Origin of the sequence: Kitasatospora sp. NPDC098663 (assembly GCF_044760075.1) — a bacterium.
Lineage (GTDB): Bacteria > Actinomycetota > Actinomycetes > Streptomycetales > Streptomycetaceae > Kitasatospora.
The window spans coordinates 1-99,997 of sequence record NZ_JBIWAP010000032.1; the positions used below are offsets into that span (position 1 = coordinate 1).

Consider the following 99,997-nt stretch of genomic DNA (forward strand, 5'->3'; position numbering starts at 1 on the left):
CGGCGGAGACCACCACGGTGTGGGACACCCCGGGGGTGTTGTCCACGAAATTGGTGATCAGCCAGTTCAGGTTCTGTGCGGCCTGGCTCATCTGATTCAACTCAACGCTCCTGGTGATCTGCGCCGTTGCCGTCGGTCCGGCCACCGAAACTATCGAATCCGGGCTGCTGGGCACCATGCTGGGAGCCCGGCTGGTTCGCCTGTTCGGCCCCGGCCCGGCGGCCCTGCTGGATGCCGCGGCGCAGGTTGGTCAGCCGGCCGCGGACCTCCTCGGGGGCCCGGGAGACCTGCGGACCGGTCAGCGGCGAGGCCTCGGCGGTGCCGGAGACCAGGTTGGCCTGCGGGGTCCGGCGGGGGAGGCCGGACATCGTGACGCCGCTGGTCGAGGGCTCGCGGACCTGCTCGGCGCGGCGCCAGCGCTCGTCGTTCGCGGACGGGCGCCACGGGGCGTCCCCGGTGCCGGGCTGCGGCTGCTGGCCCTGCGGCTGCTGGCCCTGCTGCGGCTGCTGCTGGCCCTGCTGCGGGGCCTGGGGCTGCGGAGCCTGAGCCTGCGGGGCCTGGGGCTGCGGGGCCTGAGCCTGCGCGGTCTGCTGCGGAGCCTGAGCCTGCGGGGCCTGGGGCTGCGGGGCCTGAGCCTGCGCGGTCTGCTGCGGGGCCTGAGCCTGCGGAGCCTGGGGCTGCGGGGCCTGGGCCGGCCGGCCCTGTCGGCCCTGCGGGTCGGACGGCTGGAACTCCGGCGCCGAGGTGCCGGGGCGGCGCGGCTGGTACGTCCGCGGCCGCGCCTCCTGCCCGCCCTCCTGCGGGTACCACGGCTGCTCGGCCGCACCCCCGGACGGGCCGGTCGGCAGCGCCATCGGCTCCGGCCGGGCCTGCTCCTGGCGCACCGGCTCGGGCCGGGCCTGTTCCTGACGGACCGGCTCCGGACGCGTCGGGTTCGGCACGCTGGGCAGCACCGGCTCCACCAGACCGAGGCCCAGCGGGTCACGCGGGTCGATCTGGCTGGCCTCGAAGCGCGGCCGGGCGAACTGCTGGGTGCTCTCCATCGGCGCCGGCTCGGCCGACGGCAGCGGCTGGGCCTGCTGCTGCGGCGGCAGCTGCGGCTGGCGGTCGCGCTGCGGCGCGTCCGGGCCGGGGCGCTGCGGACGGCGCTGGCCCTGCGGACCGGGCTGGCCCTGCGGGCCGCCCTGACCGGGGCCGCCCTGGCCCTGCGGGGCCGGCCGGCGCTGCGGCAGGCCCTCCTGCGGGCGGTTGCCCGGACGGGCGCCGCCCTGCTGCTGCGGAGCGCCACCCGGCCGGCCCGGCCGACCGTGCTGCGGCTGCTCGCCGGTCCGGGGGCCCGGACCGCCGTCGAACTCGCCACCCGGGCGCGGCCGTTCCTGGCCGGGGCGGCCCTGAGCGGGCTGCTGCTGGCCGGGGCGGCCCTGGTCGGGCTGCTGCTGGCCGCGGCGGGGCAGGCCGCCGAGGCCGCCCTGGGCCGGGCCCGGCCGGTTCGAGCCGCGCTGCGGCAGGCCGCCCTGCGGGGACTGCTGGGGCTGCGGGGACTGCGGGGACTGCGGGGCCGGCTGGGCCGGCTTCTGGCCCTGGGGCTGCGGGGCCTGCCGGCCCGAACCCTGAGGTCCCTGGGGCTGCTGGCCCGGCTGGACGGGGTTCTCGCGCAGCGACTTGCCGACCTGGCGGGTCGGCAGGCCACCGGCCCGGCCGCCGGGCGCGGCAGGCGCACCCGGGCCGGTCGGAGCACCCGGAGCACCCGAAGCACCCGGAGCGTTCGGTCCGGTCGGAGCACCGGGGCCGGTCGGGCCGGTCGGAGCGGTCGGGCCGCCCTGGCCGAGCTGCGGGCGGCCGCCCTGCGGGGCACCGCCGGTCGGGCCCTGGCCGAGCGCGGCCGGGCCCTGGCCGGGCGGCACCTGGCGCTGCTGGCGCGGCGTCGGGGCGACCCCGCGCTGCTGCTTGGCCTGGGCGGGGCCGGGCCGGCCGGCGCCGCGGCGGTCGGCGGAGTTGGTGACGTCCACCGGGAGCATGACCAGCGCGGTGGTGCCGCCGGAGTCGCTGGGGCGCAGCTGGATGCGGATGCCGTGTCGCAGGGACAGGCGGCCGACCACGAAGAGGCCCATGCGGCGGGAGACGGAGACGTCCACCGTCGGCGGGTTGGCGAGGCGCTCGTTGATCTCGGCGAGGTCGTCGGGGCTCAGGCCGATGCCGGTGTCGTGGATCTCGACCAGGACGCGGCCGTCGGGCAGCGCGTGGCCGGTGACCCGGACGCGGGTCTGCGGGCTGGAGAACGAGGTGGCGTTCTCCAGCAGCTCGGCGAGCAGGTGGACGAGGTCGTTGACGACGCGGCCGGCGACCTCGGCCGACGGTACGGCGGCGAGTTCGATGCGCTCGTACTGCTCCACCTCGGAGGCGGCGGCGCGGAGCACGTCGACCAGCGGGACGGGCCTGGTCCAGCGGCGGCCCGGGTCCTCACCGGCGAGGACGAGGAGGTTCTCGCCGTTGCGGCGCATGCGGGTCGCGAGGTGGTCCAGCTTGAAGAGGTTGGCCAGCTGGTCCGGGTCGGCCTCGCGGCTCTCCAGTTCGGAGATGAGCGACAGCTGGCGCTGGATGAGGCCCTGGCTGCGGCGCGAGAGGTTGGTGAACATCGCGTTGATGTTGCCGCGCAGGAGGGCCTGCTCGGCGGCGAGGCGGACGGCCTCGCTGTGCACCATGTCGAAGGCGTGCGCCACGTGGCCGATCTCGTCGGTGGAGTCGACGGCCACCGGTTCGACCGTCGTGTCGACGTCGTGCGGGTCGCTCTCGGAGAGGGTCTTGACCAGCTCGGGCAGGCGGCGCTCGGCGACGTCCTCGGCCGCGGCCTGCAGACGGGTCAGCGAGCGCACCATCGAGCGGGCGATCAGACCGGCGCCACCGAGGGCGACGAGCAGCACCAGGGCGATGGCGGCACCGATGATGATGGCCTCGGTGTCGGCCTGGGACTGGAGGTCCTGGGCCTTGCCGTCGAGGTCCTCGATGAGCTTGGACTCGATCCGGCGCTCGGCGGTGATCTTGGCGCTGGCCTTCTCGTACCAGTCCTTGTAGGTCACCGGGTCGGTCTGGTGGATGCCGCTCGGCTGGAGGATCGAGCGCGCGTACCGGTCGGCGTCGGCGATCACCGAGTTGTAGCTGAGCTGGCCGCGCAGGTTGTCCAGGTCGTGCGCGGTGTAGATGTTGTTGAAGCTGGTGAGCGAGTTGTCGTACGAGGTGCGCAGGCGGATACCGAAGGACTCGTCGCTGGGGCTGAGGTCGGGGCCCTTGGGGTTGGCGAGTGCGGCGCCGATCAGGGCGCGCTGCTGCGAGGTGGCGTTCTTGGCCAGCGAGAACTGCTGCAGCGAGCGGGTCGCGACGAGCAGGTCCTTGTTGTTGGACGCGAGCGCGATGTCCTGGGTGATGGCCAGCAGGTCGCGGATGATCACGTCGTAGGCGGTGATCGTCGACTGGATGTTCTGGTTGTTCTGGTACGGCGTGTTGCGCGCGTCCGAGATCGAGTTCAGGTCCCTGCGGATCTGGAACAGCAGCGCCTTCCCACCCGAGAGTTCGAGGTTCTCGAACTTGTCCGAGGACGCGGTGAAGGTGCGGCTCAGGTCGTCGGTGGCCCGGCGGGCGGTGACGATGTCGTCGTCGAGCGGGTCGTTGGGGCGCGCGGTGATGTAGCCGGCGCTGATGTCGCGCTCGGTCTGCAGGGCGTCCGCGAGGTTGGTCGCCTTCTTGGCCAGGTCGGACAGGTTGGCCATCTGGGAGAGCTGCTGCGAGTTCTGCATCGAGGCCTGGATCCGCAGGCCACCGAGGACCAGGGAGACCAGGACGGGCAGGGCGAGCAGGGCGATCAGTCGGGTCCGGATGCGCCAGTTGCGCATCGCGAGCCGGCTCAGACCGGTGGCCCGCCGCCTGGTCAGGGTGGTCCGGAGCTTGTCCCGGGCGGACTTCCGTTCCTGGCCGTCGTCCTCCGGGTGGCCGGGGGCCTCGGGGAGCACCGGCTCGGGCGGGCCGCCGGGGGCCGCCGCCTGCTGGGGGGCTGCCACGGGCTCGTGCGACTCCGGGTTACCCGCGGCGCCGCTACCCCTTTTGAAACGTCCCTGCACTGGCGTCGCAACCTCTGGACCGGGCGTCCCGCCGCGTCGCCGCGGACCGGACGGTGTCGAGTTTCCTTCCGCTCCCCGGCTGGTCCGGGTGAGCGCGTCGCCGGGGTGGACTTCTCCCTACCCACGGTCCGTGGCATTCCAGCACAGCCGGGGAATCCCAACAAGGGCCGCCAGGACACGCCGCGCGGCGCTACCGAACGCGTGCGTGACTTCACTGACTGTGCCGTAACAGGACCGGAATACCGCATTTTTCGGACACTCGCCGGATACATGCCAACCCGGCCCGAGATCGAGAAGAGTCACAGACCTTCCGGAATGACCGTTATCGGAGATATGCCGGAAAATCCCGTTGCGGCGATATGTCGGATATCTGCAATTCGCTCATGAATTTGTGAGCAAAATCACAGTCTAATGTGTAGCTTTGGTCACGGTCCCTGTGGAATGAGATCTCGTAACCTGGCTGTCTCCGGAGCACGGCCCCGATCAGCCTGCCCAGAACCCCTCCGAATCATTCGGAATCACTCAGGTCGGTGACGATCCGCCGCGATCCGCCCGGCCGCGACCACGAGGTGCTCTCGATGTCCCAGGCGAAGAAGGCCGCCACCAAGTCCACGCTGCCCTGCCGCTCCACGGCGAACCCGCGCCGGACGACGCTGGCCTCGGTCGCGGACTTCAGCGCGATCCCGGGTGCCCGCAAGCCCGAGGACGCCGTCACCTACGGCACCGAACTGCCGGCCAGCACCGCCAACCCGCGCCGCACCCAGCTGATGGTCGCCCCGGCGCCCGTCGTCGTGCAGGACTGACCCGACCCCGCTCCGACAGGGCGTCGCGGCCGTGCCCCCGAGGGCGGCCGCGGCGCCCTGCGGCGTTCCCGGGCGGCTGCGGGGGCTCGCGGCCCAACCGCGCTGAACAGGGGCAAAGCGGTCAGCCGGGGCCCCACGCGATAGCCTGGACGACGATTGACGGGGCCGCGCCCACCGTGGGCGAGGCGCCCACCAGCGCCCGGGCGCGCCCCGGGCGGTCGACGAAGCGAGGGGTATCCCAGCCGTGCGCATTGCCAGGTTTTCCGTCCGGGAAGGGAGCCCTGCCGCCGGCAGCGTCTCCTTCGGCGTGGTGGAGGGCGACCCTTCCCAGCCCGACTCGCTGGTCGTCCACGCGCTGGCCGGCCACCCGTTCGGCCAGCCCCAGCCGACCGGCGAGAGTTACCGCTTCCAGGACGTCCGGCTGCTCAGCCCGATGCTCCCCAACAAGATCGTGGCGGTCGGCCGCAACTTCGCGGCGCACGCCGCCGAACTGGGCAACGACGTCCCGGACGTGCCGCTCACCTTCTTCAAGCCGTCCACCTCGGTGATCGGCCCGACCGAGAACATCGCGTACCCGCCGTTCTCCTCGGACGTCCAGCACGAGGCCGAACTCGCCGTGGTGATCGGCCGGATGTGCCGCGAGGTGCCGCTGGACCGGGTGCCCGAGGTGATCCTCGGCTACACCTGCGCCAACGACGTCACCGCCCGGGACGTGCAGAAGCGCGAGGGCCAGTGGGCCCGGGCCAAGGGCTTCGACACCTCCTGCCCGCTGGGCCCGTGGATCGAGACCGACCTGGACCCGGCCGACCTCGCCGTCACCTGCACGGTCAACGGCGAGCTCCGGCAGGCCGGCCGCACCTCCCAGATGGTCCGCTCGGTCGCCGAGCTGATCGTCCACATCTCCGAGGCCATGACGCTGCTGCCCGGCGACGTCATCCTCACCGGCACGCCCGCAGGGGTGGGCCCGCTCAACGTCGGCGACGAGGTCGCCGTCTCCATCGAAGGCATCGGCACTCTCACCAACAAGGTGATCAAGCGTGGCTAGTGAAAAGCTCAGCGGCTCCGCCGCGGGCAACCCGGCCGTCCGGGTTCGTTTCTGTCCGTCCCCGACCGGGAACCCGCACGTGGGCCTGGTCCGCACGGCCCTCTTCAACTGGGCCTACGCCCGCCACAACGGCGGCACGCTGGTCTTCCGGATCGAGGACACCGACTCGGCCCGCGACTCCGAGGAGTCGTACGACCAGCTGCTCGACGCGATGCGCTGGCTCGGCTTCGACTGGGACGAGGGCCCGGAGGTCGGCGGCCCGCACGAGCCGTACCGCCAGTCCCAGCGGATGGACATCTACGCCGACGTCGCCCGCCGCCTGCACGAGGCCGGCCACGCCTACCACTGCTACTGCAGCACCGAGGAGCTGGACGCCCGTCGCGAGGCCGCCCGCGCGGCCGGCAAGCCCTCCGGCTACGACGGCCACTGCCGCGAGCTGACGGACGAGCAGGTCGCCGTCTACAAGCTGGAGAAGCGCGAGCCGATCCTGCGCTTCCGGATGCCCGACCGCACCCTCAGCTTCGACGACCTGGTGCGCGGCACGCTCACCTTCGAGCCGGAGAACGTGCCGGACTACGGCATCGTCCGGGCCAACGGCGCCCCGCTGTACACCCTGGTCAACCCGGTGGACGACGCCCTGATGGGCATCACCCACGTGCTGCGCGGCGAGGACCTGCTCTCCTCCACCCCGCGGCAGATCGCGCTGTACGCGGCGCTCGCCGAGATCGGCGTCGGCGACGGCACCACCCCGCGCTTCGGCCACCTGCCGTACGTGATGGGCGAGGGCAACAAGAAGCTCTCCAAGCGCGACCCGCAGGCCTCGCTCAACCTGTACCGCGAGCGCGGCTTCATCCCCGAGGGCCTGCTCAACTACCTGTCCCTGCTGGGCTGGTCGCTGGCCGACGACCGCGACCTGTTCGGCATCGACGAGATGGTCGCCGCCTTCGACATCGCCAAGGTGAACGCCAACCCGGCCCGCTTCGACCTGAAGAAGTGCGAGGCGATCAACGCCGAGCACGTCCGCAAGCTGGCCCCGGAGGACTTCGTCCGCCGACTGGTGCCGTACCTCCAGGCCCCCGGGCTGCTGCCGGCCGAGCCGACCGCCGAGCAGCTGGACCTGCTCGCCAGGATCGCGCCGCTCACCCAGGAGCGGATGGTCGTGCTGAGCGAGATCGTCAACATGGCCGGCTTCCTGTTCGTCGACCCGGCCGACTTCGCCGTCGACCCGGACGACGCCGCCAAGGCGCTGACCGCCGACGCCCGCCCGGTGCTGGAGGCCAGCGTCAAGGCGCTGGAGGCGCTCGCGGACTTCAGCCCGGAGCCGATCCAGGCCGCGCTGCGCGAGGCGCTGGTGGACGGGCTGGGCATCAAGCCCAAGTTCGCGTTCACGCCGCTGCGGGTCGCCGTCACCGGCCGCCGGGTCTCGCCGCCGCTGTTCGAGTCGATGGAGCTGCTCGGGCGCCCCGAGACGCTGCGCCGGCTGAACTCCGCCCTGGAGGCCCTGCCGGCCGCCTGAGCGGGCCGCTGAGCAGGCTGCGGGCCCGGCCTCGTGCCGGGCCCGCGGCACACCCGGACGTCACCACCGGGTCGCCCGGCCGCTGCCTGGGGTTATCGATTTTGGAGCCGGGGCCGGCGTCGGGTAATGTTCTTTCTGCGCCGCCCGGGAGGGAACGGACGAGGGAGCGAAACCCTCCGCCCGGCCCCGAACGAGAGGCGCAACGCCTGAGAAGGCCCCGACAGGGGTTCAACTCTGGTGGGGTATGGTGTAATTGGCAGCACGAGTGATTCTGGTTCATTTAGTCTAGGTTCGAGTCCTGGTACCCCAGCGCAGTACGCAAGTCCAGCAGTACAAGTGAAGAACAAGCCCCCGTTGTGTAGCGGCCTAGCACGCTGCCCTCTCACGGCAGTAGCGCCGGTTCGAATCCGGTCGGGGGTACTGATCCCGCAAGGGATCACCTGGAAAGCCCCCGTTGTGTAGCGGCCTAGCACGCTGCCCTCTCACGGCAGTAGCGCCGGTTCGAATCCGGTCGGGGGTACTGATCCCGCAAGGGATCGCCAGGAAGCCCCCGTTGTGTAGCGGCCTAGCACGCTGCCCTCTCACGGCAGTAGCGCCGGTTCGAATCCGGTCGGGGGTACTCCAGAGCATGAAGCCGGTGGGTCACCCCACCGGCGCTTGCTTTGTGTTGGGGTATGGTGTAATTGGCAGCACGAGTGATTCTGGTTCATTTAGTCTAGGTTCGAGTCCTGGTACCCCAGCCAGAAATTCAGGGCCCCGGTTTCCGGGGTCTTTTTTTGCATTTCCCGGAGAATTCCGAAGGGCCCCGCGCGGTGGTGCTGCGCGGGGCCCTTTCCGGATGCGGCGGTTCAGCCGCGGCGGAGGGCCTCGGTGAGCCGGTTCGCGGCCTCGATGATGGCCTGGGCGTGCAGGCGGCCCGGGTGGCGGGTCAGTCGCTCGATCGGGCCGGAGACGGAGACGGAGGCCACCACGCGGTTGGAGGGGCCCCGCACGGGAGCGGAGACGGACGCGACGCCCGGCTCGCGCTCGCCGATCGACTGGGCCCAGCCGCGGCGGCGGACGCCGCTGAGCGCGGTGGCGGTGAAGCGGGCGCCCTGGAGGCCGCGGTGCAGCCGCTCGGGCTCCTCCCAGGCCAGCAGGACCTGGGCGGCCGAGCCGGCCTTCATCGGCAGGGTGCTGCCGACCGGGACGGTGTCCCGCAGACCGGAGAGCCGCTCGGCGGCGGCTACGCAGATCCGCATCTCGCCCTGGCGGCGGTAGAGCTGTGCGCTCTCGCCGGTGACGTCGCGCAGGTGGGTCAGGACCGGGCCCGCGGTGGCGAGCAGCCGGTCCTCGCCCGCCGCGGCGGAGAGTTCGGAGAGGCGGGGGCCGAGGATGAATCGCCCCTGCATGTCCCTGGTGACCAGACGGTGGTGTTCGAGTGCGACGGCGAGCCGGTGGGCCGTGGGGCGCGCCAGACCGGTGGCGGCGACCAGCCCCGCCAACGTGGCGGGGCCCGACTCCAGTGCGCTCAGCACCAGAGCGGCCTTGTCGAGAACGCCGACGCCGCTAGAGTTGTCCATGCGCTAAGACTGCAGTCTCATTCCGCGAGACGCAAGTTCAATCTTCCGGGAAAAGCGCCACCCTGGATGCAGCAGCCCGGGAGACATCCAGGATGCGACCTCACCAGAGTGTCCGCATCGTGGACAGCGATCCGGCGTGCAGGTCGCGCGAACGCGCCCGCCACAGGGCGGCGGGAGCTCCGACCTCGACGACACGAGAAGGCCGGCAACGCGGCCGGCTGGAGGGAATCCGATGGGACGGACACTCGCAGAGAAGGTCTGGGACGACCACGTCGTGCGGCGCGCGGAGGGAGAGCCCGATCTGCTCTTCATCGACCTCCACCTGCTCCACGAGGTGACCAGCCCGCAGGCCTTCGACGGGCTGCGGCTGGCCGGCCGGACGGTCCGCCGCACCGATCTGACGATCGCCACCGAGGACCACAACACCCCCACCGTGGACATCGACAAGCCGATCGCCGACCCGGTGTCCAAGGTGCAGTTGGAGACGCTGCGCCGCAACGCCGCCGAGTTCGGCGTCCGGATCCACTCGCTCGGCGACATCGAGCAGGGCGTCGTGCACGTGGTCGGCCCGCAGCTGGGCCTGACCCAGCCCGGCATGACCGTGGTCTGCGGCGACTCCCACACCTCGACCCACGGCGCCTTCGGCGCACTGGCGTTCGGCATCGGCACCAGCCAGGTCGAGCACGTGCTGGCCACCCAGACGCTGCCGCTGGCGCCGTTCCGGACCATGGCCGTCACGGTCGAGGGCGAGCTGCCCGAGGGCGTCACCGCCAAGGACCTGATCCTGGCCGTGATCACCAAGATCGGTACCGGCGGTGGCCAGGGCTACGTCCTGGAGTACCGCGGTTCGGCGATCCGGGGCCTGTCCATGGAAGCCCGGATGACCATCTGCAACATGTCCATCGAGGCCGGCGCCCGGGCGGGCATGATCGCCCCGGACGAGACCACCTTCGACTACCTCAAGGGCCGTCCGCACGCCCCGCAGGGCGAGGACTGGGACGCCGCCGTCGCCTACTGGTCGACCCTGGGCACCGACGAGGACGCGGTCTTCGACCACGAGATCTTCATCGACGCGGCCGCGCTGACCCCGTTCGTCACCTGGGGCACCAACCCCGGCCAGGGCGCCCCGCTGGGCTCCGACGTGCCGGACCCGGCCTCCTTCGCCGACCCGCAGGAGCGCGCGGCCGCCGAGAACGCCCTCGCCTACATGGGCCTGGAGGCCGGCACCCCGCTGCGCGAGGTCACCGTCGACGCCGTCTTCGTCGGCTCCTGCACCAACGGCCGGATCGAGGACCTGCGCGCCGCCGCCGCCGTCGTGGAGGGCCGCCGGATCGCCGACGGCGTACGGATGCTGGTCGTCCCCGGCTCCGTCCGGGTCGCCCTGCAAGCCGTGGAGGAGGGCCTGGACAAGGTGTTCACCGCGGCCGGCGCCGAGTGGCGCCACGCGGGCTGCTCGATGTGCCTGGGCATGAACCCCGACCAGCTCGCCCCCGGGGAGCGCTGCGCCTCCACCTCGAACCGCAACTTCGAGGGCCGGCAGGGCAAGGGCGGCCGGACCCACCTGGTGTCCCCGCAGGTCGCCGCCGCGACCGCCGTCCTGGGCCGTCTGGCCGCACCGTCCGATCTGCCCTCCGACCTGGCGGACACCAACGTGGCTGTGGAGGCCTGAGAACCATGGAGAAGTTCACCACCCACACCGGCCGGGCCGTTCCGCTGCGGCGCTCGAACGTGGACACCGACCAGATCATCCCGGCCCACTGGCTCAAGAAGGTCACCCGTTCCGGTTTCGAGGGCGGCCTTTTCGAGGCCTGGCGCAAGGACGAGTCGTTCATCCTGAACCAGCCCGAGCGGCGGGGCGCCACGGTCCTGGTGGCCGGCCCGGAGTTCGGCACCGGCTCCTCCCGCGAGCACGCCGTCTGGGCGCTGCAGAACTACGGGTTCCACGCGGTCATCTCGTCGCGCTTCGCGGACATCTTCCGTGGGAATTCCCTGAAGAACGGACTGCTGACGGTCGTCCTGCCGCAAGAGACCGTGGAACAGCTCTGGGCGCTCACCGAGAGTAACCCTTCGGCCGAGATCACCGTTGATCTGGAAGCCCGCGAAGTCCGGGCCGAGGGCGTCACCGCGTCTTTCGAACTGGACGACAACGTCCGGTGGCGGCTGCTCAACGGGCTGGACGACATCAGCATCACCCTGCGGAACGAGGCCGACATCGCGGCCTTCGAAGCGACCCGTCCGACCTTCAAGCCCCGTACTCTGCCGGTTGCCTGAGATCCCCTCAGAACAAGCATTCTGGCGATCCACCGGATGGCCCGCCTCCCCTTCGGGGGGGCGGGCCATCCGCCGTTCCGGAGCACGAGTTAGCGCCGCGGCCCACCCCGGATTGCCCATTTGGCTTTGCCGGAGAGGGCCCCGCGCAAGTACAACTGCGGGTAGATGGCACAATCAGTACATGCACCGGCACCATGAACCTCCGTACGCGGGCGGCGAACCCGCGGCTCCGGAGTCCGTGGGCCGGGGATCCGAACGCCGAATTGACGATCGGCCGGACGTCGCCTCCGCACCAGCTGAGGGGCCGGACGACCAGGAAGTCGCAGCGCTCTACGCGCTTGTGGCCGAGCGGTTGAAGCAAGCTCACGCCCGCGTGCATGCGCTGAACGTGTCTGCCGATGCAAAGACCGCTCTCTCCCGTCAACTCCTCATCGTCACCGAGACCGCCAAGCGCGATCTTCCGGAGGCGGCAAGGCGGTTGAGTCGCTTTGTACATGACCTCGACGAGGGGCGCCCGCCCGTCGCCTGAGGTCGCCGACGCGCAAATCCATTGCGACACTAGGGTGATTCGCGCGTTTGGTAATTGAAAGTCCGCAGATACATACCTAACGTGCGAAAAGAACGGATGGAATCATCCGGCGCCCGTTTCCGAAGGGGAAGACGTGAACAAGGCTCAGCTTGTCGAAGCGGTGGCCGAGCAGCTGGGCGGTCGCAAGGCTGCCGCAGAGGCCGTCGACGCAGTGCTCGACACCATGGTCCGTGCCGTTGTGGCCGGTGACCGGGTTTCGGTCACTGGTTTCGGCACCTTCGAGAAGGTGGAGCGCTCCGCGCGCTTCGCCCGCAACCCGCAGACCGGCGAGAAGGTCAAGGTCAAGAAGACCTCGGTGCCCCGCTTCCGTCCCGGCCAGGGCTTCAAGGACCTGGTCAGCGGCAGCAAGAAGCTGCCGAAGGAAGGCCCCTCGGTGAAGAAGGCCCCCAAGGGCTCCCTCACCCCGGGCAAGAGTGGCGTCGCCGCCACCCCGGCCGCCAAGCGCGCCGCCACCAAGCGTGCCGCCACGGCCGCCGCCGCCGCTCCGGCCAAGAAGGCCGCCGCCAAGAAGACGGCGACCACGGCCGCGGCCAAGAAGGCGACCACCACCGCCGCCGCGAAGAAGGCGACCGCCACCAAGAAGGCGACCACCACCGCCGCCGCGAAGAAGACCACCGCGACCGCGACCAAGAAGACGGCCGCCGCCGCCAAGAAGGCGACCACCACCGCCGCCGCCAAGAAGACCACCGCGACCGCCAAGAAGGCGACCGCGACGGCCAAGAAGACGGCGCCGGCGAAGAAGACCGCCACCCGCAAGACCACCGCGCGCAAGACCTCTGCCAAGTAGTCCCGCGCAGCGGTCCTCGGACGGCCTTCGGCAGAGAGCCGCGGCACCCCCCTCCGTGAATTGCGGAGACCGGGTCGCCGCGGCTCTTTCGATTTCCGGGCGCTTAGTCAGGATTCCGCGACCGACGGTGACCAGGCACGGAACGCGGCGGCGGGCGTGCCGGACGGCGGGGGAGGACCGGCGGGGGCGGTCAGCGCGGGACGGTCAGCCCGCGGCCGGGTCGGGGAAGGTCTGCAGCGTCACGAAGACCACCCGGCGGGCCTCGCCGGCGCCCTCGGTGCGGATCCGCACCCGCTGGCCCGGTCGCAGCAGCCGCAGACCGCCGGCGTCGAAGGCGGCCGCGTCGAACGGCACCGGGGTCCCGTCGTCGAGCAGCACGGAGCCGGCCCGGGTGGCGGGGTCGAAGGTGAACGCGGTGGCCTGCATGGCAGCAGCATAGCGAGCGGCCCCGGCCGGCCGGGCGGCGTCCCGCGGGGCGGCGGTCAGGCCCGCGCCAGCCGGGCGAACAGGGCGCCGGTGTACGGGCCGAGGCCGAGCGCCGCGGCCTCGCCGAGGTCCGCGCCGGTGTCGACGTCCCGGCGCACCGACTCCACGTCCGCCAGGAGGAGTTCGCGTGCCCCGCCGGCCGCGTGCCGGGCCCGCGAGCCGTCCCCGAAGGCGGGCGAGAGCGGGCGGCCGGGGGTGCAGGCGAGCAGCGTGGTGCCGAGGCCGGGGGAGTCCGGCAGGAAGGCCCGGCCGCCCGGTGGCACCGCGCCCAGCACCCGGGCCAGTTCGGCCGGGCGCAGGGCCGGCAGGTCCGCCGAGAGGGCGGCCAGCGGCGAGCGCGGGGCGAGCGCCAGGGCGGCCGCCGCGCCGTGCACCAGCGCCTCGTTGAGGCCCTCGCCGGGTTCGTCGGCGACCACCACCGCGCCCAGTGCCGCCAGCCGGGCGCCGGCCGCCGCGTCCCGGGTGACCACCAGGACCCGGGCGACGCCCGGGGTGGCCAGTGCGGCGGTGGCGGTGTCGAGCGCGAAGGACAGCGCGAGGTCCGCCCGGTGCGGCCCCGCGTACGGGGCCAGTCGGCTCTTCGCGAGGGCGAGCGGCTTGAGCGGCAGCACCAGCGACCAGTCGGTGACGGGTGCGGGGGGCGCGACGGGCCCGTTGGGGCGTACGGTGTCCTGGGTCATCGGCGTCATTGTGACGCCGGTCCCGGAGCCCTCGCCAGGCCGTCCGATCTGTGCGGACGTGCGTTTGATCACGCCTGCCGGGCGGGTTGGCGCGGTCGCTCGACAGCCGGTGAGCAGCCGGGCGAGACTGTTCCGCGCCCGTCACCCGGGCACCGGTCCCGTACCGGTGCGCGGCACCGGGAGGTTATGACCGCGGCACCCCACGTGCCGCTTCGGATGAGGAGGACCTGGGGTGGCCCGCCGCTCGTACGCCAAGTTCGGCAACGCCGACTACGGCATCTGGTACCGCTTCGCGGCCGTGCTGGTGAAGCCGGTGACGACCGCGCTGGTGAAGCCCGACTGGCGGGGCTGGGAGCACCTTCCGAAGGAAGGCGGCTTCATCGCCGCGGTGAACCACAATTCGATCATCGACCCGGTGATCTACGCGCACTGGCAGTACAACAGCGGCCGTCCGCCGCGCATTCTCGGCAAGTCCTCGCTGTTCTCGATTCCCTTCATCGGATTCATGCTGCGCAAGACCGGACAGATTCCGGTGTTCCGCGAGTCCACCGATGCCGCGCAGGCTTTCCGGGCCGCCATCGACGCCGTCAACGGCGGCCAGTGCGTGCAGTTCTACCCGGAGGGCACGCTCACCCGGGACCCGGACCTGTGGCCGATGACCGGCAAGAGCGGCGTCGCCCGGGTCGCGCTGATGACCGGCGCGCCGGTCATCCCGGTCGCGCACTGGGGAGCGCACGAGATCATCCCGCCGTACGGCCGTCCGGGCTTCGGGAAGGGCAAGTTCAACCTCTTCCCGCGCCACCGGGTCACCGTGGCGGCGGGGCCCGCGGTGGACCTGAGCAAGTACCGGGGGCAGGAGCTCACCGCGCAGGTGCTCAACGACGCCACCGAGGACATCATGACGGCGATCACCGCCGTGCTGGCCGACGTCCGCGGCGAGGAGCCGCCGGCCGAGCGCTACGACATGCGCAAGGCCGCCCGGAACCGCGCCGCGGCGGCCGCCGCCGAACGCCGGCGCGCCAAGGGCGGCAACGACGACGAGGAGGGCGGCCGGTGACCCGCTGCGCAGTGATGGGGACGGGCTCCTGGGGCACCGCCTTCGCGATGGTGCTGGCCGACGCGGGCAGTGACGTCGTCCTGTGGGCCCGCCGCCAGGAACTCGTCGACGCCATCAACACCACGCACGAGAACCCGGACTACCTGCCGGGCGTGCCGCTGCCGGGCTCCGTCCGGGCCACCACCGACGCCGCCGAGGCACTGGCCGGCGCCGACTTCGCCGTCCTGGTGGTGCCCTCGCAGACGCTGCGCGACAACCTGGCCGCCTGGACGCCGCTGATCGAGCCGCAGACCGTGCTGGTGAGCCTGATGAAGGGCATCGAACTCGGCACCGCCAAGCGGATGAGCGAGGTGATCGACGAGGTCACCAAGGTCGGCCCGGAGCGCGTCGCGGTGGTCAGCGGGCCCAACCTGGCCCGGGAGATCGCCAACCGGCAGCCCGCCGCCAGCGTCGTCGCCTGCGCGGACGAGGCGGTCGCCAAGCGGCTCCAGGCGGCCTGCCACACGCCGTACTTCCGCCCGTACACCAACACCGACGTGCTGGGCTGCGAGCTCGGCGGCGCGGTCAAGAACGTGATCGGCCTGGCCGTCGGCATGGCGGCCGGCATGGGGCTCGGCGACAACACCAAGGCGACGCTGATCACCCGCGGGCTGGCCGAGACCACCCGGCTCGGCGAGGTGCTCGGCGCCGACCCGCACACCTTCGCCGGGCTCGCCGGGATGGGCGACCTGGTCGCCACCTGCTCCTCGCCGCTGTCGCGCAACAACACCTTCGGCATGAACCTGGGCCGGGGCATGTCGCTCGCGGAGACCATCGCGGCGACCCGGCAGACCGCGGAGGGCGTCAAGTCCTGCGAGTCGGTGCTCGACCTGGCCCGGCGCAACGGCGTCGACATGCCGATCGTCGAGGCGGTGGTGGACGTCGTGCACAACGGGCGGCCCACCCAGGAGGCGCTCCAGGCCCTGATGTCCCGTTCGGCGAAGGCCGAGCGGCGCTGAGCGGCGCCGGCGGCGAGGCGGTGGTCCGGGGGCGGCTGACGCCCCGGAAACCCTTCGCACGGTAGTCTCAAACCCGATATGAGCATCGAACAGTCCTCCCCGAACCCGTCCGCTGCGAAGCCGCGCGTCGCGCTGGTCTTCGGCGGACGCAGCTCCGAGCACGGCGTCTCGGTGGTCACCGCCGGCAGCGTGCTCAAGGCGATCGACCGCGAGAAGTACGAGGTGCTCCCGATCGGGATCACCCCCGAGGGCCGCTGGGCGCTGGTCAGCGACGAGCCCGCCCGGATGGCCATCACCGACGGCCGGATGCCGGACGTCCCGGGCGTCGCCGAGTCCGTGGACGGGCAGGTCGCGCTGCCGATCGCCCCGGGCGACCGCGAGGTCGTCCTGAGCGAGCCGGGAAGCACCCCCAAGGCCCTCGGCGAGGTCGACGTGGTGTTCCCGCTGCTGCACGGCCCCTGGGGCGAGGACGGCACCCTGCAGGGCCTGCTCGAGCTGTCCGGCGTGCCCTACGTCGGCAACGGCGTGCTCTCCAGCGCGGTCGGCATGGACAAGGAGTTCACCAAGCGGATCCTGGCCTCGCACGGCCTTGGCGTCGGCCGGTACACCATCGTGCGGCCGCGCGACTGGGAGAGCGAGGCCGGCCGCGCCGCGGTGCGCGAGCGGGCCGCCGAGCTCGGCCTGCCGCTGTTCGTGAAGCCCTGCCGGGCCGGCTCCAGCATGGGCATCACCAAGGTCAAGGACCTCGCCGACCTCGACGCCGCGATCGAGGAGGCCCGCCGGCACGACCCCAAGCTGATCATCGAGGCCGGCGTGAGCGGCCGCGAGATCGAGTGCGGCGTGCTGGAGACCGAGGACGGCCCGAAGGCCAGCCTCCCGGCCGAGGTGCTGGTCGGCGACGGCTTCGACTTCTACGACTTCGAGGCCAAGTACATCGACTCGTCCGAGGTGCAGATCCCGGCGAAGCTCGACGACGAGCAGACCGCCGAGATCCGCCGCCAGGCGGTGGCCGCGTTCGACGCGCTCGGCTGCGAGGGCCTGGCCCGGGTGGACTTCTTCCTGCTGGAGGACGGCACCTGGATGGTCAACGAGATCAACACCATGCCCGGCTTCACCCCGATCTCGGCCTACCCGAAGATGTGGGAGGCCACCGGGCTGTCCTACCCGGAGCTGATCGACCGGCTGCTCCAGGCGGCGCTGCGACGCTCGACCGGCCTGCGGTAGCCGCACGCGAACGACGGAGGGCGGTCCGGGAAGCTCCCGGCCCGCCCTCCTCGGCGCCCTCGCGGGCTCAGCCCGGGATGGTGGCCTTCACCGCGCCGGTGAGGGCGGCGGCCGGGTCGAAGGGGTTGGCCGCCGCGCCGGCCGGGACGGTCACCTCGACGTAGGCGGCGCGCATGGTCGTCACGAAGCGGTAGCCGCCGTCGGTGAGCTTCTGCGACCACCAGGTGACGTCGTCCACGGTCGGCGACCAGTCCTTGGCGTGCTCGCCGTCCAGTTCCTCCGGACGGTCGATGCCGCAACGCAGCACCGTGCGGGGCGAGCTGGCCCACGCGGCCACGAACGGCGAGGCGGGCGACGGGTCCTTGCGGGCGTGGCCGAGCAGTTCCTGCGGCAGGGCCGCGGCCAGCGCGCGGCAGTACTCGGCCGCCTTGCCACCCGGCTGGGGAGCCGCCACCGACTCGTCGGCGGAGCTCCAACTGCCGAGCAGCACGACGACCGTGCAGGTCAGGGCGAGCGGCAGGGCCAGCCAGCGGACGGGCGCCGGCAGTGCCGTCAGCGCCTGGGGGATTCGGAGTTCTCTGGCCACCCGCCGATGGTAGCCGGGTCTTACAGGTGCACCACCGGACAGGTGAGGGTGCGGGTGATGCCCTCGACCTGCTGGATCTTGGCCACCACCAGGCGGCCCAGGTCGTCCACGGTGGCGGCCTCGGCCCGGACGATGACGTCGTACGGGCCGGTGACGTCCTCGGCCTGGAGGACGCCGGGAATCTCGGAGATCGACTGGGCCACGGCGGTGGCCTTGCCGACCTCGGTCTGGATCAGGATGTATGCCTGTACCACGGGGACCTCCGGCGGCCGGTTACGGGGATCGCCGCCGTGATCGCCCGGACGGTCGTCGGGGTGGGAACGGGCTCACCGGCAGTCTGATCACCACGCTACCGCGCGGTGGGCCGGGGAGGGGAGACCCCGACACCCCGGAAGGGCGTACGCTGCGCGCGGGGGCGCGACGGGGACGAGTTCAGATGGACATGCGAGAGGACGGCAGATGCAGGGGACCGTGGGCGAGCTCGGCGAGTTCGGTCTCATCAGGGAGCTGACCGCCCGGGTGCCGCTCACCGACGCGGTGGACCTCGGCCCCGGTGACGACGCCGCGGTGGTGAAGGCCCCGGACGGCCGAGTGGTGGCCACCACGGACGTCCTGATCGAGAACCGGCACTTCCGCCGGGACTGGTCCACCGCCTACGACGTCGGCCGCAAGGCCGCCGCCCAGAACCTCGCCGACGTGGCCGCCATGGGAGCGGTGCCCACCGCGATACTGCTCGGCCTGGTCGCCCCCGCCGACCTGCCCACCACCTGGGCCACGGAGCTGATGGACGGGCTGCGCGACGAGTGCCAGGTGGCCGGGGCGACGGTGGTCGGCGGCGACGTGGTGCGCGGCGACACCGTCACGCTGGCCATCACGGCGCTCGGGGACCTCCAGGGGCGCGCGGCTGTGACGCGCTCCGGCGCGCAGGTCGGCGACGTGGTCGCGGTGACCGGCTGGCTCGGCTGGTCGGCCGCCGGACTCACCGTGCTGCAACGCGGCTTCCGCTCCCCCCGCGCCTTCGTCGAGGCGCACCGCCGGCCCGAGCCGCCGTACCACGCGGGCCCGGCCGGCGCCGAGTTGGGCGCGACCTCGATGATCGACGTGAGCGACGGACTGGTCGCCGACCTCGGCCACGTGGCCCGGGCCAGCGCGGTGGACATCGACCTGAAGGCCGCCGACTTCGACGTCCCGGCGCAGATGGCCGACATCGGACAGGCGGTCGGGGTGGACCCGTTGGTCTGGGTGCTGTCCGGCGGCGAGGACCACGCGATCGTGGCGACCTTCCCGCGCGGGGTCCAACTCCCGGCCCGCTGGCGGGTGGTGGGCGAGGTGACCGGCCGCCCCCGGGGCAGCCGCAGCGGCCGGGTGACGGTGGACGGCGCGCCCTGGGACCGGGTCGGCGGCTGGGACCACTTCGCCGAGTGACGGGCGGCCGCGCCGATTGTCGTACGGCACACGGCGGATGACCCCCGGACACCGGCGCGCGCCGGACGGCGTGTGACCCCCGGACTCGCGGCGCACGGGCTTCGCGGGTCCGTTTTGCGTAGGCTGGCGACAACCGAGCCCGCCCGCCGTCTGGTGTGGGTGGTCTGAACCACTGCGAGCGGGAGCGCACCCAGTCATGCGTATCGGTGTACTGACCAGCGGCGGCGACTGCCCCGGCCTCAACGCGGTGATCCGCTCCGTCGTGCACCGGGGCACGGACGTGCACGGCGACGAGATCGTCGGCATCCTCGACGGCTTCCTCGGCCTGATCGAGGGCCGTACCCGGCCGGTCTCGCACGACGACGTCACCGGCCTGCTCACCCTCGGTGGCACCGTCCTGGGCTCCGCCCGGGTGCAGCGCGACCGGATCTCCTGGGCGGTGGAGAACGCGAGGACGCTGGCCCGGGACATCGGCATCGACGCGCTCATCGCGATCGGCGGCGAGGGCACACTGACCGCCGCCAGGCTGTTCAGCGACGCCGGACTGCCGGTCGTCGGGGTGCCCAAGACCATCGACAACGACATCAACGCCACCGACGCCACCTTCGGCTTCGACACCGCGGTGCACGTCGCGACGGAGGCGATCGACCGGCTCAAGACCACCGCGGAATCCCACCAGCGCGTCATGGTCGTCGAGTTGATGGGCCGTCACACCGGCTGGATCACCCTCACCGCGGGCATGGCCGGCGGCGCGCACGGCATCCTCATCCCGGAGAAGCCCTTCGACATCGAGGCGGTGGCCCGGATGGTCGACGACCGCTTCGACCGCGGCAAGAAGTTCGCCATCATCGCCGTCGCGGAGGGCGCCGCCCCGCTGCCCGGCACCATGCGCTTCGACCACGGCGAGGTCGACCAGTACGGCCACCGGACCTTCGGCGGGATCGGCAACCGGCTCGCCCACGAACTGGAGAACCTGCTCGGCAAGGAGGCCCGCCCGGTCATCCTCGGGCACACCCAGCGCGGCGGCACCCCGACCGCCCGGGACCGCGTGCTCGCCACCCGCTTCGGCTGGCACGCCGTCGAGGCCGTCCACCAGGGCGCGTTCGGCCACTTCACCGCGCTGCGCCGGACCGGGATCGAGCTGGTGCCGATCGCCGACGCGGTGACCCGGCTGAAGACGGTGCCGGAGGACCGCTGGGCGGAGTCCGAGGCCGTGCTCTGATCGCGCGCGGGTGAGGTGCCGCGCTCTGATCGCGCGCGGGTAGGTTGAGCTCATGGCCCACCCGTCTCCCACCCCCGCCCCTGGCCGGCGCCCTGCGCGCGGCCCCTCCACCGCACCCCCTCGCGTGCTCACCGTCGCAGGATCCGACTCCGGCGGTGGCGCCGGCATCCAGGCCGACCTCAAGGCGATGCTCGCCCTCGGCGTCCACGGCATGAGCGTGATCACCGCCGTCACCGCGCAGAACTCGCTCGGCGTCCAGGGCTACTGGGAGCTGCCCGCCGAGGCCGTCCGGGCGCAGTTCCGCAGCGTGGTCGACGACATCGGGGTGCAGGCCGTGAAGACCGGCATGCTCGCCTCGATCGAACTGGTCGAGACCGTCTCCGAACTGCTGGCCGGGGTGGACGCCCCGGTGGTCGTCGACCCGGTCGGCGTCTCCAAGCACGGGGACGCCCTGCTGGCCGCCGAGGCCGTCGCCACCGTCCGCGAGCGGCTGCTGCCGGTCGCCACCCTGGCCACCCCCAACCTGCACGAAGTGACCCAGCTCACCGGCCGGACGGTCGAGGACGAGGGGCAGATGCTGGACGCCGCCAAGGCGTTGGTCGACCTCGGGCCGCGCTGGGCGCTGGTCAAGGGCGGCCACCTGGAGGGCGAGGCCGCGGACCTGCTCTACGGAGGGGTCGACGAGGTGCACTGGTACCGGGCGCCGCGCTACGACAACCGGCACACCCACGGCACCGGTTGCACCCTGGCCAGCGCGATCGCGGCCGGGCTGGCCAAGGGCGAGTCGCTGCCGGAGGCGGTCGGCTCGGCCAAGGAGTACATCACCGGCGCGATCGCCGGCGGCTTCGCGCTCGGCGCCGGGATCGGCCCGGTCGACCACGCCTGGCGCTGGCGCTGACCCGGCCGGCGGGCGGGCCCCCGGGCCCGCCCACCACCGCGGGTGTGGCGGGGAACACGGGTGCGGCGGGACGGCGGTGGCCGGAAAGCGCGGCGGGAAAACAGTGAAGCCGGTTCATCCGAGGATGAACCGGCTTCACTGGAGGACCGGCATGCCGGTCTGCGCGTCAGCGCGAGACCTTACCGGCCTTGATGCACGAGGTGCAGACGTTGAGCCGCTTCGGCGTCCGCCCAATCACAGCGCGCACCGTCTGAATGTTGGGGTTCCAACGACGGGGGGTACGGCGGTGCGAGTGGGAGATGCTGTTGCCGAAGCCCGGCCCCTTGCCGCAGACGTCGCAGTTGGCAGCCACAGGAGTCACTCCAAGACTTCAGATCATTTACGTTCGACAACCCCGCTGGACCAGCGGAGCACTCGCGTGAACCTGACCGGACCGAGGGGTGAGCCTGGATTGTTCCAGGCAACCGGAAGAGCATACAACGCCTGTTCCGGTTCAACGAAACTACCATGTCCGGCAGGGTGATCGCTCCGGTCGCCGGTCCGGGCGACCCTCCCCGGCCCCCGATAACCTGCCGGTATCACCCCTCGCCGCGGCCCTGGCCGTGCTGCTGCCCCGCAGGCCGTCGCGGCGTCCCACCCGGAGGAGACCTGGTGCTGCACACGCTCGACGCCCCGGCCGTGCGCACCTGGTGCCAGCTCGCCCTGCGTGCGCTCGGCCAGGCCCGCGAGGAGATCGACGCGCTCAACGTCTATCCCGTTCCGGACGGCGACACCGGCACCAACCTCTACCTGACCGTCGAGTCCGCCGCCGCCGAGGTGGAGAGCCGCTTCGCCGACCCCGCCGCCGACCCGGCCCCCGGCCTGGCGGACACCGCACGGGCGATGGCCCGCGGCGCGCTGGTCGGCGCCCGCGGCAACTCCGGGGTGATCCTCGCCCAGTGGCTGCGCGGCACCGCCGAGACGCTCGCCGAGGGCGGCGGCGCCGACCAACTGCGGGCCGCCCTGCAACGGGCCGCCGACTCCGCCTACCAGGCCGTCGCGGAGCCCGTCGAGGGCACCCTGCTGACCGTCGCCCGGGTCGCCGCCCGGGAGGCCGTCCGGGCCGGGGACGGGCTCGCGCAGGTCGCCGACACCGCCTACCGGGCCGCCCGGGACGCGCTGCGGCACACCCCCGAACAGCTCGCCGTGCTGGCCGAGAACGGGGTCGTGGACGCCGGCGGGCGCGGCCTGGTCGCCGTGCTCGGCGCGCTCGCCGACGCCGTCGCCGGGCAGCAGCCGATGGGCCCGGTCGCGCTGCGCGGGGACGTACGGGAGGTCGAGAGCTGCGCGGTGCACCTGAGGCCGCCGGGCCCCGGCCACCCCGCGTTCGAGGTGATCTACCTGCTCGACGCGCCCGACGAGGCCCTGCCCGCGCTGCGCGGGCGGCTCGGCGCGCTCGGCGACTCCCTGGTGGTCGGCGGCGGCGACGGCCTGTGGAACGTGCACGTCCACGTGGACGACGCGGGCGCCGCCGTCGAGGCCGGGGTCGAGGCCGGGCGGCCGCACCAGATCCGGATCACGCACTTCGCCGAGGCCGCCGCCCGGGCCGGCAGCGCCGCCGAGCGCGGCGAACGCCGGGAACGGGCCCGCGCGGTGCTCTGCGTGGTGTCCGGCGGGGGGCTGGCCGAGTTGTGTGAACAGGCCGGCGCCGTCGCCCTGCACGCCGACCCGGACCGCCCGCCGGCCAGTGCCGAACTCGCCGCCGCCGTGCGCCGCTCGGCCGCCCGCGAGGTCGTCCTGCTGCTCAACGACCCCGAACTGCGCGCCGCCGCCGGGGCCGCCGCCGACCAGCTGCGCGAGGAGGGCGTGCGGATCGCCGTGCTGCCGACCCGCTCGCCGGTGCAGGGCCTGGCGGCGCTCGCGGTGCACGAGGGCGGCCGCCGCTTCGACGAGGACGTGGTCGCCATGACCTCCGCGGCCGGCGCCACCCGGTACGCCGAACTCGCCGTGGCCGAGGGGGAGTCCTGGACGATGGCCGGGGTCTGCCAGGCCGGGGACGTGCTCGGCCTGATCGACGGCGACGTCGCGGTGATCGGCACCGGGCTGGCGGAGGTCGGGGCGAGTGTCCTGGACCGGATGCTCGGCGCGGGCGGCGAACTCGTCACCCTGGTCCTCGGCGAGGGCGCCGACGAGGCGCTCGCCGACCGCCTGGTGGCGCACGCCCGGCACCGGCGGCCCGAGGTCGACGCGGTGGTCTTCCACGGCGGCCAGGAGTCCGCGCCGCTGCTCATCGGGGTGGAGTAGGGCACGCCGCAGAGCCCGGAATGTCGGCCCCGTGGTGTAAACAGGGGCCTGATGGGCGCTCTCGATGAACCACTGACCAAACTCGTCGGCGACCGCACCGCGAAGGTGCTCGCCGACAGCCTCAAGCTGCGCACGGTCGGGGACCTGCTGCACCACTATCCGCGCCGCTACGTCGAACGCGGCCAGCTCACCAGCCTGGACGAGCTGGAGATCGACGAGCACGTCACCGTGCTGGCCCGGATCGAGAAGGTCACCCTGATCCCGTTCCGCGGCCGCAAGGGCGACCGGCTGGAGGTCGTCGTCACCGACGGCCGCAGCCGGCTCTCGCTGGTCTTCTTCAACCAGGGCTGGCGGCAGAAGGAGCTCAAGTCCGGCGCCCAGGGCCTGTTCGCGGGCAAGGTCGGCGTCTTCAACCGCAGCCGCCAGCTGGTCTCGCCGGACTACCAGCTGCTCGACGAGGACGCCGGCTCGGACGCCGCCCGGCAGTTCGCCGGCCGGCTGATCCCGGTCTACGGCGCCAGCGCGCAGATGCCCAGCTGGAAGCTGTCGATCTGCATCGAGACGGCCCTCACCAAGCACCTGGCCGACGTCGGCGAGCCACTGCCCGCCGAACTGCGCGAGCGGCACGGGCTGATCCCGCTGCCCGAGGCGCTGGAGCTGATCCACCGCCCGCGCGGCCAGGCCGACCGCGAGCTCGCCCAGAGCCGGCTGCGCTGGGACGAGGCCTTCGTCCTCCAGGTCGCCCTGGCGCAGCGCCGGGCCGCCGAGTCCGCGCTGCCCGCCGTCCCGCGCAGGGCCCGCGCGGGCGGCCTGCTGGACGCCTTCGACGCCCGGCTGCCGTTCACCCTCACCGAGGGCCAGCAGAAGGTGTCCGCCGAGATCGCCGCCGACCTCGCGAGCGAGCACCCGATGCACCGGCTGCTCCAGGGCGAGGTCGGCTCCGGCAAGACCCTGGTCGCGCTGCGCGCCATGCTCGCCGTGGTCGACGCGGGCGGCCAGGCCGTGCTGCTCGCGCCCACCGAGGTGCTGGCCCAGCAGCACCACCGCTCGATCGTCGAGATGATGGGCGACCTGGCGGAGGGCGGCATGCTCGGCGGCTCCGACCTCGGCACCCGGGTGGTGCTGCTGACCGGCTCCATGGGCGTCCCGGCCCGCCGCCAGGCGCTGCTCGACATGGCCTGCGGCGACGCGGGCATCGCCATCGGCACCCACGCGCTGATCGAGGACAAGGTCCAGTTCCAGGACCTCGGCCTGGTCGTGGTCGACGAGCAGCACCGCTTCGGCGTCGAACAGCGGGACGCCCTGCGCGCCAAGGGCGAACAGCCGCCGCACCTGCTGGTGATGACCGCCACCCCGATCCCGCGCACCGTCGCGATGACCGTCTTCGGGGACCTGGAGACGTCCGTCCTCGACCAGCTGCCGGCTGGCCGCTCGCCGATCTCCACCCACGTCGTCCCCGCGCTGGAGAAGCCCAACTTCCTCACCCGGGCCTGGGAGCGCGTGCGCGAGGAGGTCACCAAGGGCCACCAGGCGTACGTGGTCTGCCCCCGGATCGGGGACGAGGAGCCCGCCGCCGAGCCGAAGAAGAAGCGGAAGGCGGCCGAGGAGGACCTGGAGGACGTCGCCGACGCCGGTGCCGGGAGTGACGAACGGCGGCCCCCGCTCTCCGTGGTGGAGACCGCGGGGAAGCTGGTCGGGGGGCCGTTGCAGGGCCTGCGGGTGGAGATCCTGCACGGCCGGCTGGCCCCGGAGGCCAAGGACGAGGTGATGCGCCGGTTCACGGCCGGCGAGGTGGACGTGCTGGTCGCCACCACCGTCATCGAGGTCGGCGTCAACGTCCCCAACTCCACCGCGATGGTCATCATGGACGCCGACCGCTTCGGCGTCTCCCAGCTGCACCAGCTGCGCGGCCGGGTCGGCCGCGGCAGCGCCGCGGGCCTGTGCCTGCTGGTCAGCGACATGCCTGCGGGCAGCGCCGCCCGGGCCCGGCTGGACGCGGTGGCCGGCACCCTGGACGGCTTCGAGCTGTCCCGGATCGACCTCGAACAGCGCCGCGAGGGCGACGTGCTGGGCCAGGCGCAGTCCGGGGTGAAGTCCTCGCTCAAGGTGCTCTCGGTGCTGGAGGACGAGGAGGTCATCCTCACCGCCCGGACGGAGGCCACCCGGCTGGTCGCCGAGGACCGCGAGCTGGCCGCCCACCCGGAGCTGCGCACCGCGCTGGAGAGCCTGCTCGACGAGGACCGCGCGGCCTATATGGAGAAGGGCTGAGCGGCCGCCTCCGGCCCCGGAATTGTCAGACCCCCGCGAGAGAATGAAGGTGTTCAGGGCGCACCCCCAAGGTGCGTACCTGGCACGACATTTGGGGGTCCTGCCATGGCATTCCGTCATCTCAACGAGCTCCCGCTGGGCGACAAGGTCTTCCGGATCGAACTCGCCAGCGACGACGACCGCGAGGTCACCCTCACCCTGACCGGCTGGCGCGAGGGGGCGGCCGCCCAGCCGCTCGCCTCGGGCAAGCTCCGCCTGCCGGTCGAGGACGTCGCCTCGCTGCGGATCGCGCTCAACCGCGCGCTGCGGGCGCTGGCGATCGTCGCCGACGTCTCCGAGCCCATCCCCGACCGCGACGTGCTGCGCGAGCTGTACCCCGGCCACGGCGCCCCCTGGGTCCCGCAGCACGAGGAGGAGCTGGTCCGGCGCTTCCACGACGGCGAGACCGTCGCCCGGATCGCCGCCCGCTTCGGCCGCACCCCCGACTCCGTCCGCACCAAGCTGCGCGAGCTCGGGCACGACCCGCGCCGCCCCGAGTTCTGCCCGCCCGACGGCTGCCTGTCCTGGTCCCGCTACGCCTCGCCGGCGCTGCTCGGCGCGGCCGCCCCGGCCCCGCCGGCGGGCTCCGAGGCGAGCTGAGACGCGCCCTCGGGCCGGCTGAGGCGGGCTCCGGGGCGGGCTGAGCCGTGACCCCGAGGCCCCACCGATCCGCCGGTGGGGCCTCGACCCGTATAGCGTGGTCGGGCAGCGACGAAAGGACCTTCCCCCACCATGACCCGCGTGATCGCCGGGCTGGCCGGCGGCCGCCGGCTGGCCGTACCGCCAGGCCGGGGCACCCGCCCGACCTCCGACAAGGCCCGTGAGGCGATGTTCTCCACCCTGGAGGCGCTGCGCGGCACCCTGCACGGGACCCGGATGCTCGACCTGTTCGGCGGATCGGGCGCGGTCGGCCTGGAGGCGCTGTCGCGCGGCGCCGAGCACGTCCTGCTGGTCGAGGCGGATGGCCAGGCGGCCCGGGTGATCCGGGAGAACGTCCGCACGATCGGCCTGCCGGGCGTGGAGGTGAAGGCCGCCAGGGCCGAGCAGGTGATCGCGGGCCCGTCCCCGCAGACCCCGTACGACCTGGTCTTCCTCGACCCGCCGTACGTCGTGACGGACGACGAACTGCGCGAGATGCTGATCACACTCCTGGCCGGGGGCTGGCTCGCGGAGGACGCACTCGTCACCGTGGAGCGCAGCACCCGTGGCGGCGAGTTCGGCTGGCCCGAGGGCTTCGAGGTGCTGCGCTCGCGCCGCTACGGCGAGGGCACGCTCTGGTACGGTCGCGCCGCCGCCGAGACCAGCCAGCACGAGTAGCGGGCCGAGGCCCGCAGCAGCCGTCACCCCACGAGGGAGCACCCACGCCATGCGCCGCGCCGTCTGTCCCGGTTCGTTCGACCCGATCACCAACGGTCATCTCGACATCATCGGGCGGGCCTCGAAGCTGTACGACGTCGTGCACGTCACGGTCCTGATCAACCGCAACAAGCAGGGCATGTTCAGCGTCGAGGAGCGGATGGACCTGATCGAGGAGGTCACCGCGGACTTCGGCAACGTGGTGGTCGAGTCGTACCACGGCCTGCTGGTGGACTTCTGCCGGGAGCGCGGGATCCCCGCGATCATCAAGGGCCTGCGCGCGGTCAGCGACTTCGACTACGAGCTGCAGATGGCCCAGATGAACCACGGCCTGTCCGGGGTGGAGACGCTGTTCGTGCCGACCTCCCCGACGTACAGCTTCCTCTCCTCGACGCTGGTCAAGGAAGTCGCCTCGTACGGCGGGGACGTCTCCCACCTGCTGCCGGAGACGGTGCACCGGCGGCTGGTCGAGCGGATCGCGGAGCGCAGGGCCCAGCAGTAGGCGGGAGCGTCGGCGCCGCGGGGCGGGCGTCCGTTTCTGCCGGTTCGTCATGACTTGTCCGACGCCCGGTCGACCGGTTCGGCTCGGGCGTTGTGACCTCGCCGCGCGGTGGCCGTACAGTCTGTATTCCTGCCCCTGCGGTGAGGTTCACCGCGTCGGGCCTGCCTCCGCCGGACCGTCGGCGGCACACGGAAAGACGAAGCCCCGTGGACGTGCAGAACAAGGTCGACGAGATCGTCGCGGCGGTCGAGAACGCCCGCTCGATGCCGATGTCGGCCTCCTGCGTGGTGAACCGGGCCGAACTGATCGGCCTGCTCAACGCCCTCAAGGCGGAGCTGCCCGCCGAACTCGCCCAGGCCCAGTCGATGATGGCCGACCACGAGCAGGTGGTGGCCGGGGCCCAGGCCGAGGCCGACCGGATCATCCAGGGTGCGCACGCCGAGCGCGGCTCGCTGATCTCGGACACCGAGGTGGTCCGCCGGGCCCAGGCCGAGGCCGACCGGATCCTCGCCGAGGCCCGTGGCGAGATCGAGGCCAAGCGTGCCGAGGCCGACGACTACGTGGACAGCAAGCTCGCCAACTTCGAGGTCGTGCTGACCAAGACGCTCGGCGCCGTCGGTCGCGGCCGGACCAAGCTGCGCGGTGACTCCAGCGTCTTCGAGACCGAGTTCGACGGCGAGACGGACGGCGAGGAGTTCCAGCCGCAGCGGATCACCCCCAGCCCCGAGGTCGACGAGTACGTCGATGTGAAGCTCGCCACGCTGGAGAACGTCCTCAGCGCCACCCTGGAGGCCGTCGGCAAGGGTCGCGACAAGCTGCTCGGCAAGCGGCCGATCGACGAGCTGGGCGCCTACCTGGCCGCCGCCGACGAGGCGCAGCAGGCCAAGGAGCGGGCCGAGGCGGTGGCCGCCGGCTTCGCCGCGGACGGCGATGCCAACGGCGACGACATCGCCTGGTACCGCGAGGACGTCCCGCAGCAGCAGACCTGGCCGGAGCAGACCCCGGCCGCGGCGGGCTGGCAGGCCCAGGGCGTCGACCAGTACGCGGCCGCCCAGCAGCAGGGCGGGCAGCAGCAGGGGCAGTACGCCGAGGTGTACGCCGGCGGCTACGACCCGGCCGGCCAGGGCGACCCGTACGGTGCCCAGTGGGGGCACCAGCAGCAGGGCGCCGCGGACGGCTACCCGCCGCAGCAGCACCCGGACTACGCGGCCCAGCAGCAGCACGGGGACTACGGCTATCCGCAACAGCAGCAGCCGGGTTACGGCGCGCAGCAGTACGACGCCTACACCTACCCGCAGCAGCCCGCCGCCCCGCCGGTCGTGCCGCAACAACAGCAGCAGCAGCCGGGTCTGGACGAGACCAGCTTCTTCGACACCAGCATGATCGACATGACCCGGCTCCGGGAGCTGGGCGGCCGCTGAGCCGGCCCCGCGCGGGCCCGGCGGAAGCTCCTGACGGGAGCGAAGTTGGGCCTGGCGGGAGACTCCGGTAGGCTGACCACTCCGGCCTTTTCGTGTCGGACTGTCGGCTTGCCCGCGCACCGCTGGTGCGGTGGCACCGCGATCGAAGATTCCCCATGGAAGTCAGGACACCTTGAACCGCCTCGACCACCGCGACCCCCTCGTGTTCGACACGCACGAGCTGGGACGTCGCCCGGGCTCGCTGCGCAAGGTGTCCCGCACCCTGGAGGCCCCCGCGGGCCTGGGGATCATCGACGTGATCGGCGTCCCCGAGAAGAGCGAGCTCCGGCTGGAGCTCCGCCTGGAGTCCGTGGTCGAGGGCGTGCTGGTCACCGGCACCGCCCAGGCCCAGGTCGAGGGCGAGTGCGCCCGGTGCCTGGAGCCCGTCGAGGACGACCTCGACGTCGACTTCCAGGAGCTGTACTACTACCCGGAGTCCGACGAGCGTCACCGCGCCCGGACCGCCGGGGCCGAGGACCTCGACGAGGACTCGGAAGAAGATACTTACCGCCTGGAGGGCGACTTCTTCGACCTCCAGCCGGTGCTGCGTGACGCGGTGGTGCTCGCACTGCCGCTGCAGCCGGTGTGCCAGGAAGACTGCCTGGGTCTGTGCTCCGAGTGCGGAGCGCGCCTGAGCGACGACCCGACGCACCACCACGACGCCGCCGACCCCCGGTGGGCGGCTCTGCAGGGACTCTCCGCCGCCCCCGGCGACGAGGGTGACGGGATCAAGAACAGCGACACCCGTGAGGGTCTCGCCGAGAACCAGGAGAAGTAGCCGTGGCTGTTCCGAAGCGGAAGATGTCGCGCAGCAACACGCGCCACCGTCGGTCCAACTGGAAGGCCGTTGTTCCGGCCCTCGTGGCGTGCGACCGCTGCCACGAGCCGAAGCTGGGTCACATCGCGTGCCCGAGCTGCGGCACGTACAACCGTCGCCAGGTCCTCTCGGTCTGATCGGCGGGGTGCACGGATCGATGTCGGACGGTAACTCCACCCGCAAGGCGTCCTCCGCCCCGAAGGGTTCCTCTTCGGGCGGTGGCAAGGCCGGTGGGCCGGCTTCGACCGAATACGACGTCCTGGAAGGGCGCCTCGGGTACACACTCGAGCGCGCCCTTCTGGTGCGTGCCCTGACCCACCGCTCGTACGCGTACGAGAACGGGGGTCTGCCCACCAACGAGCGCCTGGAGTTCCTCGGCGACTCGGTGCTGGGCCTCGTGGTGACCGACACCCTCTACCGCGTCCACCCGGACGTGCCGGAGGGCACGCTCGCCAAGCTGCGCGCCGCGGTGGTGAACTCCCGCGCGCTCGCGGACGTCGGCCGGGGCCTGGAACTCGGCACGTTCATCCGGCTCGGCAAGGGCGAGGAGGGCACCGGCGGCCGCGACAAGTCGTCGATCCTCGCCGACACGGTCGAGGCCGTGATCGGAGCCGTCTACCTGGACCAGGGTCTGGACGCGGCCACCGAGTTCGTCCACCGGCTGTTCGACCCGCTGATCGAGGAGTCCTCCCAGCTGGGCGCAGGTCTGGACTGGAAGACCAGCCTCCAGGAGCTCACCGCCTCGGTGGGCATCGGGGTGCCCGAGTACGTGGTCATGGAGTCCGGTCCGGACCACGAGAAGACCTTCACCGCGGCGGCCCGGGTGGCCGGCGAGGACTTCGGCAGCGGCGTCGGCCGCTCGAAGAAGGAGGCCGAGCAGAAGGCCGCCGAGAGCGCCTGGCGGGCGATCAAGGAGAAGTACGCCGACCGGCTGCCCGCCGGGGCGTGAGGGAGCAGTAGCCTTCCTCCTGCTGATCCCTTCCGCAGGAGGACTGTTCCCGTGCCCGAACTTCCCGAGGTCGAGGTCGTCCGCCGCGGTCTGGCGAACTGGGTCGCCGGGCGGACCGTTGCCGACGTCCAGGTGCTGCACCCGCGCGCGGTGCGCCGCCAGCCCGCCGGCGCCGCCGACTTCGCCGCCCGGCTGACCGGCACCACCCTGGGCACGGCGCAGCGGCGCGGCAAGTACCTGTGGGTGCCGCTGGCGGGGTCCGGCGCGGGCTTCTCGCTGATCGGCCACCTCGGCATGAGCGGCCAACTCCTCGTCCAGGACCCGTCCGTACCCGACGAGACGCACCTGCGGGTGCGGCTGCGGTTCACCGACGGCGGGCGCGAACTGCGCTTCGTCGACCAGCGGACCTTCGGCGGCCTCGCGGTCGAGGAGGCCGAGGACGGCGACCCGGAGGGCACGCCGCTCTCCATCGCGCACATCGCCCGCGACCCGCTCGACCCGCGCTTCGACGACGCCGCCTTCGCGGCCGCGCTGCGGGCCAAGCGCACCACCGTGAAGCGGGCGCTGCTCGACCAGACGCTGATCAGCGGGGTCGGCAACATCTACGCCGACGAGGCGCTCTGGCGCTCCCGGCTGCACTACGACCGCCCGACCGCGACGCTCACCCGCCCGCAGGCCGCCGAACTGCTGGCGAACGCCCGCGAGGTGATGACGGCGGCACTCGCCGTCGGCGGCACCAGCTTCGACAGCCTGTACGTCAACGTGAACGGCGAGAGCGGCTACTTCTCCCGCGACCTCGACGCGTACGGCCGCGAGCACGAGCCCTGCCGTCGCTGCGGCACCCCGATCCGGCGGGCCGCCTGGATGAACCGCTCCAGCTACTTCTGCCCCCGCTGCCAGCGCGTGCCGCGGGCCCGCAGCGCGGGCTGACAGCAGGGGCCGGAAGCGGGGGCGGGGGAGCTCAGTGCTTGGCGAGTTCCGGCTGGTCGGCCGCCGCCTCGCCCGGGGAGCCGTGGGTGTCCTGGCCGAAGTAGGCGACCCCGACCGCGGACACCACCGCGAGCAGGAAGCCGACCACGCCGAGCCAGCCCAGGCCGGACTTGGAGGAGTCGCCGAGCCAGAGCACGCCGATCGCGCCGGGCAGCACCGTCTCGCCGACCACCAGCGCCGCCGTCGCGCCGTTCACCGAGCCGATCTGCAGCGCCACGGTGTGCACGTACATGCCGCCGAGGCCGCCGACCAGGATCGCGTACAGCGCCGGGTCGGAGAGCAGCTTGGCGACGTCGAACGGGTCGATGCCGTTCAGGATGCGCACGCCGACGCCCAGCGCGCCGAAGCCCAGGCCGGAGAGCAGACCGGCGACGATCGCGCCCTTGGAGCCCATCCGCCGCACCAGCAGGCTGCCGCCGACCAGCAGCACGGTGGTGACCAGCAGCAGGCCCCAGTGGAAGGACATCGACGCGTGATGGCCGCCCTCCGGGCCGGCCGAGACGGCCAGCAGCACCAGCGCCGAGCAGAGCACGCCGATCGAGGCCCACTCCAGCTGCTTGAGCCGGATGCCGAGCAGCTTGATGCTCAGCACCGCGGTGATCACCAGGTTGGCGCTGATGATGGTCTGCGAGAGGAACAGCGGCAGCAGTCGCGCGGCCAGCGCGCCCAGCCCGAAGCCGATCAGGTCGAGCACCGTGCCGACGATGAACTCCCAGGTGACGGCAGCCTTCGCGGTGGAGGACAGGCTCGGCCCGCCGTGCTCGGTGGTGGCGCCGGCGGCGCCCTTGGCGGCCTCCTCGCGCGCGGAACGGCGGGATCCGACGGCCTGCAGGACTGAGCCGGTGCCGTAGCAGGCGGATGCCGCCACGGCGGTGACGAGGCCGATGATCACCGGGTGCTCCGATCGGGAGATGGGTCAAGAACAGGTAATGGGACCAGTGGTCCGGGACCACTATGCCCGTCCGCGCGGTACGGTCGGCACACCGCCCGGAACACCCTGGGCCCGCCGGGACGTACGTCCGGGCGCCGGCCGCGGTTCCCGCGCACCGCCCGCATCAGGGGCGAGTGGGGGAAACATCATCCCCGAGGAGGGGGGCGGCCCCGGCGGTCGGCGGGGAATCCTGTCATTACCAGTATGCGAAGGGTATGCCGTGCCTCGACGCCCGTCGGGGTAGCGTCGAGGGCATGAGAACCCTTGCACGACGTTCCCGGGGCGCCGGGCCGCTTGCCCTGGTGGCGGCGATGCTGGGGCTGCTGCTCCTGCTCGCACCGGCGGCCTCGGCCGCGGGCGGCCTGGACGACGCGGCCTCCACCCTGAAGCAGGGCCGGGTCTACGTCGACCCGGCGATGACCAGCCGATTCAGCCAGAGCCAGGCCGACGCCCTGACCGAGAAGATCAAGAAGGCCGACAAGCCGATCTTCGTCGCGGTCGTCCCGGCCAGCGCCCCCTACGGCGAGCGGACCGTCTTCAACGACCTGCGCACCAAGGTCGGCATCGACGGTGCCTACGCGATCTGGCGCGGTGACCAGTTCGCGGCCAAGGCGGACCTCGGCGCGATGTCGAAGGGCAGTGCCGAGCGGATCGCCGGCGCCGCCTTCCGCTCCCACAACGGCGACATCGACGCCACCCTGAACGAGTTCGTCGACAGCGCCGCCCCGCAGGCCAAGGGCACCGGGGTGAACCACAGCACCTCGATCGCCTGGGTGGTCATCCCGGTCGTGCTGCTCGCGCTGGCCGGCGCCGGCGTCTTCCTCCTCTTCCGCCGCGCCAAGGCGCGCAAGGAGGAGCAGGCCCGGGCCGAGCTGGAGCAGCTGCGCCGGGTGGTCGACGAGGACATCACCGCCTTCGGCGAGGAGCTGGACCGGCTCGACTTCAACCCGGCCGCGACCGGCGCCGACGACACCCAGCGCACCGACTACACCCACGCCCTGGACTCGTACGAGAAGGCCAAGCGGCTGATGGACGAGGCCAAGCGGCCGGACGACGTCAAGCCGGTCACCGAGGCGCTGGAGGACGGCCGGTTCGCGCTGGCCACCCTGGCCGCCCGGCGGGAGAAGCGCCCGGTGCCCGAGCGCCGTCCCCCGTGCTTCTTCGACCCGCGCCACGGCCCGTCGGTCAAGGACGTCGACTGGGCCCCGGCCGACGGCGCCGCCCGCACCGTCCCGGTCTGCCGGTCCGACGCGGACCGGCTGGCCGCCGGCCTCGACCCGGCCATCCGCACCGTCGAGACCGAGCACGGCCCGCAGCCGTACTGGAACGCCGGCCCGGCCTACGCCCCCTGGGCGGGCGGCTACTTCGGCGGCTTCGGCGGCGGCCTGCTGCCGGGCCTGCTGGTCGGCACCATGCTCGGCTCGATGATCAGCAGCCCGGCCTACGCCGCGGCGCCGATGATGGACCAGGGCTACCAGGACCAGCACGAGGGCGGCGACTTCACCGGCGCCGACTTCAACTCCTCCGACTTCAGCGGCGGCTTCGGCGACGGCGGCGGATTCGGTGGCGGGGACTTCGGTGGCGGCGGCGACTTCGGCGGCGGCGACTGGTGACCCGCTGAGCCCCACCGCGACACCCCGCGGCCCCGCCGGACTTCCTCCGGCGGGGCCGCTCCGCGTGGTCGACGGCCCCGTGGAGCTCTGACCGTCCGCCGCGTTCGTTAGGCTCGGGGCATGCACGGTCGCGACGCCCACAGTGAGGAACCGGTCCGGGTGACCGCCTGGGTCCGGGGGAAGGTCCAGCAGGTCGGGTTCCGCTGGTGGACCAGGGCACGGGCGCTGGAGACCGGCCTGACCGGCTACGCGAGCAACCTCGGGGACGGCCGGGTGCAGGTGGTCGCCGAGGGCCTGGCCGCCGACTGCGAACTGCTGCTGGACCTGCTGCGCGGCCCGGACACCCCGGGCGAGGTCAGCGGCGTCACCGAGATCTGGACGGCCGTGGGCCCCGGCTACGAGGGCTTCGAGATCCGCTGAGCCCGGCCACACCCGCGCGGGCCGGAACTGATCCGCAACTGCTGGTGTCATGCGGTTGCCATTCGGGCAGACTCGTGGTTGACTCCGCATCGAACGATGATCCACGAGCAGCTGGTGGACCCGGCCCGAAGCCCCCAGGCGTGACGACACCGCCAGGCAGGTGACAGGGTCGCGGTAGCGTGCGGTGATCGTGTTGACCCTTTCCGTCTTTGGTGAGACGCTGGAAACCCGCGCACACGACCGCGTTTTCCCGGCAGGCGTCTGCCCTCGTGAGCCCAGCTCACGGTGGTTGAGCCGTAAGTGCCCAGCCAGCACTACCGGTGACGCGCCGCGCGTGCGTCCCCCTTCCCCCTAGACCTGTACCGTTCCGGTTCGGTCACTCAGCGTGGAGGACCATTCATCATGGCAAAGGCGCTTCTCGGGTACGTCGGCGGCCCCGACCCGCGAATGCTCTCCGAGATGCGACGGCTTCAGCAGCGCGTCCAGGACCTTGAATCCGAGCTCCTTCGGATGCAGGCCGAGAACGACGCGCTCGCCGCTGTCGCTGACGGGCACTCGCTGCTCAACAGCATCGATCTGGATCAGCGGGAGCCGGCTCTCACCTGAGTCCCGCCCGGTCCTCGCAGATCGACGCCGCTGTGCACTGAGCCGCTCCGAAAGGGACGCAGCTTGCAAGGGACGCCCGGTTGTGGCGTCCCTTCGTCGTGTCCGGGCCCGGGACGCACGGCCCGCCGGGGATACAGTCGCCGTTGACGACAGGCCCCGGGCCCTGGCGAGCGACGAGGAGACCGGCCGCGTGCACCTGAAGAGTCTGACGCTGCGCGGGTTCAAGTCCTTCGCCTCCAGCACCACCCTGCGCTTCGAGCCCGGCATCACCTGCGTGGTCGGCCCGAACGGCTCCGGCAAGTCGAACGTCGTCGACGCACTGTCCTGGGTGATGGGGGAGCAGGGCGCCAAGTCGCTGCGCGGCGGCAAGATGGAGGACGTCATCTTCGCCGGGACCAGCGGGCGCGCCCCGCTCGGCCGGGCCGAGGTCAGCCTCACCATCGACAACGCCGACGGCGCCCTGCCGATCGACTACTCCGAGGTGACCATCACCCGGACCATGTTCCGCAACGGCGGCAGCGAGTACGCGCTCAACGGCGAGACCTGCCGCCTGCTCGACATCCAGGAGCTCCTCTCCGACTCCGGCATCGGCCGCGAGATGCACGTCATCGTCGGCCAGGGCCAGCTGGACTCCGTCCTGCACGCCGACCCGATGGGCCGCCGCGCCTTCATCGAGGAGGCGGCCGGCGTCCTCAAACACCGCAAGCGCAAGGAGAAGGCGCTGCGGAAACTGGACGCGATGCAGGTCAACCTCAACCGCGTCCAGGACCTGGTGGCCGAACTGCGCCGCCAGCTGGGACCGCTCGGCCGGCAGGCCAGGATCGCCCGCCGCGCCGCCGGCATCCAGGCCGACCTGCGCGACGCCCGGCTGCGGCTGCTCGCCGACGACCTGCTGGCCCTCCGGCAGGCCGTCGAGGCCGAGATCGCCGACGAACTGGCACTGCGGCTGCGCCGCACCACCGTCGAGCAGGAGCTGGCCGGTGTCGTCCAGCGCGAGGCCGTGCTGGAGGCGCAGGTCCAGCAGCTCGGCCCGAGCCTGGAGGCCGCCCGGCAGACCTGGTACCGGCTCTCCGCGCTCGCCGAACGCACCCGCGGCACCATCGGGCTGGCCGAGGCGCGCGCCCGGCACGCCGCCGCGGGCGGGCAGGCCGAGGAGCGGCGCGGCCGCGACCCCGAGGAACTGGAGCAGGAGGCCGCGCGGGTCCGCGAGGACGAGGCCGCGCTGGCCGAGGCACTGGAGGAGGCGCAGTACGCGCTGGCCGAGGCGGTCGAACGCAGGAGTGAACTGGAGCGCGGGCTGGCCACCGAGGAGCGTCGGCTGCGGGACGCCGCCCGGGCCGTCGCGGACCGCCGGGAGGGCCTGGCCCGGTTGCAGGGGCGGGCCGCCGCCGCCCGCTCCAAGGCGGCCTCCGCCGAAGCCGAGATCGGCCGGCTGACCGAGGCCGGCGGGGAGGCACTGCTGCGGGCCGAGGCCGCGCAGGCCGAGTACGAGGAGCTCCAGCGGCAGGTCGGCGGCCCCGCCGGGGACGAGGAGCGGGCCGAGGCCGCCCACCAGGAGGCCCGGGAGCGGCTCGCCGCCGTCGAACGCGACCTCGCCGCCGCCCGGGAGACGGCCGGCGCCGCCGAGCGCGAACGCGCCGGGCTCACCGCGCGGCACGAGGCGCTCTCCCTCGGGCTACGCCGCAAGGACGGCACCGGCGCCCTGCTCGACGCGGGGGAGCGGCTGAGCGGACTGCGGGGCCCCGCGGCCGCGTTGCTGCGGATCGCCCCCGGGTACGAGGTGGCGGTGGCGGCGGCGCTCGGGGCGGCCGCCGACGCGGTCGCCGTCGACTCGCCCGGCACCGCCGCCGAGGCGCTGCGGCTGCTGCGCGCCGAGGACGCCGGCCGGGCCGCGCTGCTGATCGAGGACGCCGGCCGGGCCGCGCTGCCGATCGGGGGTTCCGCTGAACCGCTCGCCGGCGTCGGGGAGTTGCCGGACGGAGCCCGCTGGGCCGCCGAACTCGTCGACGGGCCGGCCGGGTTGGTCGGCGCCGCGCGGGGTCTGCTGGCCCGGGTGGCGATCGTCGACACCCTCGACGAGGCGCTGCGGCTGGTCGCCGACCACCCCGGGCTGACCGCCGTCACCGCCGCCGGGGACCGGCTCGGCGCCGACTTCGCGCAGGGCGGCTCCGACGGTGTGCCGAGCCTGCTGGAGACCCGGGCGGCGGTCGAGGAGGCCGCCCGGGCGATCGCCGAACTCGCCGTCCGTTGCGCCGAGTCGGCCGGACGCCTGGCCGAACTCTCCGAGCAGCGACGGGAGTCGGCCGCCGCCGTGGAGCAACTCGCCGAACAGCGGCGGCGGCAGGAGAAGGAGCGTGCCCAGGTGGCGGGTGCACTCGGCCGCCTCGGCGGGCAGGCCAGGGCCGCCGCCGGCGAGGCCGAGCGGCTGTCCGCCGCCGCCGCGCGGGCCGACCTGGGCCTGGCGGAACTCCTCGCCACCGCGGAGGAGTTGGCCGAACGCCTGGCCGCGGCCGAGGACTCGCAGGACGCCGGAGAGGACGAGCCGGACACCGCCGAGCAGCAGCGGCTGGCCGAGGCCGCCACCGGCTCCCGGCAGGCCGAGCTGGAGGCCAGGCTCGCGGTGCGCACCCACGAGGAGCGGGTCCGCGCGCTCGCCGGCCGGGCGGATCAGCTGGACCGGGCCGCCCGCGCCGAGCGCGAGGCGCGTGCCCGGGCCGCCGAGCGCCGCCGACGCGCCGAGCACGAGGCCGGGGTGGCGAACGCCGTCGCGGCGGGCGCCCGACAGCTGCTGGCCTGCCTGGAGGTGTCGCTGTCCCGCGCGGACGCCGGGCGGGCGGCGGTCGAGCAGGCGCGCGCCGAACGCGAGACCGAACTGCGGGCGCACCGCGAGCACGGCCGCGGCCTCAAGGAGGAACTGGACAAACTGGTCGACGCCGGCCACCGGGACGAGGTGCTGCGGGCCGAGAAGCGGCTGCGGATCGAGCAGCTGGAGGCCCGGGCGCTGGAGGAGTTCGGCATCGACGGCGGCGAACTGCTCGCCACCTACGGGCCGGACCAGCCCGTCCCGCCGTCGACCCCGGAAGAAGGACGGGAGCCGGGCGAGCCGCGCCCGTACGACCGGGCCGAGCAGGAGAAGCGGCTGAGGGCGGCCGAGAAGGCGTACCAGCAACTGGGCAAGGTCAACCCGCTGGCGCTGGAGGAGTTCGCGGCACTGGAGGAGCGCCACCAGTTCCTCGGGGAGCAACTGGACGACCTCAAGCGCAGCCGGCGCGACCTGCTGGACATCGTCCGGGAGGTGGACGAGCGGGTCGAGCAGCTGTTCGCCTCGGCGTACCACGACACCGCCGCCCAGTTCGAGGGCGTCTTCGCCCGGCTGTTCCCCGGCGGCGAGGGGCGGCTGGTGCTGACCGACCCCGACCACATGCTCACCACCGGCGTCGAGGTGGAGGCCCGCCCGCCGGGCAAGAAGGTCAAGCGGCTGTCGCTGCTGTCCGGCGGCGAGCGCTCGCTGACCGCGGTGGCACTGCTGGTGGCGATCTTCAAGGCCAGGCCCAGCCCGTTCTACGTGATGGACGAGGTGGAGGCGGCGCTCGACGAGACCAACCTGCGCCGGCTGGTCGGGATCATGGAGGAGCTGCGGGAGAGTTCCCAGCTGATCGTGATCACCCACCAGAAGCTGACCATGGAGTCCGCGGACGCCCTCTACGGCGTGACCATGAAGGGCGACGGCATCTCGCAGGTGATCAGCCAGCGGCTGCGCGAGGGGCACCGGGAGCGAAGGGCGCGCCCGACGCCTCCTCGGCGGCGCGAGGAGGCTGTTGCCTCCGGGCCGACAGGCTGATCCACCGGCCTGGCCCGGGCAGATGCTCCCGGACGCTCCGATCACGGATACTGGAGCGGTTGTGACTCCTCCCCCTCGCTCGCGAGGGGGCTTCTCGTTCAGCCGTTTGACGACCTCATGACGGCCAAGCCCTGACCGGTGCCGCACGGCACAGCGGTCAGCGTAAGGGAGGCGGCGACGCTCCGTGCGTCGGTGACCGAAGGATCACTCTGTCGTGGGATCCCGAGAAGGAGATTTATGTGGAATACGTGATCCTTGCCGTAGTCATCGCCGTGGTCGCCATCGGCGCGATCGCCGGCCTCGTCGTTTCCGGCAGACGACGCCGGCAACTGCCCCCGAAGTCGCAGTCGCCGGTCATCACGGCGCCGCCGACCACCCCGCGGGAGCCCCAGGTCGGCGAGGAGGCCGCGCCGCCGACCGAGGAGCCCCGACGCACCGTCGAGGAGGTGCAGCTCCCCGAGACCGAGGCTCCGACCGAAGCCTCGACCGGAGCCCCGGCCACGGCCCCGACCGAGGTCGAGGTCGAGGCCGCCGAGGCCGAGACGGCACCCGCCGTCGAGGTCCCCGAGCCCACCGCCGGCCGGCTGGTCCGGCTGCGCTCCCGCCTCTCCCGCTCGCAGAACTCGCTCGGCAAGGGACTGCTCTCGCTGCTCTCCCGCGAGCACCTGGACGAGGACACCTGGGAGGAGATCGAGGAGACCCTGCTGACCGCCGACGTCGGCGTGGCCCCCACCCAGGAGCTGGTCGAGCGGCTGCGCACCCGGGTGAAGGTGCTCGGCACCCGGACGCCCGACGAACTGCGCGCGCTGCTGCGCGAGGAACTCGTCGAGCTGATCGGCAAGGACACCGACCGCACCGTCCGCTCCACCAAGCACGCGGAGGGGCCGGCCGTGGTCCTGGTGGTCGGCGTCAACGGCGTCGGCAAGACCACCACCACCGGCAAGCTCGCCCGCGTCCTGGTCGCCGACGGCCGCAAGGTGGTGCTCGGCGCCGCCGACACCTTCCGGGCCGCCGCCGCCGACCAGCTGCAGACCTGGGGCGAGCGGGTCGGCGCGCGCACCGTGCGCGGCCCGGAGGGCGGTGACCCGGCCTCGATCGCGTTCGACGCGGTCAAGGAGGGCATCGCCGAGGGCGCCGACACCGTGCTGGTGGACACCGCCGGCCGGCTGCACACCAAGACCGGCCTGATGGACGAGCTGGGCAAGGTCAAGCGGGTCGTCGAGAAGCACGGCCCGGTGGACGAGGTGCTGCTGGTGCTGGACGCCACCACCGGCCAGAACGGCCTGATCCAGGCCCGGGTGTTCGCCGAGGTGGTCGACATCACCGGCATCGTGCTGACCAAGCTGGACGGCACCGCCAAGGGCGGCATCGTGGTCGCGGTCCAGCGCGACCTGGGTGTGCCGGTCAAGCTGGTCGGCCTGGGCGAGGGTGCGGACGACCTGGCGCCGTTCGAGCCGGGCGCGTTCGTGGACGCGCTGATCGGGGACTGAGGCCCCGTACGCACGAAGGGTCCGCTCCGCGAGGGGCGCGCCCTTTCGCGTTGCCGCCCGGGGGCCGGAGGGGTGCCCGGGACGGAGGGGCGTGCCCAGGCGGAGGGGCGCACGCCGAGGCGTGCGGGGCGCGCTGAGGCCTACGAGGCGAGCCAGGCGGGTTCGGCGGTGCGCTCGCGGCCGCGGTGGCAGGCGTAGGCGAGCGTGCCGAGCAGCAGCCGGGCCTCGGGCGGGCAACCGGCGTTGTCGCGGGTGGGGCGGCGCAGCCAGCGGACCGGGCCGAGCGGGCCGAGCGCGGTGGGCGGGGCGGCGACGTAGCTGCCCTCGCCGTGGCAGGTGAGGTCCAGCGCGGCGTCGTCCCAGCCCATCCGGTAGAGCAGGTCGGGCAGTCGGCGGGCGGCGCCGGCGGCGACCAGGAACTGCAGCCGGCCGGTGGGCGGGGCGAGCACCGGGCCGACCTGGGTGCCCATCCGCTCCAGCCGGACCAGCGCCTGCAGTCCGGCCTGCTCGGGGACGTCCAGGACGTCGAAGGCGCGGCCGGTGGGGAAGAGCACCGAGCCGCCGGAGCCCGCCTCCCGGGACCGGTCCTCGCCGCCCGGTACGGGATGCAGGCCGGGCGCGGCGCAGCGGTCGGAGCCGCAGGGACAGCGGGTCGGGGCGGTGGCGGAGCCGGCCGGGGCGCCGGTGGCGACCGTCCAGCCCCAGCGGCCGGTGTACTCCGCGGCGGCTTGGGACGCGGTGACCTTGGTGCGGCGGCGCGCGCCCAGCGGCGTCAACCGCAGGTGTCCCAGTCGAAGTTCGCCGAACAGGTTGTCCATGCCTCCCCCAACAGGTTCCCGTCGCCGATGGTTACGGGATGGTGACTGTGTGTTGATGGTCCGTTGCGTGGTGCGTTGTGCGGTGGCGGCGTGCAGCGCCCGGTGTGCGCCTGTCGTGGTGGTGCGCCTCGAGCGCCGCCTTGTGGCTGGCGGCACCGATGCCGGATCGTGGGGTGGGCGAGGCGGCCGCCGATCAGGGTGGACGTCGAACTCGCCTGTGACTGCGGTGGGTTGCCGGGGCTGCCGGGTTTCGCCGGAGGCCTTGGCGGCCCGCATGTGCCGGGCCGTCGGACTTCCTAGTGAAGCGCGTGGGCCGTGGCTTCGGTTCACTCGTGGGGGTGGCGAAAGGTGGCGTTTCGCCAGGGCCGCTCCCGTGGGCGCCGCGCGGGGCATTACGTTCAGCACACGGACGTCATCGTGGAATCGACTCCGGTCCGCCGGGGCGCGGGAGTTGGGAATCTGACGGTCCGTCCGTAACGATGGCACACCAGTGCGAGAGCGTGGTACGGCGACACCTCAGGCACGGCACGTCTGGCAAGGGCCCGAAACCGTCGGGCGTCACGATCGGGGCCCCCAGGGGGCCGGGCGGGATGGGGACGTTCCCATGGCAGAGAAGCAACCCAACGAGAAGCTGACCACCTGGTTCGCCCGCAGCGGCTGGTCCAAGGGCGAGCTGGCCCGTCAGGTCAACCGCCGGGCCCGGCAGATCGGTGCCCACCACGTGTCCACCGACACCTCGCGGGTGCGCCGTTGGCTCGACGGCGAACAGCCCCGCGAGCCGATTCCCAAGATCATGTCGGAGCTCTTCTCCGAGCGCTTCGGCTCGGTGGTCTCGATCGAGGACCTCGGCCTGCGCGCCGCGATCCCGGTCTCCACCGTGGGCGGCGGCGTCGACCTGCCGTGGAGCGCGCCGCAGACCGTCCAGCTGATCAGTGACTACTCCCGCAGCGACCTGATGCTCAACCGCCGGGGCTTCCTCGGCACCTCGCTCGCGCTGACCGCCGGCGCCGCGCTGATCGAGCCGATGCAGCGCTGGCTCACCCCCGGCCCGACCGGCGCCCCCACCCCGATCCTCGCCGCGGCCAACGGCGGCGACCCGTTCACCGGCCGGCTGTCCGAGCCCGAGCTCGAACTGCTGGAGCAGACCACGGTCATGTTCCGGCAGTGGGACGCGCAGAACGGCGGCGGGCTGCGCCGCAAGGCCGTCGTCGGCCAGCTCCACGAGGTCACCGACCTGCTCCAGGAGACGTACAACGAGAACACCACCCGGCGGCTGTTCCGGCTCACCGCCGAACTCGCCCACCTGGCCGGGTGGATGTCGTACGACGTCGGGATGCACCCGAGCGCGCAGAAGTACTACGTGCTGGCCCTGCACGCCGCCAAGGAGGCCGGGGACCGCCCGTTCGGCGCACTCATCCTCACCGACATGAGCCGCCAGATGATCCACCTCAATCGGGGCGAGGACGCCCTGGAGCTGATCCACCTGGCGCAGTACGGCAGCCGGGACACCGCCAGCGCGCGCCAGCAGTCCCTGCTGTACGCGATGGAGGCGCGCGCCTACGCCACCATCGGCGAGGTGAACCGCTGCGCCCGGGCCGTCCGGCTGGCCGAGGACACCTTCACCGACATCCGCGAGGGGGAGGAGGAGCCGGACTGGCTGAAGTTCTTCTCGCCGGCCGAGCTGAACGCCGAGAACGCGCACTCCTTCCGCGACCTCGCGTACCACTCCGACAACGCCCAGCTGTACGCCTCGATGTCCGCGCCGGTGATGGAGCGCGCGGTCGACCTGTTCCGCCAGGACGGCGACCACGTGCGCTCGTACGCCTTCAACCTGATCGGCATGGCCAGCGTCCACCTGCTGCAGCGGGAGGCCGAGCAGGCCGCGGTGATGGCCGAGCAGGCGGTGGACATCGCCACCAAGGTGCGCTCGGAGCGGCTGAACTCCCGGGTCCGCAAGACCACCGAGGCCGCGGCCGCCCGGTTCAAGGGCGTGGACGCGGTGAGCCGGCTCAAGGAGCGCGTCGTCCAGGACATCCCCGAGTACGTCTCGGTGGTCTGAGCACCCCGAGCCCGTGGGCCGCGGTTCCGGCCCCGAGGACCCCGCCGACCGTGACGGCCGCCGCCGCCACGGTCGGTGGCCGTCGTGCCACCGGCCGTCCCGTTCGGCGGCACGGTAACCCGTTCGGCCCTGCGGCACGGCCGTCGTTCACGCAGGTGTAACCCGTGCGTCGTACGCGTCACGGCCGCGAAACAACGGGCCCCACCGGCCGAAACCAGCCTTCGGCACTCTCCTCTTCATCGCCGACACCCCGGGTGGCACGGGACGGGTAATCCGGGTTTGGATCGGCTTCACGCAGAGGAGACGCCGATGCCGGACGGCTTCAGCGCGGGCGACACCGCCTTCGTGCTCATCAGTGCGGCCCTGGTCATGGTGATGACCCCGGGCCTGGCCTTCTTCTACGGGGGCATGGTCAGGGCCAAGAGCACCCTGAACATGCTGGCGATGAGCTTCCTCTCGCTCGGCATCGTCAGCGTGCTCTGGGTTCTCTACGGCTACTCGCTCAGCTTCGGACCCGACTCCTTCGCCGGCCTCATCGGCAACCTGGACTTCCTCGGGATGCGCGGCATCGGCCTGAACGACCTCACCGGGACCATCCCGGTCACCGCGTTCGCCACCTTCCAGCTGATGTTCGCGATCATCACCCCGGCGCTGATCAGCGGCGCGATCGCGGACCGGGCCAAGTTCGGCGCCTGGGGCCTGTTCATCGCGCTCTGGGTGACCGTCGTCTACTTCCCGGTCGCGCACTGGGTGTTCTTCTTCGACGGCGGCCACGGCGGCTGGCTGGGCGACCGCAACGGTGTGATCGACTTCGCCGGCGGCACGGCCGTGCACATCAACGCGGGCGTGGCAGGCCTCGCGCTCTGTCTGGTGCTGGGCAAGCGGGTCGGCTTCAGGAAGGACCCGATGCGCCCGCACAGCCTGCCGCTGGTGATGCTCGGCTCCGGGCTGCTGTGGTTCGGCTGGTTCGGTTTCAACGCGGGCTCGGCGCTGGCCGCCAACGGCGTCGCCGCGATGGCGATGGTCAACACCCAGGTCGCCACCGGTGCGGCGCTGGTCGGCTGGCTGGTCTACGAGAAGCTCAGGCACGGCGCGTTCACCACATTGGGCGCCGCCTCCGGAGCGGTGGCCGGTCTGGTCGCGATCACCCCGGCCTGCGGCTCGGTCAGCCCGCTGGGCGCGGTGGCGATCGGCCTGATCGCCGGCGCGGTCTGCGCCGCCGCGGTCAGCCTCAAGTACCGCCTCGGCTTCGACGACTCGCTCGACGTGGTCGGCGTGCACGCGGTGGGCGGCGCGATCGGCTCGCTGCTGATCGGCCTGTTCGCCACCGGCGGGGTCGGCCAGACCGCCAAGGGCCTGTTCTACGGCGGCGGGCCGGCGCAGCTCGGCAAGCAGGCGATGGGCGTGGCCGTGGTCGCGGCGTACTCCTTCGTCCTCTCCTGGCTGCTGGCGAAGGCGATCGACAGGACGGTCGGCTTCCGGGTCGCCGAGGAGGTCGAGGTGGCCGGCATCGACCAGGCCGAACACGCCGAGTCCGCCTACGATTTCAGCGCGGTGGGCGCGGGCCTGGCGCGGGCCCTGCCGGGCCTGGTCGGCGCCGCCGCGGCCGCGAGGGCCGCGGAGAGGCCCGCCGCCGCCGAGCCCGCTGCCGAGCCAGCCGCCAAGGCCGCTGGGAAGGCCGCCGACAGGACCACCGCCGAGCCCGCCGAGAAGACCGAGGTCGACGCCCGATGAAGCTCATCACCGCCGTGATCAAGCCGTACCGCCTGGACGAGGTGAAGGCCGCTCTGCAGGCCTTCGGGGTGCACGGCCTGACCGTCACCGAGGCCAGCGGCTACGGCCGCCAGCGCGGCCACACCGAGGTCTACCGGGGCGCCGAGTACACCGTGGACCTGGTCCCCAAGGTCAGGATCGAGGTGCTGGTCGAGGACGAGGACGCCGACGAGCTGATCGAGGTCCTGGTGAAGGCCGCCCGGACCGGCAAGATCGGCGACGGCAAGGTCTGGAGCGTCCCGGTCGACACCGCCGTCCGGGTCCGCACCGGAGAGCGCGGGCCGGACGCCCTCTGAGGACGCTCCTTTGAGGACCCTGAACCGCAGCCCTGAACCGTAGGACGCGCCGCAGGCGGGCCCGCCGCCCCCGAGGGGTCGCGGGTCCGCCGACGGCGCATCGGCGCCAGGTCGCCCGCAGGCCGTCCGCGGACCTCCCGGCGGCGGCCCGCGGGCCGTCCGGCGCCGCCCGCTCAACCGCACGACGGACGGGAGCACGCCATGACCACCGAGACCAGCCCTCCCGACTACGGCGCCGCCCGGGCCGCGCTGCTCGCCGGCCCCGGCCCGGCCGGGCGGCCCCGCCGGGCGGCTCTCGCCCGCCTCACCGACGACTGGCTGGCCGGTCTGCTCGCGGCCGCCGGCGGCCCGCCCGGCGTCGCGCTGGTCGCGGTCGGCGGCTACGGGCGCGGCGAGCTGTCCCCGCGCAGCGACCTCGACGTCCTGCTGCTGCACGACGGCCGGCTCGACCCCGACCTGCCCGAGCTGATCTGGTACCCGGTCTGGGACGCGGGCGCCGCGCTCGACCACTCGGTGCGCACCGTCGCCGAGGCCCGGTCCGTCGCCGCCGCCGACCTCAAGGCCCAGCTCGGCCTGCTGGACGCCCGCCACCTCGCCGGGGACCAGGCGCTCACCGCCGCCCTGCGCTCCGCCGTGCTCACCGACTGGCGCGCGAGCGCCCCCGCGCGCCTGCCGGAACTGCGCGACCTCGGGCGGGAGCGGGCCGAGCGGCACGGCGAGCTGTCGTTCCTGCTGGAGCCCGACCTCAAGGAGGCCCGCGGCGGCCTGCGCGACGCCGTCGCGCTCGACGCCGTCGCCGCCACCTGGCTCGCCGACGCCCCCCGGGACGGCCTGGACGCCGCCGCGCTGCGGCTCGCCGACGTCCGCGACGCGCTGCACCTGGCCACCGGCCGGGCCACCGACCGGCTCGGCCTCCAGGACCAGGACCAGGTCGCCGAACGGCTCGGCGTGCTGGACGCCGACGTCCTGCTGCGCCAGGTCTACGAGGCCGCCCGCACCGTCGCCTACGCGAGCGACGTCACCTGGCGGGCGGTGGACCGGGTGCTCGCCGCCCGGTCCGGCCGGGGCCGCCGGGCCACCCGGCCGGCCTTCCCGTTCACCGGCGCCGGGCGCGGCGCGGGCGCGGTGGCCCGGGGCACGGTCGCCCGCCGGCCGCTCGCCGAGGGCGTGGTCGAGCAGGACGGCGAGGCGGTGCTCGCCCAGGGCGCCCGCCCGGCCGCCGACCCGGTGCTGCCGCTGCGCGCCGCGGCCGCCGCCGCGCAGAACGGGCTCACCGTCTCGTACGCGACGGTGCGCCGGCTGGCCGCCGAGTGCCGCCCGCTGCCGGTGCCCTGGCCGGACGAGGCGCGCGAGCAACTGGTCACCCTGCTGGGCGCGGGCGAGGCGGCCGTCCCGGTGTGGGAGGCGCTGGAGGCGGAGGGGCTGGTCACCCGGCTGCTGCCGGACTGGGAGCGGGTGCGCTGCCGTCCGCAGCGCAACGCCGTGCACCGCTGGACGGTGGACCGGCACCTGGTGGAGACGGCGGTACGGGCCGCGGCGATGACCCGCCGGGTGGCCCGGCCGGACCTCCTGCTGGTCGCCGCGCTGCTGCACGACATCGGCAAGGGCTGGCCCGGCGACCACAGCGAGGCCGGCGAGGTCATCGTCCGGGACGTCGCCGCCCGGATGGGCTTCGACCCCGAGGACACCGAGACCTTGGCGGTGCTGGTCCGCCACCACCTGACCCTGGTCGACACCGCGACCCGACGGGACCCGGACGACCCGGCCACCGTCGAGGCGATCACCAAGGCGGTCGGCACCACGGAACAGCTGGAACTGCTGCACGCGCTCACCGAGGCGGACGCGCTGGCCACCGGCCCGGCCGCGTGGAGCGGCTGGCGGGCCTCGCTGGTGGACGGCCTGGCGGCCCGGGTCGCCGCCCGGCTGGCCGGCGCCTGGGCCGCGCCCGTGGAGGCCGCGCCGACCGCCGCGCAGGAGCGGCTCGCGGTGGAGGCCGCCCGGACCGGCGAGCCCGCCCTGTCGCTGCTGGCGCAGTCCGAGGGGGCGGAGCCGGGCGCCGGGCCGATGGGCGTCGAGCTGACCCTGGCCGTCCCGGACCGGCCCGGACTGCTCGGCACCGTCGCCGGGGTGCTCGCGCTGCACCGGCTGGCCGTCCGCTCGGCCGGTCTGCGCGAGCTGGACCCGATCGGCGCCGGCCCGGTGCTGCTGCTGTCCTGGCGGGTGGCCGCCGAGTTCGGCGAGCTGCCGGAGGCCGCCCGGCTGCGGGCCGACCTGCGCCGGGCGCTGGACGGCTCGCTGGACGTCGCGCGCCGGCTGGCCGAGCGGGACGCCGCCGCCCCGCGCCGCCGGGGCATCCCCACCCCGCCGCCGGTGGTCGCGGTGGCGCCCGCGGTGGCCTCGGCGACCGCGACCGTCCTGGAGGTCCGCGCGCACGACGCGCCGGGGCTGCTGCACCGGATCGGCCGGGCGCTGGACGGGGCGGGCGTGCGGGTGCGGACGGCGCACGTCTCGACGCTGGGCGCGGAGGCCGTCGACTCCTTCTACCTGACCGACGGGGAGGGGCGGCCGCTCGCCGCCGGGCGGGCGGGGGAGGTGGCGGCCGCGGTCCGGGCGGCGCTGGGCTGAGCCGCGACGGGCCTTCGGGGCTCGCCGGGGCGTGGTCCGCCGGGGCCCGCCGGCGCCTGCCGAGGTCCGTTCCGAGGTCGTGGCAACCCGGGTGGAGACCGTACCCGGGGCGGCCGGATACCCTGGGGGGCGACGACCGTACCGATACCGATGCCGCAGAGGACCCGCGACGACGTGTTCGACACTCTTTCCGATCGCCTCGCAGCGACGTTCAAGAACCTCCGGGGCAAGGGCCGCCTGAGCGAGGCGGACATCGACGCCACCGCCCGCGAGATCCGCATCGCGCTGCTGGAGGCGGACGTCGCGCTGCCGGTCGTGCGGGCCTTCATCAAGCAGGTCAAGGAGCGGGCGGCCGGCGCCGAGGTCTCGGGCGCGCTCAACCCCGCGCAGCAGATCATCAAGATCGTCAACGAGGAGCTCATCGCGATCCTCGGTGGCGAGACCCGCCGGGTCCGGTTCGCCAAGAACGGCCCGACGGTGATCATGCTCGCCGGTCTGCAGGGTGCCGGTAAGACCACCCTCGCGGGCAAGCTCGGCCACTGGCTGAAGAGCCAGAAGCACACCCCGCTGCTGGTCGCCTGCGACCTCCAGCGGCCCAACGCCGTCAACCAGCTCCAGGTGGTCGCCGACCGCGCCGGCGTGGCCTTCTACGGCCCGCAGCCGGGCAACGGCGTCGGCGACCCGGTGCAGGTGGCCAAGGACTCGATCGAGTACGCCAAGCAGAAGCAGTACGACGTCGTCGTCGTCGACACCGCCGGACGCCTGGGCATCGACGCCGAGCTGATGCAGCAGGCCGCGGACATCCGCGCCGCGGTCAACCCGGACGAGGTCCTGTTCGTCGTCGACGCGATGATCGGCCAGGACGCCGTCACCACCGCGCAGGCCTTCCTCGACGGCGTCGACTTCACCGGTGTCGTGCTCTCCAAGCTCGACGGCGACGCCCGCGGCGGTGCCGCCCTGTCGGTCGCGCACGTCACCGGCCGACAGATCATGTTCGCCTCCAACGGCGAGAAGGTCGACGACTTCGACGCCTTCCACCCCGACCGGATGGCCTCGCGCATCCTCGGCATGGGTGACGTCCTCTCGCTGATCGAGAAGGCCGAGCAGACCTTCTCGCAGGAGGAGGCCGAGAAGATCGCCGCCAAGCTGCGCGGCGGTCCGAAGGCGTTCACCCTGGACGACTTCCTGTCGCAGCTGGAGCAGGTCCAGAAGATGGGCTCGATCTCCAAGCTGCTGGGGATGCTGCCCGGGATGGGCCAGATCCGCGACCAGATCAACAACATCGACGACAAGGACGTCAACCGGGTCGGCGCGATCATCAAGTCGATGACCCCGGCCGAGCGCGCCGAGCCGGAGCTGATCAACGGCTCCCGCCGGGCCCGCATCGCCAAGGGCTCGGGTGTCCAGGTCGGCGAGGTGAAGAACCTGGTCGAGCGGTTCTTCGACGCCCGCAAGATGATGTCCGCGATGGCCTCCGGCAAGGGCGTGCCCGGCATGCCGGGGATCCCGGGCATGGGCGGCGGCGCCAAGAAGTCCGGCAAGAAGGCCCCGCAGGCCAAGGGCAAGCGCAAGAGCGGCAACCCGCTCAAGCGGGCGCAGGAGGAGGCCGCGGCCGCCCAGCGCCGCGCGCTCGGCCCGGGCGGCGACCAGGACCCGGCCGGCGGCGGCGCGTTCGGCCTCGGCGCGGGCAAGGGCCCGGCCGACTTCGAGCTGCCCAAGGAGTTCAAGGACCTGCTGTAGAGCGGTCCGTGGTTCGAGCGGCCCGCCGTCCGGGATCTTCCGGGCGGCGGGCCGCTCGCATGCCCGATGATGGTGGTGTGCGAGTGACGATCAGGGCCCCGCGGGCCGAGGACAAGGACGTGTACGCCGAGGCGGTCCGACGGTCCGCCGACCACATCGGGCGGTGGAACCCGGTCGAGCCGGACGGCCTGGCCGAACTGCTGGACCGCCAGGGGCCGGGCCTGCGCACCTTCCTGATCGTCGACCGGGACACCGGCGGGCTGGTCGGCAAGGTGAACGTCGCCAACATCGTGATGGGCCGGTTCTGCAACGGCGCGCTGGGCTACGACGCGTACCTGCCGTTCGCCGGCACCGGGCGGATGACGGAGGGGCTGCGGCTGGTCCTGGACCGCTGCTTCGCCCCGCAGTCGGCCGGCGGGCTGGGCCTGCACCGGCTGGAGATCAACGTGCAGCCGGACAACGAGCGGTCGGTCGCGATGGCCAAGCGGCTGGGCTTCCGGCACGAGGGCTTCACCCCCCGGATGCTGTTCCTCCAGGGCGACTGGCGGGACCACGAGCGGTTCGCGCTGACGGCCGAGGAGTGGCCGGGCGCCGAGGTGTAGCCGCGGGCGGGGCGCCGAGGCCGCTGCGCCACGGGCGGGGCTCCGGGCGGCACGGCCGCTGACGGGGTGACGGGGCTCAGGCAGTGGCGGGGCCCGTCGCGGCTGGTCAGGGGCGTGCTCGGCGCGGCGTTTCGGGTGGCTCGCCCGAGCCCGCGTCCGTATCGTCCGATGGGTGACCGAACCCGTGCCGCCGCGCCAGACCCCCGACCAGCCCTGGCGGTCCGAGGGCGCCCCGCCCCCGCCGCCGCCCCGCCGCCGGATGCCCGGCGGCTGGATGGGCCTCGCCCTCACCGCGCTCGTGGTGTTCCTGATCTCCGACCTGCTGCTGTCCTACTTCGGCAACGCCGGCGCCACCACGATCTCCTACACCGAGTTCAACAACCAGCTGAACAAGGGCAACATCACCAAGATCTACTCCAAGGGCGACGCGATCGAGGGCACCCTCAAGAACGCCCAGCCCAAACCGGACGGCGGCAAGGGCGACTACACCGACTTCGCCACCCAGCGGCCGTCCTTCGCCAACGACAACCTGTGGACCACGCTGCAGCAGCAGGGCGTCGAGGTCACCGCCACCTCCCCGGTGGTCCAGCAGCGCAGCTTCCTCGCCAACCTGCTGATCTCGCTGGCCCCCATGGTGCTGCTGATCCTGATCTGGGTGCTGCTCGCCCGCCGGATGGCCGGCGGGCTGGGCGCCGGCGCGCTCGGTCGCAAGGCCCCGCCCAAGCCGGTCACCGCCGACCAGGGCAAGCGCACCACCTTCGCCGACGTGGCCGGCATCGACGAGGTCGAGGCCGAACTCACCGAGGTGGTCGACTTCCTGAAGAACCCGCAGCAGTACCGCAGGCTCGGCGCCAAGATGCCGCGCGGCGTGCTGCTGAGCGGCCCGCCCGGGACGGGCAAGACCCTGCTCGCCCGGGCCGTCGCCGGCGAGGCGGACGTGCCGTTCTTCTCCGCCTCCGCCTCCGAGTTCATCGAGATGATCGTCGGCGTCGGCGCCAGCCGGGTCCGCGAACTGTTCGCCGAGGCCCGCAAGGTCGCCCCGGCGATCATCTTCATCGACGAGATCGACACCATCGGCCGCCAGCGTGGCGCGGGCGGCGGCATGGGCGGGCACGACGAGCGCGAGCAGACGCTCAACCAGATCCTCACCGAGATGGACGGCTTCACCGGCTCCGAGGGCGTCATCGTGATCGCCGCGACCAACCGCGCGGACGTGCTCGACCCGGCGCTGCTGCGCCCCGGCCGGTTCGACCGGCGGATCACCGTCAGCCCGCCCGACCGGGACGGTCGCGCCGCCATCCTGCGCATCCACACCCGGACCGTCCCGCTGGCCGGCGACGCCGACCTCACCCGGCTGGCCAAGGTCACCCCCGGGATGACCGGCGCCGAACTCGCCAACCTGGTCAACGAGGCCGCCCTGCTCGCCGTCAAGCGCAAGCAGGACGCGGTGAACGAGCGGGACCTCTCGGATGCCCTGGAGAAGGTCCAGCTCGGCGCCGTCCGGCCGCTGGTGATGCCGCAGGAGGAGCGCGAGCGCACGGCCTACCACGAGAGCGGGCACGCGCTGCTGGGCATGCTGCAGCCCGGCGCCGACCCCGTCCGCAAGATCACCATCGTGCCGCGCGGCCGGGCTCTCGGCGTCACCCTGTCCACTCCGGAGAACGACCGCTACTCGTACACCGAGCCCTACCTGCGCGGCCGGATCATCGGCGCGCTCGGCGGGATGGCGGCCGAGCAGGTGGTCTACGGGGTGATCACCACCGGAGCGGAGAGCGACCTGGAGCAGGTCACCAACATCGCCCGCGGGATGGCCGGCCGGTGGGGGATGAGCGAGAGGGTCGGGCGGCTGACCGCGGTGCCCGCCGACCCGCAGGGCGCCTACGGGCTCTCCGCCGCGCCGACCACCCTCGACGCGGTGGACGAGGAGGCCCGGCGGATCGTCGCCGAGTGCTATGAGGACGCGGTGCGGCTGCTGACCGAGCAGCGGGCCCGGCTGGACGCGCTGGCGGCGGCGCTGCTGGAGGCGGAGACGCTGGACGAGGAACAGGCGTACCGGGCGGCCGGGGTGCCGCGGAAGGGCTCCGACTCCGACTCCGACTCCGACTCCGGCTCCGACTCCGACTCCGACGGGAAGTCGCTCGACCAGGCGTGAACCGACGGGCCGGGGGCGCTCGCCGCGCTGGCGGGCGCCCCCGGTTTCGTCGCTGTCGGATCTGTTGCCGCCCGGGGCCGTTCCGGGTGTCGTCGTGGGCCCCGTTCCCGGCGCCAGCGGGGTCGGTCAGCCGCGCCGGCCGCCGGCCGCCAGCCGCTACCGGGGGCGTTCGGCGATCAGGTAGCGGAAGACGTTCTCCATCCGGACCGAGCCGTCCGCGCACAGGTACGGCTGCAGCGCCTCCTCCAGTTCCTTGGCGACCAGCGACGCGCCGGAGAACTCCTCGGCGGCCTCGAACAGACCGGTGGAGAGCAGGCCGCGCACCGCGCTGTCCAGGTCCGCGTAGGCGAACGGGCAGCTCACCCGCCCGCTGCCGGCCGGGCGCAGGCCGGCCGGGGCGAGCAGGTCCTCCAGCGTGCCGGGCGTGCTCAGCTCGAACGGGTCGCGCGCGGTGGTCCGGCCCGCCCGCCGACGCGCCACGTCCAGCACCGGGGCGCTCTGGCAGCGCTCCGGAGGGCCCCAGGCGGCCAGCACCACGTGCCCGCCCGGGAAGGTCAGCCGGGCGGCCTCGACGACCACCGCACCCGGCTCGGCGCAACCGGGCAACTGCTCGAACACCGTCACCAGCGAATGGGCCGAGCGGGGGACGGCGGCGGTCGGCCGGGCCCCCGCGCACACCCGCAGCCGGCGGCCGTGGGCCAGCTCGCGCAGCTCGTCCCGCGGCTCCTGGCCGGTGACCTGGGCACCGCGCCCGGCGGCGAGCAGCAGCGCCAGTCCGGACCGGCAGCCCAGGCCCAGCACGCTGGTCGCCGGGCCGACCTCCAGCCGGTCGTGGACCGCCTCGTAGAGCGGCACGAGCATGCGCTCCTGGATCTCCGCCCAGTCGCGCGCCCGCGCGGGCCGCGCAGCCCCGGGCTGTGGGTGGTGCGGTCGTGCGCCTGTCGGTCGTACGGTCGTGCCGGTCGTCCGAGCTGAAGCCATCGCGGCCTCCCATCCGGTCCTTCGGTGTGCTGCTACGGCTCCCCCAAAGTCCCGCCCCACTCCAGCGAACAGCGGGTCGGGCCCGGCGTCCAGAGGGGTGCAGGGTGGTGCGCGCGTGTCGCGGTCGTGCGCCCCCTGCGGTCGGCGGGGGCCGCCCCCTGCCGCCGGCGGGTGCGCGGTCGTCCGTGCGGCGGGTGCGGCGGTCGTCCGTCCGGCGGCCGCGGGCGTGTTATCGATTCGAAGTCAGGGGGCCGCGCCCCGTACCATTCGGGCCATGGCTAAGGCACCCGTTCTCACCCCTCAGGCGGAAGACTTCCCGCGCTGGTACCAGGACCTCATCAACAAGGCCGAGCTGGCCGACAACGGTCCGGTGCGCGGCACCATGGTCATCCGACCGTACGGCTACGGCCTGTGGGAGCGGATGCAGCAGGAGATGGACGCGCGGATCAAGAAGGCCGGCGCGCAGAACGCCTACTTCCCGATGTTCATCCCGCAGTCCTACCTGACCAGGGAGGCCGAGCACGTCGAGGGCTTCGCCCCCGAGCTCGCGGTGGTCACCCACGGCGGCGGCAAGCAGCTCGACGAGCCGGTCGTCGTCCGGCCCACCTCCGAGACGATCATCAACGAGTACTTCTCGAAGTGGGTGCAGAGCCACCGCGACCTGCCCCTGCTGATCAACCAGTGGGCCAACGTGGTCCGTTGGGAGCTGCGCCCGCGCGTCTTCCTGCGCACCACCGAGTTCCTCTGGCAGGAGGGCCACACCGCCCACGCCACCTACGAGGACGCCCGCGCGTACGCGTCGATGATCCACACCCAGGTCTACGGCGACTTCATGACGAACGTGCTCGGCATCGACGTCGTGCTCGGCCGCAAGACCGCCAAGGAGCGGTTCGCCGGTGCCATCAACACCCTCACCCTCGAGGGCATGATGGGCGACGGCAAGGCGCTGCAGATGGGCACCAGCCACGAGCTGGGCCAGAACTTCGCCAAGGCGTTCAACACGACCTACCAGCTCCAGGGCGCCGAGCGCGAGCACGTCTGGCAGACCTCGTGGGGCGTCTCGACCCGCATGGTCGGCGGCCTGATCATGTCCCACGGCGACGACAACGGCCTGCGGGTGCCCCCGCGTCTGGCCGCCGTCCAGGCCGTCGTGCTCGCCATCAAGGGCGACGACGCGGTCATCGCCAAGGTGCGCGAAATCGGCGCCACGCTGGAGGCCGCCGGTGTCCGGGTGGTCGTCGACGACCGCACCGACACCCCGTTCGGCCGCCGCGCGGTGGACTGGGAGCTCAAGGGCGTGCCGCTGCGCATCGAGGTCGGCCCGCGCGACCTCGAGAACGGCACCGCGATGCTGGCCCGCCGGATCCCCGGCGGCAAGGAGCCCGTCTCCATCGACTCCCTGGCCGCGCTGGTCCCGGGCATCCTGGAGGAGGACCAGGCGCTGCTGCTGCGCCAGTCCCGCGAGCGCCGCGAGGCCCGCACCGTCGACGTCAAGACCATCGAGGAGGCCGCCGAGGCCGCCGCGACCGGCTGGGGCCGGATCTCCTGGGCCGACCTCGGCCCGGAGGGCGAGGCCAAGCTGGCCGAGCAGGGCGTTTCGGTGCGCTGCATTGTCGCGGCCGACGGCTCGGTGCCGCTGGCGGACGACCAGGACGGCAATATCGCGATCGTGGCCCGCGCGTACTGATGCCTGTTACCAGCAGGTAATGACCGTTGTCGGCGACATTTGCCCGGAATGCGGATGAGTAAGAATCCGGTAACCGTCCGTGGGGTGTCCCGACCGCGGACATCCCTACTGGCCGGTCAACTGCCGGTATTAACGCAATAGCGGTACGGTGTACGGCCCGTGGCCCTGTCAACTCGACGGGTCCACGGGCCGTACGTCCAGGGGCGACAGCCCGCCCCCGGACGGAATTCACGAGGCCCGCCGAGCTGCGGCGAGCCGAAACCGGCAGGGGGTTGGTCTTGCGTCAGATCCGGAACGCGCAATTCGCGCGCGACCATGCATTCCTGGGAGTTTCCTGGGAATTCCCGAAGAACGAGAACATGCGGAACATCGGCTCGCACTCCATCGTTGGTCTAGCGTGAGCACGACACAGCCCCTCGTCCTCGCGGCCGAACTGGCCGCCGCCTGGAGTGACATCCAGGCCCACCACCAGGACCTCCCCGACCTGGCCTCGCCCGAGGCCCTGATCGGCGAATCCTCCTCGGCCTGTGGCACCCGGCTCGGTTTCGAGCGGCTCCTCCACGAGGCTGCCCACGGTCTGGCCGCGGCCCGGGACATCCGGGACACCTCGCGAGCCGGCCGCTACCACAACCGGCGCTTCCTGCTGCTCGCCTCCGAGCTCGGCCTGGCGCACCCGGTCGAACCGCACGCGAGCAGCGGCTTCTCCCAGGTGACCATGCTCAAGGAGACCCAGGAGCGCTACGCGGAGACCATCGAGCGACTGGACCGCGCCCTCGGTGCGCACCAGGAGGCGGTGGCCGGCGACGGTACGACGCGGGCCTTCCGCGGCCCGGCTGCCCGGCACGGCTCCTCCGGGGGCGGCGTCCGGGTCAAGGCGGTGTGCGGCTGCGGACGGAACGTCCGGGTCGTGCCGTCGGTGCTCGCCCAGGCGTCCATCGTCTGCGGCGCGTGCCAGCAGCCGTTCAAGATCTCGTGACCGATCGGTCCGCCGGGACACCGGAGGACCGGGAGATCGTCAGACCGGAACACCAGAAGACGGGGAAGGCCGGCGGACGGCTGTGCGGGCAGCGGATCCGGCCGGAGCGAGCGGTACATCGGTGAGTTTGTGGGCGGACCGGGAGCGAGGGCTCCCGGTCGCGCCTTGTGAACGGGCCTGCGGAGGCGGTCGGGGGGCGGCCTCCGGAGGGTCTCGTGCGCGGTCCGCGGACGGTCGGACGTGCGGCCTGGGTGCGGCTGGGTACGGCTGGGTGCGAGGCCGGGGAGCGGCTGGACGCGAGCCCGGGATGCAGCCGGGATGCGGCCGGGATGCCTCCTGCGGATGGCCGAGCGAAGGCGGTTCGCGCCGGTATGGCAGAATGGACAGCTGAGTACTCGGCAGCCGAGCAGGACCCCTCTCTCCTACGGCTGGCGTGTCCCTTGAACGGCCCACGGCGCAACCCCACGCGACGGCGCGGCCGCTCACCCACGTCAACACCAGGAGAATCCACTCCCGTGGCAGTCAAGATCAAGCTCAAGCGTCTCGGCAAGATTCGCTCCCCGCACTACCGCATCGTCGTCGCCGACTCGCGCACCAAGCGTGACGGCCGCGCGATCGAGGAGATCGGCATCTACCAGCCGACCTACAACCCCTCGAAGATCGAGGTCGACACCGACCGCGCCCAGTACTGGCTGTCCGTCGGCGCCCAGCCGACCGAGCCGGTGCTCGCCATCCTCAAGCTGACCGGCGACTGGCAGAAGTTCAAGGGCCTCCCGGCCCCGGCGCCGCTGCTGGTCGCCGAGCCCAAGGTCGAGGACTTCTCGCACCTGTTCGCGAAGGCCGTCGCCGGCTTCGAGGACGCCACCACCGGTGTTGCCATCACCCCGAAGGCCAAGAAGTCGGACAAGGTCGAGGCTGAGGCCGACGCCGCCGCCGAGGCCTGAGCGTGATCGAGGACGCCCTCGACCACTTGGTGAAGGGCATCGTCGAGCACCCCGACGAGGTGCAGGTGCGCTCGCGCAACCTGCGTCGGGGCAACACCATCGAGGTGCGAGTGCACCCCGATGACCTCGGCAAGGTGATCGGCCGGGGTGGCCGCACGGCGCGCGCACTGCGCACCGTGGTCGGCGCCCTCGGCGGTCGCAACGTCCGGGTCGACCTGGTCGACGTGGACAACATTCGCTGACGCAGCTGCTCGTTCAGCCGTCAGGGCTTGTGAGGCCGACCGGGACGCATGTCGTCCCGGTCGGCCTTCTCGCGTTTCTCGCACTTCCCGCATTCCGTCCCGCTTCAGGAACTCCAGGAGAACGATCACCGTGCAGCTCGTCGTCGGCAAGATCGGCCGCGCCCACGGCATCAGGGGGGACGTCAGCGTCGAGGTCCGCACCGACGAGCCGGAGCTCCGGCTCGGCCCCGGTGCCGTCCTGTTCACCGACCCCGCGTCGGCGGGCCCGCTGACCATCGAGTCCGGCAAGGTGCACAGCGGCCGGCTGCTGCTGCGCTTCGTCGGTGTCAAGGACCGCAACGCGGCGGAGGCGCTGCGGGGCACACTGCTCATCTCCGAGGTCGACCCGGAGGAGAGCCCCGAGGACCCGGAGGAGTACTACGACCACCAGCTGATCGGCCTGGACGTGGTGCTGCTCGACGGAACCCTCGTCGGCGAGCTGACCGAGGTCGTCCACCTGCCGTACCAGGACCTGCTCACGGTGGAGAAGGCCGACGGGACGGAGGTGCTGGTGCCCTTCGTCCGCCAGATCGTGCCGACCATCGACCTGGAGAACCAGCGTGCCGTGATCACCCCGCCGGTCGGCCTGATCGAACCCGAGCAGGCCGAGGTCGCCCGTGGCGCTTCCGCCGAGGGCGAGGACGCCGAGGACGCTGAGGGCACCGAAGGTGCTGAGGACTCCGAGGGTGTCGACGGCGCCGAGGGCGCGGCCGGTGCCAAGGGCGCGGAGGGGTCGGAGTGACGGTGGAGGAGGGCGTCGCGCAGGTCCAGGACGGGATGCGGATCGACGTCGTCTCGATCTTCCCCGAGTACCTGGAACCGCTGAACATCTCGCTGGTCGGCAAGGCCCGCTCCCGCGGCCAGCTGGACGTGCACGTCCACGACCTGCGCGAGTGGACCCACGACGTGCACCGCACCGTGGACGACAGCCCGTACGGCGGCGGCCCCGGCATGGTGATGAAGCCCGAGCCGTGGGGCGAGGCGCTGGACGCGGTGGTCGCCGGCGGGCCCGAGGGCCAGCTGCCGACGCTCGTCGTGCCCACCCCCAGTGGGCGGCCGTTCACGCAGGAACTCGCCCAGGAGCTGGCGAGCCGCCCCTGGCTGGCGTTCACCCCCGCCCGGTACGAGGGCATCGACCGGCGGGTCATCGAGGAGGCGGCCACCCGGATGCCGGTGGTCGAGGCCTCGATCGGCGACTACGTGCTGGCCGGCGGCGAGGTCGCCGTGCTGGTGATGGTCGAGGCGATCGCCCGGCTGCTGCCCGGGGTGCTCGGCAACGCCGAGTCCCACCGGGACGACTCCTTCGCGCCCGGTGCGATGGCCGACCTGCTGGAGGGCCCGGTCTACACCAAGCCCGCCGAGTGGCGCGGCCGGACCGTGCCGGACGTGCTGCTCAGCGGAAACCACGGCCGGATCGCCCGCTGGCGGCGGGAACAGGCCTTCGCCCGGACTCTGGCGAACCGCACCGACCTGGTCGAGCGCTGGCGCTACGGCGCCTTCGACAAGAAGGACCGGGAGGCGCTCAGCGTCCTCGGCCTGGCCTGGGACGAGGAGCTCGGCCGATTTCGGTCCGCGGCTGTCGGTGTGGAAGAATAGGCCGCTGCTGTCTGTTGCTGGGCCCCCTTCGTAGGGGCCACGTGGACCGGCGCCCTCGCCACGGGGGGATCGTCGTCAGCCGATGCGGCCCGCAGCAAACCCCATTGTGACGAACTTCCGTGGGCGGCCCGTGGCGCCTGCGATGGAGAGCAACATGAGCAACAAGCTCGCTGCTGTCGACGCGGCTTCGCTGCGTAGCGACATCCCGGCCTTCCGCGCCGGTGACACCCTGAAGGTCCACGTCCGGGTCATCGAGGGCAACCGCTCCCGTGTCCAGGTCTTCCAGGGCGTCGTCATCCGCCGCCACGGCGCAGGCGTCGGTGAGACCTTCACCGTTCGCAAGGTCAGCTTCAACGTCGGCGTGGAGCGCACCTTCCCGGTGCACACCCCGGTCGTCGAGAAGATCGAGGTCGTGACCCGCGGTGCGGTTCGCCGCGCCAAGCTGTACTACCTGCGTGACCTCCGCGGCAAGGCCGCGAAGATCAAGGAGAAGCGCGACCGCTGATCCACCGTCCTCCGGCCTCGCCGGGGGATCGGATCGCTCCGAGGGGCCGGGCCACCGCACGGTAAGCTCACCCCCCGATGAGCACGCACGAACCACCCGCGGACCGCGACGGCAGTCCCGCACCCACCGGTGCGGACTCGCTGTCGCGGTCCGCGGTCGTTTCCGGGGCCGTCCCGGGGGCCGATGGGGAGCGATCCGGCCCCGGTGGGGACCCGCGGGCGGACGCCGGGGGTGCGCTGGAGGGTGAGGACGCACCAGAGGGTGAGAACGCCTCGGAGGGCGAGCGCGCACCGGAAGGTGAGTGCGCATCGGAGGGCGAGTGCGCACCGGAAGGTGAGAGCGCGCCGGGGGACGAGGAGCCGGGCCACTCGCGCTCGCGGGACCTGTTGCTGCTTGTGGGGATCTGCCTGCTGGCCCTGCTGCTGGTGAACGCCTTCGTCGCGCGCCCGTTCTCGGTGCCGTCCGGGTCGATGGAGGAGACCCTGCGTCCGGGCGACCGGCTGATCGCGAACCAGCTCGCCTACGCTTTCGGGGGCCACCCTCAGCGGGGCGACGTCGTGGTCTTCGACGGGACGGGCTCCTTCCTGCCGGGGTCGGGCGGGCCGACGGGCTTCTGGGACGGGCTGAGCTCGCTCGGCCGGGACCTCGGGCTGGCCCCGGCCGGGAACACGGTCTACGTCAAAAGGGTGATCGGCGTCGGCGGGGACCGGGTGACCAGCACCGGCCCGGGCGGGCCGATCACCGTCAACGGGGTGCCGATCGACGAGTCCTCCTACCTGGCCCCGGGGGACCAGCCGTCGAGCGTGGCCTTCGACGTGGTGGTGCCGACCGGCAAGCTCTGGGTGATGGGGGACCACCGCAGCGCCTCCCGTGACTCCCGCGACCACCTCGGCGAGCCCGGCGGCGGCTTCGTGCCCGAGAGCAGGGTGATCGGCCGGGCGGACTGGGTGGTCTACCCGTTCTCGCGCTTGACCGGCCTGGACCGGCCCGCGGCTTTCGCCGCGACTGCGGGGACAGGCGGTCATGGGGAGCAGGGGTAACAGGGGCAGGGGCCGGCTGGTGGACTGCCCGGCTCCGGAACCGGGCACCGGCGGACCGGTCGGCGCCGGATCCGCAGGTGCCGGACCTGCGGATGCCGACTTCGCGAGTGCCGGGTCTGACGATGCCGGACCGGGAGACGCCTCCCCCGGGGGTGCGGGCCCAGCCGTGGTGCTGCCGGTCCGGGGCCGGGCCGATCGCCGCCGCAGCGCCCGACGCGCGGCCCGGCGGCGCAAGCGGTCGCTGCTGCGGGAGTTCCCGCTGATCATCGTGGTGGCGTTGCTGGTCGCGCTGGTGATGAAGACCTTCCTGCTCCAGGTGTTCGTGATCCCCTCCGGCTCGATGGAGCAGACCATCCAGGTGGGGGACCGGGTGCTGGTGGACAAGCTGACCCCCTGGTTCGGCAGCGAGCCGCAGCGCGGCGACGTGGTGGTGTTCAAGGATCCGGGCGGTTGGCTGGAGAGCGACCACAAGCCGTCCGACGACGGTCCGGTGCTGGGGGCGGCCAAGCAGGTCCTCACCTTCGTCGGGCTGCTGCCGTCGGACAGCGAGCAGGACTTGATCAAACGGGTCATCGGCGTCGGCGGGGACACCGTGGAGTGCTGCGACGCGCAGGGGCGGTTGAGCGTCAATGGCACGCCGGTGGACGAGTCGTACCTCGCGCCCGCCAACCCGCCGTCCCGGCAGCCCTTCAAGGTGCGGGTGCCGCAGGGCCGGCTCTGGGTCATGGGCGACCACCGGGACGTGTCCGCCGACTCCCGCTTCCACATGGGAAACCCGGGTCAGGGGACCATCCCGTTGAGCGGTGTGGTCGGCCGGGCCTTCATGAACGCCTGGCCGCTGGACCGCCTCCATCAACTTGACGTGCCGAGTTCACTCTCCTCGTTGGCGCGGGCTCCGCAGGCGCGCGGAACTGCGCCGGAATCCGTGGGCGTTGGGCCGGTTCCGATGGAACCTCCGCTCGTTATGGGTGTGTTGGGCATCCTTCCGGCCGTCGTTCGCCGGCCGGGGCGGCCGCCCGAGTGAGCCGGGCCGGTCGTCTCGCGGCCGGGCCGCGCGCGTGGGACCGCGAGCCGGATGCCTTGGAGTGATAGAGAAGTGCAGGTGCGGCCGGGAGGTCCCGGTTGTGCGTCGAGGCTGTGCTGGTGTCAGGGGAGCCCGTGATGGGCAGTCCCGAAGCGTCCATGGTCGTGGTGAGCGTGGTGCCCGCTGTGCGGCACTGTGAGCGCGGGCGCGCGGGCGTCCGCACAGCAGGGAGGAGACGTTGTGGGGGATGTGGTGATCGGCGCCCGCTCAGGTGCCGGCGAGCCCGAGGGCTCTGGCGGTCGAGCGGCCCGGTCCGCCGAGTCCGGTGCGCCCTCGGCCTCGGTCGAGGACGCGGCGGCCCAGACCGCCGACGAGCATGGCGACGGGACTGAGGGCCCCACCGGGGGTTCCTCGGAGTCCCACCGGCCCGACGCCGAGTCGGCGGACCAGCCGGAGTCGCAGGCCGCCGGCAAGCAGCGCAAGCAGCGCAAGCAGCGTTCCTTCTGGAAGGAACTGCCGATCCTGGTCGGCATCGCGCTGGTCCTGGCTCTGGTGATCAAGACCTTCTTCGTCCAGGCCTTCTCCATTCCGTCGGAGTCGATGCAGAACACGTTGCAGGTCGGTGACCGTGTCCTGGTGGACAAGTTGACCCCCTGGTTCGGAGCGGAGCCCGAGCGCGGTGAGGTCGTGGTGTTCCACGACCCGGGCGGCTGGCTGAACGACGAGCCGACCCCGCAGAGCAGCAACTCCTTCGTCCGGGGCGTCCAGGACGTGCTCAGCTTCGTCGGCCTGATGCCGTCGGCCAACGAGAAGGACCTGATCAAGCGGGTCATCGCGGTCGGCGGGGACACCGTCGAGTGCGAGGGCACCGGGCCGGTGAAGGTCAACGGCGTCGCGCTCAACGAGCCGTACGTCTACCAGGGCAACACCCCCTGCGGTGACCACCCGTTCGACCCGGTGAAGGTGCCCAACGGCCGGATCTGGGTGATGGGCGACCACCGCGCCGACTCGCTGGACTCCCGCTTCCACATGGACCAGCCGGGTGGCGGCACCGTTCCGGTGGGCAACGTGATCGGGCGGGCCTTCGTCGTGGCCTGGCCGGTCGGCCACTGGTCGACGCTCTCGGTGCCGAACACCTTCGACCAGAAGGGTCTGGCGGCGGCCGCGCCGCTGGCGCCTCCCGTGGCCGGCGCGGTGGGCGCGGTCGCGCTGCTTCCGCTGGTGCGTCGGGTGCGGGAGCGGAGGGGCGGCCGGAAGGACTCCTGAGCTCCACCGGGTTCTCCCCAGCCCTTGCGCGGGCCGTGGTACTGACGAGTAATCTGCTCGGACGTGCCACGGCCCGTCGGCTTTTCCGCCGGTGCCCCCGGCGTGCCAGTGGTGTTCTCCGGTCGGCCAGAGGTGGACGGATTCGATGAGCGGTGTCGTTGAGCAGACGGCCGACCACCCGGCGTCGCCCGCCCGTACGGGCCGTCGGCCAGCGGCGGTGCTGCAGGGCGTCGCGATCGCGCTCGGGCTGGTGCTGATGATCGGCGGTTTCGCCTTGATCGCGATCGACTACCGGCCGTACAGCATCCCGACCGCCTCGATGTCCCCCACGCTTCGGATCGGGGACACCGTGCTCGCCCGGAAGATCGGCGGCGGGGCCGTCGGCCGGGGGGACGTGGTGGTCTTCCGGGACCAGGCCTGGGGTGGCGAGCTCATGGTCAAGCGCGTGGTCGCGGTCGGCGGGGACACCGTCGCGGCCACGGGCAACGACCACCGGCTGACGGTCGACGGACAGGCGGTGGAGGAGCCGTACCTCGCGGCGCAGGGCCCGCAGGGCCCCTCGTTCAGCGTCACGGTGCCGCCGGGGCGGCTGTTCCTGCTCGGCGACAACCGGCTGGGCTCGCTCGACTCCCGCACCCACCTGGAGGTCGACGGCGGGACCGTCCCGGCCGGCGCGGTGGAGGCCAGGGTCGAGGCCACCCTGATGCCGTTCGGCCGGATGGGCGACCTCGGTCGGACCGCGGCCTTCGACGGGCTTCCCGGACCGAAGGCCGGTGCGCCCGGGCCGCTGCAACCGGCGGCCTTCGCGACCGTTGCGGGCGCGGCGCTGATCCTCGTGACTTCGGCGGTGGGCGGGGTGGCGGGCCTGACCCGCCGGCTCAGCCGGGGGCGCAGCTCCTGATCGCGGTCGTCGCGGCCCGGGCCGCTCTGCCGAACATCGCCCCGGACAGCGGCGCCGGGTGGCAGGATCGGTAGCGCCACCGACACGAACGGAAGGAGTGTGGAGCGCTGCCATGACGGCACAACGGCGCAGGGCGGCACGGATCCTGCTGCTGGACGGGCAGGACCGCATCCTTCTCTTCCTGGGCTCCGACCCGGCGACGCCGGGGGAGGCGTGGTGGTTCACGCCCGGCGGCGGCTTGGAGCCCGGGGAGGACGTGCGGGAGGCCGCCGCGCGGGAACTCGTGGAGGAGACCGGCCTGCGGGGTGCGGACCTGGGGCCCTTGGTGGCGTACGGCACGGTGTCGTTCTCCTTTCAGGGGCGGCGTTACGAGCAGGATCAGTGGTTCCATCTGGCCCGGACCACGGAGACGGGTCTCGACCACTCGGGGATGGGCGAGGAACACGCCCAACTGCTCGCGGCGCGCTGGTGGACGGTCGAGGAGCTGAGGGGGACCGCCGAGACGGTCTACCCGGTCGGATTGGCGGACTTCCTGGAGCGGCTGCTGGCCGAGGGCCCGCCGGTCGCTCCGGTGCGGCTCTGAGCGTGGGTGCGGTGGTCCACAATGGGTGGACGTGACAAGTTGAGGGGACGCCTGGATGAGTGCCGAAGATCTCGAGAAGTACGAGACCGAGATGGAGCTCAAGCTCTACCGGGAGTACCGGGACGTCGTCGGCCTGTTCAAGTACGTGATCGAGACCGAGCGACGGTTCTACCTCACCAATGACTACGAGTTGCAGGTGCACTCGGTGCAGGGCGAGGTCTTCTTCGAGGTGTCGATGGCGGATGCGTGGGTCTGGGACATGTACCGGCCGGCCCGGTTCGTCCGCAAGGTCCGGGTGCTGACCTTCAAGGACGTGAACATCGAGGAACTCGCGAAGAGCGATCTGGAGCTGCCCTCGGACGAGTCCGGCTTCGGGAACTGACGTTGGACTGCTCGGACCGGCGTTGTCCAGCTGAATTTCGCGCGATCGGGGCGTCTCACCCCTGCGGGTGACAAAAGTTATCCACAGGCCCGAGTTATCCACAGGGAAGCGGAAATTCCCGGCCCCGCCGTGCGCGACGGTGCAACCTCCACGGCGGAGGTGGTCACCGTGCAGAACACGATCACGCAGGACCAGGCCGTACCGGGCGCGGCCGTACTGGAGCAGGCCGGAGAGGCCGCAGCGGCCGCAGCCGTGCGGGAGGGCAAGAGGGACGGCACCGCGCCGGTCCCGAGCCGCAGTGCCGGTGGCCGCAGTACCAACAACGGGCTCGGCCGCTACGGCGAGCGGGTCGCCGCCCGCCGTCTTGCGGAGGCCGGGCTCCGCATCCTGGACCGGAACTGGCGCTGCGTCGAGGGTGAGTTGGACATCGTCGCCCTCGATGGCGACACCGTGGCGGTCTGCGAGGTGAAGACCCGCTCGGAGCGGGGCTTCCAACAACCCAGCGAGGCCATCGGCCAGGCCAAGGCCGCCCGGTTGCAACGCCTGGCGGAGCGCTGGATGGCCGAACGCTGGCCGGGCCACTTCGCACGGCTGGCCGGTCCCGGGTACGACCCCGGGCCCACGGACCCGCACTGGCCACCCGCTCCGCCCGGGGGCGTGCGGATCGACCTGGTGGCCGTGGTCAACCGGGCCCGGGGTGCGGCCCTGGTCGACCACCTGCGGGGGGTGGTCTGAGATGGCCTTCGCCCGTACCTGTTCCGTCGCGCTGGTCGGCGTCGACGGAGTGATCGTCGAGGTCCAGGCCGATCTGGAGCCCGGGGTGGCCGCGTTCACCCTGGTCGGCCTGCCCGACAAGGCGCTGTCCGAGGCCCGCGACCGGGTGCGCGCGGCCGTGGTCAACAGTGGTGAGGCCTGGCCGCAGCGCAAGCTGACCGTCGGGCTCAGTCCGGCCTCGGTGCCCAAGAGCGGCAGTGGCTTCGACCTCGCGGTGGCCTGCGCCGTCCTGGCCGCGGCCGAGCGGCTCGACCCCTCCTCCATCGCCGAGCTGCTGATCATCGGCGAACTCGGGCTGGACGGCCGGGTGCGGCCCGTCCGAGGGGTGCTGCCGTCGGTGCTGGCTGCGGCCGACGCGGGATACCAGCGGGTCGTGGTCGCGGAGCAGACCGCGCCCGAGGCCTCGCTCGTCCCGGGCGTGACCGTGATCGGCGTCCGCAGCCTGCGGCAGCTGATCGCCGTCCTGACCGGCGCGCCCGCGCCGGAGGAGCCGCCCGACCCGATCGGCGGCCGGCCGGATCCGCTGATGGCCGGCCTGATGCTGCCCAGCGCCGGCGTCCGGGGACTGGCCGACGACAAGTCGGCGCGCCTCGACCTGGCCGACGTGGCCGGACAGTACGAGGCCCGGCGCGCCCTGGAGATCGCCGCCGCCGGCGGTCACCACCTGTACCTCAAGGGCCCGCCGGGCGCGGGCAAGACGATGCTGGCGGAGCGGCTGCCCTCGCTGCTCCCGCCACTGACCCAGAAGGAGGCTCTGGAGGTCACCGCCGTGCACTCGGTGGCCGGGCTGCTCCCGGCCGGGCGCCCGCTCATCGGCACTGCGCCGTACTGCGCCCCGCACCACTCCACGACGATGCCGGCGATCGTCGGCGGCGGCAGCGGCCTGCCGAGACCGGGGGCGGTCTCGCTGGCCCACCGTGGCGTGCTGTTCCTGGACGAGGCGCCGGAGTTTCCGGTCCGGGTGCTCGACTCACTGCGCCAGCCGCTGGAGTCGGGCGAGGTGGTGATCGCCCGCTCGGCCGGCTCACTCCGGCTCCCGGCCAGGTTCCTGCTCTGCCTGGCCGCCAACCCCTGCCCGTGCGGCCGGCATTCACGGCGGGGCGAGGGGTGCGAGTGCACTCCTGCGATGGTCAGCCGCTACCAGGGGCGGCTTTCCGGGCCGCTGCTGGACCGGGTCGACCTCCAGGTCCAGGTCGCCCCGGTGACGAGGATCGAACTCATGGAACGGGACGCCACGGCGGAGAACACCGAGACCGTCGCGGCCCGGGTGCTGGCCGCGCGGGAACGGGCGGCGGCCCGGCTGGCGGCCACCCCGTGGCGGACCAACGCGGAAGTCCCGGGCCACGAACTGCGGACCCGCTGGCAGCTTGCCCCCGGAGCACTGAACGATGCCGCCCGCCAGTTGGAGCGAGGGCTGCTGACCGCCCGCGGCCTGGACCGGGTGCTCCGAGTCGCCTGGACGGTCGCCGACCTCGCCGGTCGCGACCGGCCGGACCAGCAGGACGTCCGCACCGCACTGGTCCTGCGCACCGGCGTCGAACAGGGGCTGCCGCTGGCCGCGCGGGTCTACGGCCGACTCGGTGGCATCCCGGCCCAGCGCAGCCGGCCGGTCGACGAACCGCCCGAAGGGCAGAGCTGGTCGGGCCGGTTCGAGAAGCCCGACCGTCCCGACTGCCCCGACCCGGAGAGTCCTGCCCTGGAGAGTCCTGGTCCGGAGAGTCCTCGTCCGGAGAGTCCTGGTCAACCGGACCGCACCGATGCCCCTGGCAGATCCACCCGGTCCGGCTCCGCCAAGCGCCCCGGGAGACACGACCAGCACCTGGCGAACGAGGGCGGTGAGGCATGAAGCCGATGATGACGCAGCTTCAGCCTCCCGGCCGGGCGGAGTCCGGGTCCGGTCCCGATCCGGAGCGCCTCGCCCGCGCCGTGCTCAGCCGACTGAGCGAGCCCGGGGACGCGGTGGTCGGCCGGTGGCTCGGTCAGCTCTCCGCAGCCGACGTCGTCCAGGCGATCCGTGACGGGACGGTGCCCGCGCACCCCGGGCTGGACGGGCCCCGGCTGGCCGGCTACCAGGCGAGACTCCCCGGTCTGGACCCGGCCGAGGACCTGGAACGGGTACGAGCCATCGGTGGACGCTTCATCATTCCGGGGGACACGGAATGGCCCAGCCAACTGGACGATCTGGGTGACGGGCGCCCGATCGGGCTCTGGACGACCGGCACGGGTTCGCTGCGGCTGCTCGCGCTCCGCTCGGTGGCGATGGTCGGTTCCCGGGCCTGCACGGCCTACGGCGCCCACGTCGCGGGGGAGCTGTCGGCCCAACTGGCCGAGCGAGGTTGGGTCGTGGTGTCCGGAGCCGCCTACGGGATCGACGCGGCCGCCCACCGAGGGGCGCTCTCCGTCGGCGGGATGACCATCGCGGTGCTCGCCTGCGGGGTCGACGTGGCCTACCCGAAGGGGAACGCCGAACTGATCCGGCGGATCGGCGCCCAGGGGCTGCTGGTCAGTGAACTCCCGCCCGGGGAGCACCCGAACCGCTTCCGCTTCGTGCTCCGCAACCGGGTCATCGCGGCGCTCACCCGGGGCACGGTGGTGGTCGAGGCGGCGATGCGCAGCGGTGCGCTGAGCACGGCCAGACGGGCGCGGGACCTCAACCGCCACACCATGGGCGTCGCCGGCCCGGTGACCTCGGAACTCTCGGCCGGGGTGCACGCCCTGATCCGCAGCGGCGGCGCCACGCTGGTCACCGACTCCGCCGAGATCGCCGAACTGATCGGAGCGATCGGGGACGACCTGGCGCCGCAGCGGAGCGGACCGGTCCTGCCCAGGGATCTGCTGGAGCCGGCGGTGGCCCGGGTGCTGGAGGCCGTCCCGGCGACGGCGGAGGGTGCGCCGATCGAGCGGTTGGCCCGGCAGTCCGGACTCCCGCCGGACGAAGTGCTGCAGCGGCTCTACGAGTTGGGCTCGCTCGGTTACGTCGAGCGGCACGGCGCGCACTGGCGCCTGGTGCGGAGGAGGTGACGGTCGGAACGAAGCGCACATCCGTGTCGTGGGGATGGAGTGTCGGAATCGCCCGGCTGACCTGCTGATCCGGTTCGTCCGTTCGCGTGCCCGGATCCGGTGGCGCGAACGCCACCGGATCGGGGGACGACCGAGTGGCGGTAGCGCATTGCAGCGAGTCGGTCACGCTACGCTCCACATGCCTTCCCTATCAGCACATGACTCGGCAGAACGGCGCAGACCAACGCATGCCCACACACATTCCCGGACACAGAGTGACCGGTGGCGCCCGGTCCTCGGGAGTGCCGCGGACCGAGCGGCGCCCCGTGACCGAGTTCCCGCCCAAGGCGACGGGGACGATGGGAGGCCTGTCGCGCCAGGGCGGTCGGCCGACGGCGGTGCCGGGCCAGCCCGTCGACGCGGTCGCCGCCGCCACCACCACCGGCGACGGCTCAGCCCGCCCGATCGCTGCCGGCGCCCTGCCACCGGACGGCACTCCTCCGCCAGGCCCGGAGCAGGGGCCGGGCGGTCAGGGCCCCGGAGCCCCGGGGCGCACCGCGCTCGAAGAGCTCTGGCGCTCCTACAAGGAGACCGGCGACCAGCGGCTGCGCGAGCAGCTGATCCTGCACTACTCACCGCTCGTCAAGTACGTGGCGGGCCGGGTCGGGGTCGGCCTGCCCTCCAACGTCGAGCAGGCCGACTTCGTCTCCTCGGGGGTCTTCGGGCTGATCGACGCGATCGAGAAGTTCGACGTCGACCGCGCCATCAAGTTCGAGACCTACGCGATCAGCCGGATCCGCGGCGCGATCATCGACGAACTGCGTGCCCTGGACTGGATCCCGCGTTCGGTGCGGCAGAAGGCGAAGGCCGTCGAGCGGACGTACGCGACGCTGGAGGCCCGGCTGCGCCGTACGCCGCACGAGCCCGAGGTCGCTGCCGAGATGGGCATCGCGATCGAGGATCTGCACGCGATCTTCAGCCAGCTGTCGCTGGCCAACGTGGTGGCCCTGGACGAACTGCTGCACCCGGTGGGGGAGGGCGGCGACCGGCTGAGCCTGATGGACACCCTGGTGGACCACGGCGCCGACAACCCGGTCGAGGTGGCCGAGGACCGCGAGCTGCGCAGGCTGCTGGCCCAGGCGGTCAACACCCTCCCCGAGCGGGAGAAGACCGTGGTGACGCTCTACTACTACGAGGGCCTCACCCTCGCCGAGATCGGCCAGGTGCTGGGGGTGACGGAGAGCCGGGTGAGCCAGATCCACACCAAGTCCGTCCTCCAGCTGCGCGCCAAGCTGTCGGACATCCGGTAGCGAGGGCCGGGGTCGTCCCGGCCCGGCCGACCTCCGGGCCGGACCTCCGGGTTGCGCGCCCACTCGCACGCCTCGCCGCGCGCCCGCGCGCCCTCGCTCCCCGCCCAGATGCGCGGCGCCGTACCGGCCGCAGGTAGGGCTCCGTACAGTGGGAGCGTGCCGAAGATCCGAGCGGCCACGGTGGCCGAGCATCGCCAGCTGCAGCGTGCAGCCCTCCTTGACGCTGCCCGCACCCTGCTCACGGAGGGCGGTATGGAGGCGCTGACCTTCCCCGCGCTCGCTGCGCGCACTTCCCTGGCGCGCTCCTCGGTCTACGAGTACTTCCGCTCCCGGGCCGCCGTGGTCGAGGCGCTCTGCGAGGTGGACTTCCCGCTCTGGGCTGCCGAGATCGAGGCCGGGATGGAGAGCTGCGACAGCGCGGCCGACCGGATCGAGGCCTATGTCCGCGGCCAGCTGGCGTTGGCCGCGGACCCGCGCCACCGGGCGGTGGTGGCGATCTCCGCGCTCGAACTCGACGAGGCCGCGCGCGAGCGCATCCGGGCGGCGCACGGCAAGTTGGTCGGTCTGGTCGTCCGGGCCCTGGAGGATCTCGGTCACGCGCAGCCCCGGCTCGCTGCGGCGCTGCTCCAAGGGGTCGTGGAGGCGGCCGTGCGCCGGGCTGAGCAAGTGGCGGCGGGGGACCGCGCCGGGTGTGCGGCCGAGCGCCCCGAGCTGATCGCGGACGCCGCCGTGGCCATGGCCCTGCACGGCCTCGACCGGGCCTGAGCCGCCATCCGGCCCGGTCCCGTCCGGTCCATCCGGTTCAGCTGATTCGTCAGGTGCGTCCGGCGCCGCCCAGCGGCAGCAGCCGCGCCGCTCCCGCGCCGAACAGGGCCAGCGGGTCGAGGTAGCGTCCGCCGCGCAGCAGCCCCCAGTGCAGGCAGTCCCGCGCTGGACAGTGCCGTCCGTCGGGGACGAGCCGCCCGATCACCTGTCCGGCGGGTACCTCGGTGCCGACCGGGGCGGTGCCGGCGACGGGCAGGTAGGTGGTCCGCAAGGGGGGCGACCCCGAGCCGGGGTGGGTGACGGTCACCACCGGGCGCCCCGCCACCAGCCCGGAGAACGTGACCACCCCGGCGGCAGCCGCCCGTACCTCCGCCCCGGGCGCGGCGGCGAGGTCCACTCCCCGGTGTCCGGCGGCCCATGGCGTGGCCGGTGGTTCGAACCGCCCGAGCACCCCGCCGGGCCCGCCCACCGGCCAGGCCCGCGCACTGCCCGAACCGATCCGGCCGGGCTCGCCGCCTCGGCCAGTACCTCCGGTACCCCCGTCCGGACCTGGGCCGGCACCGCCGCTGAGAGCGGCGCCCCGCGCCGCGCCGCCCGAGACCAACAGCACCAGTGCCGCCAGCACGGCGACGAGCCCCCGCAGCACACCAAACGAGCGCGGCCCCAACCGGTCCGGCCCCAAGCGGTCCGGACCGACGGCGGACGGAATCGGGCACCCAGCATGAGCAGTCATGCCCCGAGGCTTGCTGCGCCGCCGCCCCGGTGCCACCCACTTCCGGACTCCTGTGGACAAACCGCCCTCGTGTCCTGATCCCATCCCTCCAGCGGGTGTACGGATGCCGCCATCCGGTGTACAAGCACCGCGGCAGCAGCGCTCCCGGGGCCCGGCCGGCCCGCTTCCGGTCCTCCTCCGGTCCTCTCCTCCGGTCCGTCTCCGGCCCGTCTCGGCCCAGCTCCCGCCAGCGCGGATCCGCCCGCCCAGGGCCTCCGCCGGTCACGGAGTCGCCCGCCCCGCAGCGCTTCCCGTACACTTCACACGCGACCCGGTCCGCCGGGTCGACTTCGCACGCCCCGCCACCGGTGGACGGACGCGGCCCGGCCGCTGCCCCCGCCAGGTGCGAGTGCCGCTCGGTCCGCCGAGCCCGCCTGGTCCCCGGACCGTGCGGGTTCAAGCGGCTCGGCACGTTCGGGGCGTCAGGCGTGGCTGTCACCTGGCTGCCACGGACAAACCGAGCCTGACCCGGCCGGACGCACCGCGCGAGCGGGGAGCGCCACCGCGCGAACCCGCCGTCCGTTGCGCGACCGCCGGGCCGTAACACCTGAGGAGCACGGCTATGGCCGTCGTCACGATGCGGGAGCTGCTGGAGAGCGGCGTCCACTTCGGTCACCAGACCCGCCGTTGGAACCCGAAGATGAAGCGCTTCATCATCACGGAGCGCAACGGCATCTACATCATCGACCTCCTGCAGTCGCTGAACTACATCGACCGCGCCTTCGAGTTCATCAAGGAGACCGTTGCCCACGGCGGCAGCGTCCTCTTCGTCGGCACGAAGAAGCAGGCCCAGGAGGCCATCGCCGAGCAGGCCACCCGCGTGGGCATGCCCTACGTGAACCAGCGCTGGCTCGGCGGCATGCTGACCAACTTCTCGACCGTCTACAAGCGCCTGCAGCGCCTGAAGGAGCTCGGCGAGCTGGACTTCTCGGACGTGGCCGGTTCCGGCCTCACCAAGAAGGAGCTCCTGGTCCTCCAGCGCGAGCACGACAAGCTGGAGAAGACCCTCGGCGGTATCCGTGACATGCAGCGCGTTCCCAGCGCCGTGTGGATCGTGGACACCAAGAAGGAGCACATCGCGGTCGGCGAGGCCCGGAAGCTCAACATCCCGGTCGTCGCCATCCTCGACACCAACTGTGACCCCGACGAGGTCGACTACAAGATCCCGGGCAACGACGACGCGATCCGCTCCGTCACCCTGCTGACCCGCGTGATCGCCGACGCCGTGGCCGAGGGTCTGAAGGCCCGCGCCGGTGTCGCCAAGGGCGACGTCAAGGCCGAGCCGGGCGCCGACCAGCCGCTGGCCGACTGGGAGAAGGACCTCATCGAGGGCGAGAAGAAGGCCGAGGAGGCCCCCGCCGCCGCCGAGGCTCCGGCCGCTGAGGCCCCCGCCGCCGAGGCTCCGGCCGTCGAGGCCCCCGCCGCCGAGGCGCCGGCCGAGCAGGCCTGACGTACCAAGGGTGAGGGGCACCCGCCGGTACGACACCGGTAGGTGCCCCTCTCTCCCGCGCCGGGACCGAATCATCGGTCCCGGCGTCTCCCCACGCAGACACGCGAGACGCGAGAAGAGATTCACACCATGGCGAACTTCACCGCCGCGGACGTCAAGAAGCTCCGTGAGCTCACCGGCGCCGGCATGATGGACTGCAAGAAGGCTCTGGACGAGGCTGAGGGCAACGTCGAGAAGGCCGTCGAGCTCCTGCGCATCAAGGGCCAGAAGGGCGTTGCCAAGCGCGAGGGCCGTGACGCCTCCAACGGCGCCGTCGCCGCGCTGATCGCCGAGGACAAGAAGTCCGGCGTTCTGGTCGAGCTGAACTGCGAGACCGACTTCGTCGCCAAGGGTGACAACTTCGTCAAGGTCGCCGACGCGATCGCCGCTCACGTGGCCAAGACCGCCCCGGCCGACCTGGACGCCGCCCTGGCGTCCGAGATCGAGGCCGGCAAGACCGTCCAGCAGTTCGTCGACGAGGCCAATGCGACCCTGGGCGAGAAGATCGTCTTCCGTCGCTTCGCCCAGTTCGACGGTGACGGCTTCGTCGCGGTCTACCTGCACAAGACCAGCCCCGACCTGCCGCCGGCCGTCGGCGTCCTGGTCGAGCTGGACAAGGAGAACGCCGAGGTCGCGAAGGACGTCGCGCAGCACATCGCCGCGTTCGCGCCGAAGTTCCTGTCCCGCGAGGAGATCCCGGCCGAGGACCTCGAGAACGAGCGTCGCGTCGCCGAGGCCACCGCGCGCGAGGAGGGCAAGCCCGAGGCCGCCCTGCCGAAGATCGTCGAGGGTCGCGTCACCGGCTTCGTCAAGGAGAACTCCGTCCTGGAGCAGGCCTTCGCGAAGGACAACAAGAAGACCGTCGCCAAGGTCCTCGAGGAGAACGGCGTCGCCCTCAAGCGCTTCGCCCGCTTCCGCGTCGGCGCCTGAGCCACGTTCCACCTGGTTCCCGGCACCCTTACGCTGGGAACCGCCCCCGCCCGTTGACCGGGGCGGGCGGAACGCCGAACGGGCTCACCCAGTGCCAACCGTCCACGGGCGGGCCGCGTCGGCACCATGAACGACGAGGAGGCCATTGCCGTGCAGGACACCGAACCGGTTCCCGCGGCAGTGGCCTCCTCTCGCGTACGCGCAGGCCGGGCATCCGCACACCCGCGCCTGTGAGCCAGTAGGTGCAAAAAGGAGAAGTCCATGCAGGAGACGCAGGAGACCGCGCAGGACCCCAAGGCCGGCTCGCGCCGCCGGGTGCTGCTCAAGCTGTCCGGTGAAGCCTTTGCCGGTGGTGGCGGACTCGGCGTCGACCCGGACGTCGTGCACGCGATCGCCCGGGAGATCGCCACCGTCGTCCGTGCCGGTACCGAGGTCGCGGTGGTCATCGGTGGCGGCAACTTCTTCCGGGGCGCCGAGTTGCAGGTCCGCGGCATGGACCGGGCGCGCTCCGACTACATGGGCATGCTCGGCACCGTGATGAACTGCCTGGCGCTGCAGGACTTCCTGGTCAAGGAAGGCATCGAGACCCGGGTCCAGACCGCGATCACCATGGGCCAGGTCGCCGAGCCGTACCTGCCGCTGCGGGCCGTCCGGCACCTGGAGAAGGGCCGTGTGGTGATCTTCGGCGCCGGTATGGGCATGCCGTACTTCTCGACCGACACCACCGCCGTCCAGCGGGCCCTGGAGATCCACGCCGACGTCCTGCTGATGGGCAAGAACGGCGTGGACGGCGTCTACGACTCGGACCCCCGGACCAACCCGGACGCGGTGAAGTTCGACGCGCTGGAGTACTCCGAGGTCATCGCGCGCGACCTCAAGGTCGCCGACCTCACCGCGATCACGCTGTGCAAGGACAACAACCTCCCGATGCTGGTCTTCGAGCTGCTGGCGGAGGGCAATATCGCGCGCGCGGTGAAGAGTGAGAAGATCGGCACACTCATCAGCCAGGATTCTGTCCGGGCCTGAGCAGCAATCAGCCGTACGGGACGGCGCCGTCGCCGTGACCGGCCTCGACGCCGACACCGGTCGGGACAATCGCAGATGAACCGGACAGGGAGATCACAGTGATCGAAGAGACCCTCCTCGAAGCCGAGGAGAAGATGGAGAAGGCCGTCGCCGTCGCCAAGGACGACTTCGCCGCCATCCGCACCGGCCGTGCCCACCCGGCGATGTTCGCCAAGATCGTCGCCGAGTACTACGGCACCGTGACGCCGATCAACCAGCTGGCCTCGTTCTCGGTGCCGGAGCCCCGGATGGCGGTCGTCTCGCCGTTCGACAAGACCGCGCTGAAGGCGATCGAGCAGGCGATCCGCGACTCCGACCTGGGCGTCAACCCGTCCAACGACGGCTCCCTCATCCGGGTGGTGCTGCCCGAGCTGACCGAGGAGCGCCGCCGGGAGTTCATCAAGGTGGCCCGGGGCAAGGGCGAGGACGCGAAGGTCTCGATCCGCGCGGTGCGCCGCAAGGCCAAGGACGCCATCGACAAGCTGGTCAAGGACGGCGAGGTCGGCGAGGACGACGGCCGCCGCGCCGAGAAGGAGCTCGACGACACCACGGCCAAGTACGTGGCCGCCGTCGACGAGCTGCTGAAGCACAAGGAAGCCGAGCTGCTCGAAGTCTGATGAACGACGCCCCTGACGCCCCTGGCTACTGGGGCCCGTCCGACCAGCAGTTCCAGCCCTACCGCCCGGCGCCGCAGCCCCGGCCGCAGGCTCCTCTGCAGCAGGCGCACCCGGCGCCGGGGTACGGCGAGTACCCGGCGCCGCCGCAGGCCCAGGGCTACCCCGGTCACCCGGGCGGCGGGGCCGCCCACCCGGGTGCGCCGGGCGGCGCGCCGGGTGACCCCGGCCACCGTTCGGATCACTCGCAGCAGCCTCCGGTGTACTGGGGCGGCGACGCGGAGGAGACTCAGGTCATGCCTCCCGTACCGGCGGGCCCCGGCCCGTTCCCCGGCGTGCCGGAGCAGGGCCCGCCGGCGGGCTCCGGCCGGCCGGGTGACCCCGCCGCCGGTCAGTCCCGGGAGGCCGGTCGGCTGAGCGGCCCGCTGTTCCGGGACGACCGGTCCGAGGCGGCGGTGCCGGGTGTGACGGAGACGGTCGTGCTGCGCGCGATAACCGATGACGCCACCCCCGGCCGCGGCGCCCCGCCGCGCCCCGGGGCTCCGGTGCCTCCCGCGCCGCCGCCGAGTCACCCGGCGGCCGGGCAGCCCCACTTCGTGCCGTCGTCCCATCCAGGGCAGGAGACACCCGTGGCCGCCCAGTCCGCCCCGCAGCCGCAGCCGCGCAAGCAGCGCGGTGGCCGTAACCTCCAGGCCGCGATAGGCGTGGGGGTCGGTCTCGGTGCGGTGATCATCGCCTCGCTGTTCGTGGTGAAGGCGCTGTTCCTGTTCGTCGTGATGGCCGCGGTGTCGGTCGGCGTCTGGGAGCTGACCAGTCGGCTCGCTGAGCGCAAGCAGATCAAGGCGCCGCTGGTGCCGCTGGTCGCGGGCGGCATCGCCATGATCGCCACCGGCTACTGGGCCGGGGTGCAGTGGGCCGCGGCCTCGCTCGCGCTGACCGGGCTGGCGGTGATGGTCTGGCGGATGGCCGAGCCGCCGGAGGACTACCTGCGGGACATAACGGCCGGGGTGTTCACCGCCTTCTACGTGCCGTTCCTGGCCACGTTCGTGGCGTTGATGCTGGCGGCCGACGACGGCCCCCAGCGGATCGTGCTGTTCCTGATCGTCACGATCTGCAGCGACACGGGCGCCTACGCCGTGGGCTACAAGTTCGGCAAGACCAAGCTCGCCCCGACGATCAGCCCCGGCAAGACCCGTGAGGGCCTGGCCGGCGGCATCGGCCTGTCGATGCTGGCGGGCGCCGTGCTGATGGAGCTGATCATCGACGGCGGCAGCTGGTGGCAGGGCCTGATCCTGGGCGGTTGCGCGGCGGTCACCGCGACCCTGGGCGACCTGGGCGAGTCGATGATCAAGCGCGACCTCGGCATCAAGGACATGGGCACGCTGCTGCCCGGCCACGGCGGCATCATGGACCGGCTGGACTCGCTCCTGCCGACCGCCCCGGTGGTCTGGCTGCTGCTGGCGGCCTTCGTCGGCAGCTAGGGTCCCGCCCTCGACCCGGCCTCCGGCCGCGAGCGGCGGAAGGGCCCCGGACGCCTGCGCGTCCGGGGCCCTCGCACGTCCCGGCCTGCTCCCGGCGTCTGCGACACTGGATGAACCATGCCTAAGCCCGGAGAACTCACCTTTGTCGCGCCGCGCGGCGCCAAGCCCCCGCGACACCTCGCCGACCTGAGCCCCGCCGAGCGCAAGGAGGCCGTCGCCGAGCTGGGCGAGCAGCCGTTCCGCGCCAAGCAGCTCTCCAACCACTACTTCGGCCGGATGTCGAACGACCCGGAGGGCTGGACGGACATCCCCGCCGCCAGCAGGGAGAAGCTCACCGGGAGCCTGCTGCCGGACCTGATGTCGGTCGTGCGGCACGTGTCCTGCGACGACGACACCACCCGCAAGACGCTCTGGAAGCTCTTCGACGGCACGCTCGTCGAGTCGGTGTTGATGCGCTACCCGGACCGCGTCACCATGTGCATCAGCTCGCAGGCGGGTTGCGGCATGAACTGCCCCTTCTGCGCGACCGGCCAGGCCGGGCTGACCCGCAACCTGTCCACCGCCGAGATCGTCGAGCAGATCGCCGCCGGGATGCGCGCGCTCAAGGCCGGCGAGATCCCCGGCGGCGAGGCGCGGCTGTCGAACGTGGTCTTCATGGGCATGGGCGAGCCGCTGGCCAACTACAACCGGGTGCTGGCTGCGATCCGTCGGCTGACCGACCCGGCGCCGGACGGTTTCGGCCTGTCCCAGCGCGGTGTCACGGTGTCCACCGTCGGCCTGGTCCCGGCGATGAACCGGCTGGCCGACGAGGGCCTCAGCTGCCGCCTGGCGCTGTCGCTGCACGCCCCGGACGACGAGCTGCGCGACGAGCTGGTGCCGGTGAACACCCGCTGGAAGGTCGCCGAGGTGCTGGACGCCGCGTGGAACTACGCGGAGAAGTCGGGCCGGCGGATCTCCATCGAGTACGCGCTGATCAAGGACATCAACGACCAGGCGTGGCGGGCGGACCTGCTTGGCCGGCTGATCAAGAACCACCGGGTGCACGTCAACCTGATCCCGCTGAACCCGACGCCGGGCTCCAAGTGGACCGCCTCCCGGCCCGAGGACGAGCGCGAGTTCGTCCGCCGGCTCCAGTCGCACGGGGTGCCGACGACCGTCCGCGACACCCGTGGTCAGGAGATCGACGGCGCCTGCGGCCAGCTCGCCGCGGCGGGCTGATCCGACGGGTCACCGCAGGCCGGCAGGTCGGCGAAAGCCGGCGGGTCAGCGCCGGCCGAGAGGTCAGCGCAGGCCGGCGGCCGCCAGTGCGGCGGTCGCCCCGCCGGTCACCAGCAGCGTGGTGCCCACCGCCAGGGTGCGCAGCGCGACCGCGCCGAACAGCAGCCGGGGCGAGGTGCCGAGGCGCAGCAGTACGTCGGTGACGTCCCGGCGGTCGGCTCGGACCTCGGCCAGCCGGGCGGCCACGGCGGCGGCCGCGCAGCCGAGCACCAGGCAGGCCTCGACGGCGGGCAGCACGTCCGCGCTGTCGGGCGTGCCGATCCAGTAGCGGATGGTGGTGAGCACCAGCGCGAGGGCGAGGGTGAGCACGGCCAGCGGCGGGCCGAGGCGGCGGGCCTGGGAGGTGAGTCCGCGGCCGGCCAGCAGTCGCAGCGGGGTGGGCCGGCCGAGCGCGAGCAGCCGCCCGGCCCAGGCCAGCAACGGGCCGGTGAGCAGGGCGAGTCCGACCGCGCTGGCGGCCCAGCCGCCGAGTGCGGCGGTGCTGGTGCTGCCGAGCCCGGCGGGCAGGTGGATCGGTCGGCCGTCGGCGGCGGCGCCGGGCCGCAGGGCGATGAGTTCGAGGGCGAGGCCGATCACGGCGAGCCCGATCGGCAGGGCGACCCGCAGCGGGCCGAAGCCGGTGCCGCCGTGGGTGCGGGTGCGGCCGCCGGGCAGGTACTCGGTGGGCGGGACGGCGCAGACGGCGGCGATCCCGGCGGTGAGCGGGACCAGGGCGAGCAGGGCGACCGGCGCGACGGCCGGCAGCGGTACGCCCATGCCGAGGTCGGCGGCGAGCGCGGGCCCGGCGATGTCGTTGCGCAGGACCAGGAAGACCAGCAGGGTGAGCACGCTGCCGAGGGTGCAGGCGAGCACGACCTCACCGGCGATCAGGGTGCGGATCCGGCCGGAGCCGGCTCCGGCAGCGCGCAGGCCGGTGATCCGTTCGGGCCGCTGGGCGGGTACGGCGCGGGCGGAGACGGCCGCGAACCAGGCGACGGCGGCGAGCGGGGGCAGGCACCAGAGCAGTCGCACAAGCGCGTCCTCGCCGCCGAGCGGGTCGCTCATCGCCCGGCCGAGGGAGCGCAGCAGGAAGGCGGAGACCACGGCGGCGGCCAGCACGGTGAGCAGCCAGCGGCCGAGGTCGGGCACCCGGTAGCCCCGGGCCAGACGGAGATAGAACACGTCGACTCTTTCAGCGGCTGGGCGTCGTCAGCGGCGGGTGGCCGAGACGGCGGACGCGCCGGCCGCCCCCGGGACGGCGGGGCCGCGCGGGACGGGGGCGGCGGGGGCGGTGAGCCGTCCGTCGACGAGGGCGACGGCGCGGTCCGCGAACCGGACGAGCTCGGGGTCGTGAGTGGCCAGGACGAGGGTGAGCTGGTGCGACCGGGCCGCGCTGGTCAGTATCCGCAGGACCTGGTCGGAGGTCTCGCGGTGGAGCGGGGCGGTGGGGTCGTCGGCGAAGACGACGGGCGGCAGCGGGGCGAGGGCGCGGGCGACGGCGATCCGCTGGCGCTGGCTCTGGAGCAGCCGGTCGGGGCGCTGCCGGGCGACCTCGCCGACGTCGAGGCGTTCCAGCCATTCGTCGGCGGCGGTGTAGGCGGCCTTGTTGCCGGCGCCGGCGAGCAGCAGCGGCAGGGCGACGTTCTCCCGGGCGGTCAGCTCGGGCACCAGGTGGGGTTCGGAGCCGACGAAGCCGAAGCGGTCGCGGCGCAGCCGTTCGCGTCCGGCCCGGCCGAGGGTGTGGACGGGCGCGCTGTTGAACCAGACCTCGCCCTCGTCGACGGTGAGGAGGGCGGAGAGGCAGCCGAGGAGGGTGCTCTTGCCGGAGCCGCGCGGGCCGGTGACGGCGAGCACTTCGCCCTCGCGGACGCCGATCGAGATGCCCCGTAGGGCGGGGGTGCCGTGATGGGACTTGACGATCCCCCGGGCCCACAGCACGTCGTTGTCAGGCGGTGCCGCTGACATGAGGTTCCATCCTGGGTGGCCGCAGGGATATGACAGTCGTCAGATTAGAACGACTGGGGCCTGGTGCGGTTGCGGCGCTCTGGTCCATCGCGGGCAAATCACCCGCAATCAGGCATGTTTGATCGGCTGTCCGCGCCGGAAAACGCCGAAGGGCGGTCCCGGGGGAGTGGGACCGCCCTTCGGCGGAGGGTGGGGAAGGAGGATCAGGGGGTCAGATCTTCGCCCACGCGTCGGTGAGGCTGGTCCGCAGGATCTGCTCGATCTCGTCGAAGGTCGACTGGTTGGAGATCAGCGGCGGGGCCAGCTGGATGACCGGGTCGCCACGGTCGTCGGCGCGGCAGTACAGGCCGTTGTCGAAGAGGGCCTTCGACAGGAAGCCGTAGAGGACGCGCTCGACCTCGTCGTCGTTGAACGACTCCTTGGTGACCTTGTCCTTCACGAGCTCGATGCCGTAGAAGTACCCGTTGCCGCGGACGTCGCCGACGATCGGCAGGTCGCGCAGCTTGTTCAGGGTGCCCAGGAACGCGGCCTCGTTGTCGAGGACGTTCTGGTTCAGGCCCTCGCGCTCGAAGATGTCGAGGTTGGCCAGCGCCACCGCGGAGGAGACCGGGTGGCCGCCGAAGGTGTAGCCGTGCAGGAAGGTGTTGTCGCCCTTGTAGAACGGCTCGGCGAGGCGGTCCGAGATGATCGTGGCGCCGATCGGGGAGTAGCCCGAGGTCATGCCCTTGGCGCAGGTGATCATGTCGGGCTGGTAGCCGAACTTGTCGGCGCCGAACATGGTGCCCAGGCGGCCGAAGGCGCAGATGACCTCGTCCGAGACCAGCAGCACGTCGTGGCGGTCGCAGATCTCGCGCAGGCGCTGGAAGTACCCGGGCGGCGGCGGGAAGCAGCCACCGGCGTTCTGCACCGGCTCGACGAAGACGGCGGCGACGGTCTCGGCGCCCTCGTTGAGGATGGCCACCTCGATCTCGTCGGCGCACCAGCGGCCGTAGGCCTCGGGGTCGACCGTGCCGTCCGGGCCTTCGAGGAAGGCGGGGGCGCGGTAGATGTTGGTGTTCGGGGCCTTGTGGGTGCCCGGCACCAGCGGCTCGAACGGGGCCTTCAGGCCCGGCAGGCCGGTGATCGACAGGGCGCCCTGCGGGGTGCCGTGGTAGGCGACGGCGCGCGAGATGACCTTGTACTTGGTCGGCTTGCCGGTCAGCTTGAAGTACTGCTTGGCGAGCTTCCAGGCGGTCTCGACGGCCTCGCCGCCACCGGTGGAGAAGAAGACCTTGTTCAGGTCGCCCGGGGCGTAGTTGGCCAGGCGCTCGGCCAGCTCGACGGCCTTCGGGTGGGCGTAGCTCCACACCGGGAAGAAGGCGAGCTCCTTGGCCTGCTTGGCGGCGGCCTCGGCCAGCTCCTCGCGGCCGTGGCCGGCCTGGACGACGAACAGGCCGGCGAGGCCGTCGAGGTACTTGCGTCCCTTGTCGTCCCAGACGTAGGTGCCTTCGCCCTTGACGATCGTCGGCACGGGGGAGTTCTCGTACGACGACATGCGGGTGAAGTGCATCCACAGGTGGTCGTAGGCGGTCTTGGAAAGGTCCTTCTGCGCCGGGTCGGCTGTCATCGGGTGCCCCAGGTGTAGGTCTGTTTCCGGAGCTTCAGGTAGACGAAGCTCTCGGTGCTCCGCACGCCGGGAAGCGCGCGGATGCGCTTGTTGATCAGTTCGAGCAGGTGCTCGTCGTCCTCGCAGACCAGTTCGGCCAGGAGGTCGAACGAGCCTGCGGTGCAGACGACGTAGTCGACCTCGTCGAGGGCGGCCAGCGCGTCGGCGACGGGCTCGATGTCGCCCTCGACCCGGATGCCGACCATCGCCTGGCGGGTGAAGCCGACGGTGAGCGGGTCCGTGACGGCGACGATCTGCATCACGCCCTGGTCGAGCAGCTTCTGGACGCGCTGGCGCACGGCCGCCTCGGACAGGCCGACGGCCTTGCCGATGGCGGCGTACGGCCGGCGTCCGTCCTCCTGGAGCTGCTCGATGATCGCCTTGGAGGCGGCATCGAGGGGAACGCTCGCGTTCCGGTCGCGGTTGGCCACGCCGCCACTGTGCCTGATCGTTCTCCTGTTCGCAAGCGAGGAATCTGCTGATTTCGTCGTGATCTTGGAATCCGCGTACGGATTTCATCGCCTACGCGTACCGCACCTGTCGATACCAGCAGTCATGCGGCTACCCTGGCACGGTACGCGCGCAGCCCCGCAGCGCAGCGCGCGTTCCCCCAAACCAGTGGACCGCGCCGTCCAGGGCCCGGCCACCCGACACCCTTCGCGCGCCGGACCCGCCGACGTACCATGGCGCCGGAATCTGCAACGCCGCAGGCCCAGACCGAGGAGAGACCCCGTGAGCGACCTTCGCACGCTGCGCAACTACATCAACGGTGAGTTCGTCGACGCGGCGGACGGCCGGACGCTCGACATCGTCGACCCCACCACCGGTGAGGTCTACGCGACGTCCCCGCTGTCCGGTGCCTCCGACGTGGACGCCGCCATGGCCTCGGCCGCCGCCGCCTTCCCGGCCTGGCGCGACGCCACCCCGAGCACCCGCCAGAAGCTGCTGCTCAAGATCGCCGACGCGGTCGAGGCCCGGGCCGACGAGCTCGTCGAGGCGGAGGTCCGCAACACGGGCAAGCCGCGCGGGCTGACCCTCTCGGAGGAGATCGGTCCGATGGTGGACCAGATCCGCTTCTTCGCCGGTGCCGCCCGCATGCTGGAGGGCAAGGCCGCCGGGGAGTACATGGACGGGATGACCTCGATCGTCCGCCGCGAGCCGGTCGGCGTCTGTGCCCAGGTCGCGCCGTGGAACTACCCGATGATGATGGCCGTCTGGAAGTTCGCCCCGGCCATCGCCGCGGGCAACACCGTCGTCCTGAAGCCCTCGGACACCACCCCGGCCTCCACCGTCCTGCTCGCCGAGATCATCGGCGGCGTCCTCAAGGACCTGGAGCTGCCGGCCGGCGTCTTCAACGTGATCTGCGGCGACCGCGAGTCCGGCCGGCTGATGGTCGAGCACAAGACCCCGGCGATGGCCTCCATCACCGGTTCGGTCCGGGCCGGCATCCAGGTCGCCGAGTCCGCCTCCAAGGACGTCAAGCGCGTCCACCTGGAGCTGGGCGGCAAGGCCCCGGTCGTGGTCTTCGAGGACGCCGACATCGCCGAGGCCGTCGAGGGCATCTCGGTCGCGGGCTACTTCAACGCCGGCCAGGACTGCACCGCCGCCACCCGCGTGCTGGTGCACGAGTCGATCCACGACGCCTTCGTCGAGGCGCTGGCCAAGGCCGCGGCCGAGACCAAGACCGGCGGCGTGGACGACGAGGACGTGCTGTACGGCCCGCTGAACAACGCCAACCAGCTGAAGCAGGTGGCCGGCTTCATCGAGCGGCTGCCCGCCCACGCCAAGGTCGAGGCCGGTGGCCACCAGGTCGGCGAGAAGGGCTACTTCTACGCCCCGACCGTCGTCTCCGGCCTGCGGCAGGACGACGAGATCATCCAGAACGAGGTCTTCGGCCCGGTCATCACCGTGCAGAAGTTCACCGACGAGGACCAGGCCGTCGACTACGCCAACGGCGTCGACTTCGCGCTGGCCTCCTCGGTGTGGACCAAGGACCACGCCCGCGCCATGCGGATGTCGCGCCGCCTGGACTTCGGCTGCGTCTGGATCAACACCCACATCCCGCTGGTCGCCGAGATGCCGCACGGTGGCTTCAAGAAGTCCGGCTACGGCAAGGACCTCTCCGCGTACGGCTTCGAGGACTACACCCGGGTGAAGCACGTCATGACCGCGATCTAGCGGGTCGTGACGGTCGAGCGCTGTATGACCGCGATCTAGCGGGTCGTGACGGTCGAGCGCTGTATGACTGCGATCTGATCGAAGGTCCATCGTGTGAACTGACAATGGGCCCGGGTCCTTTCGACCCGGGCCCGGTGTCTTTGCATCCTGTCGGCCGTTCGCGTGACCGGCTGACAAGATGAAACTGCACTTCGGGGCCGCGACTCCCTAGCCTTACCGGCATGAGCATCCCCACCGCTGACTCAGCCGCCGGCCAGGCGGTCAAGGCCGCCGACCGCGCGCACGTCTTCCACTCGTGGTCCGCCCAGGCGCTGATCGACCCCCTCGCGGTGGCCGGCGCCGAGGGCTCGTACTTCTGGGACTACGACGGCAACCGCTACCTCGACTTCTCCTCGCAGCTGGTCAACACCAACATCGGTCACCAGCACCCGAAGGTGGTCGCCGCGATCCAGGAGCAGGCGGCGAAGCTCTGCACCATCGCCCCCGGTTTCGCGGTCGAGGCGCGCAGCGAGGCCGCCCGGCTGATCGCCGAGCGCACCCCCGGCGACCTCGACAAGATCTTCTTCACCAACGGCGGCGCCGAGGCGGTCGAGAACGCCGTCCGGCTGGCCCGGCTGCACACCGGCCGGCAGAAGGTCATGTCCGCCTACCGCTCGTACCACGGCGCCACCGCCAACGCGATCGCCCTCACCGGCGATCCGCGCCGCTGGGCCAACGAGACCGGCGTCTCCGGCGTGGTGCACTTCTGGGGCCCGTACGCCTACCGCTCCAACTTCCACGCCGAGAACGAGGCGCAGGAGTGCGAGCGCGCGCTGGAGCACCTGGAGCAGGTGATCGCCTTCGAGGGCCCCGGGACGATCGCCGCGATCATCCTGGAGACCGTGGTCGGCACCGCGGGCATCCTGATCCCGCCGGCGGGCTACCTGGCCGGGGTGCGGGAGATCTGCGACCGCTTCGGCATCGTGTTCATCCTCGACGAGGTGATGGCCGGCTTCGGCCGCACCGGCGAGTGGTTCGCCGCCGACCACTGGGGTGCCACCCCGGACCTGCTGACCTTCGCCAAGGGCGTCAACTCGGGCTACGTCCCGCTGGGCGGCGTGGCGATCAGCGCCGAGATCGCCGCCACCTTCGCCGAGCGGGCGTTCCCGGGCGGGCTCACCTACTCCGGCCACCCGCTGGCCTGCGCCTCGGCCGTCGCCACCATCACCGCCATGGCGGAGGAGGGCATCGTCGAGAACGCCAGGCACATCGGCGAGACCGTGCTCGGCCCCGGCCTGCGGGAGCTGGCCGAGCGGCACCCCTCGATCGGCGAGGTCCGCGGCCTCGGCGTGTTCTGGGCGCTCGACCTGGTGAAGGACCGCGGGACCCGCGAGCCGCTGGTCCCGTACAACGCGGCCGGCGCCGCCAACGCGCCGATGGCCGAGCTGGCGGCCGCCTGCAAGCAGCGCGGGCTCTGGCCGTTCGTCAACATGAACCGCCTCCACGTCGTCCCGCCGTGCACCGTCACCGAGGAGGAGGCCAAGACCGGTCTCGCGGTGCTCGACGAAGTGCTGTCGCTCGCCGACGCGCACACCGTCTGACGTACCGACCGGACGGCCCCGGGTGTCGCGCACGCCCGGGGCCGTCCCACGCTCCGGAGGCCTCCCCCATGCCCAGCAGCACCACCCCGACCCGCCCCCACAACTCCCGTACGATCCGCCGGCGTTCGGTGCTCGGCGGGGCCGCGCTGCTCGGCGCCGGCACGCTGACCGGCTGCGGCATCCCGTCCGCGTACGTCGCCGAGGACCGCCGCTCGGTCCAGGACCGCTCGGACCGCGAGCAGCGGCTCGCCTTCTCCAACTGGACCCAGTACATCGATACCGACGACCAGGGGCACCGGCCGACCCTGGACGCCTTCACCGAGCGGACCGGCATCGCGGTCACCTACACCGAGGACATCAACGACAACGACGAGTTCTTCGGCAAGATCAGCCCGGTGCTCACCCAGGGCGCGGACCCCGGCCGGGACCTCATGGTGGTCAGCGACTGGATGGCCGGCCGGTACGTCTCGCTCGGCTGGGTGCAGGCCATGGACCGGGCCAACATGCCCAACGTCACCGCCAACCTGGACCCGCAGCTCGCCGACCCGGCCTTCGACCCCGGGCGTCGGCGCAGCGTGCCCTGGCAGTCCGGGATCACCGGCATCGCGTACAACCGCAAGGCGCTCGGCCGGGAGCTGAAGTCGACCGCGGACCTCTGGGCACCGGACCTCAAGGGCCGGGTCACCCTGTTCGCCGGGCTGGACGAGGCGCTCGGGCTGCTGATGCTCGCCCAGGGCGCGGACGTCTCCCGGTTCGGCGAGGACGACGCGCACCGGGCGATGGACACCGTGCAGAAGATGGTCGACACCGGCCACATCCGGCGCTTCACCGGCAACGACTACACCAGCGACCTCGCCTCCGGCGCCGCCGTCGCCTGCCAGGCCTACTCCGGCGACGCCGTCCAACTGACCGCCCAGAACCCGGACATCGAGTTCGTGGTGCCGCAGGAGGGCGGCGAGCTGTGGGCGGAGAGCCTGATGGTCCCCAACCGGGCCCGGCACAAGCGCAACGCCGAGCTGCTGATCGACCACTACTACCAGCCCGAGGTGGCCGCCGAACTCGCCGCGTTCGTCCAGTACATCTGCCCGGTGCCGGCCGCCCGCGAGGTGCTGGCGGCCAGCGGCGACAAGGAGAAGGCCGAACTGGCGGAGAACCCGCTGCTCTTCCCGACCGACGAGATGCGCGCCCGGCTGCACACCATGCGCGACGTCACCTCGGCGGAGCGGCCCGAACTGCACAAGGTCTGGGGGCGCATCACCGGCGTGTAGGCCACCGGCGTGCAGCGATCAGCGGCGGACGGCGTCCAGCGCGAGCAGCGCCACGTGCAGGGAGAGGCAGGACTCCACCTGGTCGAGGTCGACGCCGAGGATCCGCTCGACCTTGTGCAGGCGGTCGTAGAAGGACGGCCGGGACAGGTGCGCGGCGTCGGCCGCCGCCGACTTGTTCCGGCCCTGCTCCAGGTAGATCCGCAGCATCTGCACCAACTGGCCGTTGTGCTCGGCGTCGTGGGCCAGTAGAGGGCCCAGCTCCCGCTCCACGTAGGTCTGCAGCCGGGCGTCGTCGCGCAGCAGGTGGAGCAGGCCGCGCAGCCGGACGTCCGGCAGCCGGTAGTACGAGGCGGCCCGGCCGCCGGGCGCGTCGTGCAGGGCCGCGTCGGCGACCTGGGTGGCCTCCAGCAGGGTGCGCCGGGCGTCCCGGACGGAGCCGACCGAGGAGCCGACCGCGACCACCGGGGCCGGTGCGGCGGCGGCGTCGTCCCGGCCGGCCTCGGCCGACATCCGGCGCAGCGTGGCCGAGAAGGCGTCCAGGGCGGCGTGCTCGTCCTGCTGGGTGCCGAGCGTGATCAGCACGCCGACGCCCTCGTCGTCCAGCGCGCCGACCAGGGCGGAGAGCCGGCAGGCCCGGACGGCTCCGGCGGCGAGCTCGGTGAAGTCGCGCAGCCGGGCCTGCGCCTCCAGGGCGGCCGGGATCGGGCCGCGCCGCTGCCGCAGCACCACCCCGACCAGCCGGCGGCCCTCCAGCGGGACGCCGAGCGCCTGGGCGCGCAGGGCCACTTCGGAGACGGTCAGCGCGTGGGTGAGGATGCCGGACAGCAGGGTGCGGTGGGTCTGCCGTTCCAGGCTCTCCCGGTCGCGCACCACCAGCCGGTTGAGCGCCAGCGCGGAGGCGCCGCGCTCCAGCAGCATGGTGTGCGGGTGGGCCTCGTCCTCGGGCAGCGGGCCCGGATCCTGCACCAGCACCAGCCGGCCCCAGTCCTGGCCGCGGGCGCCGACCGTGGTCACCAGCCAGCCGCTGCGCGGGTCGTGCCCGGTGCGGCCGGGCGGGCGGACCCCGCGGGAGCGGCGCTCCCAGTCCTCCAGCAGTTCGACCTCCGGGCGGCCGGCGGTGTCGTGGGCGAGTACCTGGTGCGCGAGGTTCTCCAGGACGACCGGCGCGCCCGCCATCCGGGCCACCTGGCGGATCACCTCGGGCGGCTCGGCGCCCTCCACCACCAGCTCGTTGAACACCTGGTGGACGGCCTCGGAGACGCGCAGCTGCTCCAGCTGGGCGTTGACCACCAGCGCGTGCACGGCCTCGGTGACGGCGACGAAGCGCAGCTCTCGGCGGAGCGTGATCAGCGGCAGGCCGCGTTGTTCGGCGGCGTGCACCAGGGCGCGGGGCAGCGAGTCGAAGTAGCGCCGGCCGTATTCGACGACCAGTCCGGCGACCCCCACCTCGTCCAGTTCGCGGACGTAGCGGGCCAGGCCCTCGCGGTCGTCGGGCAACGCGATGCCGGTGGTGAGCACCAGTTCGCCGCCCTGGAGCATTCCGGCGACGTCGGGCAGTTCGCTCACGTGGACCCAGCGGACGGGTCGCTCCAGGTGGTCGGCGCCGGCGACGACCTGGGGCAGGCCGCGCCGCATCACCTCCAGGTCGAGCACGCGGGCGACGGTGGGGAGCATCGCGGGCCTCCAGGGCCTTGGGGGACCAGAGTGTCAGGTAAATCATCCATCGCGGCGACGACCTGTCGCCCTCGGTGAACCCTTGCACCTTGTAAGGCCCTACCTGCCGAGGTTGTCGCAGTGACCCTTGTCACGCCGGGGCGGCAGCGGGCATGGTCAGCGGGTCGGCTGTGGCGAAAAACAGACCTCACGCCGGAATCCATCGCGTTGCCGGAATGCAACAGCGGAATCCCTTGTCCGGAGTCCGCCGGACTGCCAGGATCGCGCAACCCCGGTGATCGACCGGTCGGATTCCCCCACCGCACAACCGTGAGAATCGCCGTGGCAGTCGACCCACCGGCACTTGGAGGAACCAGATGGACCTGACCGACTTCGGCGCGGGCGCGCAGTACATCGCGGGCCGTCAGACCCGGGGGAGCGGCGAGCCCTTCCAGGTCGTCAACCCCGCGGACGGCAGCGTGGTCGAGCAGGTCGCCCTGGCCACCACCGGCGAGGTCGACGCGGCCGTGGCCGCCGCGAAGGCGGCTCTGCCCGGCTGGTCCCGCGCCACCCCCGGTGCCCGCTCCGAGGCGCTGACCGCGCTGGCCGCCGTGCTGGCCTCGGCGAGCGCCGACCTCGCCCGGGTGGAGACCGCGCAGACCGGCAAGCCGGTCAAGCTGGCCACCGAGTTCGACGTCCCCGGCACCATCGACAACGTGGCGTTCTTCGCCGGCGCCGCCCGCAACCTGGAGGGCAAGGCGGCCGGCGAGTACTCCGGCGACCACACCTCCTACGTGCGCCGCGAGGCGATCGGCGTGGTCGGTTCGATCTCGCCGTGGAACTACCCGCTGCAGATGGCCGCCTGGAAGATCCTGCCGGCGATCGCGGCGGGCAACACCATCGTGCTCAAGCCGTCCGAGCTGACCCCGCTCACCTCGCTGATGTTCGCCCGGGCCTGCACCGAGGCGGGCATCCCGGACGGCGTGGTCAACGTGGTCACCGGCGCCGGCCGCACCACCGGCGAGCACCTGGTCGCGCACCCGGACGTCGCCATGGTGTCCTTCACCGGCTCCACCCCGGTCGGCCGCAGGGTCGCCGAACTCGCCACCGGGAGCGTCAAGCGCACCCACCTGGAGCTCGGCGGCAAGGCTCCGTTCGTGGTCTTCGACGACGCCGACCTCGACGCCGCGGTGCACGGCGCGGTCGCCGCCTCGCTGATCAACGGCGGCCAGGACTGCACCGCCGCCACCCGCGCGTACGTCCAGCGCCCGCTGTACGACGCGTTCGTGGCCGGCGTGGCCGAGCTGTACGCCGCGATCCGGATCGGCGACCCGCTCGACCCGCACACCGACCTCGGCCCGCTGGTCTCGTACACCCACCGGGACCGGGTGGCCGGCTTCGTCGAACGCGCCCGCTCGTACGCCACCGTGGTCACCGGCGGCCGCGCGCCGGAGAAGGGCCACGACGGCACCGACCTCACCCGCGGCGCGTACTACGCGCCCACCCTGATCACCGGCGCCGCCCAGGACAGCGAGGTGGTCCAGGGCGAGATCTTCGGCCCGGTGCTGGTCGTGCTGCCCTTCGACACCGACGACGAGGGCCTGCGGCTGGCCAACGACACCCCCTACGGCCTGGCCGCCTCCGCCTGGACGGGCAACGTGCACCGCTCGCTGCGCGCCACCCGGGAGATCGCGGCCGGGTGCGTCTGGGTCAACGACCACATCCCGATCATCAGCGAGATGCCGCACGGCGGCTACAAGGCGTCCGGTTACGGCAAGGACATGTCCCAGTACTCGCTGGACGAGTACACCCAGGTCAAGCACGTCATGTTCGACACCACCGCGGTGGCCCGCAAGGACTGGCACCGCACCGTCTTCGGAGACAGATAACCCCTGCCCAGGGGCGCCGCCCCCAGGGCGCCCCGATTCGACCTCTTACCCCCAGGAGGCCCGTTCCATGGCGTTCAACGAGTTCACCGACGGTCTGCCCGAACCGGTCCGCAAGGCCTGGGAACGCAGCCTGACCAGCGGCCGGGCCGCGATCGGCCGCCGCACCCTGCTGCGGGCCGCCGCGCTGACCGCCGGTGCGGGCACGCTGGCCGCCTGCGGGATCCCGGCGGCCAGGACCGCCGGCGGCGACTCGACCGCCAACGCCGCCAAGGACCTCTCGGACACCGAGAAGGTGGTCAACTTCTCCAACTGGCCGCTGTACATCGACACCGACGAGAAGGACAAGCAGAAGCACGGCACCCTGGACGCCTTCACCGCGGCCACCGGCGTCAAGGTCAGGTACAACGAGGACGTCAACGACAACGTCGAGTTCTTCGGCAAGGTCAAGCCGCAGCTCGCGGCCGGCCAGGACACCGGCCGCGACCTGATGGTCCTCACCGACTGGATGGCCGCCCGGCTGATCCGGCTCGGCTGGGCGCAGAAGCTCAACCCGGCGAACGTCACCACCGCGATCACCACCATCGACTCCCGCTTCCGCGCCCCCGACTGGGACCCGGGCCGGCTGTACTCCTACCCGTGGGCCGGCATCCAGGTCGTCATCGCCTACAACAAGAAGGCGACCAAGGGGAAGGAGGTCACCAGCGTCTCCCAACTGCTGGACGACCCCGACCTCAAGGGCCGGGTCACCTTCCTCTCCGAGATGCGCGACAGCATCGGGATCACCCTGCTGGACCTGGGCAAGGACCCGGCGAAGTTCACCGCCGACGACTACGACGCCGCCGTCGCCCGGTTGCAGAAGGGCGTCGACAGCAAGCAGATCCGCCGCTTCACCGGCAACGACTACGGCCAGGAGCTGTCCTCCGGCGACATCGCGGCCTGCGTCGCCTGGGGCGGCGACCTGATCCAACTGCGCGCCGACAACCCGGACATCGAGTTCGTCATCCCGGAGAAGGGCTACGTCTCCTCGACGGACAACATGCTGGTCCCGGCCCGGGCGCAGCACAAGGCGAACGCGGAAAAGCTGATCGACTTCTACTATCAGCCGAAGATCGCGGCGCAGCTGGTCGCGGGCATCGGCTTCGTCTCCGCCGTGACCGGGATGAAGGACGAACTCGCCACCCTCGCCCCGGACAGCGCGGCCAACCCGCTGGTCGTACCCACCCCCGAGATGGCGGCCAAGTCGCACGTGTTCCGCACCCTCACCGAGACCGAGGAGAGCGACTTCGAGCAGAAGTTCTCCAAGCTCATCGGCGCCTGACCCCCACGCGCGGCCCACTCCCGGCAGAGAACCCAGGAAGACACCCATGACAGACCAGCAGCGCGACGCGGCCGCCGGCGGCGACGTCCGCCTCACCGGCATCGGCAAGACCTACGGCGCCTTCACCGCCGTCCACCCGCTCGACCTCACCGTCCCGCAGGGCTCCTTCTTCGCCCTGCTCGGCGCCTCCGGCTGCGGCAAGACCACCACCCTGCGCATGATCGCGGGCCTGGAGGAGCCCACCAGCGGCACCGTCCTGATCGGCGGCCAGGACGTCACCGCCCTGCCCCCGTACAAGCGGCCGGTGAACACCGTCTTCCAGAGCTACGCGCTCTTCCCGCACCTCGACATCTTCGAGAACGTCGCCTTCGGCCTGCGCCGCCGCGGCCGCAAGGACGTCAAGAAGCAGGTCGAGGACATGCTGGAGCTGGTCGAACTCGGCCAGTACGCCCGGCGCAAGCCGCACCAGCTCTCCGGCGGCCAGCAGCAGCGCGTCGCCGTCGCCCGCGCCCTGATCAACCACCCCCAGGTGCTGCTCCTCGACGAGCCGCTCGGCGCGCTCGACCTCAAGCTGCGCCGCCAGATGCAGCTGGAGCTCAAGCGGATCCAGACCGAGGTCGGCATCACCTTCGTGCACGTCACCCACGACCAGGAGGAGGCCATGACGATGGCCGACACCATCGCGGTGATGAACGGCGGCCGGGTCGAGCAACTCGGCGCCCCCGCCGAGCTGTACGAGAACCCCGCCACCACCTTCGTGGCCAACTTCCTCGGCCAGTCCAACCTGCTGCCCGCCGAGGTCACCGGCGCCGACGGCGGCGACCTGCTGCTCAGCGCGGCCGGCGTGCGCCTCGCCGTGCCCAAGGCGCGCTGCGCCACCGAGGCCAGGCAGGTCCACCTGGGCGTGCGCCCGGAGAAGATCACCATCGCGCACGCCTCCGCCGAGGTCGCCGACGGTCGCAACCGGCTGGCCGGCACCGTCCTCGACTCCAGCTTCATCGGCGTCTCCACCCAGTACGTGGTGCGCACCGACGGCGGCCAGGAGGTCACCGTCTTCGAGCAGAACATGGAGCGCGACGCCCGGATCGTCCCCGGCGCGCCCGTCCTGCTGCACTGGAACCCGGCGCACTCCTTCGCCCTGGACGCCGCACAGGCGATCGACGCGGGCACCGCGGAGGAGGCCGCATGACCACCACCACCCCGGCCGCCCCGTCACAGGTCATACCGCTCGCGGACCCGGCGCGGAAGCCGAAGCGCAAGCTCACCGCGTACTGGCTGCTGCTGCCCGGCATCGCCTGGCTCGTCGTCTTCTTCGCCGTCCCGATGGTCTACCAGGCGTCCACCTCGCTGCAGACCGGCTCGCTCGAAGCGGGCTTCAAGGTCACCTGGCACCTCGCGACGTACTGGGACGCCCTGGTCGAGTACAAGTGGCACTTCGTCCGCTCGTTCTCCTACGCGGGCATCGCCACCGTGCTCTGCCTGGCGGTCGGCTACCCGCTCGCGTACACGATCGCCTTCAAGGCCAGCAAGCGCTGGCGCAACGTCATCCTGATCCTGGTCATCGCGCCGTTCTTCACCAGCTTCCTGATCCGCACGCTGGCCTGGAAGACCATCCTGTCCGACGGCGGGCCGGTGGTCGGGGTGCTCAACACCCTGCACGTCCTGGACGTCACCAACGCGCTCGGCCTCACCTCCGGCGACCGGGTGCTCGCCACGCCGCTCGCCGTGGTCTGCGGCCTCACCTACAACTTCCTGCCGTTCATGATCCTGCCGCTGTACACCTCGCTGGAGCGGATCGACCCCCGCCTGCACGAGGCGGCCGGCGACCTGTACGCCCGGCCGTTCACCACCTTCCGCAAGGTCACCTTCCCGATCTCGCTGCCCGGCGTGGTCGCCGGCACCCTGCTCACCTTCATCCCGGCCTCCGGCGACTACATCAACGCCCAGCTGCTGGGCTCGCCGAGCGAGCAGATGGTCGGCAACGGCATCCAGAAGCAGTTCCTGAACGTGCTCGACTACCCCACGGCTGCCGCACTGAGCTTCATCCTGATGGCCCTGATCCTGGGCATGGTGACGGTCTACATGCGCAAGGCCGGGACGGAGGAACTGGTCTGATGTCCCGGATTACCAAGTGGATACGCGCCCACCTGGTGGTGCTGGCCGGCCTGCTGGCCCTCGCCTACCTGGTGCTGCCCAACCTGGTCGTGCTCGCCTTCTCGTTCAACAAGCCGGTCGGCAAGTTCAACTACGAGTGGAACGAGTTCTCCACCGACGCCTGGACCAACCCCTGCGGCGTGGCCGACATGTGCCAGTCGCTCTCGCTCAGCCTGCAGATCGCGGTGCTCGCCACCATCGGCGCCACCGTGCTCGGCACCATGGTCGCCTTCGCGCTGGCCCGCTACCGCTTCCGCGGCCGCTCGGCCACCACCGCGATGATCTTCCTGCCGATGGCCATGCCCGAGGTGGTCATGGCCGCCTCGCTCGGGACGCTGTTCCTCAACATGCGCATCCCGTTCGGCTTCACCACCATCCTCATCGCGCACATCATGTTCTGCCTCAGCTTCGTGGTGACGGCCGTCAAGGCCCGCGTGATGAGCATGGACCCGAGGCTCGAACAGGCCGCCCAGGACCTCTACGCGACCCCCGTCCAGACCTTCCTGCGGGTCACCCTGCCGCTGGCCGCCCCCGGCATCGCGGCGGGAGCGCTGCTCAGCTTCGCGCTCTCCTTCGACGACTTCATCATCACCCAGTTCAACTCGGGCCCGACCACGGTCACCTTCCCGATGTTCGTCTGGGGCGCGTCGCAGCGCGGCATCCCGGTGCAGGTGAACGTCATCGGCACCGCGATGTTCATCGCCGCCGTCGCGCTGACCGTCGGCGGCCAGTGGCTGGGCAACCGCCGGAAGGCCACCGCCTGACGTACGGTCGGGAGTGGTGGCCGAACAAACCATCGCCTAAGTACAGAAAGTGGCTGATAATGCATGGACTCCGCCCGCGCACTCAGTGACGCCAGGCCCACTCCCTTCTGGCTGGAGGACCCGGGCCGGCCGGCGGCACTGCCCGCCCTGGTCGGTGACACCACCTGCGACCTGCTGGTCGTCGGCGGCGGCTACTCCGGCCTGTGGACCGCCCTCATCGCCAAGGAGCGCGACCCCTCGCTGGACGTCGTGCTGGTCGAGGGCAACGAGGTCGGGTGGGCCGCGTCCGGGCGCAACGGCGGATTCTGCGCGGCCAGCCTCACCCACGGCTTCGGCAACGGCCTGCAACGCTGGCCCGCCGAACTCGCCCAGCTGGAACGCCTCGGTGCCGCCAACCTGGACGGCATCGAGGCCACCCTCAAGCGCTACGGCATCGACGCCGAGTGGGAGCGCACCGGCGAGATCGACGTCGCCACCCAGCCGCACCAGGTCGAGGAACTCCACGAGATCGCCGAGGCCGTCGCCCGGTACGGCTTCGACATCACCGTCCTGGACGCCGACGAACTGCGCGCCGAGGTCGACTCGCCGACCTTCCTCGGCGGCCTCTGGGACAAGGAGGGCGTGGCGATGGTCCACCCCGCCAAGCTCGCCTGGGGCCTGCGGGACGCCTGCCTCGGCCAGGGCGTGCGGATCTTCGAGCACACCCGGGCCACCGACCTGCGGGAGTACGGCAGCGGCATGGCCGTCCGCACCCCGTACGGACGGGTCTTCGCCCGGCGCGTCGCACTCGGTACCAACGTGTTCCCGTCGCTGGTCAAGAGGGTCCGGCCGTACGTCGTACCGGTGTACGACTACGCGCTGATGACCGAGCCGCTCAGCGACGAGCAGCTCGCCGCGATCGGCTGGCGCGGCCGGCAGGGACTCGGCGACAGCGCCAACAAGTTCCACTACTTCCGGCTCTCCGCCGACAACCGGATCCTGTGGGGCGGCTACGACGCCGTCTACCACTACGGCGGCCACGTCCGGCACGAGTACGACCAGCGGCCGGAGACCTTCCGCACGCTGGCGAACCACTTCTTCCGCTGCTTCCCGCAGCTGGAGGGCCTGCGGTTCACCCACGCCTGGGGCGGCGCCATCGACACCTGCAGCCGGTTCTCGGCGTTCTTCGACACCGCCTACCGGGGCAAGGTCGCGTACGCGGCCGGGTACACCGGGCTCGGCGTCGGCGCGACGCGCTTCGGCGCCGAGGTGATGCTCGACCTGCTGTCCGGCGAGCGCACCGAGCGCACCTCGCTGGACATGGTGCGCAGCAAGCCGATGCCGTTCCCGCCCGAGCCGGTGCGCTGGGCCGGGATCGAGATCACCACCCGCTCGCTGGAGCGCGCGGACCGCAACGGCGGCCACCGCAACCTCTGGCTGCGCACGCTCGACCGCATGGGGCTCGGCTTCGACAGCTGACCTCGCTGTCTGTGCTGGCCGTGCTCGCCGTATTAGCCGTGCTCGCCGTGCCATCCGTGTCATCCGCGTTATCCGCGTTATCCGTGTAAGAGAGACCCGCCGTCCGCCTCTCCTTGGTGACGGCGGGTCTCGGTTTCCCCGCCGCGTCCTGACCAGGACGACCCGACCGGAACCAGCGGCAAGAAGCGGGGACAGACATGGGGACAGGCATGGAGAGCACCGGACTGCACTGGCTCGCCCAGGTGACACCGGACCCGGAGGCCTTCCGGGAGCAATGGGAGCGCACCGGGCTGGGGCTGATGCTGCTGCCGGCCGGCCGCCGCTGGGACGTCCTCTCCGTCCCCGGACGGCTCGGGCGCCCGGCCCTGGAGATCCTGGACACCGGCTCCTGCGGCCCCGTCCTCACCGACTTCGGGGACGAGCACGTCAGCTTCCTGGTCCCCGTCGGCACCGCCGCCCGCTGGATCGGCACGGGCGTGCGCGGCGCGGGGGAGGGCACCTGGATCATCGTCCCGCACCCCGGGCGCCGCAGCCGCGGGGTGCGCTGGCTGGTCCCGCCCGACGGCTCCGGACGGCTCAACGACCCGGTGCTGCTGGAACTCGCCCTGCACGAGGCCGCGGCCGGGCTCAGCGGCTGGTGATCCCCCGGGTCCGGGCTCCGGCCCCGGCCGGCGGTGGCGCGCGGGGCGGGCGGTCGCGTCAGACTGGAAACGTGACCACCGCCCCGGACGCCGTCGACGCGCCCCTTCGACCGGGCCCGGCCCAGCTGCGCCTCGCCGCAGAGGCGGCCCCCGTCTGCGACCGGTACGGGCTCGCCCTGGCCGGTGGGCACGCGCTGCGCGCCCACGGCGTCGCGGCCTGCCCGCAGGACGGACTCACCCTGGTGACCGGCGGGGCCGACCTGCCGGAGGTGGCCGCCGCGCTGGGCGAGGCCTACCGCGCGGCCGGCGGCGGGGTCGCCGAACGCCCGGGCACGCCGCGACTGGAGCAGCTCACCGTCCGGCTCGCGCTCGGTGGGCGGTCGCACTCGGTGGAGCTGCGGAAGGAGCCGCTGGCCCACCGGCCGGTGCGCTTCGACCTCGCCGCGCCCCCGTCCGGCGAGCCGGCGGCGGCGCTGTCGGCGGTCCTGCCGGTGGCGCTGCCAGTCGTCCTGCCGGTGGTCCTGCCGGTCGTCGCCCTGGAGGACGCCGCCGCGCTCACCACCGCGCTGCTGGTGGACCGCGGCATGCCGCGGGACCTGGTCGACGTGCACGCCCTCACCGACTGCTACCGGGAGGGCGAACTCCTCGTGCTGGCAGGCGAATTGGACGCGGACTTCCAGCCCGCGGTGCTCGCCGACCGGCTGGAGACGCTGGCTGAGGCGGCGGACGGCCGGTTCCGGGCCAGGGGTGTCGCGGCACGCGCGGTCGGCGGGTTGAAGCGGTGGGCGCTCGCCTGGGCCCAGGACCTGCGGCTGGACCTGCTGGAGACCCAGGAGGCGGCCGACGGTCTGCACGACCCGTACCTGGAGGACGAGGAGTCCTGAACGCGGGGTGGCGGCGCTTCGTCCTCCTGCGCCCGTCCTTGCGGGTCCGGCTTCACACGTTCGTGCTCTTTCACGCGTTCGGCCGAGCAACCGGACGACCTGTAAGGCTGAATCCGCGATCCCCGTCAGCCTGTTCGTTGAGGCCTGGCGCGGTGGCCACCAGACTGGAGACGAACGCGGTAGCCCCGTGAATCCCGTCGCCCGGCCCACTCGCGGGCGGCGCCAGACAGGACCGGCGGCAGGACGCCGCCCGGGACTTCGGAGGCAGACGGACTTGAGCAAGCACATCACTCACTGGATCGGCGGCGAGCCCGTCGCCACCGCCGGCGCGGCGCCCCGCCGCGGTGACATCTTCGACCCGGCCACCGGCCAGGTCGCCGGCCAGGTCGACTTCGCCGGGATCGCCGAGGTCGACCAGGCCGTGGCCGCCGCCGCCTCGGCCTTCGCCGAGTGGCGCACCGCCTCGGTCGCCAAGCGCACCACCGTGCTGTTCGCCTTCCGCGAGCTGCTGAACGCCCGCCGCGACGAGCTGGCCGCGATCATCGTGTCCGAGCACGGCAAGGTCCACTCCGATGCGCTCGGCGAGATCGCCCGCGGCCTGGAGGTCGTCGAGTACGCCTGCGGCATCCCGCAGCTCGTCAAGGGCGGCTTCACGGAGCAGGCGTCCACCGGCGTCGACGTCTACTCGATCCGCCAGCCGCTCGGCCCGGTCGCGATCATCTCGCCGTTCAACTTCCCGGCCATGGTGCCGATGTGGTTCTTCCCGCTCGCCATCGCGGCCGGCAACACCGTCGTCCTGAAGCCCTCGGAGAAGGACCCGTCCGCCGCCAACTTCCTCGCCGGACTGTGGAAGGAGGCCGGCCTGCCGGACGGCGTCTTCAACGTGGTCCACGGCGACAAGGCCGCCGTGGACCGCCTGCTGGAGCACCCGGACGTCAAGTCCGTCAGCTTCGTCGGCTCCACCCCGATCGCCCGCTACGTCTACGAGACCGGTACGCGCTACGGCAAGCGCGTGCAGGCCCTGGGCGGCGCCAAGAACCACATGCTGGTCCTGCCCGACGCCGACCTCGACCTGGCCGCCGACGCCGCCGTCAACGCGGGCTTCGGCGCGGCCGGCGAGCGCTGCATGGCCGTGTCCGTCCTGGTGGCGGTCGACCCGATCGGCGACGAGCTGGTCGACAAGATCAAGCAGCGGATCGCCACCCTGAAGGTCGGCCCCGGCTGCAACGGCGACTCGGAGATGGGCCCGCTGGTCACCGGCCAGCACCGCGACAAGGTCACCTCCTACGTCGAGTCCGGGGTCGCCGACGGCGCCGAGCTCGCCGTGGACGGCCGCAAGCACCCGGTCACCGCCGAGGACGAGAACGGCGCCCCGACCTCGGACGGCTTCTGGCTCGGTCCCACCCTGTTCGACCACGTGAAGCCGGGCATGTCCGTCTACAACGACGAGATCTTCGGCCCGATCCTCTCCGTCGTGCGCGTCGCCTCCTACGACGAGGGCCTGGCGCTGATCAACGCCAACCCCTACGGCAACGGCACCGCCCTCTTCACCAACGACGGCGGCGCGGCCCGGCGCTTCCAGTTCGAGGTGGAGGTCGGCATGGTCGGCATCAACGTGCCGATCCCGGTTCCGGTCGCCTACTACTCCTTCGGCGGTTGGAAGGCCTCCCTGTTCGGCGACGCCCACGCGTACGGTCCGGACGGTGTGCAGTTCTTCACCCGCGGCAAGGCCGTGACCCAGCGCTGGCTGGACCCCTCGCACGGCGGCATCAACCTCGGCTTCCCCACCAACAGCTGATCCTCCGCCCCGCGGTCGTGCCGGCCGGACCCCTCTCCCCGGGGTCCGGCCGGCCCTTTGTGTCTCGTTTGCATCCGGCCGCGATCACGCGTAGAGTTCTTCGAGCTGCCTGGCTGGGAGCACCGGACACGCATCTCCGCGCGGACGGTCCCGGGGTAGCCAATCCTTTTGAAACACCATTTCCTGGTTCGGACTGGGTCGCGTCTTGTCGCGGCTTGGTTCTTATTCGGCGTGTTCGTTTTATTGGATTGCGGCCGATTCGCTTTTCGGAGTGGGGATCGGCTAGAG

The 99,997-nt window shown here is 72.5% G+C and carries 86 protein-coding genes, 5 tRNA genes and 2 pseudogenes; 76 read left to right on the plus strand and 17 right to left on the minus strand.

The window, feature by feature from the left end:
• Together ACIQVZ_RS29300 and ACIQVZ_RS29305 are read right to left on the minus strand one after the other, a co-directional pair.
• Nucleotides 1-91: pseudogene (locus tag ACIQVZ_RS29300) on the minus strand (roadblock/LC7 domain-containing protein); the annotation flags it as partial.
• Between the two features lie 10 nt (nucleotides 92-101).
• Complete coding sequence (locus ACIQVZ_RS29305; protein ID WP_402454027.1) at nucleotides 102-4,052, minus strand: nitrate- and nitrite sensing domain-containing protein; 3,951 nt, start codon at nucleotides 4,050-4,052, stop codon at nucleotides 102-104.
• A 590-nt stretch (nucleotides 4,053-4,642) separates the two neighbouring features.
• Between ACIQVZ_RS29305 and ACIQVZ_RS29310 the strand changes: the two genes are divergently transcribed.
• From ACIQVZ_RS29310 to ACIQVZ_RS29345, 8 genes are all read left to right on the plus strand, one after another.
• Nucleotides 4,643-4,915 (plus strand): hypothetical protein, encoded by a 273-nt coding sequence (locus ACIQVZ_RS29310; RefSeq protein ID WP_350882970.1) that lies wholly within the window; start codon nucleotides 4,643-4,645, stop codon nucleotides 4,913-4,915.
• A 244-nt stretch (nucleotides 4,916-5,159) separates the two neighbouring features.
• Entirely contained in the window at nucleotides 5,160-5,960 is an 801-nt protein-coding gene (locus tag ACIQVZ_RS29315) for a fumarylacetoacetate hydrolase family protein (RefSeq protein WP_063347716.1), read from the plus strand.
• Nucleotides 5,953-7,476 carry a glutamate--tRNA ligase gene (gene gltX / locus ACIQVZ_RS29320; RefSeq protein WP_363585714.1) on the plus strand — a complete coding sequence of 508 codons (1,524 nt, stop codon included), beginning with the start codon at nucleotides 5,953-5,955 and terminating at the stop codon, nucleotides 7,474-7,476. The genes ACIQVZ_RS29315 and gltX overlap by 8 nt, the downstream gene beginning before the upstream one ends.
• Nucleotides 7,477-7,714: 238 nt before the next feature.
• Nucleotides 7,715-7,786, plus strand: a tRNA-Gln gene (locus ACIQVZ_RS29325).
• 37 nt (nucleotides 7,787-7,823) lie between these two features.
• A tRNA-Glu gene (locus ACIQVZ_RS29330) sits at nucleotides 7,824-7,896 on the plus strand.
• Between the two features lie 27 nt (nucleotides 7,897-7,923).
• Nucleotides 7,924-7,996: transfer RNA gene (locus tag ACIQVZ_RS29335), tRNA-Glu, on the plus strand.
• Between the two features lie 26 nt (nucleotides 7,997-8,022).
• Nucleotides 8,023-8,095: transfer RNA gene (locus ACIQVZ_RS29340), tRNA-Glu, on the plus strand.
• Nucleotides 8,096-8,144: 49 nt separating this feature from the next.
• Nucleotides 8,145-8,219: transfer RNA gene (locus ACIQVZ_RS29345), tRNA-Gln, on the plus strand.
• Between the two features lie 105 nt (nucleotides 8,220-8,324).
• On the opposite strand, the gene ACIQVZ_RS29350 is transcribed toward ACIQVZ_RS29345, so the two are convergent.
• Complete coding sequence (locus ACIQVZ_RS29350) at nucleotides 8,325-9,038, minus strand: IclR family transcriptional regulator (RefSeq protein ID WP_063347714.1); 714 nt, start codon at nucleotides 9,036-9,038, stop codon at nucleotides 8,325-8,327.
• Nucleotides 9,039-9,270: 232 nt separating this feature from the next.
• Here ACIQVZ_RS29350 and leuC point away from each other — a divergent pair, with 232 nt between their 5' ends.
• The 4 genes from leuC (at nucleotide 9,271) to ACIQVZ_RS29370 (ending at nucleotide 12,685) form a co-directional block, all read left to right on the plus strand.
• Entirely contained in the window at nucleotides 9,271-10,707 is a 1,437-nt protein-coding gene (gene leuC, locus ACIQVZ_RS29355) for a 3-isopropylmalate dehydratase large subunit (protein WP_350882966.1), read from the plus strand.
• Nucleotides 10,708-10,712: 5 nt separating this feature from the next.
• Complete coding sequence (leuD, locus tag ACIQVZ_RS29360) at nucleotides 10,713-11,309, plus strand: 3-isopropylmalate dehydratase small subunit (protein ID WP_350882964.1); 597 nt, start codon at nucleotides 10,713-10,715, stop codon at nucleotides 11,307-11,309.
• A 181-nt stretch (nucleotides 11,310-11,490) separates the two neighbouring features.
• The gene (locus tag ACIQVZ_RS29365) at nucleotides 11,491-11,838 is read left to right on the plus strand and encodes a hypothetical protein (RefSeq protein WP_371517045.1); all 348 of its coding nucleotides are present in this window, start codon (nucleotides 11,491-11,493) and stop codon (nucleotides 11,836-11,838) included.
• 133 nt (nucleotides 11,839-11,971) lie between these two features.
• Nucleotides 11,972-12,685, plus strand: coding sequence for an HU family DNA-binding protein (locus ACIQVZ_RS29370; protein ID WP_350882962.1), 714 nt, complete (start codon nucleotides 11,972-11,974; stop codon nucleotides 12,683-12,685).
• A gap of 204 nt (nucleotides 12,686-12,889) precedes the next feature.
• Here ACIQVZ_RS29370 and ACIQVZ_RS29375 read toward each other — a convergent pair whose 3' ends face one another.
• Nucleotides 12,890-13,111 (minus strand): hypothetical protein, encoded by a 222-nt coding sequence (locus ACIQVZ_RS29375; RefSeq protein WP_063347710.1) that lies wholly within the window; start codon nucleotides 13,109-13,111, stop codon nucleotides 12,890-12,892.
• A gap of 56 nt (nucleotides 13,112-13,167) precedes the next feature.
• Nucleotides 13,168-13,851, minus strand: a complete 684-nt coding sequence (gene cofC, locus ACIQVZ_RS29380) for a 2-phospho-L-lactate guanylyltransferase (RefSeq protein WP_402454034.1) — start codon at nucleotides 13,849-13,851, stop codon at nucleotides 13,168-13,170.
• A gap of 232 nt (nucleotides 13,852-14,083) precedes the next feature.
• Here cofC and ACIQVZ_RS29385 point away from each other — a divergent pair, with 232 nt between their 5' ends.
• The 3 genes from ACIQVZ_RS29385 to ACIQVZ_RS29395 all read left to right on the plus strand — a co-directional run bounded on the left by ACIQVZ_RS29385 (nucleotide 14,084) and on the right by ACIQVZ_RS29395 (nucleotide 17,130).
• Nucleotides 14,084-14,908, plus strand: coding sequence for a lysophospholipid acyltransferase family protein (locus tag ACIQVZ_RS29385; RefSeq protein ID WP_350882958.1), 825 nt, complete (start codon nucleotides 14,084-14,086; stop codon nucleotides 14,906-14,908).
• 14 nt (nucleotides 14,909-14,922) lie between these two features.
• The gene (locus ACIQVZ_RS29390; RefSeq protein ID WP_079135606.1) at nucleotides 14,923-15,906 is read left to right on the plus strand and encodes an NAD(P)H-dependent glycerol-3-phosphate dehydrogenase; all 984 of its coding nucleotides are present in this window, start codon (nucleotides 14,923-14,925) and stop codon (nucleotides 15,904-15,906) included.
• A gap of 78 nt (nucleotides 15,907-15,984) precedes the next feature.
• Complete coding sequence (locus ACIQVZ_RS29395) at nucleotides 15,985-17,130, plus strand: D-alanine--D-alanine ligase family protein (protein ID WP_350882957.1); 1,146 nt, start codon at nucleotides 15,985-15,987, stop codon at nucleotides 17,128-17,130.
• 67 nt (nucleotides 17,131-17,197) lie between these two features.
• Here ACIQVZ_RS29395 and ACIQVZ_RS29400 read toward each other — a convergent pair whose 3' ends face one another.
• On the minus strand, nucleotides 17,198-17,716 hold the full coding sequence (locus ACIQVZ_RS29400; RefSeq protein WP_402454037.1) for a DUF3515 domain-containing protein: 519 nt from the start codon (nucleotides 17,714-17,716) through the stop codon (nucleotides 17,198-17,200).
• Between the two features lie 20 nt (nucleotides 17,717-17,736).
• The gene (locus ACIQVZ_RS29405) at nucleotides 17,737-17,970 is read right to left on the minus strand and encodes an Lrp/AsnC ligand binding domain-containing protein (RefSeq protein WP_350882953.1); all 234 of its coding nucleotides are present in this window, start codon (nucleotides 17,968-17,970) and stop codon (nucleotides 17,737-17,739) included.
• A gap of 205 nt (nucleotides 17,971-18,175) precedes the next feature.
• Between ACIQVZ_RS29405 and ACIQVZ_RS29410 the strand changes: the two genes are divergently transcribed.
• The 3 genes from ACIQVZ_RS29410 (at nucleotide 18,176) to thiD (ending at nucleotide 21,261) form a co-directional block, all read left to right on the plus strand.
• Nucleotides 18,176-19,141, plus strand: coding sequence for a thiamine-phosphate kinase (locus ACIQVZ_RS29410; RefSeq protein WP_350882951.1), 966 nt, complete (start codon nucleotides 18,176-18,178; stop codon nucleotides 19,139-19,141).
• Between the two features lie 196 nt (nucleotides 19,142-19,337).
• A complete protein-coding gene (locus tag ACIQVZ_RS29415; protein WP_350882949.1) occupies nucleotides 19,338-20,363 on the plus strand; it encodes an ATP-dependent 6-phosphofructokinase in 1,026 nt (341 codons plus the stop codon).
• Between the two features lie 52 nt (nucleotides 20,364-20,415).
• Nucleotides 20,416-21,261, plus strand: a complete 846-nt coding sequence (thiD, locus tag ACIQVZ_RS29420) for a bifunctional hydroxymethylpyrimidine kinase/phosphomethylpyrimidine kinase (protein WP_350882947.1) — start codon at nucleotides 20,416-20,418, stop codon at nucleotides 21,259-21,261.
• Between the two features lie 166 nt (nucleotides 21,262-21,427).
• Here thiD and rpmB read toward each other — a convergent pair whose 3' ends face one another.
• On the minus strand, nucleotides 21,428-21,613 hold the full coding sequence (rpmB, locus tag ACIQVZ_RS29425) for a 50S ribosomal protein L28 (protein ID WP_014138233.1): 186 nt from the start codon (nucleotides 21,611-21,613) through the stop codon (nucleotides 21,428-21,430).
• 299 nt (nucleotides 21,614-21,912) lie between these two features.
• On the opposite strand from rpmB, the gene ACIQVZ_RS29430 reads away from it, so the two are divergent.
• The 10 genes from ACIQVZ_RS29430 to mutM all read left to right on the plus strand — a co-directional run bounded on the left by ACIQVZ_RS29430 (nucleotide 21,913) and on the right by mutM (nucleotide 31,865).
• Nucleotides 21,913-23,544 (plus strand): DAK2 domain-containing protein, encoded by a 1,632-nt coding sequence (locus tag ACIQVZ_RS29430; RefSeq protein ID WP_350882945.1) that lies wholly within the window; start codon nucleotides 21,913-21,915, stop codon nucleotides 23,542-23,544.
• Between the two features lie 51 nt (nucleotides 23,545-23,595).
• Nucleotides 23,596-25,812: an ATP-dependent DNA helicase RecG gene (gene recG / locus ACIQVZ_RS29435; protein WP_402454040.1), complete on the plus strand. Its 2,217-nt coding sequence runs from the start codon at nucleotides 23,596-23,598 to the stop codon at nucleotides 25,810-25,812.
• A 105-nt stretch (nucleotides 25,813-25,917) separates the two neighbouring features.
• A complete protein-coding gene (locus ACIQVZ_RS29440; protein WP_350882941.1) occupies nucleotides 25,918-26,451 on the plus strand; it encodes a hypothetical protein in 534 nt (177 codons plus the stop codon).
• A gap of 132 nt (nucleotides 26,452-26,583) precedes the next feature.
• Nucleotides 26,584-27,168: a 16S rRNA (guanine(966)-N(2))-methyltransferase RsmD gene (gene rsmD, locus ACIQVZ_RS29445; RefSeq protein WP_350882939.1), complete on the plus strand. Its 585-nt coding sequence runs from the start codon at nucleotides 26,584-26,586 to the stop codon at nucleotides 27,166-27,168.
• Between the two features lie 49 nt (nucleotides 27,169-27,217).
• Nucleotides 27,218-27,709 carry a pantetheine-phosphate adenylyltransferase gene (coaD, locus tag ACIQVZ_RS29450; RefSeq protein WP_350882937.1) on the plus strand — a complete coding sequence of 164 codons (492 nt, stop codon included), beginning with the start codon at nucleotides 27,218-27,220 and terminating at the stop codon, nucleotides 27,707-27,709.
• Nucleotides 27,710-27,915: 206 nt separating this feature from the next.
• A complete protein-coding gene (locus ACIQVZ_RS29455; RefSeq protein WP_402454045.1) occupies nucleotides 27,916-29,130 on the plus strand; it encodes a cell division initiation protein in 1,215 nt (404 codons plus the stop codon).
• A gap of 172 nt (nucleotides 29,131-29,302) precedes the next feature.
• Complete coding sequence (locus ACIQVZ_RS29460) at nucleotides 29,303-29,947, plus strand: DUF177 domain-containing protein (RefSeq protein ID WP_350882933.1); 645 nt, start codon at nucleotides 29,303-29,305, stop codon at nucleotides 29,945-29,947.
• A gap of 2 nt (nucleotides 29,948-29,949) precedes the next feature.
• Complete coding sequence (gene rpmF, locus ACIQVZ_RS29465) at nucleotides 29,950-30,123, plus strand: 50S ribosomal protein L32 (RefSeq protein WP_030056747.1); 174 nt, start codon at nucleotides 29,950-29,952, stop codon at nucleotides 30,121-30,123.
• A gap of 20 nt (nucleotides 30,124-30,143) precedes the next feature.
• The gene (gene rnc, locus ACIQVZ_RS29470) at nucleotides 30,144-30,935 is read left to right on the plus strand and encodes a ribonuclease III (protein ID WP_350882931.1); all 792 of its coding nucleotides are present in this window, start codon (nucleotides 30,144-30,146) and stop codon (nucleotides 30,933-30,935) included.
• A 51-nt stretch (nucleotides 30,936-30,986) separates the two neighbouring features.
• Nucleotides 30,987-31,865, plus strand: a complete 879-nt coding sequence (mutM, locus tag ACIQVZ_RS29475) for a bifunctional DNA-formamidopyrimidine glycosylase/DNA-(apurinic or apyrimidinic site) lyase (RefSeq protein WP_402454048.1) — start codon at nucleotides 30,987-30,989, stop codon at nucleotides 31,863-31,865.
• A 31-nt stretch (nucleotides 31,866-31,896) separates the two neighbouring features.
• Here mutM and ACIQVZ_RS29480 read toward each other — a convergent pair whose 3' ends face one another.
• On the minus strand, nucleotides 31,897-32,817 hold the full coding sequence (locus ACIQVZ_RS29480) for a hypothetical protein (RefSeq protein WP_350882927.1): 921 nt from the start codon (nucleotides 32,815-32,817) through the stop codon (nucleotides 31,897-31,899).
• Nucleotides 32,818-33,110: 293 nt separating this feature from the next.
• Between ACIQVZ_RS29480 and ACIQVZ_RS29485 the strand changes: the two genes are divergently transcribed.
• The 5 genes from ACIQVZ_RS29485 to ftsY all read left to right on the plus strand — a co-directional run bounded on the left by ACIQVZ_RS29485 (nucleotide 33,111) and on the right by ftsY (nucleotide 40,826).
• On the plus strand, nucleotides 33,111-34,469 hold the full coding sequence (locus ACIQVZ_RS29485) for a hypothetical protein (RefSeq protein ID WP_402454050.1): 1,359 nt from the start codon (nucleotides 33,111-33,113) through the stop codon (nucleotides 34,467-34,469).
• 120 nt (nucleotides 34,470-34,589) lie between these two features.
• A complete protein-coding gene (locus ACIQVZ_RS29490; RefSeq protein ID WP_350882923.1) occupies nucleotides 34,590-34,889 on the plus strand; it encodes an acylphosphatase in 300 nt (99 codons plus the stop codon).
• 402 nt (nucleotides 34,890-35,291) lie between these two features.
• A complete protein-coding gene (locus tag ACIQVZ_RS29495) occupies nucleotides 35,292-35,495 on the plus strand; it encodes a hypothetical protein (RefSeq protein WP_063347689.1) in 204 nt (67 codons plus the stop codon).
• Between the two features lie 190 nt (nucleotides 35,496-35,685).
• A complete protein-coding gene (gene smc, locus ACIQVZ_RS29500) occupies nucleotides 35,686-39,336 on the plus strand; it encodes a chromosome segregation protein SMC (RefSeq protein WP_402454054.1) in 3,651 nt (1,216 codons plus the stop codon).
• Nucleotides 39,337-39,575: 239 nt separating this feature from the next.
• Nucleotides 39,576-40,826, plus strand: a complete 1,251-nt coding sequence (gene ftsY, locus ACIQVZ_RS29505) for a signal recognition particle-docking protein FtsY (protein ID WP_402454057.1) — start codon at nucleotides 39,576-39,578, stop codon at nucleotides 40,824-40,826.
• A 140-nt stretch (nucleotides 40,827-40,966) separates the two neighbouring features.
• Here the strand turns inward: ftsY and ACIQVZ_RS29510 are convergent, their stop codons facing one another.
• Nucleotides 40,967-41,644 (minus strand): bifunctional DNA primase/polymerase, encoded by a 678-nt coding sequence (locus tag ACIQVZ_RS29510; RefSeq protein WP_402454058.1) that lies wholly within the window; start codon nucleotides 41,642-41,644, stop codon nucleotides 40,967-40,969.
• Between the two features lie 604 nt (nucleotides 41,645-42,248).
• On the opposite strand from ACIQVZ_RS29510, the gene ACIQVZ_RS29515 reads away from it, so the two are divergent.
• The 7 genes from ACIQVZ_RS29515 (at nucleotide 42,249) to ftsH (ending at nucleotide 52,891) form a co-directional block, all read left to right on the plus strand.
• A complete protein-coding gene (locus tag ACIQVZ_RS29515) occupies nucleotides 42,249-43,703 on the plus strand; it encodes a hypothetical protein (protein ID WP_350882914.1) in 1,455 nt (484 codons plus the stop codon).
• Nucleotides 43,704-44,012: 309 nt separating this feature from the next.
• Nucleotides 44,013-45,437 (plus strand): ammonium transporter, encoded by a 1,425-nt coding sequence (locus ACIQVZ_RS29520; protein ID WP_350882912.1) that lies wholly within the window; start codon nucleotides 44,013-44,015, stop codon nucleotides 45,435-45,437.
• Nucleotides 45,434-45,772, plus strand: coding sequence for a P-II family nitrogen regulator (locus ACIQVZ_RS29525; protein WP_063347683.1), 339 nt, complete (start codon nucleotides 45,434-45,436; stop codon nucleotides 45,770-45,772). The genes ACIQVZ_RS29520 and ACIQVZ_RS29525 overlap by 4 nt, the downstream gene beginning before the upstream one ends.
• A 201-nt stretch (nucleotides 45,773-45,973) precedes the next feature.
• Nucleotides 45,974-48,397 carry a [protein-PII] uridylyltransferase gene (locus tag ACIQVZ_RS29530; RefSeq protein WP_402454061.1) on the plus strand — a complete coding sequence of 808 codons (2,424 nt, stop codon included), beginning with the start codon at nucleotides 45,974-45,976 and terminating at the stop codon, nucleotides 48,395-48,397.
• 174 nt (nucleotides 48,398-48,571) lie between these two features.
• Complete coding sequence (ffh, locus tag ACIQVZ_RS29535) at nucleotides 48,572-50,137, plus strand: signal recognition particle protein (RefSeq protein ID WP_350882982.1); 1,566 nt, start codon at nucleotides 48,572-48,574, stop codon at nucleotides 50,135-50,137.
• Between the two features lie 59 nt (nucleotides 50,138-50,196).
• Complete coding sequence (locus ACIQVZ_RS29540; protein ID WP_350882907.1) at nucleotides 50,197-50,739, plus strand: GNAT family protein; 543 nt, start codon at nucleotides 50,197-50,199, stop codon at nucleotides 50,737-50,739.
• Nucleotides 50,740-50,911: 172 nt separating this feature from the next.
• Nucleotides 50,912-52,891: an ATP-dependent zinc metalloprotease FtsH gene (ftsH, locus tag ACIQVZ_RS29545; protein WP_402454064.1), complete on the plus strand. Its 1,980-nt coding sequence runs from the start codon at nucleotides 50,912-50,914 to the stop codon at nucleotides 52,889-52,891.
• Between the two features lie 156 nt (nucleotides 52,892-53,047).
• Here the strand turns inward: ftsH and ACIQVZ_RS29550 are convergent, their stop codons facing one another.
• The gene (locus tag ACIQVZ_RS29550; protein ID WP_402454066.1) at nucleotides 53,048-53,872 is read right to left on the minus strand and encodes a class I SAM-dependent methyltransferase; all 825 of its coding nucleotides are present in this window, start codon (nucleotides 53,870-53,872) and stop codon (nucleotides 53,048-53,050) included.
• 274 nt (nucleotides 53,873-54,146) lie between these two features.
• On the opposite strand from ACIQVZ_RS29550, the gene proS reads away from it, so the two are divergent.
• From proS to ACIQVZ_RS29640, 18 genes and pseudogenes are all read left to right on the plus strand, one after another.
• A complete protein-coding gene (proS, locus tag ACIQVZ_RS29555) occupies nucleotides 54,147-55,559 on the plus strand; it encodes a proline--tRNA ligase (RefSeq protein ID WP_063347678.1) in 1,413 nt (470 codons plus the stop codon).
• A gap of 397 nt (nucleotides 55,560-55,956) precedes the next feature.
• Nucleotides 55,957-56,535 (plus strand): hypothetical protein, encoded by a 579-nt coding sequence (locus ACIQVZ_RS29560; RefSeq protein ID WP_063347677.1) that lies wholly within the window; start codon nucleotides 55,957-55,959, stop codon nucleotides 56,533-56,535.
• A gap of 515 nt (nucleotides 56,536-57,050) precedes the next feature.
• A complete protein-coding gene (gene rpsP, locus ACIQVZ_RS29565) occupies nucleotides 57,051-57,479 on the plus strand; it encodes a 30S ribosomal protein S16 (protein ID WP_063347676.1) in 429 nt (142 codons plus the stop codon).
• A 2-nt stretch (nucleotides 57,480-57,481) separates the two neighbouring features.
• Nucleotides 57,482-57,721 (plus strand): RNA-binding protein, encoded by a 240-nt coding sequence (locus tag ACIQVZ_RS29570; protein WP_030056773.1) that lies wholly within the window; start codon nucleotides 57,482-57,484, stop codon nucleotides 57,719-57,721.
• A gap of 130 nt (nucleotides 57,722-57,851) precedes the next feature.
• On the plus strand, nucleotides 57,852-58,502 hold the full coding sequence (gene rimM, locus ACIQVZ_RS29575) for a ribosome maturation factor RimM (protein ID WP_402454069.1): 651 nt from the start codon (nucleotides 57,852-57,854) through the stop codon (nucleotides 58,500-58,502).
• A gap of 35 nt (nucleotides 58,503-58,537) precedes the next feature.
• Nucleotides 58,538-59,356 carry a tRNA (guanosine(37)-N1)-methyltransferase TrmD gene (gene trmD / locus ACIQVZ_RS29580; RefSeq protein WP_350882980.1) on the plus strand — a complete coding sequence of 273 codons (819 nt, stop codon included), beginning with the start codon at nucleotides 58,538-58,540 and terminating at the stop codon, nucleotides 59,354-59,356.
• A gap of 154 nt (nucleotides 59,357-59,510) precedes the next feature.
• Entirely contained in the window at nucleotides 59,511-59,861 is a 351-nt protein-coding gene (gene rplS, locus ACIQVZ_RS29585) for a 50S ribosomal protein L19 (RefSeq protein ID WP_063347674.1), read from the plus strand.
• A 386-nt stretch (nucleotides 59,862-60,247) separates the two neighbouring features.
• Complete coding sequence (gene lepB / locus ACIQVZ_RS29590; RefSeq protein ID WP_402454070.1) at nucleotides 60,248-60,901, plus strand: signal peptidase I; 654 nt, start codon at nucleotides 60,248-60,250, stop codon at nucleotides 60,899-60,901.
• Nucleotides 60,902-61,067: 166 nt separating this feature from the next.
• Nucleotides 61,068-61,925 carry a signal peptidase I gene (gene lepB / locus ACIQVZ_RS29595; RefSeq protein WP_402454072.1) on the plus strand — a complete coding sequence of 286 codons (858 nt, stop codon included), beginning with the start codon at nucleotides 61,068-61,070 and terminating at the stop codon, nucleotides 61,923-61,925.
• 240 nt (nucleotides 61,926-62,165) lie between these two features.
• Nucleotides 62,166-63,191 (plus strand): signal peptidase I, encoded by a 1,026-nt coding sequence (gene lepB, locus ACIQVZ_RS29600; protein ID WP_402454074.1) that lies wholly within the window; start codon nucleotides 62,166-62,168, stop codon nucleotides 63,189-63,191.
• Between the two features lie 145 nt (nucleotides 63,192-63,336).
• Nucleotides 63,337-64,092 (plus strand): signal peptidase I, encoded by a 756-nt coding sequence (gene lepB, locus ACIQVZ_RS29605; RefSeq protein WP_402454076.1) that lies wholly within the window; start codon nucleotides 63,337-63,339, stop codon nucleotides 64,090-64,092.
• A gap of 112 nt (nucleotides 64,093-64,204) precedes the next feature.
• The gene (locus ACIQVZ_RS29610) at nucleotides 64,205-64,675 is read left to right on the plus strand and encodes an NUDIX hydrolase (RefSeq protein ID WP_402454078.1); all 471 of its coding nucleotides are present in this window, start codon (nucleotides 64,205-64,207) and stop codon (nucleotides 64,673-64,675) included.
• A 55-nt stretch (nucleotides 64,676-64,730) separates the two neighbouring features.
• Nucleotides 64,731-65,057: a DUF2469 domain-containing protein gene (locus ACIQVZ_RS29615; protein WP_030056781.1), complete on the plus strand. Its 327-nt coding sequence runs from the start codon at nucleotides 64,731-64,733 to the stop codon at nucleotides 65,055-65,057.
• 168 nt (nucleotides 65,058-65,225) lie between these two features.
• Nucleotides 65,226-65,792: a YraN family protein gene (locus tag ACIQVZ_RS29620; protein ID WP_402454079.1), complete on the plus strand. Its 567-nt coding sequence runs from the start codon at nucleotides 65,226-65,228 to the stop codon at nucleotides 65,790-65,792.
• 1 nt (nucleotide 65,793) lies between these two features.
• Nucleotides 65,794-67,392, plus strand: a pseudogene (locus tag ACIQVZ_RS29625) (YifB family Mg chelatase-like AAA ATPase); the annotation flags it as partial.
• 293 nt (nucleotides 67,393-67,685) lie between these two features.
• Nucleotides 67,686-68,852, plus strand: a complete 1,167-nt coding sequence (dprA, locus tag ACIQVZ_RS29630; protein WP_402454081.1) for a DNA-processing protein DprA — start codon at nucleotides 67,686-67,688, stop codon at nucleotides 68,850-68,852.
• A 305-nt stretch (nucleotides 68,853-69,157) separates the two neighbouring features.
• Entirely contained in the window at nucleotides 69,158-70,141 is a 984-nt protein-coding gene (gene whiG, locus ACIQVZ_RS29635) for an RNA polymerase sigma factor WhiG (protein WP_402454083.1), read from the plus strand.
• A gap of 180 nt (nucleotides 70,142-70,321) precedes the next feature.
• Nucleotides 70,322-70,906 (plus strand): helix-turn-helix domain-containing protein, encoded by a 585-nt coding sequence (locus ACIQVZ_RS29640; RefSeq protein ID WP_350882976.1) that lies wholly within the window; start codon nucleotides 70,322-70,324, stop codon nucleotides 70,904-70,906.
• Nucleotides 70,907-70,955: 49 nt separating this feature from the next.
• Here the strand turns inward: ACIQVZ_RS29640 and ACIQVZ_RS29645 are convergent, their stop codons facing one another.
• Nucleotides 70,956-71,303, minus strand: a complete 348-nt coding sequence (locus tag ACIQVZ_RS29645; protein WP_350882886.1) for a M23 family metallopeptidase — start codon at nucleotides 71,301-71,303, stop codon at nucleotides 70,956-70,958.
• 937 nt (nucleotides 71,304-72,240) lie between these two features.
• Here ACIQVZ_RS29645 and rpsB point away from each other — a divergent pair.
• From rpsB to rlmN, 6 genes are all read left to right on the plus strand, one after another.
• A complete protein-coding gene (rpsB, locus tag ACIQVZ_RS29650) occupies nucleotides 72,241-73,128 on the plus strand; it encodes a 30S ribosomal protein S2 (RefSeq protein WP_402454086.1) in 888 nt (295 codons plus the stop codon).
• 129 nt (nucleotides 73,129-73,257) lie between these two features.
• Nucleotides 73,258-74,097: a translation elongation factor Ts gene (gene tsf / locus ACIQVZ_RS29655; RefSeq protein WP_063347667.1), complete on the plus strand. Its 840-nt coding sequence runs from the start codon at nucleotides 73,258-73,260 to the stop codon at nucleotides 74,095-74,097.
• A gap of 261 nt (nucleotides 74,098-74,358) precedes the next feature.
• Nucleotides 74,359-75,123 (plus strand): UMP kinase, encoded by a 765-nt coding sequence (gene pyrH / locus ACIQVZ_RS29660; protein WP_030056790.1) that lies wholly within the window; start codon nucleotides 74,359-74,361, stop codon nucleotides 75,121-75,123.
• A 98-nt stretch (nucleotides 75,124-75,221) separates the two neighbouring features.
• Nucleotides 75,222-75,779 carry a ribosome recycling factor gene (gene frr, locus ACIQVZ_RS29665; protein ID WP_063347665.1) on the plus strand — a complete coding sequence of 186 codons (558 nt, stop codon included), beginning with the start codon at nucleotides 75,222-75,224 and terminating at the stop codon, nucleotides 75,777-75,779.
• A gap of 293 nt (nucleotides 75,780-76,072) precedes the next feature.
• Nucleotides 76,073-77,257, plus strand: coding sequence for a phosphatidate cytidylyltransferase (locus ACIQVZ_RS29670; protein WP_402454100.1), 1,185 nt, complete (start codon nucleotides 76,073-76,075; stop codon nucleotides 77,255-77,257).
• 117 nt (nucleotides 77,258-77,374) lie between these two features.
• Nucleotides 77,375-78,475, plus strand: coding sequence for a 23S rRNA (adenine(2503)-C(2))-methyltransferase RlmN (gene rlmN / locus ACIQVZ_RS29675; RefSeq protein WP_350882881.1), 1,101 nt, complete (start codon nucleotides 77,375-77,377; stop codon nucleotides 78,473-78,475).
• 63 nt (nucleotides 78,476-78,538) lie between these two features.
• On the opposite strand, the gene ACIQVZ_RS29680 is transcribed toward rlmN, so the two are convergent.
• From ACIQVZ_RS29680 to ACIQVZ_RS29695, 4 genes are all read right to left on the minus strand, one after another.
• Nucleotides 78,539-79,696 (minus strand): hypothetical protein, encoded by a 1,158-nt coding sequence (locus ACIQVZ_RS29680; RefSeq protein WP_402454089.1) that lies wholly within the window; start codon nucleotides 79,694-79,696, stop codon nucleotides 78,539-78,541.
• A gap of 27 nt (nucleotides 79,697-79,723) precedes the next feature.
• Nucleotides 79,724-80,479, minus strand: a complete 756-nt coding sequence (locus tag ACIQVZ_RS29685; protein WP_350882877.1) for an ABC transporter ATP-binding protein — start codon at nucleotides 80,477-80,479, stop codon at nucleotides 79,724-79,726.
• A 211-nt stretch (nucleotides 80,480-80,690) separates the two neighbouring features.
• Nucleotides 80,691-82,085 (minus strand): aspartate aminotransferase family protein, encoded by a 1,395-nt coding sequence (locus tag ACIQVZ_RS29690; RefSeq protein ID WP_350882875.1) that lies wholly within the window; start codon nucleotides 82,083-82,085, stop codon nucleotides 80,691-80,693.
• A complete protein-coding gene (locus ACIQVZ_RS29695) occupies nucleotides 82,082-82,555 on the minus strand; it encodes an Lrp/AsnC family transcriptional regulator (RefSeq protein WP_030243538.1) in 474 nt (157 codons plus the stop codon). The genes ACIQVZ_RS29690 and ACIQVZ_RS29695 overlap by 4 nt, the downstream gene beginning before the upstream one ends.
• A 301-nt stretch (nucleotides 82,556-82,856) precedes the next feature.
• Here ACIQVZ_RS29695 and ACIQVZ_RS29700 point away from each other — a divergent pair, with 301 nt between their 5' ends.
• The 3 genes from ACIQVZ_RS29700 to ACIQVZ_RS29710 all read left to right on the plus strand — a co-directional run bounded on the left by ACIQVZ_RS29700 (nucleotide 82,857) and on the right by ACIQVZ_RS29710 (nucleotide 87,150).
• A complete protein-coding gene (locus tag ACIQVZ_RS29700; protein ID WP_350882873.1) occupies nucleotides 82,857-84,302 on the plus strand; it encodes a gamma-aminobutyraldehyde dehydrogenase in 1,446 nt (481 codons plus the stop codon).
• A 221-nt stretch (nucleotides 84,303-84,523) separates the two neighbouring features.
• Nucleotides 84,524-85,882 (plus strand): aspartate aminotransferase family protein, encoded by a 1,359-nt coding sequence (locus ACIQVZ_RS29705; RefSeq protein ID WP_402454092.1) that lies wholly within the window; start codon nucleotides 84,524-84,526, stop codon nucleotides 85,880-85,882.
• Between the two features lie 68 nt (nucleotides 85,883-85,950).
• A complete protein-coding gene (locus ACIQVZ_RS29710; protein WP_350882869.1) occupies nucleotides 85,951-87,150 on the plus strand; it encodes a spermidine/putrescine ABC transporter substrate-binding protein in 1,200 nt (399 codons plus the stop codon).
• 18 nt (nucleotides 87,151-87,168) lie between these two features.
• Here the strand turns inward: ACIQVZ_RS29710 and ACIQVZ_RS29715 are convergent, their stop codons facing one another.
• Complete coding sequence (locus ACIQVZ_RS29715; RefSeq protein ID WP_350882867.1) at nucleotides 87,169-88,824, minus strand: PucR family transcriptional regulator; 1,656 nt, start codon at nucleotides 88,822-88,824, stop codon at nucleotides 87,169-87,171.
• 356 nt (nucleotides 88,825-89,180) lie between these two features.
• Here ACIQVZ_RS29715 and ACIQVZ_RS29720 point away from each other — a divergent pair, with 356 nt between their 5' ends.
• The 9 genes from ACIQVZ_RS29720 (at nucleotide 89,181) to ACIQVZ_RS29760 (ending at nucleotide 99,709) form a co-directional block, all read left to right on the plus strand.
• On the plus strand, nucleotides 89,181-90,692 hold the full coding sequence (locus ACIQVZ_RS29720; RefSeq protein WP_350882865.1) for a gamma-aminobutyraldehyde dehydrogenase: 1,512 nt from the start codon (nucleotides 89,181-89,183) through the stop codon (nucleotides 90,690-90,692).
• Between the two features lie 67 nt (nucleotides 90,693-90,759).
• On the plus strand, nucleotides 90,760-92,010 hold the full coding sequence (locus tag ACIQVZ_RS29725; protein ID WP_350882863.1) for a spermidine/putrescine ABC transporter substrate-binding protein: 1,251 nt from the start codon (nucleotides 90,760-90,762) through the stop codon (nucleotides 92,008-92,010).
• 46 nt (nucleotides 92,011-92,056) lie between these two features.
• A complete protein-coding gene (locus ACIQVZ_RS29730) occupies nucleotides 92,057-93,199 on the plus strand; it encodes an ABC transporter ATP-binding protein (RefSeq protein WP_350882861.1) in 1,143 nt (380 codons plus the stop codon).
• Entirely contained in the window at nucleotides 93,196-94,125 is a 930-nt protein-coding gene (locus tag ACIQVZ_RS29735; protein WP_402454097.1) for an ABC transporter permease, read from the plus strand. The genes ACIQVZ_RS29730 and ACIQVZ_RS29735 overlap by 4 nt, the downstream gene beginning before the upstream one ends.
• The gene (locus ACIQVZ_RS29740; RefSeq protein ID WP_350882857.1) at nucleotides 94,125-94,928 is read left to right on the plus strand and encodes an ABC transporter permease; all 804 of its coding nucleotides are present in this window, start codon (nucleotides 94,125-94,127) and stop codon (nucleotides 94,926-94,928) included. Before ACIQVZ_RS29735 ends, ACIQVZ_RS29740 begins: the two co-directional genes overlap by 1 nt.
• 63 nt (nucleotides 94,929-94,991) lie before the next feature.
• On the plus strand, nucleotides 94,992-96,386 hold the full coding sequence (locus ACIQVZ_RS29745; RefSeq protein WP_350882855.1) for an FAD-dependent oxidoreductase: 1,395 nt from the start codon (nucleotides 94,992-94,994) through the stop codon (nucleotides 96,384-96,386).
• A gap of 209 nt (nucleotides 96,387-96,595) precedes the next feature.
• Nucleotides 96,596-97,027 (plus strand): hypothetical protein, encoded by a 432-nt coding sequence (locus ACIQVZ_RS29750; RefSeq protein WP_350882853.1) that lies wholly within the window; start codon nucleotides 96,596-96,598, stop codon nucleotides 97,025-97,027.
• Between the two features lie 71 nt (nucleotides 97,028-97,098).
• Entirely contained in the window at nucleotides 97,099-97,911 is an 813-nt protein-coding gene (locus ACIQVZ_RS29755; protein WP_402454099.1) for a hypothetical protein, read from the plus strand.
• A gap of 274 nt (nucleotides 97,912-98,185) precedes the next feature.
• Entirely contained in the window at nucleotides 98,186-99,709 is a 1,524-nt protein-coding gene (locus ACIQVZ_RS29760) for a CoA-acylating methylmalonate-semialdehyde dehydrogenase (protein WP_350882849.1), read from the plus strand.
• Nucleotides 99,710-99,997 lie beyond the last annotated feature (288 nt).

Excerpts from the sequence above, each read along its gene's own strand:
- rsmD (WP_350882939.1), top strand. The coding sequence starts at position 26,584 with ATGACCCGCGTGATCGCCGGGCTGGCCGGCGGCCGCCGGCTGGCCGTA.
- ACIQVZ_RS29520 (WP_350882912.1), top strand. The coding sequence starts at position 44,013 with ATGCCGGACGGCTTCAGCGCGGGCGACACCGCCTTCGTGCTCATCAGT.
- ACIQVZ_RS29750 (WP_350882853.1), top strand. The coding sequence starts at position 96,596 with ATGGAGAGCACCGGACTGCACTGGCTCGCCCAGGTGACACCGGACCCG.
- pyrH (WP_030056790.1), top strand. The coding sequence starts at position 74,359 with ATGCAGGAGACGCAGGAGACCGCGCAGGACCCCAAGGCCGGCTCGCGC.
- thiD (WP_350882947.1), top strand. The coding sequence starts at position 20,416 with ATGGCCCACCCGTCTCCCACCCCCGCCCCTGGCCGGCGCCCTGCGCGC.
- ACIQVZ_RS29735 (WP_402454097.1), top strand. The coding sequence starts at position 93,196 with ATGACCACCACCACCCCGGCCGCCCCGTCACAGGTCATACCGCTCGCG.
- cofC (WP_402454034.1), bottom strand. The coding sequence starts at position 13,851 with ATGACCCAGGACACCGTACGCCCCAACGGGCCCGTCGCGCCCCCCGCA.
- lepB (WP_402454076.1), top strand. The coding sequence starts at position 63,337 with ATGAGCGGTGTCGTTGAGCAGACGGCCGACCACCCGGCGTCGCCCGCC.
- ACIQVZ_RS29410 (WP_350882951.1), top strand. The coding sequence starts at position 18,176 with ATGCAGGGGACCGTGGGCGAGCTCGGCGAGTTCGGTCTCATCAGGGAG.
- ACIQVZ_RS29485 (WP_402454050.1), top strand. The coding sequence starts at position 33,111 with ATGAGAACCCTTGCACGACGTTCCCGGGGCGCCGGGCCGCTTGCCCTG.
- leuC (WP_350882966.1), top strand. The coding sequence starts at position 9,271 with ATGGGACGGACACTCGCAGAGAAGGTCTGGGACGACCACGTCGTGCGG.
- ACIQVZ_RS29725 (WP_350882863.1), top strand. The coding sequence starts at position 90,760 with ATGGCGTTCAACGAGTTCACCGACGGTCTGCCCGAACCGGTCCGCAAG.
- ACIQVZ_RS29715 (WP_350882867.1), bottom strand. The coding sequence starts at position 88,824 with ATGCTCCCCACCGTCGCCCGCGTGCTCGACCTGGAGGTGATGCGGCGC.
- ACIQVZ_RS29530 (WP_402454061.1), top strand. The coding sequence starts at position 45,974 with ATGACCACCGAGACCAGCCCTCCCGACTACGGCGCCGCCCGGGCCGCG.
- ACIQVZ_RS29525 (WP_063347683.1), top strand. The coding sequence starts at position 45,434 with ATGAAGCTCATCACCGCCGTGATCAAGCCGTACCGCCTGGACGAGGTG.
- ACIQVZ_RS29685 (WP_350882877.1), bottom strand. The coding sequence starts at position 80,479 with ATGTCAGCGGCACCGCCTGACAACGACGTGCTGTGGGCCCGGGGGATC.
- tsf (WP_063347667.1), top strand. The coding sequence starts at position 73,258 with ATGGCGAACTTCACCGCCGCGGACGTCAAGAAGCTCCGTGAGCTCACC.
- ACIQVZ_RS29490 (WP_350882923.1), top strand. The coding sequence starts at position 34,590 with ATGCACGGTCGCGACGCCCACAGTGAGGAACCGGTCCGGGTGACCGCC.
- ACIQVZ_RS29615 (WP_030056781.1), top strand. The coding sequence starts at position 64,731 with ATGAGTGCCGAAGATCTCGAGAAGTACGAGACCGAGATGGAGCTCAAG.
- rplS (WP_063347674.1), top strand. The coding sequence starts at position 59,511 with ATGAGCAACAAGCTCGCTGCTGTCGACGCGGCTTCGCTGCGTAGCGAC.
- ACIQVZ_RS29705 (WP_402454092.1), top strand. The coding sequence starts at position 84,524 with ATGAGCATCCCCACCGCTGACTCAGCCGCCGGCCAGGCGGTCAAGGCC.
- ACIQVZ_RS29540 (WP_350882907.1), top strand. The coding sequence starts at position 50,197 with ATGCCCGATGATGGTGGTGTGCGAGTGACGATCAGGGCCCCGCGGGCC.
- proS (WP_063347678.1), top strand. The coding sequence starts at position 54,147 with ATGGCTAAGGCACCCGTTCTCACCCCTCAGGCGGAAGACTTCCCGCGC.
- rnc (WP_350882931.1), top strand. The coding sequence starts at position 30,144 with ATGTCGGACGGTAACTCCACCCGCAAGGCGTCCTCCGCCCCGAAGGGT.
- coaD (WP_350882937.1), top strand. The coding sequence starts at position 27,218 with ATGCGCCGCGCCGTCTGTCCCGGTTCGTTCGACCCGATCACCAACGGT.
- ACIQVZ_RS29610 (WP_402454078.1), top strand. The coding sequence starts at position 64,205 with ATGACGGCACAACGGCGCAGGGCGGCACGGATCCTGCTGCTGGACGGG.
- trmD (WP_350882980.1), top strand. The coding sequence starts at position 58,538 with ATGCGGATCGACGTCGTCTCGATCTTCCCCGAGTACCTGGAACCGCTG.
- ACIQVZ_RS29365 (WP_371517045.1), top strand. The coding sequence starts at position 11,491 with ATGCACCGGCACCATGAACCTCCGTACGCGGGCGGCGAACCCGCGGCT.
- ACIQVZ_RS29710 (WP_350882869.1), top strand. The coding sequence starts at position 85,951 with ATGCCCAGCAGCACCACCCCGACCCGCCCCCACAACTCCCGTACGATC.
- ACIQVZ_RS29550 (WP_402454066.1), bottom strand. The coding sequence starts at position 53,872 with ATGGCTTCAGCTCGGACGACCGGCACGACCGTACGACCGACAGGCGCA.
- ACIQVZ_RS29350 (WP_063347714.1), bottom strand. The coding sequence starts at position 9,038 with ATGGACAACTCTAGCGGCGTCGGCGTTCTCGACAAGGCCGCTCTGGTG.
- dprA (WP_402454081.1), top strand. The coding sequence starts at position 67,686 with ATGACGCAGCTTCAGCCTCCCGGCCGGGCGGAGTCCGGGTCCGGTCCC.
- ACIQVZ_RS29395 (WP_350882957.1), top strand. The coding sequence starts at position 15,985 with ATGAGCATCGAACAGTCCTCCCCGAACCCGTCCGCTGCGAAGCCGCGC.
- ACIQVZ_RS29690 (WP_350882875.1), bottom strand. The coding sequence starts at position 82,085 with ATGACAGCCGACCCGGCGCAGAAGGACCTTTCCAAGACCGCCTACGAC.
- ACIQVZ_RS29375 (WP_063347710.1), bottom strand. The coding sequence starts at position 13,111 with ATGCAGGCCACCGCGTTCACCTTCGACCCCGCCACCCGGGCCGGCTCC.
- ACIQVZ_RS29740 (WP_350882857.1), top strand. The coding sequence starts at position 94,125 with ATGTCCCGGATTACCAAGTGGATACGCGCCCACCTGGTGGTGCTGGCC.
- ACIQVZ_RS29515 (WP_350882914.1), top strand. The coding sequence starts at position 42,249 with ATGGCAGAGAAGCAACCCAACGAGAAGCTGACCACCTGGTTCGCCCGC.
- recG (WP_402454040.1), top strand. The coding sequence starts at position 23,596 with ATGGGCGCTCTCGATGAACCACTGACCAAACTCGTCGGCGACCGCACC.
- ACIQVZ_RS29495 (WP_063347689.1), top strand. The coding sequence starts at position 35,292 with ATGGCAAAGGCGCTTCTCGGGTACGTCGGCGGCCCCGACCCGCGAATG.
- leuD (WP_350882964.1), top strand. The coding sequence starts at position 10,713 with ATGGAGAAGTTCACCACCCACACCGGCCGGGCCGTTCCGCTGCGGCGC.
- ACIQVZ_RS29730 (WP_350882861.1), top strand. The coding sequence starts at position 92,057 with ATGACAGACCAGCAGCGCGACGCGGCCGCCGGCGGCGACGTCCGCCTC.
- ACIQVZ_RS29510 (WP_402454058.1), bottom strand. The coding sequence starts at position 41,644 with ATGGACAACCTGTTCGGCGAACTTCGACTGGGACACCTGCGGTTGACG.
- ACIQVZ_RS29745 (WP_350882855.1), top strand. The coding sequence starts at position 94,992 with ATGGACTCCGCCCGCGCACTCAGTGACGCCAGGCCCACTCCCTTCTGG.
- ACIQVZ_RS29440 (WP_350882941.1), top strand. The coding sequence starts at position 25,918 with ATGGCATTCCGTCATCTCAACGAGCTCCCGCTGGGCGACAAGGTCTTC.
- rpsB (WP_402454086.1), top strand. The coding sequence starts at position 72,241 with ATGGCCGTCGTCACGATGCGGGAGCTGCTGGAGAGCGGCGTCCACTTC.
- ACIQVZ_RS29670 (WP_402454100.1), top strand. The coding sequence starts at position 76,073 with ATGCCTCCCGTACCGGCGGGCCCCGGCCCGTTCCCCGGCGTGCCGGAG.
- ACIQVZ_RS29390 (WP_079135606.1), top strand. The coding sequence starts at position 14,923 with ATGGGGACGGGCTCCTGGGGCACCGCCTTCGCGATGGTGCTGGCCGAC.
- rlmN (WP_350882881.1), top strand. The coding sequence starts at position 77,375 with ATGCCTAAGCCCGGAGAACTCACCTTTGTCGCGCCGCGCGGCGCCAAG.
- ACIQVZ_RS29415 (WP_350882949.1), top strand. The coding sequence starts at position 19,338 with ATGCGTATCGGTGTACTGACCAGCGGCGGCGACTGCCCCGGCCTCAAC.
- ACIQVZ_RS29720 (WP_350882865.1), top strand. The coding sequence starts at position 89,181 with ATGGACCTGACCGACTTCGGCGCGGGCGCGCAGTACATCGCGGGCCGT.